The organism is Mesorhizobium sp. B2-3-10, assembly GCF_006442275.1.
In the GTDB taxonomy this organism is placed as follows: Bacteria; Pseudomonadota; Alphaproteobacteria; order Rhizobiales; family Rhizobiaceae; genus Mesorhizobium; species Mesorhizobium australicum.
On the sequence record NZ_VFVT01000009.1, the window covers coordinates 1 to 112,797 of the forward strand.

The following is a 112,797-nucleotide window of genomic DNA, read 5'->3' on the forward strand; positions in this document are numbered from 1 at the left end:
GGTGGCAACCAGGGTGCCGCCGGTGCTTTGCGCCGCATTGGTCTCGGTCAGCTCGGCCGTGCTCGTGCCGGTGATCACCGTGGCATCGTCGGTGCCGTGCATGGTGACGGTGATGAGCTGCAAAGTGCCGTCGGCCGTGGCCACCGTGATGCTGTCGGTGTAGTCGGTGCCGCCCACGAACTCGTTGTGGGCATCGTTCATGGTGTAGGTCCACACCCCGGCCGCATCGATCGAGAACGTGCCGTAGCCATTGGCGCCGGCCATGTCGGTCTGTGTCACGAAGGCGTTCGAGCTGTCGGGATCGGTGGCAACCAGGGTGCCGCCGGTGCTTTGCGCCGCATTGGTCTCGGTCAGCTCGGCCGTGCTCGTGCCGGTGATCACCGTGGCATCGTCGGTGCCGTGCATGGTGACCGTCACCACCTGGGCGGTGCCGTCCAGAGTGTGGATGGTAAAGGTTTCAGTAAGATGCTGGCCAACATTGAGGGCCTGGACGGCGGCATTGGTGTTGTTGAGCGTGAAGGTCCAGACGCCGCCCGTGGTCATCTGGTAGGTGCCATAACCGTGGTCGGTTGCGCTTCCAGCCGCGACGGCCTGGAATGTATTGGGTGTGTTGTCGACGTCGGTGTCGGTGAGCGTGCCGCTCGCCGTCGGCGTCCCAGGAACTCCATTGCCGACGCCACCCGCCTCGATCACTGCGCCCGTAGAGACTCCGGAGATCACGGCTGCGTCGTTGGTTCCGGCGAACTGTACCGTTGCGGTTGCCCAACTGAGCGTTCCATTGCCGAGCCGGATTGAATAGATAAACGTGTCAGTCAGGTATTGTCCTGCGTTCAAGCCTTGCAATTCCGTCTTGAATGCCGCTGACAAGGTAGCCGCGTCGTATCCCACAAGTCCGCCGGAAGTAATCCAGATCTTTGCCCCGTTGCGACTTGTGTCGGAGCTGGTGGTTTCAGAGCGCCCCAGGTCTTGTGTCAACAAATCGGCAGCGGAGTATCCACTCATCGCGCCTATATCGTTGATACCGTTATCGACCGACCACAGCGTCTTGGCGTTCCCGCCGAGATCGTTGGCCATCACATTCAGGAAGATGGGTTGAGTACTATCCTCATTAAGCCCGGTGGTGCTGCTGGTGAACAGGTCGTCCTTTGCCTGCGGTGTATTGGAGAATGACGCTGTGGTGCCGCCGGCACCGGTGACCTGAGTAGCCATTTTCAACCCCTGTTTCTGTAGCAGACGCCCCAACGCCTGTTTGTTGATAGTCCTGTACGACCACGCTCTGTCGAGCATCGATCCCAAAGTCGCCACGCAGCTGGGTTGGAAGTGAGTGCGGCGCATCATCAGCGAGCCTGCCGGACAAGCAGTGCCGGCTGGAGCTAGCGGATGATGATCGCATGATGGCGGCTGCGACGGCGTTGTCGCAGCGCTACGTCTCCCAACCCAATTGCATCATCTAAATCGCCGGTTTCCGATCAAGAGATTTTAGACAATGCTTATATTAGGAGATTATTAACTCTACTGGGGAGGAAGCGTCAACGTCCAACTTGGGCGAACGGTTAATATTCAACATGAAGGAGCTGCAGCCACCCGGATCGGCTTGTGAGATCGAACGAGCGCTCGCCTGATATGAGCCAGCGCGCAGAATATGAGGGGCAGCGTAATGAGAGCCCGCCAGCGCACTAACGCTGGCCCTTGATCGCTGCCACGGGCGAGCCGGACATCCGGAATTTTCGCGCTCCAACGCAGATCACTCCAAGGATGACAAGGCGCGAAGCAGATCTTGCCTTTGTGCGCGCCGTTTTACGCCGTAGCCCCCTTCTTAAAGGTCTTTACCTCGTAAGGGACTTGGGCAGATCGGACTTGCCAGCCTGGAGATGAAGAATGCCAGTTCAGCGAAAGTGAGACCCGGACGATAACAATTCTCGATAGCGAAACTCGCCGCCGAAACTACGCGATTGCCGCTCCTTCACTCCCACTCGATTGTGCCAGGCGGCTTCGACGTCACGTCATACACCACGCGGTTGATGCCGCGGACTTCATTGATGATGCGGGTGGCGGCGGCGCCCAGGAAGGCCATGTCGTAGTGGTAGAAGTCAGCCGTCATGCCGTCGACGGAGGTCACGGCGCGTAGCGCGCAGACGAATTCGTAGGTGCGGCCGTCGCCCATGACGCCGACAGTCTGCACCGGCAGCAGCACGGCGAAGGCCTGCCAGATCGCGTCATAGAGGCCGGCCTTGCGGATTTCGTCGAGATAGATGGCGTCGGCCTCGCGCAGGATCTCCAGCTTTTCCCGCGTGATGCCGCCCGGGCAGCGGATGGCGAGGCCGGGGCCTGGGAACGGATGGCGTCCGATGAAGCTTTCGGGCAGGCCGAGTTCCTTGCCCAGCGCCCTCACCTCGTCCTTGAACAGTTCGCGCAGCGGCTCGACCAGCTTCATGTTCATGCGCTCAGGCAGGCCGCCGACATTGTGGTGCGACTTGATCGTCACCGACGGGCCGCCGGTGAAGGAAACGCTTTCGATGACGTCGGGATAGAGCGTGCCTTGCGCCAGGAAATCGGCGCCGCCGAGCTTCTTGGCCTCTTCCTCGAACACTTCGATGAACAACCGGCCAATGGTCTTGCGCTTCTTTTCCGGGTCGGACTCGCCTTCCAGCGCAGAGATGAATTTTTCCGAGGCGTCGACCAGGATCAAAGGCAGATTGTAGTGCTGGCGGAACATCGCCACCACACCAGCGGCCTCGTCCTTGCGCATCAGGCCGTGGTCGACGAGGATGCAGGTCAGCTGGTCGCCGACCGCCTCGTGGATCAGAAGGGCAGCCACCGAGGAATCCACGCCGCCCGACAGCGCGCAGATGACCTTGCCCTTGCCGACCTGCTTGCGGATCGCCTCGACCGCGTGCTCGCGATAGGCGCGCATCGTCCAGTCGCCTTCGATGCCGGCGATGTTGTGGACGAAGTTCCTGAGCAGCCTGGCACCATCCGGCGTATGCACCACCTCGGGGTGGAACATGATGCCGTACATCCTGCGTTCGACATTGCCGAAAATGGCGAAGGGCGAGCTTTCCGATTTGCCGAACACCTCGAAGCCCGGCGGCAGGGCGATGACGCGATCGCCATGGCTCATCCACACCTGATGGCGCTGGCCTGTGGCCCACAGGCCCTCGAACAGCGGGCTGTCCTTCTCGATCTCGACAAAGGCGCGGCCGAATTCGCGATGGTTGGAGCTTTCGGCGACGCCACCCATCTGCACGCACATGGCCATCTGGCCATAGCAGATGCCAAGCACAGGCACGCCGGCATCGAAGACGATCTGCGGCGCGCGCGGGCTGCCGATATCGGACGTCGAAGCCGGGCCGCCGGACAGGATGACCGCTTTTGGGTTGATGCGCTTGAATGCCGCCTCGGCCGACTGGAACGGCACGATCTCGGAAAACACGCCGGCCTCGCGGATGCGGCGGGCGATGAGCTGCGTAAACTGGCTGCCGAAATCGACAATCAGGACGGTGTCGGTGTGATTGGCTGTCGTCATGGCGAGCCTTTAGAGAAAGAAACGAGTCTGCGCAATGGGTTGCGTCGCCTGACTTTCAGAGCGGTATCGCCTCGTCACCAGGTGAATCCGGCCGGAGCAAGCCCGAACCGATCGCCTGTTCGAGCCGCATGACGGCGTCGGCCAGCTTTTCATCGATGACGTGCAGATATTCGGTCCAGTCGCCGACGTGCCTGAGATCAGCCGCGCCGTCGGAAATGCCGCGCAGCCCGATGAGCGGGATGTCGAAAAGCTGACAGGCGCGCAGGCAGGCGAAGGTCTCCATATCGACCATGTCGGCGGCGATCACTTCGTACGCCGCGCCGGTAATGACGGCGCCGCCGGTCGACAGTGTCGCCTCCTTGATTTCGGCAATACGCAACGGCAACGGTACGATCACCGGCAGGTCGAGAAACGGCGTCGCGCCTTTTTCGAAGCCCAGCGGCGAGGCATCGATGTCGCGATAGCTGACGGAGACGGCCTGGTAGATTTCGGTCTGCTCCAGGGTCCGGCTACCAGCAGAGCCGAGCGATACCACCAGATCGGGCAATGCCTTGTCCGATTTCAACCAGGAGAGCTCAGCGCCCAGCCGCACGCCGGCCTCGACCGGGCCCACACCCGTCATCAGCGGCGTGAACAGCCGCTGCAGATGCGGGCCATATTCGGCACGCGCCGCCATGACGAAGAGGACATCCTTGCCGCCAATGCGCACGACGTTGCCAGTCATGGCGATCCTCCTGCTTGCGCTACATTATGACCAACGGCATGGCCGCTGCCGGCGGCAGCTCCGTGCCACCGGCACGATTAACTTCGCCCGCGGCGAACCGACCACTCACCCAGCGATACCATCGCGGCCTAGCACCGTCATCATCGTCCCGGTCATGGTGGCGATCAGCTTGGCCTCGCCGTCGGTGGCGAAGGCATAGGCCTGGCCGTCGGCAACGATGATGGTACGGCCGGGTTTGGTCACCGAACCGCGGAACAGAAAACGCTCGCCCCGGCCCGGCGCCAGAAGGTTGACCTTGAATTCGATGGTCAGCACGCCGGAATTCTCCGGCATGAGCGAGAACGCCGCATAGCCGCAAGCCGAGTCCAGCGCCGTCGAAATGACGCCGGCATGCAGGAACCCATGCTGCTGGGTCAGCGCCGCCGAATAAGGCATCTCGATCTCGATGATGCCGGGGGTCACCAATGTCAGTTCGGCGCCGATCGTCGCCATCGCCTGCTGGCGGGCGAAGGACGCCCTGACGCGATCCTCATAGTCCGGAGCCGGTACGATCTTTGCTGCCATCGCCGTTGCCTTCACGTTTGCCGGGAAAGCTTATCGCAGAGGCATGAGCGGCAGGCAAATGCTTTTGCTGCACTGCAGCAAACCGCATCGAACGCGACCTAGTTCAGCCAAAGAAGCGAGGCGTTGAGCAAGGTGGCGAACGCCACCCACGCCGCGTAGGGCACGAAAAGCCAGCCGGCGAGCCGATCGCGGGTCCAGACGCTTGCGATAAACAGCACGATGACGGTCAGAAGAAGCACGATGATGACCAGAGCAGGCCCCATCATTTTTGCGCCGAAGAAGGTTGGCGACCACAGGAAATTCAGGACGAGCTGAGCGCCCCAGATCTTCATCGCGGTGCCGGCCGGGTCCCGCAACCATGTCCGCCAGCCGGCCACGGCGATCAGCACATAGAGCAGTGTCCAGGCAGGCGCGAAAACCCAGTTGGGCGGATTGAAGGAAGGCTTGGCCAGCGATGCATACCAGGCACCTGGCAAGGTGGCGAAACCGATCAGCAGGCCTCCGCCCAGCACCAGGAAGAGGAACAGCAGAAGCGACAGATATCTTTGCAAGCATTCACCCTGTGGCGGCGCAACGCCGCGCATCTGCAATTGGGGCGCTGCGGGCAGCTGTCAACGACAGCGTCAGTTCGCCCGGCGCAAGGCGCAAAAATAAAATCCGTCTGTGCCGCTCAGCGCCGGCGAGAGCGAAATGCCACCCAGGGCACCGATCCGCATCGCGGCGGTATGGCCGGGAAAACGGCTGTCCCAGAGCTGGCGATGATCGACCGGGGCAAAGCCGCTGTGCCGCTCGCGAAACGCGGCGATTTGTTCACCGTTCTCCTCGTCGAACACGGAGCAGGTTACGTAGACCAGCAGGCCACCGAGTTTGACGTAGGTTCTGGCGGCATCAAGGATCGTCGCCTGCTCGCCCTTGCGGGCATCAAGCTGTCTCTGCGTCAGCCGCCATTTGGCGTCGGGACGCCGCCGCCAGGTGCCGCTGCCGGTGCAGGGCGCGTCGACCAGCACGATGTCCATGTGGCCGGTCAGCGGGGCAAGCTCGGCCGGCTTGGTGGTGACCTGCACATTGCGGTTTTCCGAGCGGCGAATGCGGTCGAAGATTGGCGCCAGCCGCGCCTTTTCGGCATCGTGAGCGAAGATTTGACCGTGGTTGTCCATCGCCGCCGACAACGCCAGCGTCTTGCCGCCTGCGCCGGCGCAGAAATCGAGCACCTGCATGCCAGCCGTCGCGCCGGCAAGCGCCGCCGCAATTTGCGACCCCTCGTCCTGGACCTCGAACCAGCCTTTCTGAAAGGCCGGCTCGGCTTGCACGTTCGGATGCCGGCCGTCACCGTCGATCGGCGGGATGCGGATGCCGTAGGGTGCGATCCGTGCGGCACTGGCACCGGTCTGCGCGAGTTCGGCCAACACCTTGGCGCGATTGGCCTGCAGCGTGTTGACCCGGATGTCGAGCGGCGGACGTGTGGCGAGCGCCGCGCCCTCCTCGACCCATGTCTCGCCGAAGGCCCGCTCGAAAAGCGGTTCGCACCAATCGGGAATGTCGGCGCGAACAGCGGGCGGCGCGTCGGCAAGCCGGCGTTCCGCCATTGCCTGGAGTTCCGTGGCGCTCAGCAGCGGCGGCGCGAATTTGTCACCTTCGAGCGCTGCGTTGAGCGACTGCGCCGTCTGGCTCCATTCGAGCAGCAGCGCCCCGAAGCCGATGGCACGCGGCGTGTCTTCGCCCAGCAACCAGCCGGCGGAGCGCTTGCGGCGCAGCGCGTCGTAGACGATGTTGCCGATCGCGGCGCGATCCCCACCGCCGGCGAAGCGATGGGACAGGCCCCAATCCTTCAGCGCGTCGGCCACCGGCCGGTGACGCCGACCAATGTCCTCCAGCACTTCAATCGCCGCAGCCAGCCGTCCGCCCAGTCGCATTCGTCATTCCATCAATCGAGCACATTATCCGGTCTGCTCTTAAAGCCTTTCACGTCCGGATTGAACCCCGCCCGGCTTCGCCGCGAGCGCAAGCTGGCGGTGATCGGCGAAACCTGTCCGACCGGTAAATCTTCGCGGCGGTTAGAAGCAGGCGGACTAGTAGATACAAGATCTCTAATGTTCTTAACTGGCGGCCGGAAGGACGGCGTGTGGCGCTACAGCTCTGCTTTCCAAGTTTTTCGGTTGGGAATACTCTTGCCGTCATGATTCGCGGCGCGGAAAACGTGGACCGGCGGATCGTCACGAGGAGAGGGCAATGAAGATTTATCTGGCGGAAGTTCTAGGCACATTTCTGTTGGTGTTCATCGGTACGGCGTCCGTGGTGACGGGGGGCTTCGGCGGCGCGCTGCCACTTGGCCAGGAAGGCATCGGTCTGGCATTCGGCATCGGCCTCATCGCGGCGGCCTATGCGATCGGCCCGATTTCGGGCGCGCATCTCAATCCGGCGGTGACGCTCGGCGTGTTCCTGGCTGGCCGGCTGCCGGCCAAGGACGTCATCCCCTATTGGATCGCGCAGATCATCGGCGCCATCATCGCCTCGCTGGCGTTGTGGATCATCGTTTCCGGCCAGACCGGCGGCCATACCGGCGGCTTCGGCGCCAATGGCTGGGACGAGACGAAATGGGGCATGAGCTCGGCGTTCCTGTGGGAGCTGATCGGCACCTTCACCTTCGTCACGGTGATCCTTGGCGTTACCGCTGAAAAACACTCGACGGCGTTTGCCGGCCTGGTCATCGGCCTGACGCTAGCGGGCATTCACTTCGCCATGATCCCGGTCACCGGTACCTCGGTCAATCCGGCGCGCTCAATCGGCCCAGCGCTGTTTACCGGCGGTGCCGCACTCAGCCAGCTCTGGTTGTTCATCGTCGCACCGCTGATCGGCGGCGCCATTGCCGGCGTCGTCGCCAAGGCGCGTGTCTTCGAGAAGGATTGATTCCAGAGCCTGAATGCAAGAGGCGCGGGCCGTGGCCCGCGCCTCTTTCGTAGGTCCTCAAGCTCGGGTCAGGCCGCGATGTCAAAGCGGTCGGCGTTCATCACCTTGGTCCATGCCGCAACGAAATCTCGGGCGAATTTCTGCCCGGCGTCCGCCGATCCGTAGACCTCGGCCAATGCCCGCAGCTGCGCATGCGAACCGAAGATCAGGTCGGCACGGGTGCCGGTCCACCTGACTGCCTTGGTTTTGCGGTCGCGCGCTTCGTACACTTCTTCCGAACCCGGAACAGAACCGGCAGCCGGATCCCAGACCGTGCTCATGCTGAGCAGGTTGACGAAGAAGTCGTTGGTCAGCGTGCCGGGTCTGTCGGTAAGCACGCCGTGCCTGGACTTGCCGGTATTGGCGCCGAGCACCCGCAAGCCCCCAACAAGCACCGTCAGTTCCGGCGCCGTCAGGCCCAGCAACTGCGCGCGGTCGACCAGCATGGCTTCAACCGACATGGGCTGCTTGCCCCTGACATAGTTGCGGAAGCCGTCGACTTTCGGCTCGAGCGCGGCAAAGGAGTGGACGTCCGTCTGCTCCTGCGATGCATCCATGCGGCCGGGCGTGAACGGCACCTTCACGTCGTTGCCGCCATCCTTGGCGGCCTTCTCGACCGCGGCGATACCGCCGAGCACGATCAGGTCGGCCAGCGAGACCTTCTTGTCGCCGGTCTGCGCGGTGTTGAATTCCGTCTGGATGCCTTCGAGCCTGGCAAGCACCTTCGACAGTTCGGCCGGCTGGTTGACTTCCCAGTCCTTCTGCGGCGCCAACCGGATGCGTGCGCCATTGGCGCCGCCGCGCTTGTCGGAGTTGCGGAAGGTCGAAGCCGAGGCCCAGGCCGTCGAGACCAGTTCGGAAACCGACAGGCCGGAGGCCAGGATCTTGGCCTTCAGCGATGCGATGTCCTGCTCGCTGACCAGTTCATGGTCGAGCGCCGGGATCGGGTCCTGCCAGATCAGCTCTTCCTTGGGCACCAACGGGCCGAGATAGCGCACCGCCGGACCCATGTCGCGATGGGTCAGCTTGAACCAGGCGCGGGCGAAGGCATCGGCGAACTGATCCGGATGTTCATGGAAACGCCGTGAGACCTTCTCATAGGCCGGGTCGGCCCGCAGCGCGAGGTCGGTGGTCAGCATGGCCGGCGCGTGATGCTTCGAGGGGTTGTGCGCATCCGGCACCGTGCCGGCACCGGCGCCACCCTTCGGCGTCCACTGATGGGCGCCCGCCGGGCTCTTCGTCAGCTCCCATTCGAAATTGAACAGATTGTCGAAGAAGTTGTTGCTCCACTTGGTCGGCGTCGTGGTCCAGGTGACTTCGAGACCCGAGGTGATGGCGTCGCCGGCAATGCCTGACGCATGTTTGCTCGACCAGCCGAGGCCCTGCGCCTCGATGCCGGCACCTTCCGGCTCCGCGCCCACCAGCGAGGCATCGCCGGCGCCGTGGGTCTTGCCGAAAGTGTGGCCGCCGGCGATCAGCGCCACGGTTTCTTCGTCGTTCATCGCCATGCGCGCGAAGGTTTCCCGGATATCACGGGCCGAGGCCAGCGGATCGGGCTTGCCGTTCGGCCCTTCCGGATTGACGTAGATCAGGCCCATCTGCACGGCGCCGAGATGGCCGCGAAGCTCACGATCGCCCGAGTAGCGCTCGTCACCTAGCCACTTGGTTTCCGAACCCCAGTCCACGTCCTGCTCGGGCTCCCAGACGTCGGCGCGGCCGCCGGCGAAGCCGAAGGTCTTGAAGCCCATCGATTCCAGCGCGACGTTGCCGGTGAGGATCAACAGGTCGGCCCAGGAAATCTTGCGGCCATATTTCTGCTTGACCGGCCAGAGCAGGCGGCGCGCCTTGTCGAGATTGGCGTTGTCAGGCCAGCTGTTGAGCGGCGCGAAACGCTGCTGGCCGGCTCCGGCACCGCCGCGGCCATCACCGATGCGGTAGGTGCCGGCGCTGTGCCAGGCCATGCGGATGAACAGCGGCCCGTAATGGCCGAAGTCGGCGGGCCACCAATCCTGCGAATCCGTCATCACTTGGTGCAGGTCCTTGATGACCGCATCGAGATCGAGGCTGGCGAATTCCTTGGCATAGTCGAAGTCCTCGCCCATCGGGTCCGACAGGTTCGACTGCTGATGGAGAACGCCAAGGTCAAGCTGGTTCGGCCACCAGTCACGGTTGGTCCGGCCGGCGGATCCATGCGCGACAGGGCATTTGCCCGCGCTGCTGTCGTCGGTTTTCGCGTCCATCTCTCACTCCAATTTTGCCGAGGTTTGATTTGCCGAGGTTGATTTTTGCCGAGATTTTGGGGGCGGCCAGCGGCCAGCGCCAATCTGGAACCATTCCAGCCTAGGCCAGACCGTCGATAAAAACAAATTGTCTTTCCTGTTTATTTCGATAGGATTTTCTTATGATGGCCTTGACCGCATGATCGGACTGACAGTTCGCCAGATGCATTATTTCGACGCGCTGGCGCAGACGCTGCATTTCGGGCGTGCGGCGAAACTTGCCGGTGTCAGCCAGCCGGCGCTGTCCTCGCAGATCGCCGAAATGGAGCAGCGGCTGAATTGCCGGCTGTTCGAACGCGGCGGCAAGTCGGTGCGCATGACGGATGACGCGATTGCCCTGTTGCCGCGTATCGAGCGTATCCTGGCTGACATACGTGACGTGGAAACGACGGCCCGGCGCGGCCGCACGGCCATGGAGGGACGCTTCCGGCTGGGCATCATCCCGACTGTCGCGCCCTATCTTCTGCCGCGCGCCTTGCCCGAACTGAAGAAGCATTTCCCGGCCTTGCTGCTCGAGCTTCGCGAGGCGGTAACCACCTCCCTTGTCGAGGACACCGCATCGCGAAAACTCGACGCCTTCATCGCGGCACTTCCGCTCGACCATCCAGGACTGATCACCGAGGCGCTCTTTCCCGACCGGTTCTTCCTGGCCGTGCCATCAGGCGATCCGGCCTTTGCCTCGCCGCCGGTTCCACCCGAGAGCCCGGCGCTGGAAAGACTGATGCTGCTGGAAGAAGGCCATTGCCTGCGCGAACAGGCGCTGGCCGTCTGCGGCAATGTGCGGCCGGTGGCGATGGCAAGCTATGGCGCGACCAGCCTGACCACGCTCCTGCAGATGGTGGCGCACGGGCTCGGCGTCACGCTCATCCCCGAAATGGCGACCGGCCCCGCCGGCACCATCCCCGACCTCAAGATCGTGCCGTTCCAGGAACCGATGCCGCAGCGCATGATCTGCCTGGCCTGGCGACGCAACAATGCACGGCACGGCGAATGCGTCGAGCTAGCCAAGATTATACGGGGGCTAGGCCCGGCGCTGTTGGCGGGCTGAGAGGTGTCCCTAACGCTTGTTACAGCACCCGCGACAGGAACTCGCGGGTGCGCGGCGACACCGGCTTGGCGATCATCTCGCGCGGCGCGCCGCGTTCGACGATCACGCCGCCGTCCATGAACACGAGCTGGTCGCCGATCTCGCGGGCAAAGCCGACCTCGTGGGTGACGACGACCATCGTCATGCCGCTCTCGGCAAGGTCGCGCATGACCTGCAGGACTTCGCCGACCAGTTCCGGATCCAGCGCCGAGGTCGGCTCGTCGAAGAGCAGCACCTTGGGCTTCATCGCCAGGGCGCGCGCGATCGCGACACGCTGCTGCTGGCCCCCGGACAGTTCGCGGGGATAGCGGTCTACCTTGTCGGCCAGGCCGACACGCCGCAGCAGCACCTCCGCCTCGGTCTTTGCCTGGTCGACTGGAATGCGCCGCACCTGCGTCGGCGCCTCGATCAGGTTCTCCATCACCGTCATGTGCGAGAACAGGTTGAACGACTGGAACAGCATGCCGATCTCGGCGCGGCGCCGGCACAGAAGATCGTCCTTCACCTCATAGAGTTTTTCGCCCTGGAGGTCGTAGCCGACGAACTGGCTGTCGACGAGCAGGATGCCGCCGCTGAGTTTTTCCAAATGGTTGATGCAGCGCAGGAACGTGCTCTTGCCCGATCCCGACGGGCCGATGATGCAGGCGACCGATCCCTCCGGTACATCGAGATCGACGCCTTTGAGAACTTCAAGCTGGCCATAGGTTTTGCGCACGCCGCGCGCGAACACCATGGAATCGGCAGGCACCCCGAAGCGGGTACGATTTTCGAACTTCACATCACTCATCGGGCAACGCCGCGCAGGCTGATCAAGTTGCGCAAGGTGCGCACCGTCAGGGGGTCGCGTCTGACATCGCTGCGGCCGAAATGGCGCTCCAGGAAATGCTGCCCCACCGACATGATGCTGACCACCGCGAGATACCAGAAGGCGACCACGATCAGCAGCGGAATGGTCTCGAAGGTGCGCGCATAGATGCTCTGCGCGGTATAGAACAGGTCGTCGACGGCGATGAACGTCACCAGCGACGTCATCTTCAGGAGGTTGATCGCCTCATTGCCGGTCGGCGGCAGCACGAAGCGCATGGCCTGCGGCAAGGTGATGCGCTTCAGGATCATGCCGTAGGGCATGCCGAGCGCGCTCGCCGCCTCCGACTGGCCAGACGGCACCGACTTGATGCCCGCCCGGATGATCTCGGCCATGTAGCCGGCCTCGCACAGCGAAAGCGCCACCACGGCGGAAAAGAACGGCGTCATGAAATCATTGGTGCGCACGGAAAACAACGTGCCTATGAACGGCAAAGTCAGCGAGATTTCGCGCACCAGCAGCGACAGGTTGAACCAGAAGATCAGCTGGATCAGGGCTGGGACACCCCGGAAGAACCAGACATAGACGCCGGAAAAGGCGCGCAGCACCGGGCTCGGCGACACCCGCATGATCGCGATGACGGTGCCGACAATGATCGCCAGCACCATGATGATGACAGTGAGCATCAGCGTGTTGCCGAGGCCTCGCATGATTGAGGGATGGAACAGGTATCCGGCTGCCGTGCCCCAGGCAAAGGCCGGGTTGCTGGCGAAAGCACGAATGATGAGGAAGGCCAGCAGCAGGGCAAACGCCGTACCGACCCAAATGCCATAGCGGCGCTGCGGCACGACGGTCAGTCGTGACACGGCGGCGGAAACGCTTGGCTCGACGCCGATGTCGGTCGGGTGGGCAACGCCCATCGGATGTCTCCAGCTTGCGGGCCGGCGCCTGACGTCATCAGACGCCGGATGGTCTCTATTCGGCGCGAAGCGCGTCCATGGTGCCGACGAAGTAGGGTTCCTTGATCGCATAGGCGCCCATGCCGTATTTCTCCAGGATAGCTTTGTACGTGCCGTTCTTGAACAGTTCGGCAAGTGCCGCCACCATCATGTCGGCGGTCTGCTTGTCGTCCTTGGCGATCGCCATGCCGAGCGGCGCGACCTCGTAAAGCGTCGGCAGGACCACCAACTGGCCCTTGCTCGTCACCTCGAAATAGCTCGATGCGGTGGCATCGTCCATACGCGCGTCGACGCGGTCCGAAAGCACGGCCTGGACGATATCGGTGGAGGAGTTGAACACCGATTTCTCGATAGCCTTTTGGTCCTTGTCGGTGCATTCCTTACCGAGCTTGTCGACCAGGAAATCCGAGGCGCTGCCGGCCGAGACGCCGATGCGCTTGCCACAGAGCGGCATGTCGCCGCTGAAGCTCGCCTTCTTGTCAGGCGATGTCGAGACGGCGAGCCCTGCCTTCAGGAACATGATGAAATCGACCTGCTTCAGGCGCTCCGGCGTGGCCGAGAAGGTCTCCCAGGCGATCTTGAAGCGGCCCGCCGCAAGACCCGGGATCATCGACGGGAACGGCGTGCGCTGGATATCGAGCTTGGCGTCGACGAGCTTGGCCACCTCGCCGGCGAGTTCGACGATGATGCCGGTCTGCTTGCCGTCGGCGTCGAGATATTCGAACGGCGCGAAGTCCAGAGTGTTGGCGACGGCGAGCGTTCCGCTCTCTTTCACCTCAGCCGATTTCGGCACGTCGGCGGCTTTGGAAACCCCGCCCCCGACGGTGGTGGAGAGCGCCAGTGCAAGGCTGGTCATTCGCAGATATCTGTTCATTGCTGTTCCCCTTTTTTTGTCCTTGTTTGCAGTCTTTCCGGCAGAGCCCGGGCCAGTGGCCGGCACGGGCTCGGTGTCCCTTAGGAAGCGGCTGCTTCGGCCGCCTTCTTCTTTCGATAATGATAATTCTTGTCGATGCGCTCCATCAGGTAATCGCCATAGAGCACTGGCTCGTATTTCGGCTGTGTGCCGGCCGGCACACAGACCGAAAGTGCGGCGATCGTCTCGTCCATTGAGGGATCGAAGAAGAAGGGCTGCGAATAGCGCTCGCGTCCGGAACGGTTGATGACGCGGTGCGGCGTCGAGACGAACTGGTCGTTCGACCAGCGCGCCAGGATGTCGCCGACATTCATCACGAAGGAATCCGGAACCGGCGGCGCGGGAACCCAGTCGCCCGCCTTGTTCTTGACCTCCAGGCCGCCGACATTGTCCTGGGCGAGCAGCGTGATGAAGCCATAGTCGGTATGCGGCGCCGAACCGAAAAGCCCCTCTTCCTGGGGCTGCGTCGGATAGTGCAGCAGCCGCAGGAAAGTCGTCGGCTGCTCGAAATAGCGGTCGAGACTGTCGGAGGGCAGCCCGAGCGAAAGCGCGATGGCGCGCACCATCTTGCGGGCGAGCGTGCCCATCTCCTGGACATAGCGCTCGATGGTCTCCCTGAAGCCGGCAAGGGCGGCCTCGTCGGGCCACTGGTTGGGGCCCTGCAGCGGCTTGCCGGCCAAGGCCCGGGGGTCGTCGGCGCTGACCTCGTGCATGAAGAAGATCGATTCGCTCTGGTTCGGCTTGCTGACGGCCGCCACGGACGAGGTCACGATGGTCGAGCCGGCAAAGGGCAAGTAGCCGCGGAAATTCTTGTCGATCTTCAGCTTCGCCTTCTGCTCCTCGGGCAAGGCGAAGAAACGCTTGGAGGCCTCGCGGACCGCTTCGACATCGGTGCGCGGAATGGGGTGGCCGGTGACATAGAGGAAGCCGATCGTCTCGAGATAGCGGCGCAGTGTCGCTGCCGTTTCCCTGATCGCGCCTTCGTCGTCGTCATAGAGCGGCGAAACGTCGAGGATCGGAATTTCGGAAAAATCGCCGCGCTCTTGTGCATCCATTTCGAACACCCTGTCTTGAACATAAGATACAGTACTGTATTTCTACACATCCGAACGGCCTCATCAATAGGCTTTCGATCGCAAAAGGAAGGACGCGGCATCATGGCACCACGCAAGATCATCATCGATACCGATCCAGGCCAGGACGACGCCTTCGCCATCCTCTTCGCACTGGGGTCGCCTGATGAACTCGACGTGGTCGGCATCACCACGGTCGGCGGCAACGTGCCGCTTGCCCTGACCTCGAAGAATGCGCTGAAAGTCGTCGAACTCGCCGGGCGGCCCGATGTGCCCGTTTATGCCGGCTGCCCGGCGCCGATGGTGCGCAAGCTGATTACCGCCGAATATGTCCATGGGGAAACCGGCCTCGACGGCGCCGACCTTGCCGAACCGGTGACGCCGCTGCGGGGCGAACACGCGGTGAACTACATGGTGCGCACCATCATGGACGCGCCGGAAGGCGAATTGACCGTTTGCACGCTCGGGCCAATGACGAATCTGGCCATGGCCATGACCATGGAGCCGAGGATCGTGCCCCGTCTGCGCGAAGTGGTGCTGATGGGCGGCGGCTTCTTCCAGGGCGGCAACGCGACGCCGGCGGCTGAGTTCAACATCTTCGTCGACCCGCATGCCGCGCACAAGGTGTTCGACAGCGGCGCGCCGGTGACCATGGCGGGCATCGATTGCACCTACACGGCGCTGATGACGCCTGAGTGGCTCGACCGCCTGCGCGCAAGCGGCAGCCGCGCGGCGATCGAGGCCGCGAACCTGGCCGACTTCTACCGCCAGTATGGCACCCACAAATTCGAGACGCCGGCACGCCCCATCCACGATGCCTGCGTCACCGGTTATCTCCTGGCACCGCAAATCTATGAACAGCGCCAGTGCGCGGTGACGGTCGACATTGTCTCGCCTGAGACAATCGGCATGACCGTCGTCGACTGGTGGCACGTCACCGGGCGGCGCAAGAACTGCAACGTCCTGCGGCGCATCGATCCCGCGCCGTTCTTCGAACTCATGCTGGAGCGGATCAGCGCATTGCCCTGAGTTGCGCCTTCCGCGATAGATGGACACTTGATGAGTCGCGAAGCGCATCGGAGCCGGCGAACGGTTTTGTGGGCGTTGCGTGTGCGATGAAGGTCTTGATCGGATGAAATCGGACAGCGCCCCGGCCAAAGGCAGGAGACCAGCCAAAGCCGCGGCACCCGGGAAGGCGGCACGGCAGACGCTGAGTCGCGAGGCCTGGATCGCAGCGGCGCGCAAGGTGCTGGAGAAGCACGGCATTGGCGAGGTCAAGATCGACCGCCTCGCCAAGCAATTCAAGGTGACGCGCGGCAGCTTCTATTTCCATTTCACCAGCCTGGCCGATCTTCGCGACGGCCTGCTGCAAGAATGGCGAGATATCAATTGCGAGCCCTTCTGGGCAATGCGCGAGATGCTGGATATAGACGGCCTGCAGTTCTTCACCGACATCGTGCATGTTTGGGTCGACGAGGCGCCGTTTAGTCCCCTGCTCGACCTCGCCGTGCGCGACTGGTCACGAACGTCGAAAAAGCTGGCGCAGGAGGTCAAGGATATCGATGACCTGCGCATCGAACTCCTGACCCGCTCCTTCCGCGCCATGGGTTATCCCGAGGACGAAAGCCTGGTCAGGGCCCGCATCACCTATTTCCACCAGATCGGGCAATATGCGCTGTCCTTCAAGGAGGACCCGGCGGTGCGCCGCAGCTACCAGCCACTGTTCGGCGAGGTGCTGCTGGGGCCGCTGGTGCAGGAGCCGGGTTCGGCGCCACGGCCGGCGGAAATACGGCGCGGGCGGCGTTAGCGGACGAGGCATCCCGTCAACCCGTTAGGGGTATCGCGATGCCGGCATGGTGACTTCCCAACTGCCAGAAGGGTAGCTGGAACCGCTCGCGCTGCGCTTCGACGATATGAAAGCCCGCCGTCCGGATCAGGTGCAATGGATCGCGATTGAGGTGGCAGCCGCCGGCGAGCCGGCCCCATATCAGGTTCAGACGCTCTTGCCACCGGCGGCAATGCGGCCCTTCGGCCTGGCCGTGCTCGATGAAGATCAGCCGGCCCTTGGGCTTGAGGATGCGCCGGATTTCGGTCAACGCCGCCTCGGGGTCCGGAATGGTGCAGAAGGCATAGGTGACGACCACCGTGTCGGCGAAGCTGTCGGCCAAGGGCAGCCTTTCACCGCTGGCCCTGATGCAGTCGACATCGAATGGCAGGGAACGGCTCTTCGGTTCGGCCAGGCCCAGCATCGTGCCGTCGGGATCGACGCCGACCAGCCGCTTCACCCTGGCGGCGTCGTAATGGGGAAGGTTCAGACCGGAGCCGAAGCCGACTTCGACGACGACGCCCCCTGCCCGCGGGATCAGACGCCTTCGCATGTCCGTGAAGGCGTTGGCCGAACAGCCGGCGTGGACGAGGTAGGGAGCAATGCAGCGCGCGTACCAGGAGAGACAGGATTGGCACATGTCTCAGCCTCCTTGCCGTGTGTTGGCGGCACCGACAGGGCGGGTGAGAGTATTGACCAGTGACATTTCTCGCTCCAAGGGAGTCCCGTGATCGGGCCCGATCGGCCCGACGTCGTGGGAATGGATAGAAGGCCGGCGTCCCCTCAACGTCCCTGCATGGCCGTGGTCGGATCGATGGAGCGATTGGAATTCCGATTTCTGGGTTTTCCGGAGTTCCGCTTGAACGGCCGGCGGGTGGAACTCGCCCTGCGCAAGGCGGCAGCCCTCCTCATCTATCTCGCCGAGGCCAGCGGGCCGGTGGCGCGCGAGGTCGCCGCCACGCTGTTGTGGCCGGAAGCCGACGAGCAGGCCGCACGCGCCCGCCTTCGGCGCACGCTGTACAAAATCCGCATCGCGTTCGGCAACGAGATCATCGCCGCCACAGGCGTCTCGCTAAGCCTGCACCCGGCGTTGTCCGCCGAGATCGACACCAGGATTTTCGAGCAGGCCTGCAATTCCGGCGCTCTCGACAAGGCAGCCGAGATCTACAAAGACGACTATCTCGCCGGCTTCTTGCTGCCGGACTGTCCGCAATTCGAGGAATGGGTCTTCTTTCGGCGAGAGACGTTGCGTGGCCGGCTGGTGCAGGCGCTGGAGCGGCTCATCGACGCCAAGATTGCCTACAGCCAGCCTCGCGGCGCGGTCGTTCACGCGACACGGCTGGCGGCACTCGACCCCTTGAGCGAAAGCGCGCACCGACATCTGATCCGTGCCCATCTGGCGGCCGGGGACAGGGCGGCGGCCGAGCGGCAGATCGACACGTGCATCCGGCTCTTGCGGGACGAACTCGGTGTAGCGCCGGACCCCGCCACGCTTGCCATGCTGAGCCAGCCAACTCAGGACGCCGCCCTGGACGTGCCCAGGACGCGCTATGTCGCGGTGGGCGGCATCCACATCGCGTACCAGATCTTTGGCAGCGGCCCGACGGACATCGTGCTTGTTCCCGGCTTCATTTCACATGTCGAGCGTATCTGGGAAGACCCGGGTTGCCGCGCCTGGCTGACCGCGGTTTCGCGCCTGGGTCGCCTGATCCTCTTCGACCGGCGCGGCATGGGGCTTTCCGACCGCGTCGGTGCCCGCCCCACGGTCGAGGCGACGGCGCAGGATATTCTGGCGGTCATGAACGCGGCCGACAGCCGCCGGGCCTTGCTGGTCGGCGCATCCGAGGGTGGGCCGGGCTGTATCCGTTTTGCGGTCCAGCATCCCGATCGGCTGACGGGCCTTGTCTTGTGGGGCTCGCTCGCCAAAGGCAGCCGTGCACCTGACTATCCCCACGCCTTGACCGTCGCGCAGTATGATCTATGGAAGCAACGGCTGCTGGCGGGCTGGGGTGGCCCGGCGGAAATCGACACCTTCGCACCGAGCCTCGCTGGCGACCGCCAGGCGAGGACCTGGTGGGCCGGATTGCTCAGGGCAGCCTCCAGCCCGGGTGCGGTCGCCGGGCTGCTCGACGCGTTGCGGGACACCGATGTCCGTCACCTCCTGGCAAAAGTCTCCGCCCCGACGATGATCCTACACCGTTCCGGCGACCGCGCCGTGCGCATCGAGGCGGGGCGGTTCCTAGCGGCCAAGATTCCAGGCGCGCGGTTCATCGAGGTCGATGGCGACGATCACTGGTTCTGGGTCGGCGACCAGCAGGCGCTGCTCGACGGTATCGGCGCGCTTGTGCGACACGGCTGATCCGGCCTCACGCCGTCTTCTGCGCCACCAGCCCGAGTTCCTCGGCCATCGCCTGACGCATCAGGAATTTCTGCGGTTTGCCGGTCACCGTCATCGGCAATTCGCTGCGGAAGCGAATGTGGCGCGGCACCTTGTAGTGGGCGATCTGGCCCGCGCAGAATGCCTTGATCTCCTGCTCGGTGGCGACCTGGCCGGGTTTGAGCACGATCCAGGCGCACAGCTCCTCGCCATATTTGGCGTCCGGGATGCCGAAGACCTGCACTTCCCGCACCTTGGGATGGCGGTAGAGGAATTCCTCGACCTCTCTGGGATAGACGTTCTCACCGCCGCGAATGACCATGTCCTTGACGCGGCCGACAATGTTGCAATAGCCCTCGGCGTCGATAGTGGCGAGGTCTCCGGTGTGCATCCAGCCATCGCTATCGATCGCCTCGCGGGTCTTTTCGTCGTCGTCCCAATAGCCCTTCATCACCGAGTAGCCGCGCGTACAAAGCTCGCCCGGCGCGCCAACCGCAACGGTGGCGCCGTCGACGGCGATCGCCTTGACCTCGACATGCGGGTGGATGCGCCCGACGGTCGAGACACGCTTTTCCAACGGATCGTCGGTGCTGCTCTGGAACGAGACCGGACTGGTCTCGGTCATGCCGTAGGCGATGGTCACTTCAGCCATGTGCATGAGCGAGACCACCTTCTTCATCACCTCGATCGGGCAGGGCGAACCGGCCATGATGCCGGTGCGCAGGCTGGAGAGATCGAAGGTCGGGAAATCCGGATGATCGAGCATGCCGACGAACATGGTCGGCACGCCGTAGAGGCCGGTGCAGCGCTCCCGCGCGATCGCCTTCAGCGTCAGGCCCGGATCGAACCCCTCGCACGGGAAAACCATGGTCGCGCCCTTCGACACACAACCCATGGTGCCCATCGACATGCCGAAGCAGTGATAGAGCGGCACCGGGATGCAGAGCCGATCGTCGACGGTGAGCTTGATAGCCGAGGTGACGAAATTGCCGTTGTTGACGATGTTGAGATGGGTGAGCGTCGCGCCCTTGGGTGCGCCCGTCGTGCCTGAGGTGAACTGGATGTTGATCGCATCGCCAGGCTTCAGCCCTTCCGAGATGCGGTCGAGGCTATCATGCTCGTCGCGACCGGCCATGGCCAGCACGTCGCCGAAATTGAACATGCCTGGCGAGTTTTCCTCGCCCATACGGATGACGATCCTTAGCGCCGGCAATTTCACGGCCTTCAGCTTGCCGGGCGTCGCCGTGGCGATCTCCGGCGCCAGCGTCTCGATCATGCCGAGATAGTCCGATGTCTTGAAGCTCGCCGCCGTCACCAATGCCTTGCAGCCAACCTTGTTCAGGGCATATTCCAGCTCGGTCAGCCGGTAGGCCGGATTGATGTTGACCAGGATCAGGCCGATGCGGGCGGTGGCGAACTGCGTCACCAGCCATTCCCAGCGGTTGGGCGACCAGATGCCGACCCGGTCGCCCTTCCGGAGGCCGAGCGCCAGAAAGCCGGCGGCCAGTGCATCCACCGTGTCCGACAGTTCGCTCCACGTGAAGCGCTTGTCCTGGCCGACGAACACGGCGGCATCGAGCGTGCCGTATTTGCCGACGGTGTCGGAGAACAGCGCGGGAATGGTCTTGTCGAGCAGCGGCACTTTGCGGTCGCCCGAGACATGCGCCCTGCCATCGACCGGTGCAATAAAGACGCTGCCGGCGCGCGCGCCGCGTCCGCGCAGATTGGTGGCATTCTTCAGCTCGTCGAGATTGACCGGCATCGCTGTCTCCTCCCAAGGCTGGCCGAACCTATCAGCCTGCCGGGACGCTGGAAATCCCGTCGATGGTACTGGAGCCCCTTCCCTGGAGGTCGCTATGCGACCGCTGCCGCCATTTTCGCGACGATGTCGCGCAAAACGGCGTCGTCGGCCGCTGCACGTGTCTTCCTCGACGCGACCAGACAGGCCTGCGACTTCAGCACGACGCCGTCGGCCAGCACCTTGAGATGGTTGGCGCGCAGCGTCGAGCCCGTGCTGGTGATGTCGACGATGACGTCGGCGAGGCCGGCCGCCGGCGCGCCCTCGGTGGCGCCGAGGCTCTCGACGATGCGATAGACCTGAATGCCGTGCTTTTGGGAGAAGAACTGCTGGGTAAGCCGCCAGTATTTGGTGGCAATCCGCAGCCTGCGGCCATGGCGCTGGCGGAAATCGGCGGCGACATCGTCGAGATCGGCCATGGTGTCGACATCGAGCCAGATCTCGGGCACCGCGACCACCACATCGGCATGGCCGAAGCCGAGGCGGGCGACGATCTCGGCCCGCGCTTCCCAGTCAGCGAGATTTTCCCGCACCAGGTCCTCGCCGGTAATGCCGAGATCGACCGCGCCTTGGCCTATTTCGCCCGATATTTCGGAGGCCGACAGGAAGAGCACTTCGACATTGTCCAGGCCCTCGACGCGGGCATGATACTTACGCTCGTCGCCGGGCAGGCTGACGGCGAGGCCGGCCTTGGCCAACACCTCCAGCGCCTGCTCCTTGAGCCTACCCTTCGAGGGAACGGCGAGCGTGATCATGATGCCGCCCCCCGCAGCGCCTCGATGCGGTCGAGCCACACCGAAAAGCCGACGCCGGGGATCGCGGTCTTGGCACCGAGCAGCGTCAGCAACCGGTCGTAGCGCCCGCCACCGGCCAGGGCGCGCTCGCCGTTGGCGGCCGCGATTTCGAAGACGACACCGGTGTAGTAGTCGAGCGGACGGCCGAAAGCGGCGTCGTAGCGGATTTTTTCGGAGGGCAAGCCATGCGCCTCGATCGCCTTGGCGCGGGCCGAGAATTTTTCCAGCGCCGCACCCAGCGAAAGTCCGGCGCCGGCCGCGAAGGTTTCCAATGCCTGGGCCGCGCCATCGAGCGGCACGTCGATCGCCAGAAAATCTTTCAGCGCCGCGAAAGCCTCGTTCGACAGCCGCACGCTGCGCAACTCGGCTTTCTCGATCAGCCGCCGCGCGATATCCGACGGCGCGCGCCCGGCCGATGCCGACAAGCCGGCTTCCTCCATGCCGCCGGCAATATGCTGGGAAAGACGGTCCAGATCGCCATCGAGGACAAGCGCCGCGACCGGCCCGGAGAGCTGGCTGTTGCGCGGCGGGTTGGCGAGATCGGCGAGTGCTGTCTCCAGCATAGGCGCCGAGCCGAAGGCGCGGGCCAGCCGCATGCGCCAGCCGCGCGGCAAGCCGAGCGCCGCCAGCACCGCCTCGAAAATCGCCTGGTCGCCAAGCGTGACCGCCAGCGGCTGGCCGGGCAGCACCAGCGACAGCAGCGCATGCGCGTCGGCGACCGAGCGGGCATCGGCTTCGGCCGTGTCGCGGTCGCCGAGATCCTCGATGCCGGCCTGGAAGAACTCATTGCCGCCCTCGCGGCGCTGGCGAAACACTTCGCCCAGATAGGAATAGCGGCGCGGCGTGCCGGCCTGGCTGGCTATGTGGTCGAGGCAGACGGGAATGGTGAATTCGGGCCGCAGGCAGAGCGTCTGCCCGGTTTCGCTTTCGGTCAGGAAAATGCGACGGCGCAAATCCTCACCGGCCATGTCGAGGAAGGGATCGGCCGGCTGCAGCACCGCGACTTCGACGGCATGTGTGTTGCGGTTGGCGAAGAGGGTGATGATGTCGGTGGCGATGGCGGGGCGGGAGGTCATAGACAGGTTGGGCGCGAGGCACCCCCCTCTGGCCTGCCGGCCATCTCCCCCGCAAGGGGGGAGATCGGCAGCTTCGGGCTCGGCACGTTTTTCCCAACATCGGAGATCGGCGAAAACCTACGCGACATCCCATCTCCCCCTTTTCGGGGGAGATGGCCGGCAGGCCAGAGGGGGGTGCTCAAGCGCCACCCTTGGCGCGATCAGCGGCCTGCGCCGCCAAAATCTTCTTCACTTCGGCGACCAGTTCGCTTTCCGCTACTGTCACCTGGGCCGGACGCGCGGCGCGCCATTCCGCATTGTCGGTGATCTCCGCCGACATGCGCGCGCCTTCGATCAGGTCCTTGATCTGCAATTCGCCCTTGGCCCGCTCGTCGCCGCCCTGGATGACGGCGATGGGACAACCGCGCCGGTCGGCATATTTGAGCTGCGCCTTCATGCCGGCGCCGCCGAGATACATTTCGGAGCGAATGCCGGCGGCGCGCAATTCCGAGACCATCTTCTGATAGCGGCCGAGGCTTTCAGTGTCCTTGTCCATGACCAGCACGACGACCGGCGCGATCACTTCCGATACGTCCAGCTTGCCGAGGTTCTTCAGCGCCGTCATCAGTCGCGAGACGCCGATGGAAAAACCGGTCGCCGGCACCGGCTCGCCGCGAAAGCGCGAGACCAGACCGTCATAGCGGCCGCCGCCGCCGACCGAGCCGAAGCGCACGATCTGGCCGTCCTCGTTGGGGATTTCAGCCAGAAGCTCGGCCTCGAAGACCGGGCCGGTGTAATATTCAAGGCCGCGCACGACGGATGGGTCGATCTTAACACGGCCATCATCGTAACCAGCGGCGGCAATCATGCTGCGAATGTCGTCGAGTTCTTGAACGCCCTCCGCACCTCGGTCTGAGCCTGCGACTGCTCCCCACATCATGTGAAGACTTTGCATCGCATCGCTTTCGTTAGGACTGGATAAAAGCAAAACGCGATCAGCTTGCGACTTGGTGAGCGCTACACCCTTTGTAAAATCGCCCTCACCTTCCTTGCCACCGTCCCATCTGCCAGGGCCAAGCAACAGTCGCACCCCCGCCGGGCCAAACTTGTCCAGCTTATCAATTGCCCGCAGCACTTGCAGTCTTCGTCCAGCATTCTCCTCGCCGCCAAGGCCGATCGCTTCCAGCACGCCATCGAGCACCTTGCGGTTGTTGACGCGGATGACGTAGTCGCCGCGCTTGATACCGAGCGCTTCCATGACGTCGGCCATCATCATCGCCATCTCGGCGTCCGCCGCGACGCCCGGCGTGCCGATCGTGTCGGCGTCGAACTGCATAAACTGGCGAAAGCGGCCGGGCCCGGGCTTTTCGTTGCGGAACACCCAGCCGGAACGGTAGCTGCGATAGGGTTTTGGCAGGCGTTCGAAATTCTCGGCGACGAAGCGCGCGGTCGGCGCGGTCAGGTCGTAGCGCAGCGACAGCCACTGGTCGTCGTCGTCCTGGAAAGAGAACACGCCCTCGTTCGGCCGGTCCTGGTCGGGCAGGAATTTGCCCAACGCATCGGTATATTCGATCAGCGGCTGGTCGGCCGGTTCGAAGCCATAGAGCTCATAAACCGAGCGGATCGTCGCCATCATCTTCTCGACGGCGCGGATATCCTCGGCCCCGCGGTCGGCAAACCCGCGCGGCAGCCGCGCTTTCGTCTTTTCCGATTTGTCGGCCATAATCTGGGCACCCGATGTTCATGACTTCGTGACGCGGCAAATCTAGCGCGTTCACAGCGCGCGTTTCCTAACCGATGAAGCCGGGAGCGGCAAGGGTTGGCGCCCCGGAGCGCACCCGACAAGATCAGGAAGAATCGAAACCCCCTGAAACAAAAACACACCAGAAATGAAACAATGCCGCCACGGGCGCGGCATCGTGCCGACACAATCGCGGCCGATATAGCGCACCGAAACGAAGGGGTTCGGGACATGACCAGCGCAACGGAATTTGAGGCCAACAGCGAGGCCGGCGAAGTGCCGATGCGCCTGCGCCCGGCGGGCACCCATGCACCGCAATTGGTTGGTCAGGCTGCCGGGCCGTTCGATGTGCCTGCAGGCACCAGCAAGGATCCTTCCCTGCGCGACGCGTTGGTGACCGGTCTGCTGGTGATCTATCCGACGGTCGCCACGGTGGCCGCAATCGTCGCCGGGCTGTTCCTGGCCAGCGCCAACGGCACCTGAGCTGCCCGCGGCTATTTCGGCCGCTGGAAAGCCTTCCGCTGCTTCTCGACCTCCTTACGGCACACGCAGCCTTCGAGATGGTCGTTGACCAGGCCCATGGCTTGCATGAAGGCGTACACGGTGGTCGGGCCGACGAAAGTCCAGCCGCGCTTTTTCAGGTCCTTCGAAATCCGAACGGAAACCGCGCTGGTCGGGTTGGCGCGCAGATGGGCGAGGTCGACGATCTCCGGCCGCTCCTCCTTGCCGGGTTCGAACTTCCAGAACCAGGCGGCCAGCGAGCCGAACTCATCCACCATCGCGCGGGCGCGTTTGGCGTTGTTGATGGTCGAGACTATCTTGCCGCGATGGCGGATGATGCCGGCGTTGCCGAGCAGGCGCTCGACATCCCGTTCGTTGAAGGCGGCGACCTTATCGAAGTCGAAGCCAGCGAAGGCCTCGCGAAAATTCTCCCGCTTGCGCAAAATGGTCAGCCAGGACAGGCCCGACTGAAACCCTTCCAAGCAGATCTTCTCGAACAGCCTGCGGTCATCGGCCACCGGCCGGCCCCATTCATGGTCATGGTAATCCAGATAATCGGGCAGATTGCCGTGCCAGAAGCAGCGCACGACACCGTCAGGACCGGCAAGCAGGCCGGTGTTTTCATTGCTCATCCCAAGAAATCCATCCGTTAACGCGCTTGCGCGCTGTCTTTACCGTGGCTTTACCAGATTCCTGAACCGGGCGGTAACCACACCAAAGAGTTTACTGACAGAACCGCATTTTACGCATTCCGATTCATGTTTCGGTTGCTGCTCGCCGCCAATGATCGCGCAAGCCGGGAGCGTTCTTGCCCGGCGTATTAGACGATCAAGGTGCGTTCCCGATGAAAAGAGTTCTGTTTCCCTTGCTCGGCGCCGTGGCTGTGTTTGCCGCCGGCGTCACACCCTCAACCGCCAACGACCGTTATGCCGACAGACCGCCGGTGATGGTGAGCCCCGACCTTTCCGCGCCCTGGGTGCTGCAGCTCGGCCATGCGCCCGGAATCGTGCGGCAGAACCGACAGGCCGTGCAGCAGCAGCCGCGCCAGCGCACCGCGCAGCCGGCACAGCCCGACAGCGTACAGACGGCCGCTGTGCAGGCGCCTGCAAAACGCATGGTCATGCGCCGGCAGATCAACCCCGTCTACCTGCCGCAGGAAGTTGCCTATGACGGCGCCCAGAAGCCGGGCACCATCGTCATCGATACCACGCAGAATTTCCTCTATCTGGTCGAGAAGAACGGCAAAGCGCGGCGCTACGGCGTCGGCACCGGCAAGCCCGGTTTCGAATGGTCGGGCACCCACAAGATCACCAACAAGCGCGTCTGGCCGGACTGGCGTCCACCGGCCGAGATGATCAAGCGCGAAGCGGCCAAGGGCCGATACCTGCCGACCTATCTGGCCGGCGGCATGGAAAACCCGCTCGGCGCGCGCGCTCTCTATCTCGGCACGACCGAGTACCGCATCCATGGCACCAACCAGCCCTGGACGATCGGCGGCGCGGTATCATCGGGCTGCATCCGGATGCGCAACGAGGACGTGGTCGACCTTTATGAGCGGGTCAATGTCGGAACCACCGTCGAGGTGATATAGTGGCAGCGAATCAGCCGGTTAAGCAGTGCTGAGCAGGTTTTGGCGCGCTGTTGCCCTTAAGTCATAGCGTACTTTTGGAAGACGTGCTTAGACTGGCAACGAGTTAACGGGGGACGGGCCGTGTGGGGATACGGCCAGTCACGAGAGGGCAGCACGGGTAACCGGGCTGCCCTTTTCGTTTCACGGTGCGACAGGTCGCCCCGGAGGCACGGTGTTTCGTTTTCAGGGCTGATTTCCGGGCCGTGCTCTGCTATTGCAGTGCACAATTTCCCCACCAAAGGTTCGAACCATGTCCCTGTCCGACGACAGCCGCTATCTCAGGGGCGGCCCGGTTGCCCAGCGCATCATCGCCGCCGTGCGCGAGGACGCGACCATTGCCAAGGCCGAGGGCTTTCCGCCCAAGCTGATCTCGATCACCGTCGGCGATACCGACGCCGTCGACGTCTATGTGCGCAACCAGCGTGCCAAGGCTCAACTCGCCGGCATCGATTTCGAGGAACGGCGCTTTCCCGCGACGATCACCTCAGGTGAACTCGAAGCAGCCATCCATGGGCTGAATGCCGATCCGCGTGTCACCGGCATCATCATCCAGCGGCCGGTGCCGGCGCATATCCCGATCAAGATGCTGCAGGCGGCCGTGCATCCGCTGAAGGACGTCGAGGGCATGCATCCGGCCTCGATCGGCAACATCGTGTACAACCAGCTCGATCTCGCACCTTGCACGGCGGCCGCCTCGGTCGAACTGCTCAAGGAAACCGGCCTCGACCTCAAGGGGCTGGAAGTGGTCATCGTCGGCCATTCGGAAATCGTCGGCAAGCCGATCGCCTTCCTGCTGATGAGCGAAGGCGCGACGGTGACGGTCTGCCATCATATGACACGGTCGGTCGCTGCCCATGCGCGGCGCGCCGATGCGCTGTTCGTCGCCGTTGGCAAGCCACGGCTGATCAAGGCCGACATGGTCAAGCCGGGTGCCGCCGTGATCGACATCGGCATCAATTCGGAGGTCGGACCGGATGGCACGAGCCGCATCGTCGGCGACGTCGACACCGACAGCGTCAAGGAAGTGGCCTCGTGGATCACGCCGGTGCCGGGAGGCGTCGGTCCGCTGACGGTGGCGATCCTGCTGCGCAATACCATGGTCGCGCTCAGCCGCCAGCGCGCGCTCTACGAGGCGACCTACGGCACGTCGGACAGGCTTGCGGCGGAATAGCGCCCGGCCTACTCCGCAGCGACCAGGCTCTCATCCAAAATGCCATCCGGCCTCGGCCCGCCATAAGCCCAGTCGAGCAGTTTGATCGTGTGCACCACCGGCATGCTGGCGGCGGATGCGATCTGCGTGATGCAACCGATATTGCCGGTGGCGACGATCGAGGCGCCGGTCGCCTCGATGTTTTTCACCTTACGATCGCGCAGCCTGGCCGAAATCTCGGGCTGCAGGATATTGTAGGTGCCGGCCGAGCCGCAGCAGAGATGGCCCTCGCGCGGCTCGCGCACAATGAAACCGGCCTTGGCGAGCAGCTCCTTCGGCTGCCGGGTGATCTTCTGGCCGTGCTGCATCGAGCAGGCCGAATGATAGGCGATGACCGTGCCCGGCTTGCGCACCGGTTCAGGGAGCTCGAGACTTGCCAGGTATTCGGTGATGTCCTTGGCCAGCGCCGACACGCGCGCGGCCTTGTCGGCATAGGCCGGATCGAGCCGCAGCATGAAACCGTAATCCTTGATCGTCGTGCCGCAACCCGATGCGGTGATGACGATGGCGTCGAGCCCGCCCTGCTCGATGGAGCGTGTCCAGGCATCGATATTTTGCCTGGCCGAGGCAAGGGCGGCTTCTTCCCGCCCCATGTGATGAACCAGGGCGCCGCAGCAGCCCTCGCCCGGTGGCACCACGACCTCGACACCGAGCCGCGTCAGCAGCGAGATGGTGGTGTCGTTGATGGCGGGGTCAAGCACTGATTGCGCGCAGCCGGTCAGGATGGCGACACGGCCCTTTTTCGCCCCCTGCCCGGCATGGATACCCGGTAAAGCCATCGGCGAGGCCGCCGGGATCGATGCAGGCGCGAGCTTGAGCATCGCGGCGAGCGGCTTCAGTGCAGGAATCTTCTCGAACGGGCCGATGAAAGGCTTGCCCAACCTCGCAAGCTTGAGCGCGGCGCGGAAGCGTTGGGGATAGGGCAGCACGAAGGCCAGCGTGGCACGGGTCAGCCGGTCGAGCAGCGGCCGCTTGTAGGTTTCCTGGATATGGGCACGAGCATGGTCGACCAGATGCATGTAATTGACGCCTGATGGACACGTGGTCATGCAGGCCAGGCAGGAGAGGCAGCGGTCGATATGGGTGACGATTTCCTTATCGGCGGGACGGCCGTTTTCCAGCATGTCCTTGATCAGGTAGATGCGCCCGCGCGGCGAATCGAGCTCGTTGCCAAGCGTCACATAGGTCGGGCAGGTGGCGGTGCAGAAACCGCAATGCACGCATTTGCGCAGGATCTTTTCGGACTCGGCGACATCAGGGTCGGCAAGCTGGGCGGGCGAAAAATTGGTCTGCATCTCTGATGTCCTAGGCCATGCGGCCGGGATTGAGGATGTTCTTCGGGTCGAATTCCTGTTTCAGGCGCTGGCTGAGCGCCGCCAATGCCGGCGCCTGCGGCTCGAACACCGGCAGCGCGACACGATGGGTGGGAGCGGCGCGCACCAACGTCGCGTGGCCGCCGCCATGTTTCCGCAACAGCCCTCGAAGCAGGGTGGCTTCGGGATCGCCCTCCTCCATGCGCAGCCACACCAGCCCGCCCTGCCAGTCGTAGAAGGCACTGACGGCGGCCTGCATGCGTAGGGCCAGAACCATCTGGTGCCCCTGAGCGGGCGTCATCGAGACCCGCCAGACCGGCTTCTCGCTGCCGTCAACGAAGGGCCTGATATCGCGCACGTCGCGCCAGATTGCCTTGGAGGTCTCACCGGAAATCTCTTCCAGCGGCCCGGCTTTGCCGAGCAGGGTCTTCAGCGCGGTGATGCGATAGGCAACCGACGGGCCAAAGCCCTCGACGCGCAGCAGCGTGGCGGCTTCACTGCCGAGCATCCCGCCGGCAACGCGGGCGGCGATGCGCTCCGGCAGATGGGCAGCACTCGATACTTCCGCGCTGGAACCAAGGGCCAAGGCCATGGCGGCGCAGGCTGCATCATCGAGCAGGCCACGGACAGCGAGCGTGACTTCGGTCTCGGCCGCGGGCAGCACCTTGAAGGTGACGTCGGTAAAGACGGCCAGCGTGCCCCAGCTGTTGGCCATCAGCTTCGACATATCGTAGCCGGTGACGTTCTTGACCACGCGGCCGCCCGACTTGAAAGCTTCCCCCCGGCCGGAGACGACGTTGATGCCCAGGATATGATCGCGCGCGGCGCCCGCCTTCAGCCGGCGCGGACCGGACAGGTTGGCGCCGAGCACGCCGCCGATGGTGCCTTTGCCCGGCTCGCCGCCGTGCAGCGGGCCGTAGTCCATCGGCTCGAAGGCGAGTTGCTGGCCGTTTTCAGCCAGCAGCCTTTCGATCTCGGCCAGCGGCGTGCCTGACTTGGCCGACAGCACCAGTTCTGCGGGTTCATAGAGGGTCACGCCCGAGAGTTTCGACAGGTCGAGCGTGTGCTCGGTCTGCAACGGATGGCCGATGCCGCGCTTGGAGCCATGGCCGAGAATTTCGAGCGATGCTTCTTCTGCCGTCGCCCAGGCAACCGTGGAGAGGACTTCGGCTGAAGTGGTGGGGGTGAAGATGGTCATGCACGCGTGCCCTTCCTCTGCCCCGCAAAGCGGGCGAGAAGTGATAGGTCGCGTTTCTTCACACCCCCCTCTGTCCTGCCGGACATCTCCCCCGCAAGGGGGGAGATCAGATGCCGCATCGGATTTCGCCAACATCCAATGTCTGTTGAACGGCGAGATGCCGGAACTGCTAATCTCCCCCCTTGTGGGGGAGATGTCCGGCAGGACAGAGGGGGGTGTTCAAGCGCCAACATGTCCCTCAAAACCTCGGAATGTCGGGAAAGGCCACCTGCCCGCGATGCACATGCATGCGCCCCAGTTCGGCGCAGCGGCGCAGTTGCGGGAACACCTTTCCGGGATTGAGCAGATGGTTGGGATCGAAGGCGCACTTGACGCGCATTTGCTGGTCGAGGTCGACCTGGTTGAACATTTCCGGCATCAGGTCGCGCTTCTCGACCCCGACGCCATGTTCGCCGGTGAGCACGCCACCGACCTTGACGCAAAGCCTCAGAATGTCAGCGCCAAAGCTTTCGGCCTTGTCGAGTTCACCAGGCACGTTGGCATCATAAAGGATCAGGGGATGCAGATTGCCGTCGCCGGCGTGAAAGACATTGGCGACTCCGAGGCCGTATTTTTCCGACAGCTCGCGCATGCCGGCCAGCACGCGCGGCAACTCCTTGCGTGGGATCGTGCCGTCCATGCAGTAGTAATCGGGCGAGATGCGGCCAACGGCGGGGAATGCCGCCTTGCGGCCCGCCCAAAAACTCAGCCGCTCCTGCTCGGACTGCGAGATGCGGCAGGTGGTCGAGCCGTTGCGAATGGCGATCGCCTCGACCGCCGTAATGAGATGATCGACCTCGACGCCCGGCCCGTCGAGTTCGACGATCAGCAACGCCTCGACGTCAAGGGGATAACCGGCACGGACGAAATCTTCCGCCGCATGGATCGCCGGCCGGTCCATCATTTCCATGCCGCCCGGAATGATGCCGGCGCCGATGATGTCGGCCACGCATTGGCCGCCCTGCTCGCTGGTCGGAAAGCCGATCAGCAGCGCCCGCGCCGTCTCCGGCTTCTTCAGGATGCGCACGGTGACCTCGGTGACGACGCCGAGCAGACCTTCCGAACCGGTCATGACGCCGAGCAGGTCATAGGCTTCCGCATCGAGGTGGCCGCCGCCGAGCCGCACCACCTCGCCATTCATCAGGACCATCTCGATGCCAAGCACATTGTTGGCGGTGAGGCCATATTTCAGGCAGTGCACGCCGCCGGAATTTTCGGCGACATTGCCGCCGATCGAGCAGGCGATCTGGGATGATGGGTCGGGGGCGTAGTAGAAACCCTCCTGCTCGACGGCGGTGGTGATGCCGAGATTGGTGACGCCCGGCTGGGCGACGACGATGCGATTGGGGAAATCGATCTCGATGATGCGGTTGAAGCGGCTCATGACCAGCAGCACCGCGTCTTCCAGCGGCAGCGCGCCGCCCGACAGCGAGGTGCCGGATCCGCGCGGCACGACGCGGATGTTGCGGTCGTTGCAGTATTTCAGCAGACGGGAAACCTGCGCCACCGTCTCGGGCAGGACCACGACCAGCGGCACTTGCCGGTAGGCAGTCAGGCCATCACTCTCGAAGGCCCGCATTTCATTGGCCGCGTCGACCACGCCCTCGCCCGGTACGATGATGCGCATGTCGGCGACGATTTCGCTGCGCCGGCGCAGCGTCTCGGCGTCTGGCTTGGGCATGGCAAGGCCGGACATCGGCGCTTCCTCCACTCAACTGGTAAAAATGATTTACCAGCTAGGGGCATTTGTTGCAAACCTTGCTTTGATGGCATCCGGGGCGGATGCAGGCAAGGCTTCCGCAGCGGCAATCTGCCGCTGCACATCCATCGCGCTTCGAAGCTTGGCGCGGTCTATTCGGCCGGATGCTTCGCCGGCTCGGAATGCATCTGTCGCACCCTGCGCACGCCCCACCAGACCAGCAGGATGGCGACCGGCACCGATGCGGCGGTAACGACCTCCGGCGCGAAGGCGTGGCCAAAGACCGACGCGCCCTTGGCGACATAGCCGATGAGGCCCACCACATAGTAGGAGACGGCGGCGACCGAGAGCCCTTCGACGGTCTGCTGCAGGCGCAGTTGCAGCCGGGCGCGGTTGTTCATCGAGGCGAGCAGATCGCGGTTCTGCTTCTCGACCTCGACATCCACCCAGGTGCGCAACAGCGTGGTGGCACGGGTCAGCTTTCGCGACAGATTGGCCTGGCGCTCCTCGACCGAGCGGCAGGTGCGCATGGCTGGCGCCATGCGCCGCAGCAGAAAGCCCGCCCAGGTGTCGTAGCCCAGCACTGGCTCCTCATCCAGTGCCTTGAGCCTTTCAGTGACGATGCCGTCATAAGCGCGACTGGCGCCGAAGCGGTAAAGGCTGGAAGCGGCATCAGCCTCCAGTTCGGCGGCAAGCTCCGTCAGGTCGGCGAGCAGCGTCTGGCTGTCGCGGGTCTCGGCAACTTTCATTTCCAGGGTCGTCTGTGCCAAGCGATCCTCGATGCGGCGGGCGCGGCTGGACAAGGTGAGCGCCAGCGGCAAGCCGAGCATGGCAAGCGTGCGGTAGGTCTCGATGTCGATCAGCCGCTGCGACAGCGCGCCGGTGCTGGCCGGGGTCAGACCACGATCAAGCACCAGCATGCGGGTCATGCCATCGCCGTCCTGGCGGAAGTCGGTGACAATAGCCGCGCTGCCGCGCTCGACGAGCGAGTGACAGAGGCTGGTCGGGTCGAAGCCGGCGATCAGCCTCTCGTTCGCCTGCGTCCACTTGCGGATCTCGAGCCGGATGCCCGAGATGACGGTTCCCGGCGGCGAAAAGCCATTGCCGAACGGCGAATCCTCTTGCCCCCGGCCATTCTCGGCCAGCGGTCCTTCCCAGAGATAGGTCGAGAACTCCGTATGCCGCTCCCAGCGCAGGGTGCCCTTGCCCCATTTCATGGCGTGGTGGCGGGCATGACGCTCGGGGGCGGCGATGCCGAGGCGGCGCGACAGTTCCGAAAGCACGGCATGGTCGACCGGGGAGCCTCCTTCGGTCATGAAGGAGAGCTGGACGAGGACACGCGGCTTCTCGACGAGTGGATGCGGACGGGCATGAACCTCGCCGAGCGCGCCGGGCCGGCCTTCATGCGCCGGAAAGCCCATGACGCTGCCTTGGCTGCGCGACTGGAATTCAAGATTGGACGTCTCGTCCGACACGTCTGGTCCCCCTGGTTTCGACCCTTCGTGCAATGGTGCCGTCTTGCGGCAATCGACAAGGGACGTAAACAGCAAAGTTTAGCGCGAGGCGACGTGCCGGCGCGATGCGAAAATCGACCGAACCAGGCGAATTGGATAAATAATTTGACCAGTTGGCGACAGACGCTTTAATCTGCGCGACATTCATTCCATCCCCAGGCGCTTCCTTTGAGCGATATTTTCTCCAGGATCGAGCATTCGCGCACCGCCGACGAAGTCGTGCAGCAGATCGAAAGCCTCATCCTCGAAGGCGTCCTGCGCACTGGCGACCGGCTGCCCGGCGAGCGCGAACTGGCGCGCCAGTTCGATGTGTCGCGGCCCATCCTGCGCGATGCGCTGAAGGCGCTCGAAGGACGTGGGTTGCTGACGACCAAGGCCGGCGGCGGCACGCATGTCGCCGACATTATCGGCCAGTTGTTTACCAAGCCGGTGGCGGACCTGATCTCGACGCATCGCAAGGCGGTGACGGACTATCTGGAGTATCGCCGCGAGGTCGAGGGCATAGCCGCCGAATACGCGGCACGGCGTGCCACACCCGAAGACCTCGCCCTGCTCGACCGCATCATGGCGCGCATGGATGAGGCGCATCGCACCGGCGACTTCGACGACGAGGCGGAAATCGACGTTGAATTCCACCATGCGATCTGCGAATGCGCACACAACATCCTGCTCTTGCACACGCTGCGCTCCTGCTACCGCCTCTTATCGGAGGGCGTGTTCCAGAACCGGCTGCTGGTGTTCACCGTGCCGGGCGCGCGAGAGGCGCTGCTGGCGCAGCACCGGGCGATCCACACTGCGGTCAGGGCTGGCGATCCGGCCGCCGCCCGCCAGGCGGCGATGGACCACATGACCTATGTCGAGCGCTCGATGGCGGAAGCCGAGCGCAGCGGCGACTGGCAACGCGTGTCGCGGCTGAGGCTAAGACAGCGCTCGGAAACCGGCGGCAGCGAACCAGCGCGTAGCCGCTCCTAGTCAATTTGATCAAGCGGGGACCATCATGAGCGACATTCTCACCATCGCAGACCTCAAGGATCTCGCGCGCCGGCGCGTGCCCAAGATGTTCTTCGACTATGCCGACTCCGGCGCCTGGACCGAGAGCACCTACCGGGCAAACGAGGAAGACTTCCAGAAGATCAAGTTCCGCCAGCGCGTGCTGGTCGACATGAGCAACCGCTCGCTGGAATCGACCATGATCGGCCAGAAAGTGTCGATGCCGGTGGCGCTTGCGCCGACAGGCCTGACCGGCATGCAGCACGCCGACGGCGAGATGCTGGCAGCGCAGGCGGCTGAGGAATTCGGCGTGCCGTTCACGCTTTCGACGATGAGCATCTGCTCGATCGAGGATGTCGCGTCGGTGACGAAGAAACCGTTCTGGTTCCAGCTGTATGTGCTGCGCGACAAGGATTTCGTCCTCAATTTAATCGACCGGGCGAAGGCGGCGAAGTGCTCGGCGCTGGTGCTGACGCTCGACCTGCAGGTCCTCGGCCAGCGCCACAAGGACGTCCGCAATGGGCTTTCGGCGCCGCCCAAGATGACGCTCGCCAACATCGCCAACATCGCTGTGCGGCCTGGCTGGTGGATGGGCATGGCTGGCACGAAGCGCCGTACCTTCCGTAACATCGTCGGCCATGCCAAGGGCGTCGGCGATGTGGCTTCGTTGTCGTCATGGACGACCGAACAGTTCGATCCGCACCTGTCGTGGAAGGACGTCGCCTGGATCAAGGAGCGCTGGGGCGGCAAACTGATCCTCAAGGGCATCCTCGACAAGGAGGACGCGCTGATGGCAGCCAACACCGGCGCCGATGCCATCATCGTTTCCAATCATGGCGGCCGCCAACTCGACGGCGCATCGTCCTCCATCATGGCGCTGGAAGAGATCGCGGATGCGGTCGGCGACAGAATAGAAGTGCATATGGACGGCGGCATCCGCTCCGGCCAGGATGTGTTGAAAGCACTCTGCCTGGGCGCCAAGGGCACCTATATCGGCCGGCCGTTTCTTTACGGCTTGGGCGCGCTCGGCAAGGAAGGGGTTACCAAGGCGTTGGAAATCATCCGCAAGGAGATGGACATCACGCTGGCGCTGTGCGGAAAACGTCTGGTCACCGACATGGGCAAGGACCAACTCCGGCGCTAAGGCCGTGACATCTGACCACGGAGATACCAGAACCTTGGCGGAACCCGGCATCCATTTCCTCGACGCACGCGGGCCGGATGGCGTGCGTCTCTACGCGATCGGCGACGTGCATGGCCGGCTCGACCTGCTGGCCGCCATGCACGGCCAGATCGAGGCCGAGATCGCCAGGGACCTGGTCGCGGACTGGCGCATCATCCATCTTGGCGACTATGTCGATCGAGGGCCCGACTCCAAGGGCGTCATCGACTTCCTGATCGAGGCACGCGAACGCGATCAGCGAAACATGATGCTGGCCGGCAACCACGACCTCGGCTTTCTCGACTTTCTCGAGACACCCGACCCCGAAGGGCTCTTCATCCGTTTTGGCGGCATCCAGACCGCGCAATCCTATGGGGTGACGATCAACAACGGCAGCGGCATTTGGTTCGGCAAGGCCGAGTCAGCCATGCGCAAGGGCCACCAAGCCTTGCTCGCAGCCGTGCCGCAAAGCCATATCGACTTCCTGCGGTCGCTGCCGTTCTCGGTGACGTCAGGCGACTTCTTCTTCTGCCATGCCGGCATAAGGCCAGGCATTGCGCTGGAAAAACAGAATATCCAGGACCTGATCTGGATCCGTGACGTCTTCCACGATCACGCCGGTCTCCTCCCGAAGATCGTGGTGCATGGCCACACGCCGGTCCCCGAGGCGGAAGTGATGGCCAACCGCGTCAATGTCGACACGCTTGCCTGGCAGTCAGGCATGCTTACCGCGCTCGTCGTGGACGGCGCGGACAAACGCATCCTGGAAATGTCGATAAAGGAACCTTGAGGCCCCGGCGACCAAGGGCGCGAGGATACTGGCGCGAGGAATACTCGCGCGAGGGATGCCTGGGCTTTAGCGCAGGGAGGCGGTGACGCCGTAGCCGTCGACCGCATTGTGGTTGTTGGCGGCATCGGCGGCATAGATACCAAGGCCGCAAAGCACGATGGCGGACAGCATGGCAAAGGACAGAAGAGCTGCTTTCACGGAGGTCATCTCTTGTTGAGCTTTCTGCATCTGTGCACGAGGCGGTTACCAATGCGTTGAAACGGAAAAATCGCTTCAAAGTTTCGACGATTTCGCGCTTCTAGGCGTGTTCTGTATCGATGGTGTGTCGCACGGGTCACACAAAAGGTTCATCCCGGTTGCACAGCCGATATAGCGCGCGCCTTCTAGGATAGCGGGCGGACACAAGCCAAGGATGAAAGGGTTTTCCCCAGACGGATTCCGGCCCACGTGCCAATTATGTCACGCGGTAGGACGCGGAAGCGAATGCTTAGATCGTCGCCACCCAGGCGCGGGCGATGGCGAGGCCGGCAGCATCGGCATCAGGGCCGTTGCGGGCCATTTCGTGCTCGAGCTCGCCGGCCCAGTCGGGATGGCGCCCGGCAATGGTCGGGGCGAAGGAGGAACTCCAGTCCTTCACCAGCGGCCGGTCGGCCTCGAAATGGAACTGGAAGCCGTAGACAGCGCGGCCGACGCGAAACGCCTGGTTTTCGGCGACATCGTTGCCGGCGAGCCGCACGGCGTCGTCCGGCAGCTCGAATGTATCGTCGTGCCACTGGAAGATCGGGAATGTTTCCGGCAGTGCAGACAGCACTGGGTCGGCCTTGGCATCCGGGGTCAACGACACGCCGCGCCAGCCGAATTCATTGGCGCCGCCAATGCGGTTTTCGCCGCCAAAGGCGCGGGCGACGAGTTGACCCCCGAGACAGATGCCGAGCACTGCGCGGTCCTTGCCGGCAAAATCGCGGGTCAGTTCCAGCAGCGCCGGGAAATAGGGATAGTCTTCGTCGTCCAGTGCATTCTGGCCACCGCCGAGCACCACCATGGCATCATGGCCGGTTGCGTCCCGTGGCAGCGCATCACCCTTGTAGGGAAGGCGCACATCGAGATCGGCACCCGCTTCCGCGAGCGCCGCGCCAACCTGGCCAAGGCCGGTATTGTCGAAGTTCTGGACCACCAGCACCCGCATGGCAAACCCTGCTGACATGAAAACGAGGAAACCAGCGATATCATGCCGCCAGTATCGCAGCCAAGATGCGTATCCCAGGAGAAAACCATGCCACTGCAGAACCGGGTCGATCCGTTCGGCGCCATTCATGCCGTGCCGGAGCGCGGCCTGTTCACCGGCAATCGCGGCATCATCCACGACCCCGCGACAAAGACGCTCCTGAAAAAGCGCTGGGCGCTTCAGGCCTGGATCATCTGCGTGTGCCAATTCCGCAATGTGCGGCGCGAGCCGATGGGCCGCAACCGGGCCGATGGCAAGGCCGGCTGGACCGAACTGTTCTTCCTCGACGAGGTGACGGCGCTCGCCGCCGGGCATCGTCCCTGCTTCTTTTGCCAGCGCGAACGAGCCAGGGATTTTGTCAGGCGCTTCGGCCAAGCCTTCGTCATTGCCGAGCCGCGCGCGCCGCAGGTGGACAAACGGCTGCACAAGGAGCGGTTGGCGTCGGGTGGCAAACGGCCTGCCGTCGCGATGGACGCGCTTGCCCGCCTGCCCGACGGCGCGATGATCGCAACCGGCGGCAGCACCTACGCCTTGTGCCACGGCAAGGCGTTGCCATGGTCTTTTGCCGGATACGGCCCGCCTACCAGCCTGGGTCGGTTCGAGGACGAGACGCTGGTGCTGCTGACCCCGGAAACGACGGTTGCCATCCTGCGTCACGGCTTTCAGCCTGTGTGGCATCCCTCCGCCAAGGCTTGACGCCGGCGGCCGCCTCGCCCATTCCTCGGCCATGCGCGCCAACTACAAGATGCAACGTCTGTTCGTGCCCGACGACCTCGGACTGGACATCGAGGTCGAACCCGGCCAGCAGCAGAGCCATTATCTCCTGCATGTGCTGCGGCTCGCCGAAGGCGCCGAGATCCTTGTCTTCAATGGCCGCGACGGCGAGTGGTCGGCCGCGATATCAGCGAAATCGAAGCGCTCGGTGCGGCTGAAAGTGCTGGCGCTGCAAAGGCCGCAGCCGCCTTTGCCTGACCTGGTCTATTGCTTCGCACCGCTGAAGCAGGGCCGGCTGGATTATCTCGTGCAGAAGGCGGTCGAGATGGGCGCCGGCGTCCTGCAGCCGGTCATCACCCAGCACACGCAGGTGGCCAAGCCGTCGCTCGATCGCCTGCGCGCCAATGTCGTCGAGGCTGCCGAACAATGCGGCATCCTGGCGGTGCCAGAAGTGCGCGACGCGGAAAAATTCGAGCGCCTGCTGACCGGCTGGGACAAGGAACGCCGGTTGATCTTCTGCGACGAGGACGCCTCGACCAACAACCCACTGCCAGCATTGCAGACGGTGAAGGAGAAGAAGCTCGCCCTGCTGGTCGGGCCCGAGGGCGGCTTTTCCGACGAGGAGCGCAAGATGCTGCGCGCGCTTCCCTTCGTGACCGCCATTCCGCTCGGGCCGCGTATCCTGCGTGCCGACACGGCGGCCGTGGCAGCGCTTGCGGTGATGCAGGCAACAATCGGCGACTGGTAGTGCTCTGTCTCTTGCAAGAGGTGTTTGCTGGGCGTGGCCTTCAATTCCTCTTGACCTGTGGCTCAGGATTTTTCGCTTGATCGGCTACTGACATTTCGTCCATTTAGCGCCGGCGGTGGTCCAACCGCCTTTGAGGGCTTGAGAATGGCGCGCGACACAACCGATTTCCGGCCCATCGAAGGCATAGACGAGCTTGTCGAGCACCTGGCCGAAGGCAACAAGCCGCGCGAAAAATGGCGCATCGGCACCGAGCACGAGAAATTCCCGTTCTATGTCGATGGCAACGCACCGGTGCCCTATGGTGGTGAGCGCGGCATCCGCGCCATCCTTGAAGGCATGCAGAACAAGCTTGGCTGGGATCCGATCATGGATGACGGCCGCATCATCGGCTTGGTCGAACCGACGGGCCAGGGGGCAATTTCGCTCGAGCCCGGCGGCCAGTTCGAGCTTTCCGGCGCGCCGCTGGAGACGATCCACCAGACCTGCCGCGAGGGCAACGCCCATCTGGCGCAGGTGCGCGAGATCGCCGAGCCGATGGGCATCCGCTTCCTCGGCCTCGGCGGCAGCCCGAAATGGTCGTTGGCCGAGACACCGAAAATGCCGAAGTCGCGCTATGAGATCATGACGCGCTACATGCCCAAGGTCGGCACCAAGGGCCTCGACATGATGTACCGCACCTGCACGATCCAGGTGAACCTCGACTTCGAGAGCGAGGCCGACATGCGCCGCAAGATGCAGGTGTCGCTGAAGCTGCAGCCGCTGTCGACCGCACTGTTCGCCAACTCGCCCTTCACCGACAGCCGGCCGAACGGGCTGCAGAGCTGGCGCGGCGACATCTGGCGCGACACCGACAACCAGCGCTCGGGCCTGCTCGAATTCTGCTTCTCGCCCGATTTCGGTTTCGCCGACTATGTCGAATGGGCACTCGACGTGCCGATGTATTTCGTCATTCGCGATGGCCGTTATCACGACATGACGCATATCACCTTCCGCCAGTTCATGGCCGGGGCCGCGCGCAATGAAGTGCCGGACGGGCTGCCGACGATGGGCGACTGGGCGAACCATCTGTCGACGCTGTTCCCGGACGTGCGGCTCAAGCGTTTCCTTGAAATGCGCGGCGCCGATGGCGGTCCCTGGCGGCGCATCTGCGCGCTGCCGGCCTTCTGGGTCGGGCTGCTCTACGACGAGGTGGCACTCGACGCGGCCGAGGCGTTGACGTCGAGCTGGACCTACAAGGAAGTCCTGGCCATGCGCAACGCCGTGCCGGAGCTCGGCATTGCCGCGCCCTTCCGCAACACGACGTTGCGCGAGGTCGCCCGCGACGTCATGGCCATTTCGCGCACGGGGTTGAGGAACCGCGGCAAGAAGAACCGTGACGGCTACGACGAAACCTCGTTCCTCAACACGCTCGACGAGGTCGTGGCGCGCGGCACCACCAGTGCGGAGGAGATGCTGTCGGCCTACCACACGCGCTGGGGCGGCTCGATCGAGCCGGTGTTCATGGAGTATGCCTATTAACCGCGAGCCATGGCGGGTGGCAAAAGTAACTTCAATCGGGCGCTGAAACGAATTAGGCTCTCTTTCGAGGATTTCCCGGAGGAGAAGCCGATGCCTACCTTGTTCGACATGCTGGCGCAGGCCCAGAACGGCAACGGCATGCAGGCGCTTGCCCAGCAATACGGGCTTTCGCTGCAGCAGACGCAGGCGGCGGTCGCCGCACTGCTGCCAGCCTTTTCACAAGGGTTGCAACGCAACACCGCCGATCCCTATGGGCTCGGCGCCTTCATGACGGCGATGGCAAGCGGCCAGCACGCCAAGTATTTCGAGGACGCCACGCGCGCCTTCTCGCCGCAAGGCGTCGACGAGGGCAACGGCATTCTGGGACATCTGTTCGGTTCGAAAGACCTGTCGCGCGCCGTGGCCAGCCAGGCCGCGCAGGCGAGCGGCGTCAGCCAGCAGATCTTGCAGCAGATGCTGCCTGCTATCGCCTCGATGGTAATGGGCGGACTGTTCAAGCAGACGACAAACCAGATGCAGGCAGCGGCTGGTCTTGGCGGCGGCGGCAACAATCCACTGGGCGAGATCATCGAGCAGATGATGCGGCAAGGCGGCATGCAGGCGCCAGCGCCGCAACAGCGCCAGGCGCCACCGCCTCAGAACCCCATGGACAACCCGCTCGGCAAGGTCTTGCAGGACATGTTCGGCGGCGGCTCACCGCAGCCGCAAAGCCAGCCGCAGCCGGCGCCCAATCCTTATGGCGACAATCCGCTCGGCAAGGTGCTGCAGGACATGTTCGGTGGCGGCGCGCCGCAGCAACCACAAAGCCGGCCCCAGCCCCAGCAGACACAGAGCCCCTACGGCGACAACCCGCTGGGGAAAATCTTCGAGGAGATGCTGCGGCAAGGTGGAGGCGGCGGCCTCGGGATGCCCGGCGGGCAGCCGGCGCCGCAACCTCAAGCGCCGCAACCGCAGCAGCGCCAAGCACCACAGCCCCAAGCCAATCCGAGCGGACGGCCACGGAACCCGTTCGACGACATTTTCGGCAAGATGTTCCAGACCGGAGCCCAGCAGCGCGACGAATACCAGAAGGGCGTGGAGACGATCTTCGACCAGTTCAAGCGGGACATGGACCGGCGGTAGTCGCCCGGCCTTCGGTAAACCTTAAAGGAAAAGCCCGGTCCTTGGGAGGACCGGGCAGCGTGCAGGCAGGCCGGCGGGGAACCGGCAGGGAGTGGGGAGCCTGCAGAACCTTGGTCGCGCTGAACCGTGAAAGGGTTCAACGCAACCGAAGCTGAACCAATCAGGCCACCTTGCGGGCGATTTCCTCGATCGTTTCCACGCGATCGCTGGCGATCTCACGCAGGATTGCCGTCGGGTCACGGCCAAACGACACGTCGATTGCAACATGCAGGTCGGCGCGCGTGAGGCCGATATCGGCGAGTTCTGCATCCGACATCTCGCCAAGGCGGTAGAAGGCGCGGCGGTTTTTCCAGGCGCGGTAGGTGTTGGAGACAATGTTGGCCACGCGCGTCGCAACAGCCGGACGCGAGGTGATGCGCGAGGTCTCGGTGGCGAAATCGATCGTGGTCATATCGGTCTCCTTCAGACTCGAACGGACGAAACCCGACGATCGGCGCTGGCGACAGCGGCCGTTCCGGTCTCAAATACAATTTTAGAAATGCATGTCGTCGTCTCAAAACCGGTGTCCACTTTTGGGCGACATGCATGGCTTTCACTTGGACAATGCCAATTTGCCATCGACCGATTGATTAATCCAACGAATGTTTCTAATCTTTAATATCAACAGTAGTGATGGATTGGACCGATGAAAGCGCCGCTCGATCTCGATCAATTGCAGACCTTCATCTCGATTGCCGATACCGGCAGCTTCACCCGCGCTGCGGAAGAAGTGCACCGCACCCAGTCGGCGGTGTCGATGCAGATGCGCCGGCTGGAGGAGCGGATCGGCAAGCCGCTGTTCGAGAAGGAGGGGCGCTCGAACAGGCTGACGGAGGAAGGCGACAAACTGCTCTCCTACGCAAGGCGATTGCTCTATCTCAACCGCGAAACGCTCGCAGCCTTCGATGACCAGAGGCTCGAAGGCACGATCCGCATCGGCACGCCTGACGATTATGCGGACCGTTTCCTGCCCGAGATCATGGCACGGTTCACGCGCTCCAATCCGCGCGTCGAACTGACCGTCATCTGCGAACCGACGCCGGGGCTGGTCGAGCACATCAAGCGCGGCAATCTCGACCTAGCGCTGGTGACGCACAATGATGTGCGCGGCCAGTCGGAGGTGGTGCGGCGTGAACCGCTGCTCTGGGTCTCCTCGGCCAACCATGCGACACATGAACAGGAGACGCTGCCGATGGCCTTCGGCCGGCCGAACTGCATCTGGAGGCGCGCCGCGGTCGACGTGTTGGACCAGCAGAACCGCGACTACCGCATCCTGTTCACCAGTTTCTCGGCGACCGTGATCACCGCCGCCGTGCTGTCGGGGCTGGCGATCTCGGTGCTGCCGGAATGCGCGCTCAGGCCCGGCATGCGGGTGCTGGGCGAGGCCGACGGCTTCGGCGCCCTGCCCGACTGCCGCATCGGCATCATGCGCGGCCAGACCTCGCGGCCGGAGATCGTCGATGCGCTTGCCCGCCACATCTCGGAAAGCCTGGACAACATCTCCGTGCCGCTCGGCGAGGAGACGGGGACGTTCGATTTCGCGGCCCTCGCCTTTGCCAAGATGAAGCGAAGCAAGCCGAACCAGATCCTGCCGGGCTGGTAAAAAGCGGGTCATGACTATCGGGCCTGACACGGCCGCCTTGACGTCGGCGTCCAACCGGCCCCCAATCGACCGATGAGCGAAGCAGCATCCGAATCACGCACCAACGCCACCGAATACACGGTGAGCGAAATATCAGGCGCGCTGAAGCGCACGGTCGAGGACGTCTTCGGCAATGTGCGGGTGCGCGGCGAAATCTCAGGTTATCGTGGGCCGCATTCCTCCGGCCATGCTTATTTCGCGCTCAAGGACGACCGTGCGCGGCTCGACGCCGTGGTCTGGAAAGGCACGATGAGCCGGCTGAAATTTCGTCCCGAGGAAGGGATGGAGGTGATCGCCACCGGCAAGCTCACCACCTATCCCGGCAAGTCCAATTACCAGATCGTCATCGACAATCTCGAGCCGGCCGGCGCCGGGGCGCTGATGGCGCTGCTGGAGGAACGCAAACGCCGGCTGCAGGCGGAGGGCCTTTTCGATGCGGTGCGCAAACGCCGGCTGCCGTTCATGCCACGCGTCATCGGCGTGGTCACCTCGCCGACCGGCTCGGTCATCCGCGACATCATCCATCGCATCAAGGACCGCTTTCCACTGCATGTGCTGGTCTGGCCCGTGCGGGTTCAAGGCGACACGGCGAGTGCGGAAGTGACCAATGCCGTCACCGGTTTCAACGCGCTGGCATGGGACAGCCCCATTCAGCGCCCCGATCTGCTGATCGTGGCGCGCGGCGGCGGCAGCCTGGAAGATCTGTGGGGCTTCAACGACGAGGCACTCGCCCGCGCGGTCGCTGCCTCGGACATTCCGGTGATTTCGGCTGTCGGCCACGAAACCGACTGGACGCTGATCGACCTTGTCGCGGATGTGCGGGCGCCGACACCGACGGGCGCGGCCGAAATCGCCGTGCCGGTGAAGGCTGACCTCGAAGCGACGCTGGCCAGCCTCGGCGCGCGGCTCAAGGCCGCCGTCTTGCGCAATTTCGAACGCAAGCGGCAGGCAGCCCGTGCGGCGGCGCGTGCGCTGCCCTCGCCCGATCAATTGCTGGCGCTGCCGCGCCGGCGCCTGGACGAGGCGACATCTAGGCTCGGTCGTGGCCTGATGGTTTCCACCGAGCGCAAGCGGGCGCGATTCTTCGCTGTAAAATTGACGCCGGCAATGCTGTCGCAGCGGATTGCCGAAGCGCGGCGCACCAACGACCGTAGCCTTTTGCGGGCGCAAGGGGCGCTGCGCACTCTGGCCAGAAGCCGGCGCGCGGAACTCAATCGTGCCGCGGATCAGTTGCCAAAATGCGCCAAGGCATCGCTGCAGCGGCACAGGCAGCAATTGGCTTTGCTGCAGGGCCGCATCACGATCGAGCCGACAGCCCGGCGCCAACGTGTGCAGAGGGATCTTCTGACGGCTTTGACGAGACGCGGCGGCCAGGCGATGCTGCTCAGGCTGGAGCGGTTGCGCGGCCGCATCGTCCAGGCCGACCGGCTGATGGCGACGCTTTCGCACAAGGCCGTCCTGGCGCGCGGCTTCGCGCTGGTGAAGGATGCCGACGGCGCGGTCATCAAGCAGGCCGCCGAGGTGGCGTCGGGGATGGCGCTGTCGCTGGAGTTCGCCGATGGCACGGCGGATGCGGTGGCAACCAGTGGCGCGGCGCGGCCAAAGCCCGTGGCCAGACCGGCGGCAAAGGCAAAGGAACCCGGCAATCAGGGATCCTTGTTCTAAGAGCATGATCGACAATCCGCACCATCTGGCAACGCCGTCCGGCAAGCCGCGCGCGCGAAGCTTCGCTATCGGCTTCGACGGAACGCCCGGGCCGTTCAACGCGATCACCGACGTGCCCGGCGTCGCTGTAGGCTATGCGACGCTGATATCGGGCGATGGTCCGCTTATCGTCGGCAAGGGGCCGGTGCGCACCGGCGTGACCGCAATCCTGCCGAGGCCGCGCGCCGAATTGGCCACCCCGGTCTTCGCCGGCATTTTCAGCCAGAACGGCAATGGCGAGATGACCGGCTCGCACATCATCGAGGAAACCGGCGCCTTCAACTTCCCGATCACCATCACCAACACGCATTCCTGCGGTGTTTCGCGTGACGGCACGCTGCGCTGGATGAACCGGGTGCTGCCGGCCGCGATCGACAGCGCCTGGGGGCTGCCGGTGGCGGCGGAGACTTATGACGGATTTCTCAACGACATCAACGGCCACCATCTAACGTCGGAGCACGTCGCCGAAGCCCTTGACGGCGCCGCCGGCGGACCGGTCGAGGAAGGCAGCGTCGGCGGCGGCACCGGCATGATCACCTTCGGCTTCAAGGCAGGGTCCGGCACGGCCTCGCGCATCGTCGCATGGCAAGGACGCGCCTACACGGTCGGCGCCTTCGTGCAGTCGAATTTCGGCAAGCGGCATAATTTCACCATTCGCGGCCTGCGCGCCGAGCCCGAACTCACCGAACCGGCGATCCGCGAAGCCACGTCGCGCGCGGAAAAGGGCTCAATCATCGCCGTCATCGCGACCGACGCGCCTTTCCTGCCGCATCAGATGAAGCGATTGGCGCGCCGTGTGCCGCTCGGCGTCGCCTTGACGGGCGGCTTCGGCTATCACAGTTCGGGCGATATCTTCCTCGCCTTCTCGACGGCCAATCCCGCCGCGGCGCTGGGGCTGTCCGGCCGCATCGCCAGCGCCGATTTCATCCCCGATACAGACATCGACCCGTTCTTCGATGCGGTGATTCAGACGGTGGAGGAATCCATCCTCAACGCTCTTATCGCCAATGACGACATGACCGGGCGCGACGGCAATTTCGTGCCGGCGCTGCCAAAGGCCTGGCTGGAAGAAAAGTTTGGCTGAGAGGAATGGCTGAGACGAAAACGCGGGCCGAAGCCCGCGCGTTTCGAACAGGTTTGACCCGCAGTTATTCCGCGGCTTTGCTTGAGGCCTGCTGGTTTTCGTCGGCCTCGGCCGCTTCCTCGAGCCGGGAAGCGATCAATTCCTGGATGTCGCCGACTTCCTCCTGGATGTCCTCCAGCGGTATGCCGACCTCGGCCGCCTTGGCGGCGCATTCGCGGGCCAACGTCTCGGCCTGCTTCTCGATCCTGGCGTGGGACTGGCAATGGACCTTTTCGCCGATCCATCCCCGCAAGAACTCGATCGCGTGTTCACTCATACTGCTGTTCCCTGGCGGCAAAGCCGGTTGGTAATCATATGCGTCGGCATCCCGCGAAGGATGCATGTTCCCATTCGAGCCGAGTCGCGGCCAGCCGGCAAGCCGAAGCCGTCCAGGGTCCACAGAGCCGAAGGAAATCGAGGGGTGAAGAACATTTTCTGATTCTGAAGGACTGTACCGTTGGCGGGGTCTTCCCGCTCCGAGCAATTGCTTCTACCTTTTACGGCTTCCAGTCCGTTTCTTAATCTCACTGGGTGTCGCTACAGCCGCCTATGACGTTGCGCTTCAAGGCGTGAGCCCGCGAAGCCGCCGCTATATAGTGACATCCACATCCGATGTCGACTCTCCTCAAGGCCCGTGCAGACGAGCCATGCAAAAGTCGCATGGATCGCTGATCCAGTCAGAAATTTTCAACCCACGGCCTGAGTTCCATTTCCCAGGTCCAGGCGCTGCGGTGCTGGCGGTGGATGGCGAGATAGGCCTCTGCGATCGCATCCGGAGACAGCCGGCGATCCTGCGGCCCGGGCTCCTGTCCGGAAGCGGCCGAAGCAATGGCGCCGTCGATGATGAAATGCGCAACGTGGATGTTCTTGGGCGCCAGTTCGCGGGCCATGGATTGCGCCAGCCCGCGCAATCCGAATTTGGGCATCGCAAAGCCGGCGGAGCCGGCGAACCCCTTCACACTTGCTGTCGCTCCGGTGAAGAGGATCGACCCCGCCCCTTGAGCGATCAGCCGGCGGGCCGCCTGTTGAGCTACCAGGAACCCGCCATAGGCCCCGACCAGCAAAGCCTGTCGGACAGCCTCGGGATCGAGTTCGGCTATTGGACCGCGAGCGCGGCCGCCGGCGTTGAAAATCACGAGGGAAAGCGGTCCAGCCTTGTCCGCGATATCGAACAGATGCTCGACCGATGCTGGATCCGAGACATCCGTCGCCACGGCTTGCGCGCCGGTTTGCGCTTGCAAGGCATCGAGCTTCTCGATGTTTCGGGCGGCCAGGACGACATGGAACCCTTCCCTGGCGAGAAGACGCGCGAGCGAGGCGCTCAATCCGGAGCCCGCCCCGGCAATCACGGCGACGTTGGATGTCATGAGATCCTCTCCTCTTCCAGTGATTGCAACCGCCGGCGGATGTTGAACTCTGCCGGATCGGCTCCGCACCGGCAACACGCAAGGCGAAAAGAAAAATGGCCGGGCGCCAAACGGCCCGGCCAAAAAAGAAGGTCATAACCTTCAGAGGGGAACACCGCTCGGTGAAATGGGAGGAAAACACCGAACGGTTTTTCCTTTTTGAGCCGATTCCCCGACGAATACGACGAATGATTTTCTAAGAATCGGTCGGGATGGCAAAAATCCCGTTCTTTCTCGTCCAAGACTCAGCCGGCCCGGCTTTCCGGCTCGAGCAGATCCACATAGTGGCGCCGAGCGACGTCGGGATGCGAGCGCAGCCGGCTTTTCAGCACATTGGTTCCGACATCGCGAAACAGCGGATTGTCCGGATCGCTGGCCGGCCCGCGCGCCTGCGCCGCCAGATCCTCGGAAAGGCTAAGCAGCGGTATCGTCGCATCGAGCCTGGCGCTGAAGAAGAACGGCACCGAAATGCGTTCAATCCCGGCCGCCGGCGTCACGACACGATGCACGGTCGCCCGCAAATAGCCGTTTGAGGCCAGTTCGAGCAATTCGCCGATGTTGACGACGAGCGTACCGGGAATGGGGTCCACATCCACCCAGCTTCCGTCATAGTCGACCTGCAGCCCCTTATTGTCATCCTGAAGCAACAGCGTCAGGAAACCGCCATCCTTGTGCGCGCCGACACCCTGGTCATCGCCGGTCGCCTCTCGGCCGGGATAGCGCACGATTTTCATGCGGTGGTTTGGCTGCTCGCGGTAGATCGGGTCGAAAGCGTCCTCGGGTTGATCGAGCGACAGCGCGAAGGCTTTCAACAGCCTGATGGCCACTGCTGTTGCCTTGGCCTGCCATGCCAGCAGGGCGGGTTTGAGTTCCGGCAACGCAGCGGGCCACTGGTTCGGCCCCTGCAGCCGCGTCCAGGCGGGAATTCCTGGCCCTTGCGCTATGGGCTGACGCTCGACGCCGATGTCGAGCTGTTCGCGCCAATCGGCCTTGCCCTTGGTCAGCTCGCCGCCGGCGCGGGTATAGCCACGGAACTGCGAGGATTTGACCATTTCGATCGCGAGCTTGTCGGCCTCGGCCAAGGCAAAGAAGCGGCGCGACGCGGTGAGCACTTCACTGATTTCCGCCCACGAAATGCCATGTCCGGCCAGGTAGAAAAAGCCGATGTCGCGCGACGCGGAACGCAGATCCGCCAGAAATGTCCGGCGTTCCGACGCGCCTTGTTCAAAGCGGCTCAAGTCGAGCACGGGTACTATTCTGGGCATATCAGGCTCCTTTCCCGGCTTTGTGCGGATGTTATCGTCCGCAAACCAGGACTGTTGGACAGGCGTGCACTTTTCGGCGGTCACACCCGCCGGCAATGCCTGCAAGTCTCATTGACTCCAGATTGCCAAGAAAGAAACGATCGGCCCTTCGAGGCCGCCGCGATGAACAATTTTTGCGCGCGCGCCGGCAAGCTGACAATGACCGCGATCATTCCGGGCGATACGGACCGCCAGCAGGCGCGCGACCTCCACGCTATTGGGCTGCCCTGAGCAGCATGCCGAACAGGTCGCGTGGCTCGTCGGGGTCGGCGAGCATGTCGAGCTCCTGGTAGAGGCCGGTCGATCTCAGTTGATCCCTGACATAGCGCAATGCCGAAAAGTCCTCGATGGCGAAGCCCACCGAATCGAACAGCGTGATCTGGCCGGCGTCGCGCCGGCCCTCAACGGCGCCGGTGACCACCTGCCACAGCTCGGTCACCCGATGACCCGGCGCGAGCTGCTGGATCTCGCCTTCGATGCGGGTCTGCGGCGGGTATTCGACGAAAATGTCGGAGCGCAGCAGGATGTCGCGGTGCAGTTCGGTCTTGCCGGGGCAGTCGCCGCCAACCGCGTTGATATGCACGCCCGAGCCGATCATGTTGTCGGTCAGTATGGTGGCATACTGCTCGTCGGCGGTGACGGTGGTGATGATGTCCGCACCCTCGACCGCTTCCTGCGCGCTCGTGCAGGCCGTCATGTCGAAGCCGAGGCCGGCGAGATTGCGAATGCATTTCTGTGTTGCCGAACGGTCGATGTCGTAAAGCCGCAGCCTGTCGACGCCGAGCAGTGCCTTGAAGGCCAGCGCCTGGAACTCAGCCTGGGCGCCGTTGCCTATCAGCGCCATGCAGCGGGACTCGGCCGGCGCCAAGTGCTTCGCGGCAAGGGCTGACATGGCCGCCGTGCGCAGTGCGGTCAGAATGGTCATCTCGGACAGCAACACGGGATAGCCGTTGTGGACGTCGGCCAGCATGCCGAAGGCAGTCACGGTCTGGCGGCCCTCGCGCATGTTCTTGGGATGACCGTTGACGTATTTGAAACCATAGACCTCGCCGTCGCTGGTCGGCATCAGCTCGATAACGCCCTCGGCGCTGTGCGAAGCGACGCGGGGGGTCTTGTCGAACAGCTCCCAGCGGCGGAAGTCGTCCTCGATATAGCCGGCGAGCTCAACCAGGAACCGCTCGACGCCGATCCTGAGCACGAGCTTCATCATATTGTCGACGCTGACGAACGGCACGATGTTGAGATTGGGTATCATTTGTTCCTTGCCGGTACACCAGTCAGTTCTGGCGATGCGGGTTGTGTGCGTTCATCATTGTCGCCAGTCTCGGAAGTATGTCAATATCTCTTCATTATTGACCATAATTAAAATATCTGAAATAAACTCGACACAGCATATATTTCAGGGGAGGCCTATGGCGATACGCGATGTTCTGATGCGCGGGGATCTGGCGCTGACGCCGTCGGAAGAGAAGATCGTCAGGCTGCTGCTGACGGACTATCCGACCTCGGGCCTCGGTACCGCATCGTCGCTTGCGCGACGCGCCGGCGTCAGCGATCCCACCGTTGTCCGGCTGGTCGTCAAGCTCGGCTATGAAGGGTTCCCGGACTTTCAGGCAAAGCTGCTCGCCGAGGTCGAGGCCAGGCTGCATTCGCCGCTGTTGATGATGGAGACCAAGCGGCAAAGCGGTTCCAGCGACAGCGCGGTGCTTGCCTATCTCGATTCCGTTACCACGGCCCTGCAGAAAGCCACCGCGGCGACACCGGTCCAGACCTACGAGCGTGCCGCCCGCCTTTTGATGGAGGCCAAGGGCGAAATCTTGCTGGTCGGCGGCCGGTTCAGCCGCCACATCGCCGGGATGCTGGCTGGATATCTCGTGCAGTTCCGCACCGGGGTCCGCGATCTCGGCGTGCTCTCTCCGCAGTCGTTCGACACGCTGGCCGACCTCGGTCGTCGCGACGTGCTCGTCGTCTTCGACTATCGCCGCTACCAGTTCGACGTGATGGCCTATGCGCGCCAAGCCGCCGCGCTCGATGTACGCATTCTTCTGTTCACCGACCAATGGCTGTCGCCGATATCGGACCTTGCCGAAGTCACGATCGTCAGCCCGCTCGAAGTCGCCTCGCCCTATGACACGCTGGCGCCGGCGATCGCACAGATGGAGGCGCTGACGGCCCAGATCGTTTCGACGCTGGGCGACGACGCTCGGGCTCGCATCGAGAGGATCGAGAAAGTGCGGCACGCCAATGCGGTGACGCTCGACAGCGATGCGGAAGGGAGCGGCATGCGCAAGACATCAGGACCGCGCAAGATACCTGGACCCAAAGCAGCAAAGCAGGACGAGAAGGCATGACCCAAGCCCTACCCAAGCGAGACGAAGCTTTTCGTACCGGCGAGACAGCGCTGCTGCTGGTCGACATGCAACGCATCTGGTTGGAGCCGGGTGCCGATCCTTCGCATCCAGAACGCGGACCCGATCATTATTTCTACCGGCAGACATGCTCGCAGACGATCCCCAACCAGGAGCGCCTGCTGGCGGCGGCGAGGGCCAATGGCGTCGAAGTGCTGCACACCATCATCCAGAGCCTGACCGAAGACGGCCGCGACCGCTCGCTCGACCACAAGCTGACACCGATCCATGTTGCGCCCAGCCTCCCCGAAGGCCTGCCAGTGCCATCGCTGGGGCCGGTCGGCGACGAGATCATGCTGCCGAAAACCTCGTCGGGCATCTTCAACTCGACCAATGTCGACTACCTGCTGAAAAACCTTGGCATCCGCTATCTCGTCGTGGTCGGCGTGCTGACCGACCAGTGCGTCGACATGACAGTGCGCGACGGCGCCGACCGCGGCTATCTCGTCACCTGCGTATCGGATGCCTGCGCCACCATTACCCAGGAGCGCCACGACATCGCGCTGAAGGCCTTTGGCGGCTATTGCTGGGTCACGGACACCGACACCGTCGTCGACCGCTTCAACGCTCTGGGAAAAAAGGCATGACATCTGCCGTCGAGCCTCTCGTCGCCGTCGTCACCACGGATCTCTCCGCCATTACGCGGGGCCGCTTCGTGGTCGAAAGCAGATTGCAAAAGACCGCCGCGACAGGGATCGGCTGGCTGCAGGCCAATCTGTCAATGACGCCGTTCAATTCGATAGTCGATCCCAATCCCTGGGGTTCGTCCGGTGACCTTCGGCTGATCCCGGATCTCAAGGCGCGCTTCCGCACCGAGCGGACGGGATCGGCGACGCCCTTCGACATGGTGGCCGGCGACATCGTCGAGCTCGATGGCAGCCCGTGGCTTGGCTGCACGCGGACCATGCTCCGGGATGCGCTGGCGGAATTGAAGGCGGCCACCGGCCTTTCCGTCATCGCCGCCTTCGAGCACGAATTCCACGTTGCCGGCGGCAGCTTCGCGCCGGCACATTCGATGTCCTTTGCCGCCCTGCGCCGCACCGACCCGTTCGCCCCCAATCTGATGGCGGCACTCGAAGAGGCAGGTGTCGGCCCCGAAGTGGTCATCGCCGAATTCGGCAGTGAGCAATTCGAAGTGACGCACGAGCCGGCCGATGCGCTCACGGCAGCAGATCGCGCCGTCGCCATCCGCGAAATCACGCGCGAAGTGGCACGCAATGCCGGCTGGCGCGCGAGCTTCGCGCCCAAGGTCGCCCCGGATGCCGTCGGCAACGGCGTGCACATCCATTTCAGCTTCGTCGACGAAGCCGGCAAGCCCGCAACTTACGATCCGGCGCGTCCCGGCGGCCTGTCCGCCAAGGCTGGCGCCTTCTGCGCCGGCGTGCTGCGCCATCTGCCCGCGATGACCGCCATGACGGCGTCGAGCGTGTCGTCCTTCTATCGCCTTAAGCCGCACAGTTGGAGTTCGTCCTACACCTGGCTCGCCGACCGCGACCGCGAGGCGTCGCTCCGCATTTGTCCGACGGTGACGATCGGCGGACGCGATCCGGCACGGCAGTATAATGTCGAGTATCGGGCGGCCGACGCAACCGGCAATCCCTATCTGTCGCTGGCGGCGATCATCCGCGCCGGGCTGGAGGGGCTGAAGGCGGACTTGCCATCACCGCCGCTGGTCACTGGCGACCCGACGCTGATGAGCGAGACGGAACGGGCGGAACTCGGTCTGGTGCGGCTTCCCGAGACCTTGCCGACGGCACTGGATGCGCTCCTGGCCGACAAGACCGTTACGGGATGGTTCGCCCCGATCTTCATCGAGACCTTCGTCGGGTTGAAGCTGCATGAAGCCGAGCGCCTGGCAGGCCTTGATCCGGCTGCCATCTGCGATCTCTACCGGACGCTTTATTGATGACTGCGCAGGCCGAAAAAAGCTCGCGCCCCCAAGAAGATTGGCCCGAAGCCGTCGAGGTGCTCAACGAGCATGGCCGTTGCGAGATCGTGCTGCTGTGCGAGCATGCGTCCAACCATATGCCGGCGGAGTACCGCCGGCTCGGGCTCGATGCCAGCCATCTGCAGCGCCACATCGCTTGGGACATCGGCGCCGCGGAGGTGACGCGCCTGTTATCGGCACGGCTTGATGCAGCGGCCTTTCTCAGCGGCTATTCCCGACTGCTGATCGATCTCAACCGGCCACTGGGCAGCCTGGGCAGCATTCCGGTGCTGTCGGAAGACACTGACATTCCCGGCAATGCCGGCGTCGACGGAGCGGAACGAGACCGGCGCGCGGAAATCATGTTTTCGCCGTTCCATGAGCGGGTGGCCGCGCACCTCGATCGCCGTGTGGCCGAGGGCCGGCCGACGCGGATCGTGACGATCCATTCCTTCACACCGGTGTTCCTGGGTGTCGCCAGGCCTTGGCATGCGGGTGTGCTGCATGGTCATGCAGCCGATCTCGCAGCGGCGATCCTTTCGGGCCTGCGCACCGACGCCGCACTCAACGTCGCGGCCAACGTACCCTATGTGATCAGCCGCGATGCCGACTACGCCGTACCCATCCATGGCGATGATCGCGGCATCCCCGCCGTCCTTGTCGAGATCAGGCAGGACTTGTTGTCGACACGGTCGGGCATCAAGGAATGGGCGGACCGGCTGGCGGCGGCGCTGCCGGCGCACGAGACGGAGGCATCTCAGCCGGTGCGGACGTGACGCCGCGACCATCGCGCAGGTCGACAAGCCGCGCTTCTCGCCATCAGCGCGGCGCTCGCATGACGGGAACGGTCCGGCCCGAATGGACAACCTCCCGAAAGCTCACAATCAGGTCGCCCGACCTGACCTGCCGCCCCAACCGGCGTCAGGGCAATCTCGCCTAAAGCGATGGTCCCATCTGGATAGGGCTGCCGTCGCTGAACCGGGATTGACGGAACCTGTGAAGGTTGTGTCCAGTCTCGTTGCCCTGGATCAAGTCGGATAGGACGCGGCCCATGCCAGGCCCTATGCCGAAGCCATGGCCGCTCATCCCGGTGGCGATGACGAGGCCATCGACCGTTGCGGCGCGATCGACCACAGGCACGACATCCGGCATCGCATCTATCATGCCGGCCCAGCTTGCCCTGAGCGGCACCGCCTCGAATTGCGGAAAAAGCGCCTTGAACCCATGATCGATGGCGCGAAGGGCCCTGGGTTCCGGGGCAGGATTGAGAACGCGCATGCGTTCGAACGGGCTTTCCTTGTCGGCATCCCATTTGCGCGGGGTGGACCAGCTGTCCGGATATGCACGCGGCGCCGCCGGCAGGTAGCGCGTGCCGAAAGGATTTGCCTTCAGGGCAGGCAGGTATTTCGGTGCGTGACGCAATGCATCCGGCCCGACATAGAGCAGGTGGCTGCCTCCCGCCGCGAGCGTGTACCCGCCGTCCTTTCTACGCCGGAAGGCGATGCGTTCGTCCGCGGCAGCGCCGGCATGGATTTCCGGCATAGGCGCGGTCGCAGCGACGGTCGTGCGGACACTGAGCTGCGGGATCGAGACGCCATGCGCGCGCAGGAACAGCGACGTCCAGGCGCCGCTGGCGACAAGCACGTTCGAAGTGGCGATGCGGCCTCGTTCGGTCCAGACACCGCTGATGCGCCCTGCTGAGATGTCGAGCATGCGTGCCGCACAGTTCTCGATGATTGTGACACCCTGGCGAGCGGCCAGGCGGGCAAGCGCCGGCACGGCGACCCAGGGCTCGGCACGCATGTCCGACGGCGTGGTCATGGCGCCCTTGAAGGGGCGTGACATGGCCGGGATCAGCTTGGCGGTCTCGCCCTGGTCGAGGAGGCGCGTGTCGACGCCATGGGCCTCGGCGATCTTCAGGAACTTGGCGAAACCGGCCATCTCCTTGTCGGTCCGCGCAAGATAGGTCACGCCCGTCTGCGTCAAGCCTATGTCCTCGCCGCACTCCTCGGCCAGTTGGCGCCAGAGACGCTGCGCTTCGATGACGATGGGCAATTCGTCCGCGTCGCGGCCCTGCTGGCGAATCCAGCCCCAATTGCGCGAGGACTGCTCCGCGGCGATGCGTCCCTTCTCCAGCAAGGTCACCGGTATGTTGTGCCGGGCCAGGAACAAAGCCGCGGTCACGCCGATAATGCCGCCGCCGACAATGACCACATCCGACGTCTTCGGCAGCGGCGCCTGGAACTGGATCGGACTGGCTTCGGTAAAAGGGAAGATCGTCAAAGGACTGTCCTTTTTCATAAGCGTGCCCCACGCCGATGGCTGGTCCCAGTGGCGCGAAAGTCGCCCGCTTTCATCGGACACTGGCCAAGCATGAAGTGCGACGACGAGCACTACACGACCGGCCTCGAAAATTTGCGTGCCAGCTCGATGAAATTGTTGACCACCCGTCGAGGCCGCTTCTCGTCGCAGGGCAGCCCTGGCTTCATCGATAATCGGGTGGCTAGGGCACGCGAATGCCGGACGAAGCGAAGCGCTCGCTCAGACCTGTCGCGACATTCCGGCGAAAGATCGCAAACGATGGCTTGCCGCCCGATGGCTTCAGGCCAGCCCGAACCGCTCCACCGCACGCATGATGCCGCGCAGTTCCGCGAGGCCTTTCAGCCGGCCGATGAGCGAATAGCCAGGGTTGATCTTCTTCTTGCCGATGTCGTCGGCAAGCAGATGGCCATGATCGGGCCGCATCGGAATTTGCCAGTCGGCTCGGCCTTCTGCGCGACGGCGCTTCTCTTCCTGCATCAAAGCGAGGATGACATGCGCCATGTCCGTGCCGCCCTCGAGATGCTCGGCCTCGTAGAACGAACCGTCCTCCTCGATGGTGATGTTGCGCAGATGGACAAAATGGATGCGGTCGGCGAATTCCTTGACCATGGCGACAATGTCGTTGTCGGCGCGCGTACCGTAGGAGCCGGTGCAGAACGTCAAACCATTGGCCGGGCTGTCGACCGTCTCGAGGATGAAACGCGCATCCTCGGCCGTCGAAACGACGCGCGGCAGGCCATAAAGCGAGAAGGGCGGATCGTCGGGGTGGATGCACATACGCACACCCGCCTCTTCGGCCGCCGGGATGATCTCGCGCAGGAACCAGGCAAGATTGTCGCGCAGTTCCTTAGGCCCAATCGCGTCGTATTCCGCCAGCGCCTCGCGGAAACTGTCCCTGTTATAGCTACGCTCCGTAGCCGGCAGGCCGGCGATCAGATTGCGCTCGATCTGGCCGATCTGCTCCGGTGTCAGCGCCTTCAGGCGCTCCTCGGCCTGGGCAATACGTGACGGCGTATAGCTTGCCGCGCCGTTCTTGCGCTGCAGGACAAAGAGATCATAGGCAGCGAAGTCGATGGCGTCGAAGCGCAAGGCATAACCGGTCGTCGGCAGCCGGTAGGCCAGGTCGGTGCGAGTCCAGTCGACCACAGGCATGAAATTATAGCAGATCGTCTGGATTCCGGCCTTCGCGAGCGCGCGGATGCTGTCGCGATAATAGCCGGCATAGCGCTCGCGCTCCGGCGCGCCGATCTTGAAGGAATTGTGAACCGGAATGCTCTCGACGACCGACCAGGTCAACCCAGCCGCCTCGATGATGCGCTTGCGTTCGAGCACATCGGCCTCAGGCCAGGCCCTGCCATCATAGATATGGTGAAGCGCTGAAACCACGCCGGTGGCGCCAGCCTGTTTGACATGTTCAAGCGTCACCGGATCATCGGGACCGTACCAACGCCAACACTGTTCCATTGCCACTTCCTTTCTGCGAGAGACCGGCAACCTATTGTTTGACCACGATGAGTGTCAAACTAAGAGCCGGTTTCGATAGCAATGAAGGAGCTTCCGCAATGAAGGATTTTGACGGCAAGGTGGCATTGGTGACAGGAACGACCGGTATCGGCCTGGCAGCCGCCAAACGCCTGGCGGCTGGGGGCGCCGCGATCGTCGCCTGCGGGATCGACAGCGCGGCCAACGCCGCCATGCAGGAAAGCCTCGCCAAGTCCGGAGCCGATGCGCTGGTGCAAACGGTTGACGTCTCCGTTTCCGAGCAGGTTCGCGACGCGGTCGTGGCCGGCGTGGCGAAATTCGGCGGCATAGACGTCATCGTCAATTCGGCGGCGGTGCATCCCTACGGAACGGCGACGACAACCGACTGGGAAACGTGGAACCGCGCTATGACGGTCAATGTCGGCTCGATCTATCTGACCGCCCATTTCGGCATCCCGGAAATGATCAAGCGTGGCGGCGGCGCCATCGTCAACGTCGCTTCGGTGCAGGGCTTCGCCTGTCAGCAGAACGTTGCCGCCTATGCCACGACCAAGGGCGCCATTCATACGCTGACGCGTTCGCTGGCACTCGACTATGCCGCGTCCGGCATAAGGGTCAATTCGGTCAGCCCGGGCTCGATCCGCACACCGATCCTCGAAAAGGCCGCGCGTGGCGACGGCGGCAGCGATGCCGACGTGGAAGAGGCCTACAGGCGCTTCGGCGCGGCCCATCCGCTCGGCCGCATCGGGGAACCGGAGGAAGTGGCGGAACTCATCGCTTTCCTGTGCTCGTCGAAGGCCGGCTTCTGCACAGGCGCCGACTACAAGATAGATGGCGGCCTCACCGCCGGCATCGGCGTGAAGTAAGACCGTGAAGATCGATCTCGAGACCCAATCGGGAGTGGTGCATTAACGCAGCCAGTTCGGAACAATCTTTTTTGGCCGAAGTTTTACCCCTTGAAGGGACGAACTCTCCGAAGGAGATTTCCTATGAAACATGTTCTCATTACCAGCATGCTGGCGATCGGGCTAGGCTGCGGGACGGCGATGGCTCAGACGCAGCAGCCCGCCGATAGCCAATCAGGAGCGGACACAAATTGCGCTTCCGGCACGACCAACTGCCAGAAGGGCTCGAAGATGAAGGAGCAGGCACAGGGCACCAAGTCCCAGACTGATCAGCAGGTTCAGGACAAGACCAAGGCCAAGACAGAGGAGCAGGCACAGGGCAAGGCCAAGGCCAAGACGGACGAGCAGGCCCAGGGCAAGGCCGGCACCACCACGGACCAGCAGGCCCAGGGCAAGGCCGGCACCACCACGGACCAGCAGGCCCAGGGCAAGACGAAGATCCAGACGGACCAGCAGGCGCAGGGCAAGGCTGGCACCAAGACCGACCAGCAGGCCCAGGACAAAACCAAGGTCCAGACCGACCAGCAGGCACAGGGCAAGGCCGGCACCACCACGGATCAGCAGGCTCAGGACAAGACAAAGGTCCAGACCGATCAGCAGGCCCAAGGCAAGGCCTCCACGCAGGACAAGACCTCGACCGCTTCCATCAACAATGTGACGGTTGAACAGAAGACCCAGATCACTCATGTGATCAGGGAAACCAAGGTCGAGCCGGTCACGAACGTCGACTTCGACGTCTCCGTCGGCATCGAAGTTCCGCGGCACAAGGTCAGGCTGCATCGCTTGCCGGCTCGCATCGTCAAGATCGTTCCGGCCTACGAGGCGTACGAGTATTTCGTTCTCGCCGACGGCCGGATCGTCATCGTCGATCCGGATACATACAAAATCGTGCTGGTGCTGACCTAGGGCAATTCCAGGGAAAAGTGCGTAGCGTTTTTCCGTTCGGAATTGCGTAAAAACAAAGAGTCAGAGCACAGGATCGTTCAACCCGCCCCGCTGCACGCGGGTCGGGTTGAGCATTATGGCGAGATGATGCGGAACTTCCCGTGCAAACCTCTGCGCATGCTCAGGGATTGCGAGGCCGCAATGTCCTCAAGGTAATCGAGTAGCGGTGCTCGGCAAGCGGCGGGATGCTGTGCTCCCATTGCGACCGCGACGGCCCCGTCATGAGATAGGCCGATCTCGGCTCGACAGTGATGGTCCGACGCTCCCATTTAGACCCATTCTTGCGCCGAAGGCGAAAATCGCAGGGCGCCAGCAGCGAAACGCCCGCGACATCCTCGAAATGCGGCTTGTCGCGGTGCCAGCCGATACCGGCGCCGGGCCGGTACTCGTTGATCAAGACCTGCGCGAAGGTTTCGGCCGGCCGGCGCGCAAAAGCCGCGACCTTTTCGCGCAAGGGCAGCAGAAAATCAGGTATCGGCGGTGCCTCGACCACCTCGCGCCGGTCATAATCGTAGCGAAGGCCAAAACCGACGACACGCCGGTTTGCCAGATGGCCATGGAAGTCGAAGGCCTTGAAGGGCAGTGCCTCTAGATGATGGACGAGTTCGATTTCGTCCTGTGGAGTGATCAGTCCGGTCTGGTAGGCGAAACCCTCCGGCAGATCATCCTGAGCGGCACCGAAGAGATCGTGCTGGGCCACACGGCCGGCTGTTTTCGGTTTGAGCGGCGACATTTTGCCTAGATGGTGAAGGCCGGACCACAAGGCAATATGGGAACCGCGCTTGCCTGCCGCTGGATACGTCCAAAACCGGCGCAACGGAACCGCGAGAGGAGCGTGAAAGTTTAGCAACGGCGGTTCCGTCGGGGGCCGCCGGACACGTTCTAGTCTTGGAGTGCCGGATGCCGCGCGTTGAAACCGGGGCCTGCTTTTGCGGGGCGATCGCCGCCACCATGGACGGTGAGCCTTTCTGGATATGCTACGATCACGATGACGATTGCCGACGGGCCATCGGCAGTCCACTCACCGTCTGGGTCGGGTATCGGCCGCGCCAATTCAATCTTTTGAGGGGGGCGCCAAAGGCCTTTTCCAAGACGCCGGGTGTTATCCGCACTTTCTGTCCCGACTGCGGGAGTGCGATAGGCTATAGCGACGAAGGGCTGCCGGACGAGCTTTATCTGACGATCGGATTCTTCGACAAACCCGAAGGGCTGCGGCCACAGGCCCATGCCTATTGGGATCTCAGGCTGCCTTGGGTCGACTTTGCCGACAAGCTGCCGCGCATCGATCGATATTCGAGGAAACGCGATGCGAAGTTCGGCAACCCAAGCGACAGGTAGCAATGTCGGGTTGCGGCACGGAACCGCACCACGCCTGGCGGGTTATTTTGCTGAGCCGTCAGGTGCCAGCATGCCGTCGACCGTCATTCGAAACACGCAATACGATCCCGCGACCAGGATCCTCTCGGTCTGGTTCGTGCCGCACGGCAACCGCTATGACTATGAGAACGTCGCTCCGGCTACCTATGCGGCGTTCATGCGCGCTCCTTCGAAAGGCCGCTTCTTCAATAAATTCATCAAGGACCACCACAGGTACCGTCGCGTGGCGTGATGCCCGGCCCGTCACGCCTTCCTGTTCTCGTCGGCGCTCAACTCATCCGGCGCCGGTTCCCAACCAAAGACACTGCGGCCGCCAAGCAGATGCGACTGGTCGAATTCGCCGGCGACAATTTCCTTGAGGCTGGGACCCGTGACGTATCGCTCGACCTGCCGCGACTGATGGTCGAGCCGCCTCAGGGCGCCGATTTCCTCTTCGCGACCGAGCCTGGCCTTTTGCACGGCGGACTTCAGCACGCCGATCGTCTCGTCATAGACCTTGAGCGGTACAGGGAACGGATGCCTGTCCTTGCCGCCATGCGCCAGCGAAAAACGACCCGGGTCCGAAAATCGGCAAGGCGCGCCATGCACCACTTCGGCAACGAGAGCGAGTGCCCTCACCGTGCGGGCGCCTACGCCCGGAACCAGGAGAAGCTCGGCAAAATCGGCTGGACCTCGCTCGGCGGCGGCGGCCATGTTGCCATGAAGGCGATGCATCACGACGTCGCTTTCGCGGACGTCGTGATGAGCCGGCATGATCAAATGCGGCAGCAGGGGCTGCACCGGAGCCGGTGCCGTACCAGGCTCCAGCGCGGCGAACTCCCGAAGGATGCGGTCCGGCCCAAGATCCTGGAGGAGATCAAGCTGTCCCTGGCGCGAGGCTTCGGCGCGGCGGTCAGTCAGGTTGACGATCTCGCCCTGGTTGGCGCCTTCGATGGCAGCATGCGGCTGGTCGACAAAGCTCTTCAAACCTTCGGACAGCCAATGGTAGCGGCGCGCCACCTTGCTGTCGCCGTTCATGCCTTGCTGCACCACCACCCAGTCGCCGTCGTCGGTGACGATGAAGCCATGCAGATAGAGATCGAACCCGTCCTGAACGGCGGCGCTGTCCACCTTGGCGACAAGCCGGCTTGCGGTTGCAAGGCGGGCTCCGTCGAAGCCGATGCGCTCGCCAATGGCGGCAAGCTCGTGGGGGGTTTTGCGCGAATGCGCTCCACGGCCGCCGCAGACGTGGATACCGAGTTCGCCCGACAGCGGCGTGAGGCCGCGTTTCAAGGCGCCGACGACGCTGGTGGTGATGCCGGACGAATGCCAATCCATGCCCATGACCGCGCCGAAGGACTGGAACCAGAACGGATGCGCCAGACGCCGCAGCAATTCGTTGCGGCCATAGTGATGGATGATCGCCTCGCACATGACGGCACCGAGACGCGTCATGCGGTCGCCCAGCCATTTCGGCACGCGTCCACCGTGAAGGGGAAGATCAGCACTGCCCGATCGTTGCGCCACGTTTGCCTGCTCCAATGTCCGCGATTGGGACAGATAAGCACTACAGACCCCGCAGGGAAGGCTGACGCTACACTGGCGTCAAGTCCAGTTCGAGAGAACCGTTTCCATCTCGACTGTCTCGACCTGCTGCGCGAAGCGCTGGTGATAGACGGTAAGCAGCGCGTCATGCGTTGCGTCGGAAGAGCTGCACAATGCGTCGGTGACGAGCACCACGCGATAGCCGAAATCGATGGCGCCGAGCACGGTGGCTAGGACGCATACATCGGTTTCGCCTCCCGTGACGACCAGCGTGTCGATCTCGCGTTCCATCAGAAAGGCCCTGAGGCGCCCTTCGAACCAGGGGGAATAGATGTGCTTGTCGATGACTGCCGCCGGCGGACAGTAAGCGGCGAGCGCCGGCAACAGTTCGATCATCTCCGGCCCGATATTGTCGATCGCCATCGAGGCCCAGCGCTCATAATAGCGCTTCCATGTACCAGCGCCTTGTCCCGGCCTTTGCGCAGGCAGGAAGCGCGTGAAAACCGTCTGTTCCGCACGCCTTTCGACCAACCTCTCAATTTGAGGCAAGACACGGGTTATCCAGGGTGTCGCCCAAGGCGACGGTTCGGCAAACAGCTTCTGCATATCCACACAGACATGCATGCACCGGTCGCCCAATGGGCCATAAGCCAAGCCTGGCATCGACATCAACGCATCTCCGATCGGCGGTGCGTTCTCATGATTTCCGGCACTGCCATCCGGATACGCAACGCCGCATGCGGGAACTCGTTCCTGAGCCGCCGGCAGGAACCGACGCGGGTGGCCAGCGTCTCCGCCGCGGTGAACGGAGGCGCTCGCATGAGACTGTCGGAGCTATGGGGCGGTCCTTTTCCAAGGCTGTGCCGAGAGCGGCACCGCGGCTCACCGGACCTTCCCGCTATCTCACCACACGCTTCTCGAGCTTGCGGGCCAGGGTGCGCCGATGCAGGCCAAGCCGGCGCGCCGTTTCGGAGATGTTGAAGCCGGTTTCGACCAGCGTTTCGTGGATGCGCTCCCACTCCAGGTTCTTGATCGAGGTGGGCCGGCTGGAAAGCGGTACGGAAACGTCGCCCTCGGCACGGCCGAAGGCGGCTTCGATGTCATCGGTATTGGCGGGTTTGGCCAGGTAATGGCTGGCGCCGAGCTTGATCGCCTCGACCGCCGTGGCGATGCTGGCAAACCCTGTCAGCACGACGATCCTGATCGACGCATCGCGGGCGCTGAGCAGCTTGACGCACTCCAGCCCGGAACCGCCGGCCCCAAGCTTGAGATCGACCACGGCATAAGCCGGAACGGATTTTTCGAGGGCGTCGAGCAAGGCTTCCCTGTCGTGGCAGACCATGACGTCGTAGTCGCGCTTTTCTAAGGAGCGCTTCAGCGTCTTGGCGAAGGTCGTGTCGTCCTCGACGATAAAGAGGGATCTATCAGGCCTCATGATCATCTCCGTCGGTCAACGCCGCGAGCGGCAGCGAAAGCGTAACACAGGCGCCCTGCTCCATGTTGCGCGCGGAAAAATCGCCTCCCAGTTTCCGGACCACATTCATGACAAGGAAAAGACCAAGACCGCCCCCTGGCCGTCCCTTGCTCGACATATAGGGCTGGCCAAGCGCCGCCAGAATAGTCTCGTCGAAACCCGGCCCGCGATCGCGCACGGCGATCACCAGCTTGTCGCCCTGCCGCTCGGCAGTGACGCCGACCCAAGCCTGCGACGCTTCCTGGGCGTTGTCGAACACGTTGAAGATGACCTGCTTCAACGCCGTGTCGGACACGATCTGCTCGTCCGGGTCGAAGTTGTTCGTGTATTCCAGCTTGAATGGCTGGCGACTGATGCGCCATTCCTCGACCAGATCGTCGAGGAAACCGCGAATGGTGGTGCGTATCGTTCCCTCGCCCCTGGCCTGGCCGGAAGACATCAGAATGCCGGACACGATGCGCTTGCAGCGCTCGATCTGCGCCCGCATTTCGGCCATGTCGGCCGCCAGTTCGCGGTTGCGTGCAAGGGTGCGCATCTGGCGCCAGTCGGACAGGATGACGGATATCGTGGCAAGCGGCGTACCCAATTCGTGCGCGGCGCCGGAGGCCAGCAGGCCCATGCGCACGATGTGGTCCTCCTCGGCCGAGCGTTGGCGCAGGTCGGCGAGATATGCATCACGTTCGCGCAGGTTGCGGTCGATGCGCGTCATGAAGATCACGATCAGGCCGGCGGCCAGCACGAAGCAGATGAACATGCCCCTGATATGCAGGGACAGGAGATCGCTGCCGCCATGATGCGGGATGGCGATCGGCTGGAAAAGGAAGATGAGGAAGACGAAGCAGGCCGACGCGGCCGCAACCAGGATCCAGGTAAACCTTGGGGTCAGCAGTGCCGCGCCGAGCGTGATCTGCAGAAGGTAGAGCGATACGAACGGATTGGACGCGCCGCCGCTCAGGTAAAGCTGCGTCGTCAGTGCCGCCATGTCGAAGATGAGCGCGACGAAGAGCTGGGTGTTGGTGATCGGCCTGATACCGCGCAGGACCAGCAGGCTGAAGATGTTGAGGCCAACCAGGAAAAGCACCACGCCGGCCATCTTCGCCAGCGGCAGCGGGATCTCGAACCAGTATTGCGTCGCCAGAATGGTGAGCACCTGACCCGCCACCGCCAGCCAACGCAGTTGGATGAGCAGGAACAAGTTCTTCCTGTTCGTTGCTTCGGGATTTGGTACCGCGCCATTGTTGGCGGCAAGGGACGCCGTCACCAGCGATTTGTCGCGGCGGAGCGCTTGCGTGGGAACGCTCATCCTGCTGGTCCTTGCCGCTGGGGGCGGCCGGTCATCGGCCTGGCCAAGGCGAGGGCAAGCATCGCAGCGAGCGTGAACCAGGTCAAAGCATAGATGAGGTGGCTGTTGCGGAAAGTCACGACGGTCAGCCCGCCGCGTGGCCAGCCGTCGATGCCGGATGCCTCAGCATCGACAAAATAGGGTGCGACATCCGTCAGGCCGCGCGCGGTTGCGATGGCAGCGACATCCCGCGAATACCAGCGATTGCCCGTGGTGTCATTCTTGCGCAGGAAGCCACCGCCTGGCTCGCTCATGCGCAACAGTCCATCGATGATGACCGGCGCGGTTGAGCCGCCGCTCTCTTGTCCGAACTCGGCCTTGCGCTCCGGGGGAATGAAGCCGCGATTGACCAGCACGACGAAACCACTGTCGGTCCGCATCGGCGTCAGCACCCAATAGCCGCCGCCAAGCTCCGTCACCGCCTGGACCAGCGTGTTGGCGCCGCCCAGGAAGCGTCCGGCCAATCGCACATGGCTGTATTCGTAGCGGGCCGCGGTGATGCCGTTCCAGCTCTCCGGGCCAGGCGCTTCGAAAACCGGGGCATGAATGCGTTGGTCGACACGGGCGATCAGGTCGAGCTTCCAGGCCCGCCTCTCCAACTGCCATATGCCGAGCCCGACAAACACCAGCACGCCGAGGAGCCCGAGCAGCACAAGGACAAGGCGCGATGCGGACGACCGGCCGGCGCCCTCTTGCGACGCGGGCCGCGGACCGATGCCCGTCGCCTCGGTGTTGGTTCTCCCAGACCCCGCAACCGGGCTCATGGCATCTCGCGCATGTCGTGCAGCCCCGGCATCATGTTGGCGTTGAGATGATACATCACCCAGAGCGAGCCGGTCAGTACGATCACGACCAGGATCAGCGTGAAGATCAGCGCCAGCATCGACCATCCGCCTTCCGAGGTGGTGTTCATATGCAGGAAGAAGACCATGTGGACGACGATCTGCGCGACCGCGAAGGCCATGATGACGATGGCCATCGCCTGCTTGTCGTCGATGGCGCCGCTCATGACCAGCCAGAACGGGATGGCGGTCAGGATCACCGACAGGATGAAGCCGGTCAGATAGCTCCGGAACGATCCGTGTGCTGCTCCTCCATGGGCATGGCCGTGACCCTCGGCATGATCATGAGCGCTCATCGCAACATTCCCATCAGATAGACGAAGGTGAAGACGCCGATCCAGACGACGTCAAGGAAATGCCAGAACATCGAGAGGCACATCAGCCGGCGGCGGTTCGCCTCGACGAGGCCAAATCGTGCGACCTGGGTCATCAGCGTCACCAGCCAGACGATGCCGAAGGTGACATGCAGGCCGTGCGTACCGACCAGGGTGAAGAAAGACGACAGGAAGGCGCTGCGCTGCGGTGTCGCGCCTTCATGGATCATGTGCGAGAATTCATAGAGCTCGATCGACAGGAACGCCAGGCCGAACAGGCCGGTGACGGCGAGCCAGGCTTGCGTCGCCCCCACGCGACCCTTGTCCATGGTCAGCATGGCGAAGCCATAGGTGATCGACGAGAAGAGCAGCATGGCGGTGTTGACCGCCACCAGATCGAGGTCGAACAGGTCCTTGGGTGCCGGCCCGGCCGCGTAGTTGCCGCCAAGCACGCCATAGGCGGCGAACAGCATCGCGAAGATCAGGCAGTCGCTCATGAGATAGAGCCAGAAGCCGAGCATGGTGGAGCCGCCTTCGGCGTGCGCATGCTCCTCTTCCAGGTGAAACACCGGTTCGGTGCCGGCTGTGATTGCTGTCGATGCCATGCTCAAACCCCAGCCCCGAGGAGCGTCGTCCTCGCCTCTTCCGTCCGAGTGACTTCGGCTGCCGGAATGTGGAAGTCGCGGTGATAGTTGAAGGTGTGGCCGATCGCGGTGGCGATGAGGCAAACGAAGCTCAGCGCCGCCAGCCACCAGATGTACCAGATCAGGGCGAAGCCGAGCGCGACGCTGAAGGCGGCCAGGATGACACCGGTGCCGGTATTGCTGGGCATATGGATCGGCCTGAAGCCGGCGAGCGGCCTGGTGTAGCCGGCCTGCTTCATGTCAAACCAGGCATCGTTGTCGCGAATGACAGGTGTGAAGGCGAAATTGTAGGCAGGTGGCGGCGAGGAGGTCGACCATTCGAGCGTGCGGCCGTCCCATGGATCGCCGGTCGGATCGGCAAGCGCCTCGCGCCTGCGGATGGAGACGAAGATCTGGATCAGGAAGGCGGCGATGCCGCAGGCGATCAGCACCGCGCCGAAGGCGGCGATGACGAACCATGTCTGCAGCGAGGGATCATCGAATACCCGCATGCGGCGTGTCACGCCCATCAGCCCGAGCACGTAGAGCGGCATGAAGGCGAACCAGAAGCCGACCACCCAGCACCAGAACGAGACCTTGCCCCAGAACGGGTCGAGCTTGAACCCGAAGGCCTTGGGCCACCAGTAGGCAATGCCGGCGAACAGCCCGAACAGCACGCCGCCGATGATGACGTTATGGAAGTGCGCGATCAGGAACAGGCTGTTGTGCAGCACGAAATCCGCCGGCGGCACGGCAAGCAGCACGCCGGTCATGCCGCCGACGGTGAAGGTGAGCATGAAGGCCACCGTCCACATCATCGGCAGTTCGAAGCGGATGCGGCCCCGGTACATTGTGAACAGCCAGTTGAAGATCTTCGCTCCCGTCGGGATCGAGATGATCATCGTCGTAATGCCGAAGAAGGAATTGACGCTGGCGCCGGAGCCCATGGTGAAGAAGTGGTGCAACCAGACGAGATAGGACAGGATGGTGATGACCACCGTGGCGTAGACCATCGAGGTGTAGCCGAACAGGCGCTTGCCGGAGAAGGTCGAGGTGACTTCGGAGAAGACGCCGAACAGCGGCAGGATGAGGATGTAGACTTCCGGGTGACCCCATATCCAGATGAGGTTCACATACATCATCGGATTGCCGCCAAAGTCATTGGTGAAGAAGTTGGTGCCGACATAGCGGTCGAGCGCCAGCAGCGAGAGCACCGCCGTCAGCACCGGGAAGGAGGCGACGATCAGCACGTTGGTGCAGAGCGACGTCCAGGTGAAGACGGGCATGCGCATCATCGTCATGCCGGGCGCCCGCATCTTGATGATGGTGCAGATCAGGTTGATGCCCGACAGCGTCGTGCCGACACCCGCCACCTGCAGCGCCCAGATATAATAGTCGACGCCGACGTCGGGACTGTAGCCTATGCCGGAAAGCGGCGGATAGGCGAGCCAGCCGGTGCGGGCGAATTCGCCGACGAACAGCGAGGCCATGACGAGGATGGCGCCGCCGACCGTCATCCAGAAGGAGAAATTGTTGAGGAACGGAAAGGAGACGTCGCGGGCGCCGATCTGCAGCGGCACGACGAAATTCATCAACCCGGTGACGAAGGGCATCGCCACGAAGAAGATCATGATGACGCCATGGGCGGTGAAGATCTGGTCGTAGTGATGTGAGTTCAGGTAGCCCTCGGAGCCATTGAAGGCGATGGCCTGCTGGAGGCGCATCATGATGGCGTCCGAGAAGCCGCGCAGCAGCATGACCAGCCCCAGCACCATGTACATGATGCCGATCTTCTTGTGGTCGACGCTGGTGAACCATTCACGCCACAGGTAGCCCCACAGCTTGAAATAGGTGATGACGCCGAGAAGCGCGATGCCGCCGAGCGCCACCGCGGCGAAGGTGGCGACAACGATCGGCTCATGCAGCGGCAGCGAGTCCCAGTTGAGGCGGCCGAAAATGAATTTGGTCAGCGTATCGGGCATCGCAAGTCTCTCACAGTTCGCGCCGCAGCAGGCCGAGGGCCGGGGTATCGGCCTCCGCGCTGCGGCTGTCTGTCCCTGGCCGGAGCAGTCCCGCCCCGCGCAGCGGGGACAGGTTCTTCGCCGGCCAATAGGTCGGCCGGGCATCGCGGGAGGCGCGCGAGACGGCAGCGGCCTCCTCCGCCGTGCAGATGCTGGCGACATAGGAGGGATCGTTTCCGAACACCGCGCCGCGCCGCGCGAGCTTGTCATATTGCAGCGGCAAGGTGTTGCGCACACCCGCAAGGCCGAGACCGCCCTTGGCGTCGATCGACATCATCTCGTTCATGCACATCTTGCCGCGCTCGACGCACAGATTGAGGATGGCGCCATAGAGATCGGGATCGACGGAGGCGTAGTGGCGGACGGGTTCGTTCTCGCTCGGCTTTTCGAGTTCGAGATAACTGTCGCGGTTGAGAGCCGCGGATGCGGTCCTGGCCTGTGCCACCCACTGGCTGAAGGCATCATCGGATAGGCCGTGGAAGGCAAAGCGCATGCCCGAAAAGCCGGCGCCGCTATAATTGGCGGAGAAACCGCTATAGGTGCCCGGCCGGTTGATGACGGCGTGCAGCTTCGTCTCCATGCCCGGCATGGCATAGATCTGCCCGGCGAGGGCTGGAATGTAGAAGGAATTCATCACCGCCGAGGAGGTGATGCGGAAGTCGATCGGCTGGTTGACCGGCGCCGCCAGCTCGTTGACGGCGGCGATGCCGTAATCGGGATAGATGAACAGCCATTTCCAGTCGAGCGCCACGACCTCGACCCTGAGCGGCTTGTGCAACTGGGTGACGGGCTGGCCGGGTTCGATCCTGTCGATCCGGCGGTACGGGTCGAGCAAATGCGTGCCGAGCCAGGTCAGCGCGCCAAGGCATATGATGATGAGAAGCGGTGCTGCCCAGATCACCAGTTCCAGTTTCGTCGAATGATCCCAATCCGGCGCATAGGTCGCCGAGGCATTGGAGTGCCGGTAGCGCCAGGCGAAAAAGACAGTCAGCGCCATGACCGGCACGATGATGATCAGCATCAGCAAGGTCGAGACCACCAGCAGGTCGCGCTGCTGGGCCGCGACATCGCCTGCCGGCGCGAGCACGACCATATCGCAGCCGCTCAACAGCCCGGTCAGGGGAAACAGAAGCAAGGCCCCAAATCGTTTCATCAGATGCTGCCCTCGATGGACCGCCGCAACGTGGAGGGATGTTGCGGTGCGGTATCAACAAAGGGCTACTGCCGGCGGCGGCGCGCTGACATTGGACAATTTGTCCAATGCCCAGCCAGGGTGGGTGTGGCACAGTGTGCCGCGCACAATGGAATCCCTGTGATTGGGTCCCAGATATTTCATTCCACGCGGTGGCGACGGACAAGATGGCTCAGACTTCGACTGCCGAAACAAACAGCGGGCTGATCGGCTCGGACCACGGCCAGGTCAGCGCGGGCGATATCGCGGTCGGCGTGATCGTGGGCAGGACGTCGGAATTCTTCGACTTCTTCGTCTATGCGATCGCGTCCGTCATCGTGTTCCCAAAGCTGGTGTTTCCGACGCACGATCCGCTCGTCGGAACGCTCTACTCCTTCGCCATCTTCGCACTGGCCTTCATCGCCCGTCCGTTCGGCTCCGTTCTGTTCATGGCCGTCGATCGCGCCTATGGCCGGGGGGCGAAATTGACGATCGCGCTGTTCCTGCTCGGCACCTCGACCGTCGCCATCGCGTTCCTTCCGGCCTATGGCGATATCGGTGCGCTTGCGATCTGGCTTCTGGCGCTGGCCCGCATCGGGCAAGGCGTGGCGCTCGGCGGAACCTGGGACGGACTTCCCTCGCTGCTGGCGCTGAACGCGCCTCGGAACCGGCGTGGCTTCTACGCCATGATCCCGCAACTCGGCGCGCCGATCGGCCTCATCGTGGCGAGTTCCCTCTTCGCTTTCTTCGTCGCCAACCTGTCGGCCGACGACTTCCTTGCCTGGGGCTGGCGCTATCCTTTCTTCGTCGCCTTCGCCATCAATGTCGTGGCCCTGTTTGCCAGGCTGCGCATTGTGGTGACGCCCGAATTTTCAAGATTGTACGAGAGCGGCGACCTGCAGCCGACGCGCATCAGGGATACGATCAGGGCCGAAGGCCGCAACGTCGTCATCGGCGCCTTCGCGCCGCTGGCGAGTTTCGCCCTGTTCCACATGGTGACGGTGTTTCCGCTCTCCTGGGTGTTCCTGTTCACCAATGAGGGGCCGGCGCGCTTCCTGACGATCGAGGCGGTGAGCGCTCTGTTCGGCATCGCGGCCATCGTCGCGTCGGGGCCACTGGCCGATCGTGTCGGACGCCGTGCGCTGCTCGGCGGTTCGGCGATCGCCATCGCGACGTTCAGCGGCTTTGCCCCGCAGCTCCTGGATGGCGGCACCGTCGGGGAGGCCCTGTTCATGGTGTTGGGCTTCATCCTGCTGGGGCTGAGTTTCGGGCAATCGTCGGGCGTCGTAGCATCGAGCTTTTCGCGACACTATCGCTATACCGGCTCGGCGATAACCTCGGATCTCGCATGGATGTTCGGCGCCGGCTTCGCGCCGCTCGCAGCCCTGCTTTTGGCCGGCAATTTCGGCCTCATCGCGGCGGGCGCCTACCTGCTCTCGGGCGCGGCCTGCACCTTGCTTGCCTTGTGGATCGACGGGCGGCGTTCGGTCGCGGATCGTCCGACCGACTGAACTCTATAAATGGCGGGAAGGGTCAGCGAGCGTCGCCGGAGCCGCTGCCCTCCCGGTCAGCGGAACATCGAGCCGCGATCCCCGTCGAGCGCCGCGCCGTAGACGAAGCTCGCGGCGTCGGAGCAGAGGAACAGGATCGCTGCGCGGCAAGGTAAGGCTCGCCGAGTACACCGGCGCCGTCACGCTCCTCCATGTCGAGCTGGACAGTGGCCAGACCTACCGCCCGAAACCGGCGCCGAGGTCGGCCTGCGGGCCGAACCCGGGCATCTGCACTTCTTCGACCAGGAAGGGCGAGCGATCTGGTCTGCCGCGCTCCGGCGTTCTATTCCGCAGCCAGTGCGGCGACTTCCCGCCGAAACGGCAATGCGTCGCCGATGTCAGGTTCGTCCAGCTCCCGGGCGAAGCGGTGGCCGGCATAGGTTGCCCAGGCGATCGGTCCCGGTGCTTCGGCGTCGCCAATGACCTTGACCGAACGGATGCCGTTGTCGGCCCACTCGTTTTCCCGCGCCTTGAGCTCGCGCCAAACGGCGTCGTCCTGATTGCGTGACGTGACCAGGACGACGGCATCGGCCGCCAGATCCTGTTTCGCGCCGGTGTAGACACAGGCCGTCACGACGCCACCTGAAGCGACACTCGTGACGGTCCTGTTGAGGACGATATCGACGCCGAGTTCAGCCAGGCGGCGGTGAATGGCCCCTTGCTCCAGCGTGTTGCGGGTCCAGTCCGAGACATAGGCCGATGGCGTCACCAGGGTCACCTTCGTTCCCCGAAGCGCCATCAGCTCGGCGAGAACGCCGCCCATGTAATAGTGGTCGTCGTCGAACAGCACGACCTTGCCGGCCGGAACCTTGCCGGCCATCAGATCGTCGGGCGAGTAGACCGGCATCGCGGCGTCGATCGGCATCGGCACGACATGGGCACGCGCGACGCCGTCGCGGCGCCAGGTCGATCCGGTGGCAATGGCGACGTTCTGGAAGCCGAACGAGAGGATGTCACCGGCCGACAGCCGGCTTTCGAAATAGATGTCGACATTGGGCATCTGGCTGAGCTGATACTGCCGATAGTCGCGCACCCTGCCCCAGGCCGACAGGCCTGGAAGTTTGCTTTCGCGCGCCACGCGTCCGCCAAGCTCAGTGCCCGCTTCCGCGATGGCCACTTTATAGCCGCGCAGGCCGAGCGCACGCGCGGCCTCCAGTCCGGCGGGCCCGGCGCCGACGATCAGCACGCTGTCGCTGCCGCCCTTGGCCTGCATGCGCTCCGGATGCCAGCCTTTGCGCCATTCCTCCATGAAAGTCGGGTTCTGCGTGCAGCGCGAGATCGACATGGTCATGTCGCCGGTGATGCAGATGTTGCAGCCAATGCATTCGCGGATGTCCTCGATGCGGCCCTCCTCGACCTTCCTCGGCAGGAAAGGATCGGCAATCGACGGGCGCGCGCAGCCGATGAAGTCGAGCGTGCCCGACCTGATCATCCTGACCATCACGTCGGGCGAAGTGAAGCGGCCGACGCCGACGACCGGCTTCGAGGTCAGCTTCTTGATGCCCGATACCAGGCTTTCCTGCGCCGCCTCGTCCTTGAAGCGTGACGGACCCGAGCAATCCTCCCAGGCGCCGTGCGCGAGATCCCAAAGATCGGGCAGTTCGGCATGCATCTCGATCATGTCGCGGACCTCCGAATTGGCGAAGCCGTGTTCACCGATCATCTCGTCCAGCGACAGCCTGAGCGTCAGGCCGCACGTGTCGCCGATCGCGTCGCGCCCTTCCCCGATCAGCTCGCGCATCAGCCGCGAACGGTTTTCCAGCGAGCCGCCATATTCGTCGCCGCGCTGGTTGGTGGCCGTCGACAGGAAATGCTGGATGATGCCGAAGCCATGCGCGCCATAGAGGCAGACAAGGTCGAAACCCGCCTGCTTGGCGCGTTTGAAGGCATTGCGGTGCCAGCGGCGCAGGTCGCGTATGTCCTCTCTGTCCATGGCGCGCGCCTGCACCGGATCATTGGTGAAGGTGCGGATCGGCAAGGCCGACGGCCCGCGCGGCACCTCCTTGGTGTAGAGGTTGGGACCGTTGATCCCGGAATAGGCGAGCTGGATGCCAGCCAGCGCCCCGTGCTCGTGCATGGCCTCGGCCATCTTGGCCAAAGCCGGAATGTCGGCGTCATCCCATAGCCGCAGTTCGATGAAGGGCGTGATCTCGGAGGTATGGTGCATCTCCGTCTGCTCGGTGAAGATCACGCCCCAGCCGCCTTCCGACTTGATGCGGCGCATCTCTGCCGCCGCCGATGGATCGCGATAGCCACCGCCATTGCAGTGCGGAACCTGATAGAAGCGGTTCTTGGCCGTCACCGGACCTATCTTCATCGGCTCGAACAGGATGTCGTAGCGTGGGTCGCGCATGTAGCTTCCTCCCTGCCGGCTCGGCACCGCCGGTGCTACCGAGACTACTCATAAGTTCGAGCCGGCGCGGGAAAACTACGGATTTCTTCTGTGCCGATTAGGACGCGCCTAATCGCGCGCGCCGGCGCGAATTAGTCTGCGTTGAACCGGGGCTGAGCGAAATGCGACTTCAGAGCATCGGCGGCATGATGCTAGACAGCCAGAACCCGACCGAGAGACAGAAAATGGACAGCATCAGGATTCTCGAACGGCTGATCGCATTCCCCACGGTGAGCCGCGACTCGAACCTCGACCTGATCGGCTATGCGGCCGACTTGCTCGAAGCAAGCGGCGTTGCCTGCCAGATCGTCCACGGCGCGGACAGGCACAAGGCCAACCTCTTTGCCACCATTGGCCCGGCAGGCAGACCCGGTGTCATGCTGTCCGGCCACACCGACGTCGTTCCCGTGGACGGCCAGAACTGGACGCTGCCCCCATTCGAAATGACCGAGCGCGACGGCAAGCTCTATGGGCGCGGCGCGGCGGATATGAAGGGTTTTGTGGCCTCTGCGCTCGCGATCTGCATCAAGGCCTCCAGGATCGCGCTTCGGACGCCGTTGCATCTGGCGCTCTCCTGTGACGAGGAAGTCGGCTGCCTGGGCGTGCGCGACCTGATCGAAATGCTGCGTGCGGCGCCGCAACGCCCGCTGCTGTGCATCGTCGGGGAGCCGACCAACATGCAGGTGGCGACCGGGCACAAGGGCAAGCTTGCCGCTCGCGCCGTCTGCAGGGGACGCGAAGGCCATTCGGCGCTCGCCCCGCTGGCGCTCAACGCGATCCACCTCGGGTGCGATTTCGTGCGCGCCTTGCGTGACGAACAAGAACGGCTGGCCCGCGACGGCGCCCGCGACGGCGACTACGACATTCCCTACACGACGGTTCATGTCGGCAAGATCAATGCCGGCGTCGCGCTCAACATCGTGCCCAACCTCTGCCACGTCGATTTCGAGATCCGCAACATTGCCGCCGACGATGCCGCCAGCATTCTCGACAGGCTGCGCGCCGCCGCGGTGCGCATTGCCGGGGACGCCGCTTCGATCGCGGCAGAGGCAGCGATCGACATCGAGATCACCAACACCTATCCGGGCCTCGACACGCCGGCCGCATCGGAGGCGGTGGCCTTCGTCAAGTCGCTGACCGGTGCCAACGACACGATGAAAGTCGCCTTCGGCACGGAGGGCGGATTGTTCAGCCGCGATCTTGGCACGCCTGCCGTCGTCTGCGGGCCGGGCTCCATGGCGCAGGGCCACAAGCCCGACGAATTTGTCAGCGTCGAACAGCTGCGTCGTTGCGACGCGATGCTGGACAGATTGCTGGAACGGCTCACGGACGGCTGGCCGTGAGCCGCATGGCAGGCCTCACTTCACGATGCGCTCGGTACCGAAGACGCCCTGCTCGACGACGAAGCGGCGACAGTGGTCGATGAAGGCCTGCACCGTCAGCGTGCGATGCTCGGCGTTCGGCAGGGCAATTCCTATGGTCAGCGGCCGGAGGTCGCCCAACAAAGGCACAAAGACCAGCAATTTGCCGTCCGGCGACATGGTGTTGAGCGGCCGCATATTGGCGATGCCGTAGCCGAAGCCGTTGGCGACCATCGAGCGCATCACGGCGATGTCGCCGGTGCGCTCGACGATCTTGGGCCGCAGGCCCCTGGGCTGGAAAGCCGACAGGAAATATTCCCTGCTGTAGGGCAGGTCAAGCAGCACCATCGGCTCATCGACCAGCTCCTCGGGCGTGATACCTGCCTTCGCCGCCAGGCGATGCGCGGCCGGCAGCATGACATAGGCCGGCAACTGCATCAGCGGCTCGAAAGTCATGTCTTGCGACAGCTCCAGATCGTAGGTCAGCGCGGCGTCTATTTCGCCACGTTGGAGCATCTCGAACAATTGCCCCTGGTTGCGCTCGAATTGCCTGACCCGCACATCGGGATAGGCGTCCTCGAATTTCTTGCGCAGTGCCGGCAGCACGATCTGGGCGAAAGTGAGCAGGCAGCCGATCGCCAGCGGTCCGCGCACCTTTTCGGCGATATCCCCGGCAATGTCGTGCAGCGCATCCGCGTCGTTAAGCAGACGCGCTGCTTCCTTGAGGAACAGGCGCCCGCCCGCCGTCAGCGCCAGCGCGTGCGAATGCTTGCGCACGAAAAGCTGCACGCCGAACTCGGCTTCGAGCTGAGCGATCGACGCCGAGATCGATGGCGGCGAGACATTCACCTGCTCGGCCGCCTTGGCGATCGAACCCGCTTCGCCAACGGCGACGAAATATTCGAGTTGTCTCAGCGTGAAGCGAAGCGGCATGGTGACTATGTTGCCGGTTTGCAGCCGGCGATCAAGTCACGGCCGCTTCTCAATATTTTATCCAGGTAGTCTTCAGCGCGGTGTACTTGTCGAGCGCGTGCAGCGACAGGTCGCGCCCGAAGCCGGACTGCTTGAAACCGCCGAAGGGAGTCACCGGGCTCAGCGCATCGACGGTGTTCACGGAAACCGTGCCGACGCGCAGCCTTTCCGCGAGACGATGCGCCCGCGACAGGCTGTCGGTCCACAGCGACGCGGCCAGGCCGTAGACGCTGTCGTTGGCGATGCGAAGCGCCTCGTCTTCGGTGTCGAAGGCGATCACCGACAGGACCGGACCGAATATCTCGTCGCGCGCAAGCGGGTCGTCGGGCGAGACGTCGTCGAAGATCGTGGGCTGCACGAAACTGCCGCGCCCGTCGACGGTAACCCGGTCGCCGCCGGTCACTAGCCGTGCCGACTTCTTGCCGCCATCGACGAAACGCATGACGGTCGCGGCGTGGCGCGCGTCCACCATCGCACCCATCCTGGATGCAGGGTCGAGCGGATCGCCGGGCTGGGTCGCCGTCGCGCGCTGCGCCAGTTTCTCGACGAGCGTATCCTTGATGCCGCGCTCCACCAGAAGCCGGGAGTTGGCCGAGCATACCTGTCCCTGGTTGAAGAAGATGCTGAAGGCGGCCATGTCGGCTGCCGCGTCCAGATCACCGCAATCGGCGAACACCAGATTGGGGCTCTTGCCACCGGTCTCCAGCCAGACCTGCTTCATGTTCGACTGGCCGGAATATTGCAGGAACATCTTGCCGACAGCGGTCGATCCAGTGAAGGCAAGGCAATCCACGTCCATATGACGGCCAAGCGCCTGGCCGGCCGTCTCGCCGAGGCCGGGCACCACATTGAGCACGCCGGCGGGCAGCCCTGCCTCCATGGCAAGCTCGGCCAGCCTGAGCGCCGAGAAAGGCGACTGCTCGGCGGGTTTGAGCACCACCGAATTGCCCGCAGCCAGCGCGGGCGCGCATTTCCAGGTCGCCATGTCGAGCGGAAAGTTCCACGGCACGACGGCGCCCACGACCCCGAGCGGCTCGCGCCGTACCAAAGCAAGGTCGCCTCGGGCCGTCGGCGCCACCTCGTCATAGACCTTGTCTATCGCTTCGCCATACCACTGGAAGATCGCCGCCGACCCCGGCACGTCGACGGTCGCTGCGTCCTTGACCAGCTTGCCCATATCAAGAGATTCCAGCAGCGCGAGCTCCTGCAGGTTCTCGCGCAGCAATTCCGCCAACCGCAGCAGCACCCGTTTGCGATGCTGAGGGGTCGCTCTCGACCAGACGCCGGCCTCAAAACTGCGACGTGCCGCGGCGACGGCAAGGTCGATGTCCTCTTCGCCGCAGGAAGCCACCTCAGCGAGCGTTGCTCCGGTGGCCGGATTGATGCTGGTAAATGTTCTGCCGGAACGCGCGGGCATTGCCTTGCCGTCGATGAACGCCCTGTCGCGAAAACGGATAGCCGAGGCTTTGCTGATCCAATCCTTATGACTGAGTTCGCTCATGCTGGCTCCAGATTGTCGAACTACTCATCACCGGGAACGCCGTAGCTTGGCGCACCGGACGGGTTGAGGGCGCGCGTGACATAAGCATCGAGCTGGGGCTTATAGATGTCCCACAGCGTTGCCAGCTGCTCGACCGGACACCCTTCGGTCCAGTCGCAACGCAGGTCGGCGACCGGCCATGACACATCGCGTACCAGTTTCATGCCGGCGGAACGGACAGGCCCCGCCTCGCCGCCGGCCTCGAGCGCGGCTCGCATGGTGGCAATCAGCCGGTCCCCGAGATCGCCCTCGGAGGCGAGAAAGGCGTCCACCATGGCTTGCGGAACCCTATCGCTGGCAAGCAGGTTGCCGCCGCAGGCGACGTCCTCGCCGCGTGCCTCGCTCCAGATGCCAAGCGCTTTCGGTCCCGAATGGATCGCGCTGCCGCCGGCCTTGTCGACCGCCAGGACCTGCCGGTATTCGCTGAAAGCAGCCGTGCGCTTCAGGATCACGACGGCTTCGGCGGCGGAGGCGCCTCGCGCCATCAGCTCCAGCGCCCGTGGCCCGAGCGTCGGGTCCGTGACATTCTGGCTGGCAACGGCGCCGACGCCGGCCTGTGCATAGGCGCAGCGAGCCGCGACTGCGGGGGATGACGAGGATACCGCCACTCCGAACATGCCGGTGCGCCGGCACCGTGCGACGATGGAGAAGGTCATGGCGCTCAGTCCGGAATTACGGCCGTGCCGTCGATCTCGACCAGCCATTCCGGCCTTGCCAGGGCCGACACGACAAGGCCGGTCGAAACTGGATAGACGCCCTTGATGTATTCGCCCATCGTTCGGTAGACGGCTTCGCGATGGCGGACATCGGTGATGTAGACCACCACTTTCACCAGATGCTCCATGGTGCCGCCGCATTCCTCGATGAGCTGCTTGATATTCTGCATCACCTTGTGGGTCTGCTCGACCGGATCGTGGCTGGCGATATTCTTGGCGGTGTCGAGATCCTGCGGGCACTGCCCGCGCAGATAGATCGTCCGGCCACCCCGTGTGACGACTGCCTGGCACAGATCATTGTCGAGCTTCTGCTCGGGATAAGTGTCCTTCGTATTGAAGGTACGAATTCGGGTATGCTTCATCTTGATCTCCATCAGGTCGGGCTCGCGGCCGTCGCCAGCTTTGGTCAGGCGTCCACGGCCTCGCGCTTCGCGGCGGCGTGATAAGCGAGATATTTGCGCTGCGTCGAAATACGGTCGGCCACGTGCTTGGCATCGTGCCACACGCCCCAGATGAAGCTCGATCCCCTGCGCGACTGCCAGGGGAGGCCCAGGAAATAGATCCCTGGCTCGGTCGAGACGCCGCGCTGATGCCTCGGCCGGCCCTGCTCGTCAAAGGCATCGACCTTCAGCCAGCTGTAATCGACGGCAAAGCCCGTCGCCCAGATGATCGAACTTATCCCGGCTTCGGTCAGATCGAGCTCGAGGATCGGATTGGTCACGCAGTCCGGGTCAGGGCCGATCCGGCGGGCCGCGGGTTCTTCGGGAAGGTCGAGACCGTTGCGCGCGACATAGGCGTCGGCCTCGTCCAGCAATGCCATCAGATTGGCATCACCGCGGGCAATGTTTTTGGCAAGATCGGGCGCGAAGGTCATGGCACCGTCCTGGTAGGCCCTCGTCATGCCGACGAGCGTAAGCCCCTGCGCCGCCAGACGGCGAAAATCGATCGTTTCTCCGCCCCGCGCACCGCTCACCGCGATCGTGACATGCTCCGTGCCGGGTCCCGGAGTTTCGAGGTCCCATTTGCCGAGAACGCCCAGCCACCAGCAGAAGTCGCGGCCGCGATAGGCGCGCGGCGGGCGGTCGTGCGCGCCTACCGAGAGATAGACGCGTTTGCCAGCGCGCTGGAGTTCGTCCGCAATCTGGACGCCCGAGGATCCCGCGCCGACCACCAGCACCGCCCCTTTCGGCAACTGCGCCGGGTTGCGGTAGGCGCTGGAGTGGATTTGCAGGATGGCGGCATCGGCAGGAACGACCGACGGGATGACCGGGACCTGGAAAGGCCCGGTCGCCGCGACAACGCTGTTGGCCTCGATCATGCCATCGGACGTCTCGACACGGAATCCGGGCCGCCCGATGTTTCTTTGCACAAGCCTGACCTCGACGCCGCAGCGGACCGGCGCATTGATCTGCTTTGCGTAGGCGACAAAATAGTCGGCGACCTCTTCCTTGGAGGGAAAGCCATCGGGGCCTGTCACAGGAAATTCCATGCCCGGGAAGCGGTCGTGCCAGGCCGGGCCATTGGCAACCAGGGAGTCCCACCGCTGCGAGCGCCAGCGCTCGGCGATGCGGCCGCGTTCGAGAACGAGATGCGGCACCCCGCATTTGCCCAGGTGCTCGCTCATGGCCACCCCAGCCTGGCCGCCGCCAACGACAAGCGTGTCTATCGTCTCAACCGACATGCCCAGTCCTTTTCTGACCATCCGACAGCTCCCGCCGCACGCGATGAAACCGATTTCCGGCGGCCGGCAACGCAGCCCCGGGAGATCCATTTCGCCGTGTTCCGGACAGGCCGTGCGCCATCCGGTCGCCTCCCCATTGGCGCTCACAAGTAACAGCACGCGCCGGTGGGCGCCCATAACGAATCTCCGAAGTCACGCGTAACCATTTCCGAATTTCTCGTGCCGATGGACGCATCTACAGTTTCAGCGGCCGGATCCGCAGCGCATGAGCCGGCGGCGAAGCCGGGCACGTGTCGGCACCGAATGTTGCGGAACAGGATGCAGTCTCGCAGCGCCCGTTTGGCAATGCCACGAGCCGGCATTCTCGAGGGGCTGGCATGAAGACTGAGAGCTATGACTACATTGTCGTCGGCGCGGGTTCGGCCGGATGCGTGGTGGCCAATCGGCTGAGCGCCGATCCGGCGGTCAGGGTGTGCCTGGTAGAGGCAGGCGGCAGCGACAACAGCCCGCGGGTACGGATTCCGGCGGGCATTCTGTCGCTCTATGGCAACCCGAACTACGACTATTGTTTCGTCGGCGTGCCGCAACCCCATCTCAACAACCGCAGCATTCCGGTCAACCGGGGCAAGGCGCTAGGCGGATCGAGTTCGATCAACTCGATGGTCTATATTCGCGGCGCCGCGCAGGACTATGACGAGTGGGCCGGGCTCGGCTGCATCGGCTGGGCTTACAGCGACGTGCTGCCGGTGTTCAAGAAGCTGGAGCGCAACCTGATCGCCCAGGACCCGCGCTATCACGGCACGGACGGCGAGCTCATGGTCGACAATCCGCGCGATCCGAACGTGCTTTCCAGCATGTTCGTCAAGGCCGGGAAAAATGCCGGCTTGCCCGCCAACGACGACTTCAACGCCGAGAGCCAGTTCGGCCTCGGCATCTACAACGTCACCCAGAACCGGGGCCAGCGCTTCAGCAGCTTTACCGCCTTCATGCGTCCGGTGCTCCATCGCGGAAACCTGACGCTGCTTAGTGCATGCGAGGTGGTCGACCTTGTCGTCGCCGAAGGGCGCGCCACTGGCCTGCGGGTGCGCCACGACGGCGAGCAAAAAATACTCGCGGCCAGCCGCGAGATCGTGCTCTGTGCCGGGGCCATCAACTCGCCCAAGATCCTGATGGCATCCGGCATTGGCCCCGCGGACGAGCTGCGGCAGATCGGCATCACGCCGATTCTCGATCTGCCCGGTGTCGGCAAGAACCTGCAGGACCATGTCGACGGCATGATCACCGTGCGCTCCAGGAGCACCAGGACGCTCGGCCTGTCGTTTGCCAACCTGCCCCGCATCGCGGCAGCGCCTTTCCAGTATTTCGCGCGCCGAAAGGGAATCCTCACGACCAACTATGTCGAGGCCGGCGGCTTTGCGAAGACTCGGCATGCGAACGGCCTGCCCGACATTCAGTTCCACTTCGTGCCGGGCTATCGCAGCCATCGCGGCAGGCTCATCGAATATGGCCACGGCTACGCCGTTCACACCTGCGTTCTCAGGCCTAAAAGCCTTGGCGAGATCAGATTGTCACGGGACAGTTCTCGCCGTGACGTTCTCATCGACCACCGCTTCTTCGCGGACGAGGACGACGCCATGGTGCTTGTCGAAGGCATCAAGATCGCGCGCAGGATCCTGGCCGCATCCGAGTTCGATGCGGTGCGTGGCAAGGAAATGCTTCCGGGCAAGGATGTCAGCAGCGACGACGAGATCCTGGCCTATCTGCGCGCCGAAGCTCTGACCGTCTACCACCCCGTCGGGACCTGCAAGATGGGGACGGACGCTATGGCGGTCGCTGATCCGGCGACGCTGAAAGTGCGAGGTATGGACGGGCTCCGGGTCGCCGATGCGTCAGTCATGCCGAAGCTGATCGGCGGCAACACGAACGCGCCAAGCATGATGATCGGACAGAAGTGCTCGGAGATGATCCTGGGCTCGGCGTATCGCGGCGAAAGGTAACGATCCGCTCCGCCTTTCAACATCGTAGGCAGTTCAGCGTTGGCAACGCCGACCTGCCGACGACCCTTTGTGTTTCCTCGAGATTGCTCTCAATGATCCTCATCGATCTCGTCGTGCAAGAGGCCGAGGATGCGGCGCTTGAGGGCGATGAACTCGGGTTCGAGGATCACATCCATCGAACGCGGCCTTGGGATGTCGACCTTGATCTCGGCCTTGATCTTGCCGGGCCGGGCCGTCATCACCAGGACGCGATCGCCCAGGACCAGCGCCTCGTCTATATCGTGAGTAACGAACAGCACCGTCTTTTGCTGCCGCTCCCAGACGCGCAAAAGCAGTTTCTGCATGGTGCCGCGCGTCTGGCTGTCGAGGGCGCCGAACGGCTCATCCATCAACAGAACGGCCGGATCGTTGGCAAGGGCGCGCGCGATCGCCACGCGCTGCTTCATGCCGCCGGAAAGCTGGGCGGGGTAGTGGTCGGCAAACGGCGCGAGGCCGACTTCGTCGAGATACTGGTCGACGATCTGCTTGCGCCGCCCCGCCGGCAGGCCTTTGCGCTTGGGTCCATACTCGATGTTGGCGCGCACGGTGAGCCAGGGAAACAAGGTGTAGCTCTGGAACACCATGCCTCTGTCTGGACCCGGTTCGATCACTTCCCTGCCATCGACCTTGATGCTGCCTGAAGTCGCGTCGTTGAGGCCGGCCGCAAGGTAGAGCAGGCTCGATTTGCCGCATCCCGAAGGGCCGACGATGACGCAGAATTCGTTCTTGGCCACCTTCAGCGACACATCGTCCAGCGCCAGCACGCCGTTGGCGTCGCCGTAACGCAATGTCACGTCCTCAACGGCCATCGTCGTGCCGGTCGAGCGCGGATCGCCGATCGTCGCGGCCGTGCCGGCCAGATCGTTCGCCTTGATGGTCTCGCTCATTGCTACCCTTGATCCGACTGCGGTTTGCGAGCTTGCGTTCAAAATCAGGATGCCCATGGCGCGACCCTGGCCCGGATGATGCGGAACGCCGTGTCGGTGATAAGGCCCAGAAGCCCGATCGCGGCGATTGCCATGAAGATCACATCGACCTGGAAGCCTCGCATCGCCTTCAGGCTGATATAGCCGAGGCCGCTCGACGCGGCGACGAGTTCGGCCACGACCAGATAGGTCCAGGCCCAGCCCATGGTGACGCGAAGCGTGTCGAGGATAGCTGGAAGCGCGGCCGGGAAAATGACGTGCCACACCGCTTCGCTCCGCTTGGTGCCCAAAGTGTAGGAGGCGTTGACCAGGTCCCTGGAGACGCTGCGCGCACAGTCCGAAATCATCACGAGCTGCTGGAAGAAGGTGCCGAAGAAGATGACCGCTATGCGCTGTTCGATACCGATGCCGATCCAAAGGATGAACAGGGGCACGAAGGAGGTCACAGGGAGGTAGCGGATGAAGTTGACCAAGGGCTCCAGCGGCGCCTGCACCACCCGATAGGTCCCCATCCACAGCCCCAGCGGCACCGAGATCAGCGAGGAGACGATGAAGCCCAGGATCACCACCTTGGCGCTGGTGAAAGTGTGGTAAAAAAGGCTGCCGTCCTGGGACATGCGATAGGTCGTCTGCAGCACGGTTCCGGGCGTCGGCAGGAACATGTTCGGCACGACGCGGCCATAGGACAGCAGCGCCCAGCCGCCGATCACGACCACCCACATCGCCAGCGCGAGTGCCGTTGCCGTGCTGGCGGGAATGTTGGCGAATGGGGTCGTCAGGCGTGTCCACGCCGTCCGCCTCTGTGCCATGGCATGGCCTCCGTTGATTTTCTGAAGCGAGAAGACTCCGGCCTGTCGGTAAACCGGGGTCGGCCCAAGCGGACCGACCCCGGTTTCTCGAAGGCTCATTGTTCCCTGATGAAGTCGGTATCGAGGATGGTTTTCGCGTCGATCGTCATCTTGAGCTTGCCGGCCTTGCCCCAGATGTCCTGCGCGAAATTCACCAGCTCGGACGCCTCGCTCTTTTCCGGCGTACCGAAGAATTCCAGGTTGCGATCGCGATCGTAATAGCGCACGCCCCTGGCACCGGCGGCGAAATCCTCGGGCTTTTCGAGATAGCCGCCAATGCCCTTGGCCATGATCTCATAGGCCTTTTCCGGATTGGTCTTGATGTATTCAACCGCTTTGTAATAGCCCTTGACGAGGGCCTTTACGTCCTCGGGATGTTTTTCGATCAGATCGCATTTGAGGGCGATCACGTCCACGATCAAGCCAGGGGTGGTCGTGGAATCGATCAACACCTTTCCCTTGCCGCCCTTGCGGACCTCGGTGAGGTGCGGCTCCCACGTCACGGCGGCGGGAACCTGGCCGGCGATGAAGGCGGTCGCCGCGTCATCGGCGGTCATGTTGGTGATGGTAACGTCGTCCTCGGTCATGCCTTCCTTTTTCAGGAGCACGTTGAACCAGAATTCGGAAACGGAGCCCTCGTTCAAGGCCACCTGCTGGCCCTTCAGATCCTTGAGCGACTTGATATCGGGCTGCGTGACGACGCCATCACCGCCGTGGCTGTCGTCGAGCGCAAGGACGTATTTGAAGCAGAGATCGTCCGAGCGGTACTTCATCAGCTCGTCGACGGTGGAGGCGGCGCCATCGAGATCGCCGCCGGCGACCGCAGCCATGTAAAGCGCTGATTCTTCTATGACCTTCAGGTCGACGTCGACGCCGGCCTCCTTGAAGTAACCGAGGTCGCGGGCAAGAAACAGCGGCCCGTAACCTACCCAGGTCGTCATGCCGAGACGGATGGCGCCCGCATTGGCGGGAGCTGCAAGCCCCAGGCCCAGCAGGCCTGCGCCGACCGCGCCCATCAGGCAGTTTCGAAATGTCTTCATTGTCGTGGTTCCCCTATGGCTGTTGCCGGCATCGGCCTCATTCTCGCGGCCTATGCCGGTTGCGTTTCGGCAGCCGCTCTTGTTTGGGCGTCGCCTCCCAGCGAGCCTTGCGTGTTCTAAGGTTTGCAACAGAGCATCCGGGCCAGATCGCAAAAAGAAGTCTTTTTCTGCCCATTGCTTCGTCGAAACCGAAGCGGCTCGATAGCCGATCGGCGGCCTGGCTCTGGACCTGGCTGGCCATTTTCCGCAGGGTCGCCGACAGAAGCGGCCTCGATGCCACGGCGCTGGAAAAGACAAGCGCCTCGTGCGCGAACCCGCTCCTGCGGAGGCACAGGAACCGACGAGAGCGGCCGACGTTTTCGCCAGATGAACGAAGCTGCCCGCACGGGATTGGAGAGCCCGCCGAAACGCAGGCTCATCGGACTGGAGCCAAGGTGGAACTGAACGGCGGATGTCTTTGCGGCCGGATTCGCTTCAACGTCACAAGCGAACCGAGAGTGCACTATTGCCATTGCGATATGTGCCGGCGCGCGACCGGCAGTGCATTTGCGGTCCTGGCGTGGGTGCCTTCGCCAGACCTGACCTGGATCGACGCCACTCCCGCCTATCGCCGATCTTCGCCAATCGCCCAAAGGGGGTTCTGTCCTGCCTGCGGATCGCCGCTCAGCCTTGCCTATGACGTCTCGCCCGGGGAAATCGCGCTGCATGTCGGCACATTCGACGATCCAGCGCGGCTGGAGCCTCGCTACAACTACGGATCAGGGCAGCGGCTTGGCTGGGTCTGCTGCGGCGTGGACTTGCCGCACCGCGAAACCGAGGAACGCTGGTAGGCGCCTGAAAGCAACGCAGCTCGCTGGCCGAAAGGACGGAGATCGATGTGATGAGTATTTTCTATCGGGCGGCCAAGATTGCGGAGCAGGCGCATGCATCGCAGCATGATAAGACAGGAGGCCCCTATATCGATCATTGCCGTCGAGTGGTCGACGCCGTCGAAACGATAGATCAGAAAGTCGTCGCTTATCTGCACGATGTCCTGGAAAAAAGCGAAGGCTGGAGCCGGGCCAAGCTCGAAGAGGCGGGCTTTGGACCGACGATCGCTGCCGCGGTCGACGCCATGACACGCAGAGAAGGCGAGGACTATTTCGCATTCGTACGCCGGGCTGCATCGAACCCATTGGCGCTGCCGGTAAAACGGGCGGATCTGGCCGACAATATCTGGCAATCAAAGCAGATCGGAGCATCCACGGCCAAGTATGAAGAAGCATTGCGCATTCTTGACGACGAGTTCACCAAGTGAGTGCCGGGATGCTGGCGGCAATCGCGTCCTGGCATGCGACAAGCACCACTGGACGATGCCTGTAGTCGCGCGATGCCAAAATACATGGATTATGGGAACCAACCCGTTTGGTAATTTTCGTACCAACGTTTTTAGTGACACGCTGGGTGGGTGGTTTTATGAATCCGATGATCGATCCGCGTCCGGCATGCCCTCTGATGCGCAATGCCTGGCTGCCTTCGGATCGCTTCGGGACCAAGGTGACGCCCATGCGGGAATTGCCGAAAGACATCGACGCCGATGTGGTGATCGAAATCAGCAGATTGCTGGACGACAGCGCGCTTTTCGTGCCTGTCCGCGTTCATGAACTCACAGCAAGGGTAAGGCAGAAAGTGAAGACGGGATTGCCGGATCGTTCGATCGAAGAGTTGATCGTGGAAATGGCTTCCTTGCGTCGGTTGGCCATGGCCTTTGAACTGCCCGGATCGGAAAATGTGGTGCAAATTCCACAGCGACTCCTACGCTGACCGCATCAAGGTCACGCGCTCCACCCGGCGGTCAGGACAAGCGATGCCTCGAACACCTGGGCGCCCGCCTCATTGCGCACCTTGCCGGTATCTTGACCAGGTCGCGATCCGGCATTTCATCGCGAGCGACTTCCTGCGAAATGCGAATGGCTTCTGCCCTCGCCTGTTCTCGCGATTCAAATGGCTGGCCGTCGTTGGGTACGGGGCCATGACCGTTATAAAGATCGAAATGACACCGTTTCATTTTCGGGGCAGCCTTGGACACCTCTAGCGTGCTAATACCCAGCGACACTGGTGGTTCCCGCTCCGGCGCTTGCGCCAGAATACGCGCAGGCTGCCGATGATAGGGTCCGCCATCTTCCGAAGGCCTAAGGTCCGGCTGCTATCCTTGCGTCCAGGACATCTGGCGATCGGCGTTTCAACCCCGATCGCCTTGAGGCTATGATGTTAGAGTCCCTCTATCTGCAACTCGGCCAGCATGACACTCTGTCGGACGTCGAGAAGGTCTTGCTGGCCGAAACGGTTGTTTTCGGACGCGAGTTCGAAAAGGGGCAAGATGTGGTCAAAGCGGGGTCCCGGCCAACCTATAGCACCATGCTGCTGGATGGCCTGGCGGCACGCTACAAGGTGCTCGAGGACGGCGGTCGGCAGTTCACGTCCTTGCAGGTGCCCGGTGACTTCGTCGATCTCCACGCCTTTTTGCTCAAGACCATGGATCACGGTATCGTCGCGCTGTCACCTTGCCGGGTGATGTACGCGGACCACAACAAGCTGAAAGCCATTACGGAACAGGCCCCTCACCTGACCCGGCTGTTGTGGCTCGATACGCTGGTCGATGGGGCCATACATCGCGAATGGATCGTGGCAATGGGCCGCCGCTCCAGGACCTCGCATCTGGCCCATCTCATCTGCGAACTGTTCGTACGCCTGCAGGCGGTGAAACGCACCAGCGGCATGAGTTTCCATCTACCGTTGTCACAGACTGAAATGGCCGACGTGCTTGGGTTGTCGGTCGTGCACATGAACCGGGTGATCGGAGGCTTGAAGAAGATCAAGGTAATCAGCTGGACGAACCATATGGTCACCATTCTGGACTGGGACCAGCTTGCCAGGCTTGCCGAGTTCGACCCTACCTATCTGAGCATCAACAACGAACCGAGATGAGCAGCCTTAAACTCAGTTATGAGGCGGATTGCTCCACCACAACTCAAGCGGCCCGCGTTACGAGCGGGCCTTGTCATTCCCTACGGGTGGATAGCGCTTGATTTGGCGGAAAGCCGGTCCAGCAGCTTGCGCGATTCCTCGATTACGCGCCGCGTGTCTTCAATATTCGAGCGAAGATCGGCAATCTGTGCCGCCGCCCTCCGTTGATATAGGCGCGCACTTTCATTGAGGAAGTAGTCAGGTTCCCACGGGTCCATCGCGATCAGATCCGTTGCGCACCAGTTCGAACGTTACTTTACCATAACGAGGGGTTTGCTAGCACCAGCACGGACATGCAGGGCAACCTCTCGGAAATTGCCTTCAGGCATCTGGTCCTTTGCTATTTCGAGCAACGCCTTTGCCGCCTCATCCTCAGCTGCCTCCAAGCTCGGAAGCTCGGTTCCTTCAGTGTCCGGGTAGGAGGTTCCGTTGTCGACTAGATCAAAATAATAGCGCGCCATCATCGGTAACAAGGCGGCGCGACCTTTGTTCCTCTCGACTTATCGCGAGTGCCGGGTAACGCATGCTTTGAATCCTCAGTATAGGTTACGCCGCCGATAACAGCGTGAGGATCAGTTTCACTACCGGGCTTCCTGCGCATACAATCCGATAACTACCGAGCTGCGGTCACGCGCCAGACCGTGTTTCCGACATCGTCCGCAATCAACAGCGCGCCCGCCTTGTCGACGGCAACGCCCACGGGCCGCCCATGTGCCTTGTTGTCATTGTCAAGGAAACCGGTGACGACGTCCTGAGGCTTACCGTCGGGATGACCTCCATTGAACGGTATGAAAACGACCTTATAGCCGTTGAAACGCTTGCGGTTCCAGCTGCCATGTTCGCCGACAAAGGCGCCATTGCGATAGGATTCAGGCAGGTTGGTGCCAGTGTAAAATGCCAGTCCCAGGGGCGCGACATGGGAACTTAGTGCATAGTCCGGAGGGATCGCCTTGGCGACCAGGTCCGGCCGCCGCGGCATCACCCGCGGATCGACATGCTGGCCATAGTAGCTGTAGGGCCAGCCATAAAACGCGCCGTCCTTGACCGAGGTCATGTAGTCGGGAACCAGATTGGGGCCGAGTTCGTCGCGCTCGTTGATGACGGCCCACAGCGCTCCGCTCTGCGGCTCCCAGCTCAAGCCGTTGGGATTGCGCAGCCCGCTTGCGAAAATGCGCGAACGGCCTGTCGCCCTGTCGACCTCCCAGATCGCGGCGCGATCCTTTTCCGCCTGGATGCCGTTCTCGGTGATGTTGCTGTTGGAGCCGACGCCGACATAAAGCAGCGATCCGTCCGGACTGGCGACGAGAGACTTGGTCCAGTGATGATCGATCGGGCCGCCGGGCAGCGGCGTCAGCACGGTGCCTGGCGCGGTGATCTTGGTCTCGCCGGATGTGTAGGGATAACGCACGATCGCATCCGTGTTGGCGACGTAGAGATCGTTGCCGACCAGGGCTACGCCGAAGGGCGAATTGAGATGATCGAGGAAGACATCCTGCACGTCGGGCACGCCGTCGCCGTTCGTATCACGCAACAGCGTGATGCGGTTGCTTCCCTCGGTGCCGCCGCCCGACGTCGCCATGGACTCGATCCAGCCCATGATCAGGTCCTTCGGACGCTTGATCGCGGCGCCGGGCGGCGCCACGGACTCGACCACGAGAACGTCACCGTTCGGCAAGGTGTAGAGCGAGCGTGGATGCTTCAATCCCTTGGCGAATGCCTGGATCTGCAAACCCTTCGCGACCGTTGGTTTCTCGTCCTGCTTCCAGCCGACGACCGAAGCGACATGCATGGGCGGAACAAGATATTGCGTTGGTTCAGGCAGTGTCGGATTTGGCCCGACCTGGCCGCTTGGGTCCGGGTCGTCGTTGCTGCAGGCGGGCAATGCCAAAAGCGATCCGCACAACAGACCGAACCCAAGGGCACGCCGGATGTGAGTGTTCGAAACCTGCAGGGCGTTCATTCGAGCACCTCCACGCGGCTGCGGCCGGTGCTCCATTCCAGCAACCACACGAGAACCAAGACGATCACGGCCGCCGCGGAGAGGATGAGCCCTGTCGGCACCACCGACGTCCAGCCGTCACGGCTGTGCACCAGCGCGTTGAAGAACGACAGCACAAGCACCACCAGGCCGCCGAGCAGATGGGCTCCGTGCTTACGGAGAATTCGACGGGTGAAGAGATCGAAAAGCGCCGCAAGCACCGCAAGAGCGCCCATCACGAGGCCGGCAAACAGCAGCCATGCGGAAAAATCGGCCCACATCATCTCCGCCGTTCGCCAATAGGTGAGGTCGGTCAGCAGCGTGCCGATGAAACAGGCATTGGCGACCGCCATCGGTGTCCGATGGATCGGACGGCCGACGACCACCGGTGTCGATCGCGAATTGGCCACGGATCTTCTCCGCCCCTGCTCCAGATGGCATCTGGGCTTCAAACAAACCTGAAGTTGAGATGTTCCGGGAACTGTTTGCGTTCAAGGACTTGTGATTGCCCTGACCAATGCCGATCACTGTCGGCGGTGAATGGCGCGAAGCGCGGTGTGCTCCGGGAATTCAAGTTCGCAATGTCCGCAGCGCGAGTAACATTGCCTGGCAAGCGGTGGGACGCCAGTTCCATTCCGTGTGGGAGATGAGCAGGGCCCGTATCGCCTCCCGCCAGTGAGATTAGGTTCGGCTTCGTACGTTTCTTACCGAGCCTTGGCCCTTTATTGTCAGTCATTGGCAGATGACTAGATTAATCAGGCGGCATCCCCAAATCATGCCGCAGTGGCCGATGCGGGCTTAGGCAATGTGCCGTCACCGGCATCGTCGCGTCGGCCACTTCCGCGATCCTCGCCCTGCAATGCCGGCATGATGGCGGTCAGCTGGGCGGGCGGTCCTGCCTCGAAGGGTTCTTTGAACCGAGGTCCCCGACCAGCCGACGGTATTGCAGTTCGGGAGGGCCGTAAGATTCCCGTGCCAGCGCAACGAGACCTTTCCGATCCCGGATCGTGATTTCGCCGCGGCGGGCACGGATGTAGCCATGGCTCTCGATTGTCTGAAGCCCCACTGTAACCCCGGGGCGCCTGACGCCCAGCATGACGGAAAGGAATTCGTGGGTTATCATAAGCCTGTCGCCAACGGTCCGGTCGCTGCACATCAGAAGCCATCTCGCCAGCCTGACCTCCAGGCTGTGTCGCGCGTTGATCGATGCCGTGTAGCTGGTCTGGACGTGGAGGTACTGGACGTAGCGCAACAGGAACGGCCGCAAGGTAGGGCTCTCTGCCAAGGCTTCGACGAACGGCGCGGCGCTCATCCGTATCGCTTCGCTCGTCGACTGGATGTAGCAATCGAAGCTTGCCAGATCGTCGCCCATGATCAGCGCCGAACCGGTCATGCCTTCGAAGCCGATTATTCCCACCTCCGATTCAGCCGTTCCCGCAGTCTTGGCGACGACCGATGCGATGCCACTCTCCAGGAAATAGACAGCTTCGATCTTTTGGCCTTCGATCTCCAACGGCGAGCGCAACTCCAGAAAAACACTTTCGAGATGCGGCCGCAGCCGCTCGAAATCGGCCACGCTCATTCGGCGCAACAACTCGCTCTTGGCCTGCAGAATCTTGGGATCCACGAGACGCTCTCCACTTGGGCAAGAGCACTGGGATCTCTCGGCCGGCCGTGCCCCTCGAACGAGGGGACGGTGGCAAAACATAAACTGTCCCACCCGGCCAGCACTAGGCAGGCGGCCGCGTCGGTATGAAACCGACAATAGCTGCTGTGGACAAATCGCAAGTTTTGTCGGCTATCCATCCTTCGCCAGAAGACGAGCTTCCCTGAGGATCGAGGCACGGTCGAACCCTACCAGCAACACTATGTCACGTATCTGCTGTTCCGTAGCGCCCGATTCCCGGGCAAGTGTACGAACGGCTTCGGGCGCCAGACCGGGGCGCTCAGGGTCTTTCGTCATGACATCCTAGCCTCACGCTGGGGCAGGAGTGCGATGGTCGCTCCCAAGCGTCAACGCCCGGATCGTGCTGCTGACGACCTCTTTGTGTACGCCTTCGTACCGAACTTGGCGAATCAATTCGAAACACGCCGGTTCGGGTGATTCCGGCGCGCCTTTTTTTGTACTCGCCCAAAAGTCATTGCAGATCATGGCTATGCGCGTTCGGAACGCCGCGCCTGTTTGCCGCGTTTGAGCTTGGATCGCTTTCCATGCACAGGTGAAACCCCATGTTCGATTGGCTGAAGCGCGGCGCGCCAGAACCGCGCAAGGGCATGCCCAGCCCCCGCCTCGACGAACAGGCTTTCAAGCGTCGCTATGGCGAACAGTTCAACGATCCGGCGTTCGAGCCCCTGGCTGCCGACATCGAGCGAATAACGGAGGTCGCCTGGCAGGCCTACAGGGATTCCAGGAAAAGCCCGCGGACCCGAAAGGCGGGCCGTGGCTTCGCCGATCCCGATTACGATCTGGCGGTCGATTGGCTCGAGGCGAGACAAGCAATCGAGCGCGCAAAGCGCATGAACGAGCTGGGCAAACGACGCCGCGTCCTGATCGTGAACGGATCGCCGCGCAGCGAGCACACCTGCCCCGGCGAGATGTCCAAATCCTATCGTTTTGTCGAAATCGCCCGGAAGATCTTCAAGGCCGGCGGCGCGGAAGTCGACATCCTGGATTTGTCCCGGCTGGCCGCCGAATACGGCCGCAAAATCTACCCTTGCAAGGCCTGCTTCTCCACCGCTGCCGCGCTTTGTCACTGGCCTTGCTCCTGCTATCCAAATCATTCGCTCGGCCAGACGCAGGACTGGATGAACGAGATCTATCCAATGTGGGTTGCCGCCCATGCGGTGATGATCATAACGCCTGTCCACTGGTATCAGGCCACCTCGCCGCTGAAGCTGATGATGGACCGTCTGGTATGCGCCGATGGCGGCAATCCCGATCCTAGTTCCACGCACGGCAAGGAGGCGCGGGAGGCGAAGGCGCTGGAACTCGAGGGATGGGACTATCCCCGGCACCTTGCCGGCCGGCTCTTCTCGGTAATCGTGCACGGCGATACCGAGGGAGCCGAAAACGTCCGGCGTTCTTTATCGGATTGGCTGAAATCGATCGAAATGGTCCCGGCGGGGCCGAAGGCCGAACTCGACCGTTACACCGGTTATTGGAAGCCATACGCTACCAGCCACAACGAGCTCGACGACGACATGGACCTGCAGGAAGAAGTCCGAAACGCGGCGCGTACGCTTCTGGCCGCGGCGGTCGCTCGGAAGGAGGGCACTTTCGTCGCCGCTGGACAGTCGCTGACCGATCCTCGGCAAAAATGATGTTCGACGGCTTTAGCCTGGAGATCGTCAAGCTTGCGGATGCGACATTGCGCGTGCGCCATGGTGGGGCTGGCCCACCAGTGTTGCTCCTGCATGGGCACCCGCGAACCCACACCACATGGCATCGCGTCGCGCCGATCCTGGCAAGACATCACACCGTCATTTGCCCGGACCTGCCGGGGTTCGGGCAATCGTCCGTCCCGGCCGATGCCTGGGAAAGCGCGGGATCTTCAAAGCGGGCAAAGCCGGCATTTGCGTGGCTCTCATGCACAGGCTTGGTTTTGATCGTTTCGCCGTCGCCGGGCATGACCGTGGCGCCCTTACCGCGTTCAGGATGGCGATGGACCATCCTGCCAGTATTTCGCACCTTGTCGAAATCGATGGCATTCCGGTCCTTGAGCATCTGGAGCGTTGCGACAGCCGCTTTGCGACAGAGTGGTGGCATTGGTTCTTCTTTGCCCAGCCAGACAAGCCCGAGCGCGCCATCAATGTCGATCCGCAGGCCTGGTATGGCGGATCGGCCGAGACGATGGGCAGAGAAAACTTCGAGGACTATCAGGCGGCGATCAGCAGTCCGCATGTCGTGCATGGCATGCTGGAAGACTACCGGGCCGGGCTCACGATCGATCGCCGGCACGATGCGGAGGATCGCGCCCGAGGGCTCCGGGTCGAATGCCCAACGCTTGTCCTGTGGTCGCTGCGCGACGATCTTGAACGGCTCTATGGTGATGTGCTGGCGATCTGGCGCCCATGGGCCCGGCACCTGCAGGGCCGAGGCATCGACAGCGGCCACCATGTCGCCGAAGAAGCACCGGACCTGTTGGCAAAGGCGATCCTGGACTTCCTTGCTTGAACAGCCGCTGCCGGATGACACGCAGCGTTCGTTCCCCGGGAACAAATCTCCCTTTGGAAAATTGTGACGCCGAGAAAAATGCCGCATGCTCCGGGCCGGAAATATCGCCTTGCGACGGAGTTCTCATCGAGCAGGGGCTCGCCATACGGTCTGACAAGGCCGGCCAGACGGCGCCAGGGGCGATCGCGCCGGCAAGGATGTCGCCGCTTGCGGGGACAGGGGGCCACCATTGAACGCACCAAATAGGCTTGGGCCAAGGAGGTGTAAGATCGATCCCAATCTGTGGTTCGCCTTTCTCGGCACCGTGATCCTGTTGCAGATGCCGCCTGGGCCCGACAGCATGCTGGTCATGGCACGTGGCATCGGGCAAGGCCGTGGCGTGGCGTTGTTCACGGTCGTGGGAATGACATTGGGCGCAGGCATGGTGCAACTGCCGCTGATCGCCCTGGGTGTCTCCTCGCTCTTGCGTGCATCGCCATTGGCATTTGACACGCTCCGTTGGGCTGGAGCAGCCTATCTGGTCTGGTTGGGCATAAGTTTGCTCTCGGACACGAAAAGCGATCTGGATCTCGATTGCGTCGAGCGCGTCGGGCCGCTCGCCGCGATGCGGGAAGGTATGATAGCCAACCTCATCAATCCTTGGCCCATGACCTTCATGATCGCCTTCCTGCCTCAGTTCGTCGATCCGAACCGTGGCTCTGTCTGGTTCCAGATGCTGATGCTCGGCGCGACCCAGAAATTGACTGGCGTCTTGGTCCTGGGGACCTATGCGGTTGCTTCTGGTGTGCTCGGCGAATGGGTCATGCGTCGACCCCGCGTGAGACTTTGGCAACAACGGATAGCGGGCTGCTTCATTGTCGGCCTTGGCATTCGAATGGTTGTGGGCGGCGGGGCCGGCAAGTGAAGCGAAAGTCTCCTCCGCAGATCCAACCATGACAAGATCGAAGCAGGTTTCAGGCTGGGCATGTTCAGCGAGCTGCGCAGCACGGAAGCCGGATCTCCTGATCGAGTTGGTTGAACCGGCGGGGATGCCAAGGCAGAAGCGGGCGCTGCGCTCTATCGCTACAATGTGGCCAAGTCCGGCGTCGCGGATCGAATGCCGATCGGCGCCATAGTGCGGGATGCCTCGGGAAAGGTCCCTGGGGGTTTGTGGGGCAGGACTGAGCTTGGACTGTTGTTCCTGGACATGTTTTTCGTGGCTGAGGATGTACGAGGAAAGTCGTATGGCAGCCGGCTCCTGTCAGCCGTTGAAACAGAGGCAAGAAAGCGTGGCTGCGCCCGCGCCGTGGTCGAGACCAGCAGCTTCCAAGCACCTGGCTTCTATGTTCGCCACGGATACGAGGAATTTGGCAGGGTTGAATTTGGCATTCCTGGCGCGGCGCGCATCTTCCTGCGAAAAGAGCTCTGAAAATTGGCGCTACAACCCTTTGGCGAGCTGGTGTATCGAAGGCGGCGCTTCATTCGAAGCGCCCGCCGCAATCGTGGTTGCTGAAGTGGCGGAGCCCCCACTGCCAATCGGTTGAAGCTCCCGCCTTGCCTTGCGAGAATCGCACATCGTTACGGCGGCTCCAGCATCCTCGGCTAGGATTTTTGTTCCGACGGGGGAGAGATCCGTTCCCGTAGGGACTGCTCCGTCGTGTCGGCCGCGGACTTGACGATTTCACCAATCTGGTCGGCCACCGTGCCTGCTTGCGAGTCCTGCCGTCCAGCTTGCTGCTTGATCGTCTCATAGGCGTCCGCGGCAACCTGCTTGGCCTGATCGAGGCCTTGCTCGAGCATGGTCTCCGAGGTGTTGCGAAGCTTCTCGCCATAGCCGCCCAGCTGCTCATCCTCCATTGCGGTATGGGGCAGCATGGCGCCTATCGCGGCGCCGATGGCGAGACCGACCGCCGCAACGGCGAGGGGCTGATCGTTCAACAGCTCCTGTGCCGAGCGGCTGGCTTTCGCAGCCATGTCGCCAGCCGTCGATCCTGCGCTGGCGGCGTTGCTCGTCAGCCCTTCGGCGACGCCGCTTGCTGCGCCCGATATGGCTGCGCCAGCGCTGCTTGCGGCCGACGTGAGCGATTCAGCGGTTCCGGAGAGCGTGCTGCCCAAGCCGCCGCCCTCCGCCTCGTCACCCCCGCTGGGCGGGGTTGGCGCCGTATAGCCGGCCGGGCGACGGCTGCCGTTCGACGGACCGCTGCCCAGCATCAGCCAAGCCAGACCGGCGCCCACCATGGTCACGGGCAAGGGATTGTCCCTGACCTGCGTTCTCAGGTTGTTGAGCATTGCCGAACTCTCTCCTCCAGAGAAGATGCCGGTGAATTCGTCCAGCAATTGTCCCGGTGTCATTTTGCCTCGAATGGATTCGGCGGTCTCCACCACCCTGGCGCGCGCGGCTTCCGCCTCGCGTTCGAGTTCGGCTGCGGATTTCTCGGTCATCTCACTTGTTCCTTGATCACAGTCGCGTCGCGCCTGAGCTGTTCCTGGGTTCGGTCGGGAGTAAGTTCGGAAGGCGCCATGCTTGCCATGCCGGTGCGCAGCAGAATGACGCCAAGAACTGCCACCACCACGCCGACCAACAGAGAGGACCACCCGGCCCCCAGCCCTGCCCTCGTCAATGCGATGACCAGGGCCTGAAGCAGCACGAGCAGAGCCGCGAGCAGGCAGATGGCCCCGCCCAGCACCTCGGCGGCGCCAGCGCCCGTCTTGGTAAACTTTTCAGAGAGCTCCGCCCGCAGAAGCCTGGCTTCGGTTTGCACCAGCGTGGTGACGTTTTGGGCCAAGTCGGTCACCAGGGTCGCGAGGCTGGGATTATCTTGAGTGTTCATCTGTCTTGCTCCCCATACTGCGTGGCCAGATCGTCAACGCCGCCGCCGAATCCTTGCGCCCCATCGGCCGACCAACCAGCAGCTTCGCCGGTCTGCGAATTGGCACCACGCGAGGCATTTCGAGATGCTTCGGGACTTCTCGGTGGGGAAGCCTTGATGAACCGACCCAACGCCAATCCGGCCAATACGGACCCGGCAAGCAGGACACCGGGGTTTTGCCGGCCGAAGGACTGCACATCCTCAAGCACCTGGCCGAACGGCTTTTGTTTCAACGAGGAGGAAAGCCGCTCGAGCCCGCCGGCGGCGTCCAGGGCAAATTTCGACGCGGTCCTTTCATCATTGTTGGCCAGATGCTCGCTGGCCGCGCGTAACGCGCCGCCCAACGCCGCCAAGCTCGATCCTATGTCGCGCTGCGCCTCCTCCGCCTTGTCCGAAATAACCTGCGTGGCTTCTGTCGCGTAGTCGCCAGCCTTGCGGGTCAGTCCGTCGCGAGCATCGTGAAGCAACTCGCTCGCGCGCTCCTTTTCCCGGCCAAGTCTGTCGGAGACGTCGCTTGTCGCCTTGTCGAAATCAGTGGGTTTACGGCCCTGGCCGTCATTACGTTGCATGGGTCACCTAGTGAAAACCGAGGAAGGAGAGGACCGCGAGCACGACAACGACGAGGCCGATAAGATAAATGACACCGTTCATGGCACGTTCCTCCTTGGCAGCCCAACTTCATGGACCCTGCGATGTTCCGTCGGCGAAGAGCTTTTTGCGATCCAAGAGCAATGCAGGAAGAACCGGTCCAGAGCGTCGCCAGTCCGTCATCGAGACGAGCTGCCCGGCCCGGGAGTTCCCCTCTGAGCACGAATACCTTCCAAGTGGATTCCACTGAGCCACCGCCGAAGTGCGCTTGAGAGAAATCGCTTGACCAGGATAGGATCCACCGTTCCCACCCGAATGGCAGGATCGCAATGACCCGCAACCCTATCGAGACGCTGTCCAGTCGCGCGCGGCGATGGGCAATCGGGTTGACCGAGCAGAAGAGCGTCACCGGCACGGACGGCGAGGCTGCCTTCGGCCCGTGGCTGGCGGCGGAACTCCGAGAGGAGACGGCATTTCAGAACGCGGAGGTCTGGACGATCGAGGTCGGACCCCAGGACGGCCGTCACTGCGTGGCGATGCTCCTGCGCGGCACTGGTCGCTCGACCGTGCTCTTGACCGGTCACTACGACACCGTCGGGACAAGCGACTACGGACAGTTGGAGCCTCTGGCCACTCGGCCCGACGCGTTGACAAAGGCGTTGCACGGTTCCCTCGTCGCCGCGAACGCTCCAGCCGCCATTCTGGCCCACCATGATTTCGCGGGCGGGGAGTTCCTTGCCGGACGCGGTCTTCTCGACATGAAGACGGGCCTTGCAGCCGGGCTGGCCGTATGCGCCGAATTTGCCGAAAGCGCAAAGCCGGCTGGAAATCTGCTTTTTATCGCAGTGCCGGACGAGGAGAACAATTCCGCCGGCGCCCGCAAGGCGGCGCAGATGCTGCCTGGACTCTGTAAAGAGCGCGACCTCGATTTGCTCGCGGTGATCAATCTCGATGCGATCGCGGATGATGGCGACGGCAGCAAGGGTCGCGTCATCGCTCTGGGAACCGTCGGCAAGCTGCTTCCGGCCGCCTGCGTGGTTGGTGTTCCCACACATAGCGGCTTTCCCTTGAATGGCCTCAATGCCGGCGCGATCGCCGCGGCAATCGCCGCGCGGATCGAATGGGCGCCCGAGCTCACCGACATGTGCGGCACCGAACCCGGCACCCCGCCCAGCCTGCTCGGGATTCGGGACGGAAAGACGGGGTATGATGTCACGACACCGCGGACCGCCCATGCCACTTTCAATGTGCTGAGTTATCGCCGGGCGCCCAGTGAGGTGCTCGACCGGTTCGACAGCCTATGCGCCGAAGCGGCCTCGCGTCTTTTACAGGAGCTCCGGCGGCGCGTCTCCGCTCAGCACGAAACAGGTCTGCTGGAGATGGTGCAATCGATCCCGGTCCATCGGTATGAGACTCTGCTGGCGCGTCTCGAAGAACCGGAGCGGATGCGGCTCGAAGCTGTTTCCGCTTCGATCGCCGCCGGCGACCAGCCCCTGCCCGAGAAGTGCCGATTGATAACCGAGCAGGCCTGGGAACTCAGCCGCTTGGCCGGACCAGCCATCGTGACGGGCTTCGGATCCATTCCCTATCTGCCGACAAACCTTTCCGCGCAGCCGGCAGCCGCCAGGCTGCGAGCCGCTGCCGTCGAGGTGGCCGACGAGGCAGCGGCTCGCTATGGCAGCGTGGTCACCTGCGCGGAATATTTCGCCGGGATTTCGGACATGAGCTTCTTTGGCGAAGCGGCCGAGTCCTCCCTCGACGTCGTCGCCCGCAACACACCAGCCTGGAAAGACAGCGTGCGCTGGCCCCTCACGCGAGCCCTGGCCAACATACCGACAATCAACATCGGTCCGTGGGGACGCGATTATCACACGCCGCTGGAGCGATTGCATGTCGGCTATGCGTTCGACGTCCTGCCGCAGCTCATTCGCGATGTCTGCGCCAGGATCCTTCGGCCCGACGCGACCTGACAAGTACCAAAGCGGAAGCGGCCCCATTTGGCCGCCGCCTTCGGCCTGCGACTATGACTATTCGGCTGCCTTCCTGTCGAACATCTGCTCACTCTGCGCACCAGAGCTTGGCCGTGGCGGCGAAAGCATTGGCTCCTCGCCCATCGGTGCGCCGGGCACCAGGGAGAACTCGCCCTTGCCGTCCATCGACGGGCCTTCGCTCCAGCGTCCCTGCGCCGGTGCTACACCTTCGATGAAACAGTTGATGAAGGCATAGGATACGTCCTGACGCTCTTTCTCCTGCGGGAAGGAATTGGGCACCGGCAGAGACGCGGTCAGGCCGCCCATGTCCTCGATCGCCGCCAGCCACTGCTGCTGATGCATGGTGTCGCGCGCAATGAGGAATGACAGCATGTCCTTCATTCCAGCATCGTTGGTCATGTTGTAGAGGCGGGTCGCAAGCACGCGTCCGCTTCCTTCCGCGGTTACGTTGGCGACCATATCGGCGGCAAGATTGCCGCTGGCATAAACATGCGAAGCATTGAAGGGAACACCGTTGGAGTTTTCCGGCAGGGCGGCGAGCCCAGTCGACAAGATATGACGGAAATTCATCCCGTTGAGGACAGAGCCGCCGACCGCATCGGACGACACGTCCTCCTGCAGCGAAAGCGGTGCCCCTTCGAGATTGAGCGCGACCGCGGTCGCCAGCATCTCGATATGGGCGAGCTCCTCGGTGGCTGTGTTCAACAGCAGGTCGCGGTACTTGGCCGGTCCACGGCACCCCCACGCCTGAAAGAAATACTGCAAGGCGACACGAATTTCGCCTTCCACTCCGCCTATGGCCTGCTGTAAGGCGCGTGCAAAGATTGGGTTCGGCGTCTCGACTCGAACCGGGAACTGCAATTTCTTGTCGGTGTAATACATGGCTGACTCTCCGTTTGAAGTCAGCCGAACCTCAGCCCGGAAGCATTGTTCCGCCCGGGTAGGCGTTTAATTTGGAAAGAACTGGCAACGGATCGCCTCGTGTCAACGGAACTCAATTGCACGACGACGACAGCCGCTCCGGCCGGTCGAACGCAGTCGTGCCGGCCGGCAGACCAGGATCATGCAACCTTGGAAAACAGAGCCACGTCACATCGGGCCAAGCCGTAGCGCCATCGGTGGTCGGTCGCGGCAACCCGGCTTTGGTAAAACAGGGAAAGCTGGCTGCCTTCGATCATCACCGTTGAATGACCGTTCTCGCCCGGCTGGCCTGGTTCGAGTACCGGGCCTATGGACACGTAAGGTCCGGCAACCTCGTCAGCGATGGCAAAAAACACGCGCTGGCGATTCCCACGAAGGCCATTTGGAAGAAAGCAAGTGGCGTTCAGAAGCACTCGGCCATCCGGCAACTCGACCAGTTGGGCACCTTCTATGCCCCATTCATAGTCGGGGTCCTCTCTCGTATTGTGATGAGGGACATCAGCATGATCGAGGATCTTGCCGATCCGCTTCCACGGCCCGAACCACGAGTCGGACTGGCTGCGTGCGAGATAGATGTCGGGCTGCGGCACCCTGTTGAATTTCGGCATGGCAGAGTAAACGAGATAGCGCCTGCCACCAATGACCGCCGGGTGCGGATCGTAGATGCCATCCTCTTCCGTGTCGGGGATGGCGAGAATGGCCGGGCTGAGAACCACCCAATGGAAGCCGTCGTTGGAAACCGCATGCTCGCAGCGGCCCCCGGATTTCATGAACTCGGTCTGGATGAACATATGGAAGACGCCACTTTCGTGGATGACGCCCGGAGCCGCGACCCCCGTCCCATTGATGGGAAGCTCGATCGCTTCGTGCTCGGTCCAAGGCCCATAGAGGTCGGGGGCCGTGGCGTGCAGGATCCTCCACGTCTCAGTCGTCACCGTCCCGCTGGAACCGAAGACATGCCACAGCCTGCCATCGAAGACGGGGCATGGGTCCTTGAGGTCATCCACGCTTTGCGGATGAAACAGCGGAAACACGTTGGTATCGAAGTCGATCTTCATCTTAGCCCCGGAATTTGCCCTTGCCCCGGACCCGCCCAAGCCGCGGGCGAATCAAGTTGATGTCCGGCACATTTTATAGCCAGCAAGTTCAACGCAAATACGGCGAAGGCGGTTCTCCACCAGCAAACTTGGTCGCGGGCAGTTTCGATGACCCGCCTTTTGAGACAGCCAGTCTGCCTCCGCGCAGCCGGCGCTTTGCATTCGTCCAATCCGAAGCGGCGACCGAGGCTCTCCGTTCCACCTTGGAACAACTCACCTACCCGAAAGTTAGGAGCTGAAACCGAAGTCTAGTTCCCCCTCATCCACGACTAACAAATGTTAGTCGCAACATAAACCACCGTCTATAAAAGGAATATCTCAATGGAAGCAGCCTTGGGCAGGGTAACCGTCAGTAAACAGGCTGGCAGGCAAAATCTACTGGTTTGCTTCTCTCATTTAAGGTGGAATTTCGTTCATCAACGCCCGCAGCATATCCTCACTCTCGCATCCATGCAGCAGAGGGTTGTCTACTTTGAAGAACCTGTCTTTGAAGAACTGCCGCAGCCGCTAATGCGGACGAGCGAGGCCTCGCCAAACATTCTGATTGTGACACCAGTGCTCCCGGTCGGCACGTCGGCCGCGAAAGCAGATGCCACGCAGCGCAGATTTGTTCAGCAGACAATCGCTTCTATGCCGCACAGCCGGCTGATCGCCTGGTATTATACGCCAATGGCTCTCCGCTTCACGGAGTACCTTGAGCCTGACATATGTGTCTATGATTGCATGGACGAACTCTCGGCGTTCAAGAATGCGCCGCCTGAATTGAGGCAGATGGAAAAGGCGCTTCTGCACCGCGCCGATCTCGTTTTCACCGGCGGCCTGAGCTTGTTCGAGACCAAGCGCCACCTGCATCACGCGATCTATCCCTTTCCGAGCAGCATCGACGTGAACCACTTTCACCAGGCCAGGAAGCCGGGAAAAGACCCGGCCGATCAGGCCGGCATTCCTCACCCGAGGGTCGGTTATTTCGGCGTCATCGACGAGCGGCTGGACGTCGATCTCGTAGCCCAGGCGGCGGAGACCATGCCGGACGTGCATTTCGTCATGCTCGGACCGGTGGTCAAGATCGACGCTGCAGGCCTGCCGCGCGCCGAGAACCTTCACTGGCTGGGCGGGAAAGCCTACCGCGATCTGCCCGACTACCTGCGCCATTGGGATGCCGGCTGGATGCCGTTCGCCCTCAATGAAGCGACCCGCTTCATCAGCCCGACCAAGACGCCGGAGTTCCTCGCGGCAGGGCTGCCGGTAGTCTCGACGGCGATCGTGGACGTGGTGCGCAGCTACGGCGCTGCCGGGCTGGTGGAAATCGCCGACAGCGACGATCTGGAAACCAAGCTCCGCTCGGCTCTTTCGCGACCGCGCCAGATGCTCCGGCAACAAGTCGACGCCTACCTTGCGGATACCTCCTGGGAGCGAACATGGAATGCCATGGCGGCTCACATCGAGCGCGCCCATGAACGCAAGAAAATCGTCCCTCTTCGCAGGAGCGCTTAGCCATGTTCGACTGGCTGGTCGTCGGGGCGGGTTTTGCCGGCAGCGTGCTTGCCGAAAGGATAGCCTCGCAGCGTCACGAAAGCGTCCTGCTGGTAGATCGTCGCGGCCATGTCGGCGGCAATGCGTATGATTGCTACAATGAAGCCGGCATCCTGATCCACCGCTACGGTCCGCATATCTTCCACACCAACAGCCAGGCAATCGTGGACTACCTGTCGCAGTTCACCGAGTGGCGGTCATACGAGCACAGGGTGTTGGCGGCGGTGGACGGGAAACTCGTTCCCATCCCGATTAATCTCGACACGATCAACAGCCTTTATGGACTGGACCTGACCTCGGCCCAGTTGGAGGAATTCTTCGCGTCGCGACGCGAGACTGTGGAGGACGTTCGCACGGCCGAGGATGTCGTTGTCAGCACGGTGGGCCGCGAGCTCTACGAAAAATTCTTCCGTGGCTACACCAGGAAGCAATGGGGCGTCGATCCCAGTCAACTGAGCAAGTCGGTGACGGCACGAGTGCCGACCAGGACCAACCGTGACGACCGCTATTTCAGCGATAGTTTCCAGAAAATGCCGGCCGGCGGATACACCAGGATGTTTGAACGCATGCTCGATCATCCGAACATCAAGATCATGCTGCAGACCGATTTCCGCGAAATCCGTGAGAAGATCCCGTTCAGGCGGATGATCTATACCGGTCCGATCGACGAATATTTCGGGTGGCAGCTTGGGCATCTTCCCTATCGCTCGCTGCGTTTCGAGCACGTCACCCTGGACCGCGAGCAGTTTCAGCCGGTCGCCGTCGTCAATTATCCGCAGACGCAAGATTACACCCGCATCACCGAGTACAAACATCTGACCGGCCAGCAGAACGCGCGGACCAGCCTGACTTACGAATACCCGACGGATATCGGCGACCCGTACTACCCGGTGCCGCGAGCCGAAAACGAAGCGCTCTACAAGCGCTACGAAGCACTCTCCGCAACCTGTCCCGACGTGTGGTTTGTCGGCCGCCTGGCAACATACCGCTACTACAACATGGACCAGGTGGTCGGACAGGCTCTGGCCACTTTCGCTCGCATCCAGAAAAGTCTGCCGGAATGGGCGGGCACTGGAAGGACGTCCCTGGCCGGACTGGTGGCGAGTTCTCCCGCACATGGGAGCTGAATTAACCGCGGCAGAAAACAGAAGGAGAATTGCGATGGATACAAACTTCAACTCGGAGAGCCGTTCGATATTCATTGTTGGCTTGCGCAACGCCCATGCCATGGAGAACCAAGCGCTGTCGATCATGAAACCACAGGTCGAGCGTATCGAGAATTATCCTGAGGTGGCTGATCGCTTGCGCCGGCATATTCAAGAGACCGAGGGCCAGATTACTCGGCTCGAGACGGTCCTGGAGGGTCTCGATGAAGAGCACTCCACTCTCAAGGACACGGCCCTGTCGATGGTTGGCAGCATGGCTGCCATGGGACACTCGATGGCAGGCGACGAGATCATCAAGAACAGCCTAGCGAATTTCGCCTTCGAGAACTACGAGATCGCTGCCTACAATTCGCTCCTGGTGCTCGCCGAGGCCGGCGGCTTCCAGGATGCCGAAACGGTCCTCAAGCAAAATCTGAGCGAAGAGGAAGCGATGGCCGATTGGCTTAAGGAAAATCTGAGCGACGTGACCCTGCGGTACGCCAAGTTGCGCGCGGCGGGGGAGACCGCAAAAAGCTGATCCAACGGCCAGGGGCGGCATCCACAACGCCGCCCCCGCCTGGTTGCCGGCCGCTCCTTCAACGCGTCCGGTTTGGTGCGAACAGATCTTGCTGCCGAACCAGTTCGTCCGCGACGGGCTGGCGGAGGCGTCGCGTGCCATCCGCCTGGATGACGGAAAACAATCCCACCTCCGCATGTCGGGAATTATCCCACCCGGGGTAAGCGGTTATCGGATACAGGCAAATACCCTCGATCGGCGCTTCGAGTTTTATCGCCGCACGCACCTCGTCGCAGACATAGTGGAGCCAAGCCGCCCCGCCCGATCCCTCCGAGCCGGTTTCGGCAATGAACATCGGCTTGCCGTATCGATGAGCGACCTCGATCAGCATTTCCGACAGAGCACGGTACTCGTGGTGCCCCATCGGAATGGTCGGTCCATTTATGTACCATTGATTGTGTGGGTAGAAGTTCAGGCCCACGGCGTCGACAACATCCTCGCTGCCGCCCAACTCCGGTTCGACGCGGCCCAGCAACATGTCGTAGGCCTCGAACTGTCCCAGTCGGGCGTTTTCGGCGCGGCGCCGTTCGCCGCGGGTCCGGTCGCGAGGCGCGATGTGGATGAGCGGCTCGGCCCAGACAAATCCGCATGCCGGATCGACCTCCCGCATTGCACGAACACCGGCGATGGCAGCCTTGACGAGGTGCCGCTTGAACCATCCCCGCTTGTTCGGCCCTACGCGCGGGAAATAGCCGACCTCGACGGCCCAGGCGAAGAAGGAGATTTCGTTGATCGGACACAACAGAGGCGATGTTCCGGTTATCGAACGGTACACCCTCACGGCTTCCGCCGCGAACGAGGCATAGGCATCGATGAACTGGATGGACCCCTGATCGACATGATCCGGGGATCCATAATGGAAGATGTCCCAGATGACCTGGACCCCTGCCGATTGGGCTGCCTCGACCATAGGCATCCAACTTGACCAGTCATAGGTTCCAGGAGCGGTTTCGATCAGGTGCCAGCGTAGCCCATCGCGAATGGTGCGCAGGCCGAGTTCGGCGCAGGCCCGGTAATCGCCGAGGGCATGCAAACTATGCGAAGTCGCACGAATAAGGTCGAGGCGGACGCCATCCTTGCGCCGATGCGAGGAGCACTCAAAGCCCGCCATGAAAAAACTGGCAAAGCGCGAAGCTTTCGGAGCCGACTCACCCAGTTCGTGCCCGTCCGTGCGTCCCACTTCGTCCATTCGAAGTCTCCTTTGGGCAGTCGGTTTCAAACTCGGCCGCCCTGTTTGGACCGCGAATTGCCTTGGCAAAACGCCGGATCCGATCAGGCAAGCCGCATCCCATTGCTCAGCTCAGCTGACCCCTCATCCTGCCTGAGCGGGGTAAAGCCGAACCGACTGGCCGAGCCTTTGTTCCGGTGGTCGACCGCCCGCGAGCTGGGTGGCGAGTGGCAACATCAGGAACAAGGAGGCTCGAGCCAAGTTCGGGGCGATGTAGCACCGGCGTCGCTTAACTCGACTGGCTGCCCGGCAAACAACAGAGGCACGGGATCACATGACCGTTCAAATTCAACTTTCCGATATCGACCATGCCAGGCGCGAGGATCGTGGCGACGGTGCTTGGAGCATCGCACCGGATCTGGGTTATTTGCGGCTGGCAATCGTCAATGTCGTGTTCTTCGGCGCACCGGGCAGCGGAGACCGGAAATGGGTGCTGATCGATACCGGGTTGCCGACGTCCCGGAGCAGCATCCTTGCTGTGGCGGAGAAGCGCTTCGGGATTGACGCGCGGCCGGCTGCGATCATCTTGACGCACGGCCATTTCGACCATGTGGGAACGGTTCTGGACCTGGCGACTACGTGGGACGTGCCTGTCTTCGCGCACCCGCTCGAGCGCCCCTATCTGGACGGGACCACATCCTATCCGCCGCCGGACCCCTGGGTCGGGGGTGGACTGATGGCGCTGCTCTCGCCGCTATTTCCACGCGGGCCGATCGATCTTGGCAACCGTCTGGAACTCTTGCCGGCCGACGGTTCGATCCCCGGAATGCCCGGATGGCAGTGGCTGCACACGCCAGGACACGCCCCGGGGCACATCTCGCTCTGGCGCGAGGAGGACCGCTCGCTGATCGTAGGGGACGCTTTCATCACCACAGGCCAGGAGTCGGTCTATGAGGTCGCCGTTCAGGATCTCGAGATGCACGGTCCGCCACGCTATTTCACGCCGGACTGGGATGCGGCGGAAAGATCGGTGAAGCGCCTGGCCGCGCTGAAGCCGCAGATGGTCATCAGTGGACATGGGGCGGCGGCGGCCGGCATGGGCATGCGTCAAGCTCTTGTCAGCCTGGCTGATCGGTTCACGGAGTTTGCCGTGCCGCCGAAAATGAAATTCGTGCGCGAGCCGGCGACGGTTCCAAATAGCTGAGCCTGTCCGAGCGCAGCGCTCTGCTGCTGCTCTCAAGATTGTCAAAAACGCGCCGGCTTTGCCGCTCGGGCGGCCCAAGACGGACGGCGGCGGAACAAACGCCACGGGCGCCAGTTAGGGCGTTCGTTGGGCGGCAGGCGACACCAGGCGTTTCTCGAATTCTGCGTCAGGGAAGACTTAGATGGAAAACGCGAAGAACGCGTGCCCTCACGACGCGTCCTCCCCGAGATGCGTGGCGCAGCCACTGTTATTGCCACCCACCTTCAAGCCGGCGCGTTCGCTGCTCTGGATACCCGCTGCCGCATTCTTGCCCGGCTGCGCGGGGGGCGTGCTCGACCCGCAAGGGCCAATTGGCGCGGGCAATCGCACGATCCTTTTGAACTCGCTGGCGGTGATGCTGGTGATCGTCATTCCGACGCTGATCGCACTGCTGGCCTTCGCCTGGAAGTTCCGCGCCTCGAACAGCAATGCCCGTTACGACCCGGAATTCACCTATTCCGGTCGGATCGAGTTGATCGTCTGGTCGATCCCGACGCTCACCATCCTCTTCCTTGGCGGACTGATCTATTACGGTTCCTATCACCTTGATCCGCGCAAACCGATCGCCTCGGCGCGGCCACCGCTCGACATCCAAGTGGTGGCGCTCGATTGGAAATGGCTGTTCCTCTATCCCGAGCAGGGAGTTGGGGCGGTCAACCAGCTGGTCATCCCGGCCGGCGTTCCCGTGCATTTCAAGCTGACCTCGGCCAGCGTGATGAACACGTTCTTCGTGCCTCAGCTTGGCAGCATGGTCTATGTCATGAACGGCATGCAGACCGAGTTGCATCTGCAGGCCGACCGCGAGGGGAGCTATTTCGGTCAGTCGGCGCATTTCAGCGGCGACGGCTTCTCGGACATGAACTTCAGCGTGACCGCGGTTTCGCCTGATGCGTTCACCCGCTGGACGTCATCGTTGCGTGGCGGCGGCGGCGTGCTCAACGCCGACGCTTACCGCGAGCTCGCCCGGCAAAGCACAAACCTGCCGCCGGCTTCGTTCGGCCACGTGCAGCCCGGGCTGTTCGAAGCGGTTGTTCAGCAGACGCTGCCGCCCGGCCCCGGCCCCGCTGAAAGTGCCGGCAGCGGTGAGCCACAGGTCAGTCCGAAGGCGTTACGAGCGGCGGCCATGGCGCACCACCAGCAGGCAGAAGGGGGAGAATGACGATGCTCGGCAAGCTCGATTGGTCGGCGATTCCGTTCGACCAACCTATCCCCCTCGCTGCGGCCTTCGCGGTGTTCCTCGCCGCGGCAGCGGTGCTCTGCTGGATAAGTCTCAAGGGATATTGGCCCTATCTGTGGAGCGAGTGGATAACTTCGGTCGACCACAAACGCATCGGCGTGATGTACATCGTGCTCGCGATGCTCATGCTTTTGCGTGGCTTCATCGATGCCATCATGATGCGCACGCAACAGGTGCTGGCCATCCACGGTCCAGGCTATCTTCCGCCCGAGCATTACGACCAGATCTTTTCGGCGCACGGCACGATCATGATCTTCTTCGCGGCAATGCCCTTCATCATCGGACTGATGAATTTCGTCGTGCCACTGCAGCTTGGCATCCGCGATGTCGCCTTTCCGACACTCAACTCGGTCAGCTTCTGGTTGACGGCTACCGGAGCCCTGCTGGTCAACATCTCGCTTGTCATCGGCGAGTTCGCGCGCACCGGCTGGTTGCCCTATGCACCCTTGTCGGAAACCACCTACTCGCCGGGCGTCGGTGTCGACTACTATCTGTGGTCGATCCAGATCTCCGGCGTCGGCACGCTGCTGACCGGCGTGAACCTGGTGACGACCATCCTCAAGATGCGTGCGCCGGGAATGGGGTACCTGCGCATGCCGATGTTCTGCTGGACATCGCTGGCATCCAACCTGCTCATCGTCGCGGCCTTCCCTATCCTCACCGCCACGCTCGCGATGCTGACGCTGGACCGCTATCTCGGCTTCCATTTCTTCACCAACGAAGCCGGGGGAAATCAGATGATGTTCGTCAACCTGATCTGGGCCTGGGGCCATCCCGAGGTCTACATCCTGGTGCTTCCAGCCTTCGGGATTTTTTCCGAGATCTTCTCGACCTTCTCGTCAAAGCCGCTGTTCGGATATCGTTCGATGGTCGCGGCGACGATGTTCATCTGCATCGTCTCGTTCATGGTCTGGCTGCACCATTTCTTCACAATGGGCGCCGGTGCCGACGTCAATGCCGCGTTTGGCATCGCCACCTCGGTGATCGCCGTCGGCACCGGCGTAAAAATCTACAATTGGCTCTTCACCATGTATGGCGGGCGCGTTCGCTTCGACACGCCCATGCTTTGGGCGCTGGCTTTCGTCACCACCTTCACCGTCGGCGGCATGACCGGCGTTCTGCTAGCCGTCCCGCCCGCCGACTTCGTGCTGCACAACTCGCTTTTCCTCGTGGCACATTTCCACAACGTCATCATCTCGGGCGTGCTGTTCGGCGCCTTTGCCGGCTTCACCTACTGGTTCCCCAAGGCATTCGGCTTCCGGTTGCACGAAGCTTGGGGGAAGGCGGCGTTTTGGGTCACCTTGGTCGGCTACATGCTGGTCTTCGTGCCACTCTATATCGTCGGCCTGCTTGGCATGACGCGGCGCCTTCAGCACATCGACATGGATCTTTGGGCGCCGTGGCTGGTGGTGGCCGCGTTCGGCGTGCTGGTGATGATCATCGGCGCCGCACTGCAGATCATGCAGCTGGTGGTTTCGATCCGGCATCGCGACAAGCTTCGCGACGAGACCGGCGACCCGTGGGACGGGCGTTCGCTGGAATGGTCGACATCCTCCCCTCCGCCCGCCTTCAACTTTGCGTGGCTGCCGCACGTCGAGAACGAAGAACCCTACTGGAGCATCAAGCAGCGGGGGATCGAGGAGCAGGGCGCGGGGACGGAGGCCGCGTACGAGCCTATCGAGATGCCGCGCAACAGCCCGACGGGCTTCGTCACCGCTTTTTTCAGCACGCTGATCGGCTTCGCGCTGATCTGGCACATTTGGTGGCTGGCGATCGTCGGCTTCATCGGCGCCTACGCCACCTTCGTCGTCTTCGCCTGGCGCGATCATGGCGACTACGAGATCCCCGCCGATGAGGTCGCGCGAATAGACCGAAACGGCCGAGCCGCGCGGCTTGCCTTCCTGCGCAGCTGGGAACGTCCGGTATGAGCGATCACGCCTTCACCACCGACATCAGCGCCGACGGCCAGACACGCGACCAATACCGGGTCAATCGCACCGGCAGCCATGGTGCAAGATCCGCGACGGGCCACGGACAGGGCGGCCCTGCGTCGAAGTTCGTCACCGTTGCCTACGGGTTCTGGATCTTTCTGCTGTCCGACATCATCATGTTCTCGGCTTTCTTCGCCGCCTATGCCGTGCTCGCCAAGGCAACCGCCGGCGGACCGACCGGCAAGGATCTGTTCGAACCCACGCGCGTTGCGGTGCAAACGGGCCTTCTGCTCAGTTCGAGCTTCACCGGCGGCTTGGCAACGCTCGCGAGCCACCGCAGATCGATGGCTGCCACCCAGTTCTGGCTGCTGGTTACGGGCCTGCTCGGGGCAGCCTTCCTGCTCCTGGAGGTGCAGGAGTTCGCGGCGATGGCCGGCGAGCAGGCAGGCCCGTCTCGAAGTGCATTTCTTTCAGCCTTTTTCGCACTCGTTGGTTGCCACGGGACCCACGTCGCACTTGGCCTGCTCTGGCTAGGCACCATGATGGCGCAGCTGTGGGTCAAGGGTTTTCGACCCGATATTTTGCGGCGGCTCCACTGCTTCGGGCTCTTCTGGCACGCGCTCGACATCATCTGGGTTGCCATCTTCACCCTGGTTTATCTGTTAGGAGCATCGCCATGACCGAGATCGGGGGCGAGAGCGGGACAGGCGAGACGCCAGACCACCGCGATTCAGCACCGGGCGAGGAACGCATAACCGAGCACGAAATGGCGGGGGGCCTCTCTGGCTACCTGCTTGGCTTCGGCCTGGCCATCCTGCTGACGATCGCTTCGTTCCTGGCGGCTCAGACCAACCTGATCTACCAGCCGGCGGTGATTTCGGCCCTGGTGGTGCTCGCCGTCGCGCAGATGGGCGTGCATCTTGTCTTCTTTCTCCACCTGACGACCGGACGGGACAACACCAACAACGTCCTGGCCCTGGCCTTCGGCGTGCTGATCGTGGCGCTGGTGGTTCTGGGCTCAGTCTGGATCATGGCCCATCTGGATCAGAACATGGCTGCCATGACCGCCCATCAAGCCGGAGCGATGCCTTGAGCGAACCGCACGCCGGACACGGTATTAGCTGACTTTCGCTCGCCTCGTCACGCGTTTCAGGCGGGAACTTTGGTTCGGGCAGCAAGTTCGGACGCCATCGCAACAGGCTCACGGTAGATGGGCGCCCAGATCAATCACTTCGTCAAGGATATCCTCATCGAGGTCGCTGAAATGCTTCCGGCCGTGACTCAAAGGGAAAGAACGCCGGCTGACGAACTGCCCATCGAAGCGCCGAACTTTCCCCACGATCTGGAACCGGTGATCCGAGCGAACCCATCATGGGCGGCGCCGCGCCGGCCGGGCCGCACGCAAGGCAGCGAGCACCGAGCGGACGGCATCGATACCTGAGCCACGAGACTGGATCGAGGGCCTGAAAATCAGCCGACCGTTGCGGAACTCGAAGCCCTGTGCGCTTTTAAAGCGCCATTTTGATGCCACCGGTTTCTTGCGGAAGGTGATCGCGATCCCTTCTGGTCCCACATCGACTTTGCTGATGCCCAGGTCCGCCGCGGCTATCCGCAACCTGGTCAGTTCCAGCAAATCCGCCACTTCGCCGGGCATGTCTCCAAAGCGGTCCTCAAGCTCTTCGCCGAATGCATCGAGGTCCGTCTCGGCAGCCATACGAGACAGCCTGGCATAGAGGCTGACGCGCACCGTCGACTCGTTGACATAGCTTTCGGGAAAGGCCCCGTTTCCGGCGCCGTTGATGTCGGCTAGCTGCTTGTCGGTATCGGCCCCTCCCGCGGCCAGGGAGACTGCCCGCTGCAGAAAATGTTGGTAAAGGCCTGCTCCGATCAGCTTCATGTGCCCGGCTTGATCTTCGCCGAAAAGGTCTCCTGCCCCGCGCAGGTCGAGGTCCCTCTGGCTGATCGCAAGGCCGGAGCCAAGCCGATCGAGCGCAATCATGGTCGAAAGTCGGGCTCTTGTGCCTTCGGCCAGTTCGACGCCAGGTTCGGTCAGAAGAAGGGCAATAGCCTGCACCGCTCCCCTTCCGACCCGGCCGCGAAGCTGGTGCAGCTGTGCCAAACCGAACCTGTCCGCTCGCCAGATCAGTATGGTGTTGGCCCGCGGCACGTCGAGGCCGCTCTCGATGATGTCGGTGCTCAACAGGACGTCGCCGTCACCGTCAGCGAACCCGACCATGATGTCGTCCAATTGTCTCCCTTTCATTTCGCCATGCGCCGTCTTGACCGCGAGTTCCGGCACCAGTCTGTCTAGCTGCTGGCGAACCGGATCGATGTCTTCGATGCGCGGAACCACCAGGAAGCTCTGTCCGCCCCGCCGAAACTCGCGCAAAAGGGCGGCTCTTGCCGAAGCTGGATCGAAGGGCGCCAGGATGGTGCGAACGGGACGTCTTTTGGCGGGCGGAGAGTTGAGGACGCTGACCTCCTGGACGCCTGACATCGCCGATTGCAGCGTCCGCGGTATCGGCGTGGCGCTCATGCTCAGCGTATGAAGGCGGGGCGCCAT

105 protein-coding genes and 2 pseudogenes (1 of these 107 only partly in view) are annotated in these 112,797 nt (G+C 63.0%); 46 read left to right on the forward strand and 61 right to left on the reverse strand.

Annotated elements, in window-relative coordinates:
- From FJ943_RS24040 to FJ943_RS24065, 6 genes are all read right to left on the reverse strand, one after another.
- Positions 1-1,209, reverse strand: a 1,209-nt coding sequence (locus FJ943_RS24040) for a VCBS domain-containing protein (RefSeq protein WP_210242413.1), incomplete at its 3' end; no start/stop codon positions are given.
- A 754-nt stretch (positions 1,210-1,963) separates the two neighbouring features.
- Positions 1,964-3,526 (reverse strand): glutamine-hydrolyzing GMP synthase, encoded by a 1,563-nt coding sequence (gene guaA, locus FJ943_RS24045; RefSeq protein WP_140725567.1) that lies wholly within the window; start codon positions 3,524-3,526, stop codon positions 1,964-1,966.
- A 55-nt stretch (positions 3,527-3,581) separates the two neighbouring features.
- Positions 3,582-4,250 carry a 5'-methylthioadenosine/S-adenosylhomocysteine nucleosidase gene (locus FJ943_RS24050; RefSeq protein WP_140725570.1) on the reverse strand — a complete coding sequence of 223 codons (669 nt, stop codon included), beginning with the start codon at positions 4,248-4,250 and terminating at the stop codon, positions 3,582-3,584.
- A gap of 105 nt (positions 4,251-4,355) precedes the next feature.
- Positions 4,356-4,814, reverse strand: coding sequence for a PaaI family thioesterase (locus FJ943_RS24055; protein ID WP_023771340.1), 459 nt, complete (start codon positions 4,812-4,814; stop codon positions 4,356-4,358).
- A 98-nt stretch (positions 4,815-4,912) separates the two neighbouring features.
- Positions 4,913-5,365, reverse strand: coding sequence for a TspO/MBR family protein (locus tag FJ943_RS24060; protein ID WP_224598752.1), 453 nt, complete (start codon positions 5,363-5,365; stop codon positions 4,913-4,915).
- Positions 5,366-5,437: 72 nt separating this feature from the next.
- Positions 5,438-6,727, reverse strand: coding sequence for an RsmB/NOP family class I SAM-dependent RNA methyltransferase (locus FJ943_RS24065; protein ID WP_140725573.1), 1,290 nt, complete (start codon positions 6,725-6,727; stop codon positions 5,438-5,440).
- Between the two features lie 316 nt (positions 6,728-7,043).
- Here FJ943_RS24065 and FJ943_RS24070 point away from each other — a divergent pair, with 316 nt between their 5' ends.
- Positions 7,044-7,721, forward strand: coding sequence for an MIP family channel protein (locus tag FJ943_RS24070; protein WP_015316522.1), 678 nt, complete (start codon positions 7,044-7,046; stop codon positions 7,719-7,721).
- A 68-nt stretch (positions 7,722-7,789) separates the two neighbouring features.
- Here the strand turns inward: FJ943_RS24070 and katG are convergent, their stop codons facing one another.
- Positions 7,790-10,000, reverse strand: coding sequence for a catalase/peroxidase HPI (katG, locus tag FJ943_RS24075; RefSeq protein ID WP_140725576.1), 2,211 nt, complete (start codon positions 9,998-10,000; stop codon positions 7,790-7,792).
- Between the two features lie 178 nt (positions 10,001-10,178).
- Between katG and FJ943_RS24080 the strand changes: the two genes are divergently transcribed.
- Positions 10,179-11,087 carry a hydrogen peroxide-inducible genes activator gene (locus FJ943_RS24080; RefSeq protein ID WP_140725579.1) on the forward strand — a complete coding sequence of 303 codons (909 nt, stop codon included), beginning with the start codon at positions 10,179-10,181 and terminating at the stop codon, positions 11,085-11,087.
- 19 nt (positions 11,088-11,106) lie between these two features.
- On the opposite strand, the gene FJ943_RS24085 is transcribed toward FJ943_RS24080, so the two are convergent.
- The 4 genes from FJ943_RS24085 to FJ943_RS24100 all read right to left on the reverse strand — a co-directional run bounded on the left by FJ943_RS24085 (position 11,107) and on the right by FJ943_RS24100 (position 14,858).
- Entirely contained in the window at positions 11,107-11,913 is an 807-nt protein-coding gene (locus FJ943_RS24085) for an amino acid ABC transporter ATP-binding protein (RefSeq protein WP_140725582.1), read from the reverse strand.
- Positions 11,910-12,851, reverse strand: a complete 942-nt coding sequence (locus tag FJ943_RS24090; protein ID WP_140725585.1) for an amino acid ABC transporter permease — start codon at positions 12,849-12,851, stop codon at positions 11,910-11,912. The genes FJ943_RS24085 and FJ943_RS24090 overlap by 4 nt, the downstream gene beginning before the upstream one ends.
- 55 nt (positions 12,852-12,906) lie before the next feature.
- The gene (locus FJ943_RS24095; protein ID WP_140725588.1) at positions 12,907-13,764 is read right to left on the reverse strand and encodes an ABC transporter substrate-binding protein; all 858 of its coding nucleotides are present in this window, start codon (positions 13,762-13,764) and stop codon (positions 12,907-12,909) included.
- A gap of 80 nt (positions 13,765-13,844) precedes the next feature.
- The gene (locus FJ943_RS24100) at positions 13,845-14,858 is read right to left on the reverse strand and encodes a 2OG-Fe(II) oxygenase family protein (protein ID WP_140725591.1); all 1,014 of its coding nucleotides are present in this window, start codon (positions 14,856-14,858) and stop codon (positions 13,845-13,847) included.
- A 102-nt stretch (positions 14,859-14,960) separates the two neighbouring features.
- Between FJ943_RS24100 and FJ943_RS24105 the strand changes: the two genes are divergently transcribed.
- Positions 14,961-15,905: a nucleoside hydrolase gene (locus FJ943_RS24105; RefSeq protein WP_015316515.1), complete on the forward strand. Its 945-nt coding sequence runs from the start codon at positions 14,961-14,963 to the stop codon at positions 15,903-15,905.
- A gap of 103 nt (positions 15,906-16,008) precedes the next feature.
- Positions 16,009-16,683: a TetR/AcrR family transcriptional regulator gene (locus FJ943_RS24110; protein ID WP_140725594.1), complete on the forward strand. Its 675-nt coding sequence runs from the start codon at positions 16,009-16,011 to the stop codon at positions 16,681-16,683.
- A 16-nt stretch (positions 16,684-16,699) separates the two neighbouring features.
- Here FJ943_RS24110 and FJ943_RS24115 read toward each other — a convergent pair whose 3' ends face one another.
- Positions 16,700-17,341, reverse strand: coding sequence for a class I SAM-dependent methyltransferase (locus FJ943_RS24115; RefSeq protein ID WP_140725597.1), 642 nt, complete (start codon positions 17,339-17,341; stop codon positions 16,700-16,702).
- A gap of 174 nt (positions 17,342-17,515) precedes the next feature.
- Between FJ943_RS24115 and FJ943_RS24120 the strand changes: the two genes are divergently transcribed.
- Positions 17,516-19,060 (forward strand): alpha/beta hydrolase, encoded by a 1,545-nt coding sequence (locus FJ943_RS24120; RefSeq protein ID WP_181174619.1) that lies wholly within the window; start codon positions 17,516-17,518, stop codon positions 19,058-19,060.
- 7 nt (positions 19,061-19,067) lie between these two features.
- Here FJ943_RS24120 and FJ943_RS24125 read toward each other — a convergent pair whose 3' ends face one another.
- From FJ943_RS24125 to hisS, 4 genes are all read right to left on the reverse strand, one after another.
- Entirely contained in the window at positions 19,068-20,840 is a 1,773-nt protein-coding gene (locus tag FJ943_RS24125; protein WP_140725603.1) for an AMP-binding protein, read from the reverse strand.
- A gap of 92 nt (positions 20,841-20,932) precedes the next feature.
- Positions 20,933-21,631, reverse strand: coding sequence for an ATP phosphoribosyltransferase (gene hisG / locus FJ943_RS24130; protein ID WP_015316510.1), 699 nt, complete (start codon positions 21,629-21,631; stop codon positions 20,933-20,935).
- Entirely contained in the window at positions 21,628-22,746 is a 1,119-nt protein-coding gene (locus tag FJ943_RS24135) for an ATP phosphoribosyltransferase regulatory subunit (RefSeq protein ID WP_140725606.1), read from the reverse strand. Before FJ943_RS24135 ends, hisG begins: the two co-directional genes overlap by 4 nt.
- 178 nt (positions 22,747-22,924) lie before the next feature.
- Positions 22,925-24,448 carry a histidine--tRNA ligase gene (gene hisS / locus FJ943_RS24145; RefSeq protein ID WP_140725609.1) on the reverse strand — a complete coding sequence of 508 codons (1,524 nt, stop codon included), beginning with the start codon at positions 24,446-24,448 and terminating at the stop codon, positions 22,925-22,927.
- A gap of 249 nt (positions 24,449-24,697) precedes the next feature.
- On the opposite strand from hisS, the gene FJ943_RS24150 reads away from it, so the two are divergent.
- Complete coding sequence (locus FJ943_RS24150; protein ID WP_140725611.1) at positions 24,698-24,949, forward strand: hypothetical protein; 252 nt, start codon at positions 24,698-24,700, stop codon at positions 24,947-24,949.
- Between the two features lie 11 nt (positions 24,950-24,960).
- On the opposite strand, the gene FJ943_RS24155 is transcribed toward FJ943_RS24150, so the two are convergent.
- On the reverse strand, positions 24,961-25,599 hold the full coding sequence (locus FJ943_RS24155) for a DNA-3-methyladenine glycosylase I (RefSeq protein ID WP_140725614.1): 639 nt from the start codon (positions 25,597-25,599) through the stop codon (positions 24,961-24,963).
- A gap of 212 nt (positions 25,600-25,811) precedes the next feature.
- On the opposite strand from FJ943_RS24155, the gene FJ943_RS24160 reads away from it, so the two are divergent.
- Both FJ943_RS24160 and FJ943_RS24165 read left to right on the forward strand, forming a co-directional pair.
- Complete coding sequence (locus FJ943_RS24160; RefSeq protein ID WP_140660870.1) at positions 25,812-26,558, forward strand: L,D-transpeptidase; 747 nt, start codon at positions 25,812-25,814, stop codon at positions 26,556-26,558.
- Positions 26,559-26,847: 289 nt separating this feature from the next.
- Complete coding sequence (locus tag FJ943_RS24165) at positions 26,848-27,768, forward strand: bifunctional 5,10-methylenetetrahydrofolate dehydrogenase/5,10-methenyltetrahydrofolate cyclohydrolase (RefSeq protein ID WP_015316504.1); 921 nt, start codon at positions 26,848-26,850, stop codon at positions 27,766-27,768.
- 8 nt (positions 27,769-27,776) lie between these two features.
- Here FJ943_RS24165 and glcF read toward each other — a convergent pair whose 3' ends face one another.
- The 4 genes from glcF to FJ943_RS24190 form a co-directional block, all read right to left on the reverse strand.
- Entirely contained in the window at positions 27,777-29,102 is a 1,326-nt protein-coding gene (glcF, locus tag FJ943_RS24170; RefSeq protein WP_140725617.1) for a glycolate oxidase subunit GlcF, read from the reverse strand.
- Between the two features lie 10 nt (positions 29,103-29,112).
- A complete protein-coding gene (locus tag FJ943_RS24175; RefSeq protein WP_140725620.1) occupies positions 29,113-30,318 on the reverse strand; it encodes an FAD-binding protein in 1,206 nt (401 codons plus the stop codon).
- A gap of 238 nt (positions 30,319-30,556) precedes the next feature.
- Entirely contained in the window at positions 30,557-32,053 is a 1,497-nt protein-coding gene (locus FJ943_RS24185) for an FAD-linked oxidase C-terminal domain-containing protein (RefSeq protein WP_140725623.1), read from the reverse strand.
- Between the two features lie 155 nt (positions 32,054-32,208).
- Entirely contained in the window at positions 32,209-33,531 is a 1,323-nt protein-coding gene (locus tag FJ943_RS24190; protein WP_140725626.1) for a DUF3422 family protein, read from the reverse strand.
- 207 nt (positions 33,532-33,738) lie between these two features.
- Between FJ943_RS24190 and FJ943_RS24195 the strand changes: the two genes are divergently transcribed.
- From FJ943_RS24195 to FJ943_RS24205, 3 genes are read left to right on the forward strand one after another with little or no spacing between them, the layout of a single operon-like run.
- A complete protein-coding gene (locus tag FJ943_RS24195; protein ID WP_015316499.1) occupies positions 33,739-34,542 on the forward strand; it encodes an FCD domain-containing protein in 804 nt (267 codons plus the stop codon).
- 25 nt (positions 34,543-34,567) lie between these two features.
- Positions 34,568-35,704 carry an alpha-hydroxy acid oxidase gene (locus tag FJ943_RS24200; RefSeq protein WP_015316498.1) on the forward strand — a complete coding sequence of 379 codons (1,137 nt, stop codon included), beginning with the start codon at positions 34,568-34,570 and terminating at the stop codon, positions 35,702-35,704.
- A gap of 34 nt (positions 35,705-35,738) precedes the next feature.
- Positions 35,739-36,512: a metallophosphoesterase gene (locus FJ943_RS24205; protein ID WP_140660907.1), complete on the forward strand. Its 774-nt coding sequence runs from the start codon at positions 35,739-35,741 to the stop codon at positions 36,510-36,512.
- 66 nt (positions 36,513-36,578) lie between these two features.
- Here the strand turns inward: FJ943_RS24205 and FJ943_RS30190 are convergent, their stop codons facing one another.
- Positions 36,579-36,710: a hypothetical protein gene (locus tag FJ943_RS30190; RefSeq protein WP_013893872.1), complete on the reverse strand. Its 132-nt coding sequence runs from the start codon at positions 36,708-36,710 to the stop codon at positions 36,579-36,581.
- Positions 36,711-36,999: 289 nt separating this feature from the next.
- A complete protein-coding gene (locus FJ943_RS24215) occupies positions 37,000-37,698 on the reverse strand; it encodes a GMP synthase (RefSeq protein WP_015316496.1) in 699 nt (232 codons plus the stop codon).
- A gap of 87 nt (positions 37,699-37,785) precedes the next feature.
- On the opposite strand from FJ943_RS24215, the gene FJ943_RS24220 reads away from it, so the two are divergent.
- From FJ943_RS24220 to FJ943_RS24235, 4 genes are all read left to right on the forward strand, one after another.
- The gene (locus FJ943_RS24220; protein WP_015316495.1) at positions 37,786-38,433 is read left to right on the forward strand and encodes a hypothetical protein; all 648 of its coding nucleotides are present in this window, start codon (positions 37,786-37,788) and stop codon (positions 38,431-38,433) included.
- A gap of 31 nt (positions 38,434-38,464) precedes the next feature.
- Positions 38,465-39,199 carry a 16S rRNA (uracil(1498)-N(3))-methyltransferase gene (locus FJ943_RS24225; RefSeq protein WP_015316494.1) on the forward strand — a complete coding sequence of 245 codons (735 nt, stop codon included), beginning with the start codon at positions 38,465-38,467 and terminating at the stop codon, positions 39,197-39,199.
- 144 nt (positions 39,200-39,343) lie between these two features.
- The gene (locus FJ943_RS24230; RefSeq protein ID WP_140725629.1) at positions 39,344-40,717 is read left to right on the forward strand and encodes a glutamate--cysteine ligase; all 1,374 of its coding nucleotides are present in this window, start codon (positions 39,344-39,346) and stop codon (positions 40,715-40,717) included.
- A 90-nt stretch (positions 40,718-40,807) separates the two neighbouring features.
- On the forward strand, positions 40,808-41,839 hold the full coding sequence (locus FJ943_RS24235; RefSeq protein WP_140715552.1) for a DUF937 domain-containing protein: 1,032 nt from the start codon (positions 40,808-40,810) through the stop codon (positions 41,837-41,839).
- A gap of 160 nt (positions 41,840-41,999) precedes the next feature.
- On the opposite strand, the gene FJ943_RS24240 is transcribed toward FJ943_RS24235, so the two are convergent.
- Positions 42,000-42,290: a DUF1127 domain-containing protein gene (locus FJ943_RS24240; RefSeq protein WP_140725632.1), complete on the reverse strand. Its 291-nt coding sequence runs from the start codon at positions 42,288-42,290 to the stop codon at positions 42,000-42,002.
- A gap of 234 nt (positions 42,291-42,524) precedes the next feature.
- On the opposite strand from FJ943_RS24240, the gene FJ943_RS24245 reads away from it, so the two are divergent.
- From FJ943_RS24245 to FJ943_RS24255, 3 genes are all read left to right on the forward strand, one after another.
- Entirely contained in the window at positions 42,525-43,481 is a 957-nt protein-coding gene (locus tag FJ943_RS24245) for a LysR substrate-binding domain-containing protein (protein WP_140614583.1), read from the forward strand.
- Positions 43,482-43,553: 72 nt separating this feature from the next.
- Positions 43,554-45,185 carry an exodeoxyribonuclease VII large subunit gene (gene xseA, locus FJ943_RS24250; RefSeq protein WP_140725635.1) on the forward strand — a complete coding sequence of 544 codons (1,632 nt, stop codon included), beginning with the start codon at positions 43,554-43,556 and terminating at the stop codon, positions 45,183-45,185.
- Between the two features lie 4 nt (positions 45,186-45,189).
- The gene (locus tag FJ943_RS24255) at positions 45,190-46,308 is read left to right on the forward strand and encodes a P1 family peptidase (RefSeq protein ID WP_140725638.1); all 1,119 of its coding nucleotides are present in this window, start codon (positions 45,190-45,192) and stop codon (positions 46,306-46,308) included.
- A gap of 64 nt (positions 46,309-46,372) precedes the next feature.
- Here FJ943_RS24255 and FJ943_RS24260 read toward each other — a convergent pair whose 3' ends face one another.
- From FJ943_RS24260 to FJ943_RS24275, 4 genes are all read right to left on the reverse strand, one after another.
- Positions 46,373-46,624 carry a DUF768 domain-containing protein gene (locus FJ943_RS24260; protein ID WP_015316487.1) on the reverse strand — a complete coding sequence of 84 codons (252 nt, stop codon included), beginning with the start codon at positions 46,622-46,624 and terminating at the stop codon, positions 46,373-46,375.
- Positions 46,625-47,024: 400 nt separating this feature from the next.
- On the reverse strand, positions 47,025-47,714 hold the full coding sequence (locus tag FJ943_RS24265) for an SDR family NAD(P)-dependent oxidoreductase (protein ID WP_140614586.1): 690 nt from the start codon (positions 47,712-47,714) through the stop codon (positions 47,025-47,027).
- Positions 47,715-47,998: 284 nt separating this feature from the next.
- Positions 47,999-49,018: an isopenicillin N synthase family oxygenase gene (locus FJ943_RS24270; RefSeq protein WP_140725641.1), complete on the reverse strand. Its 1,020-nt coding sequence runs from the start codon at positions 49,016-49,018 to the stop codon at positions 47,999-48,001.
- Positions 49,019-49,271: 253 nt separating this feature from the next.
- The gene (locus FJ943_RS24275; RefSeq protein WP_140725644.1) at positions 49,272-50,312 is read right to left on the reverse strand and encodes an ornithine cyclodeaminase; all 1,041 of its coding nucleotides are present in this window, start codon (positions 50,310-50,312) and stop codon (positions 49,272-49,274) included.
- A gap of 157 nt (positions 50,313-50,469) precedes the next feature.
- Between FJ943_RS24275 and FJ943_RS24280 the strand changes: the two genes are divergently transcribed.
- Genes FJ943_RS24280 through FJ943_RS24295 form a run of 4 tightly spaced genes read left to right on the forward strand, consistent with a single transcriptional unit; the run spans position 50,470 to position 54,168 of the window.
- Positions 50,470-51,408 (forward strand): MurR/RpiR family transcriptional regulator, encoded by a 939-nt coding sequence (locus tag FJ943_RS24280; RefSeq protein WP_140715566.1) that lies wholly within the window; start codon positions 50,470-50,472, stop codon positions 51,406-51,408.
- The gene (locus FJ943_RS24285; protein ID WP_015316481.1) at positions 51,405-52,052 is read left to right on the forward strand and encodes an isochorismatase family cysteine hydrolase; all 648 of its coding nucleotides are present in this window, start codon (positions 51,405-51,407) and stop codon (positions 52,050-52,052) included. The genes FJ943_RS24280 and FJ943_RS24285 overlap by 4 nt, the downstream gene beginning before the upstream one ends.
- Positions 52,049-53,371: a glutamine synthetase gene (locus FJ943_RS24290; RefSeq protein ID WP_140725646.1), complete on the forward strand. Its 1,323-nt coding sequence runs from the start codon at positions 52,049-52,051 to the stop codon at positions 53,369-53,371. Before FJ943_RS24285 ends, FJ943_RS24290 begins: the two co-directional genes overlap by 4 nt.
- Complete coding sequence (locus FJ943_RS24295) at positions 53,371-54,168, forward strand: N-formylglutamate amidohydrolase (RefSeq protein WP_140725649.1); 798 nt, start codon at positions 53,371-53,373, stop codon at positions 54,166-54,168. The genes FJ943_RS24290 and FJ943_RS24295 overlap by 1 nt, the downstream gene beginning before the upstream one ends.
- 160 nt (positions 54,169-54,328) lie before the next feature.
- On the opposite strand, the gene FJ943_RS24300 is transcribed toward FJ943_RS24295, so the two are convergent.
- Positions 54,329-55,675, reverse strand: coding sequence for an FAD-binding oxidoreductase (locus FJ943_RS24300; RefSeq protein ID WP_140725909.1), 1,347 nt, complete (start codon positions 55,673-55,675; stop codon positions 54,329-54,331).
- A gap of 318 nt (positions 55,676-55,993) precedes the next feature.
- Positions 55,994-57,178 (reverse strand): mannonate dehydratase, encoded by a 1,185-nt coding sequence (gene uxuA / locus FJ943_RS24305; RefSeq protein ID WP_140725651.1) that lies wholly within the window; start codon positions 57,176-57,178, stop codon positions 55,994-55,996.
- A gap of 98 nt (positions 57,179-57,276) precedes the next feature.
- Here uxuA and FJ943_RS24310 point away from each other — a divergent pair, with 98 nt between their 5' ends.
- Positions 57,277-58,062 carry an SDR family oxidoreductase gene (locus FJ943_RS24310; protein WP_140614593.1) on the forward strand — a complete coding sequence of 262 codons (786 nt, stop codon included), beginning with the start codon at positions 57,277-57,279 and terminating at the stop codon, positions 58,060-58,062.
- 123 nt (positions 58,063-58,185) lie between these two features.
- Entirely contained in the window at positions 58,186-59,007 is an 822-nt protein-coding gene (locus tag FJ943_RS24315; RefSeq protein WP_140725654.1) for a DUF1236 domain-containing protein, read from the forward strand.
- A 160-nt stretch (positions 59,008-59,167) separates the two neighbouring features.
- On the opposite strand, the gene FJ943_RS24320 is transcribed toward FJ943_RS24315, so the two are convergent.
- Positions 59,168-59,779 (reverse strand): alpha-ketoglutarate-dependent dioxygenase AlkB, encoded by a 612-nt coding sequence (locus tag FJ943_RS24320; protein ID WP_015316474.1) that lies wholly within the window; start codon positions 59,777-59,779, stop codon positions 59,168-59,170.
- 167 nt (positions 59,780-59,946) lie between these two features.
- Between FJ943_RS24320 and FJ943_RS24325 the strand changes: the two genes are divergently transcribed.
- Positions 59,947-60,384 carry a GFA family protein gene (locus tag FJ943_RS24325; protein WP_140725657.1) on the forward strand — a complete coding sequence of 146 codons (438 nt, stop codon included), beginning with the start codon at positions 59,947-59,949 and terminating at the stop codon, positions 60,382-60,384.
- A gap of 70 nt (positions 60,385-60,454) precedes the next feature.
- On the forward strand, positions 60,455-60,655 hold the full coding sequence (locus FJ943_RS24330; RefSeq protein ID WP_140725660.1) for a KTSC domain-containing protein: 201 nt from the start codon (positions 60,455-60,457) through the stop codon (positions 60,653-60,655).
- A gap of 11 nt (positions 60,656-60,666) precedes the next feature.
- On the opposite strand, the gene FJ943_RS24335 is transcribed toward FJ943_RS24330, so the two are convergent.
- The 9 genes from FJ943_RS24335 to cyoA (FJ943_RS24375) all read right to left on the reverse strand — a co-directional run bounded on the left by FJ943_RS24335 (position 60,667) and on the right by cyoA (FJ943_RS24375) (position 69,716).
- Positions 60,667-61,929, reverse strand: a complete 1,263-nt coding sequence (locus FJ943_RS24335; protein WP_015316471.1) for a DUF763 domain-containing protein — start codon at positions 61,927-61,929, stop codon at positions 60,667-60,669.
- Between the two features lie 78 nt (positions 61,930-62,007).
- Positions 62,008-62,616: an isochorismatase family cysteine hydrolase gene (locus FJ943_RS24340; protein ID WP_015316470.1), complete on the reverse strand. Its 609-nt coding sequence runs from the start codon at positions 62,614-62,616 to the stop codon at positions 62,008-62,010.
- Positions 62,617-62,845: 229 nt separating this feature from the next.
- Positions 62,846-63,382 carry a response regulator transcription factor gene (locus FJ943_RS24345; protein WP_140725662.1) on the reverse strand — a complete coding sequence of 179 codons (537 nt, stop codon included), beginning with the start codon at positions 63,380-63,382 and terminating at the stop codon, positions 62,846-62,848.
- Positions 63,372-64,724: an ATP-binding protein gene (locus tag FJ943_RS24350; RefSeq protein ID WP_140725665.1), complete on the reverse strand. Its 1,353-nt coding sequence runs from the start codon at positions 64,722-64,724 to the stop codon at positions 63,372-63,374. The genes FJ943_RS24345 and FJ943_RS24350 overlap by 11 nt, the downstream gene beginning before the upstream one ends.
- On the reverse strand, positions 64,721-65,527 hold the full coding sequence (locus FJ943_RS24355) for an SURF1 family protein (protein ID WP_140725668.1): 807 nt from the start codon (positions 65,525-65,527) through the stop codon (positions 64,721-64,723). The genes FJ943_RS24350 and FJ943_RS24355 overlap by 4 nt, the downstream gene beginning before the upstream one ends.
- Positions 65,524-65,901, reverse strand: a complete 378-nt coding sequence (gene cyoD, locus FJ943_RS24360; RefSeq protein WP_140614600.1) for a cytochrome o ubiquinol oxidase subunit IV — start codon at positions 65,899-65,901, stop codon at positions 65,524-65,526. Before cyoD (FJ943_RS24360) ends, FJ943_RS24355 begins: the two co-directional genes overlap by 4 nt.
- Entirely contained in the window at positions 65,898-66,530 is a 633-nt protein-coding gene (gene cyoC, locus FJ943_RS24365; protein ID WP_041163352.1) for a cytochrome o ubiquinol oxidase subunit III, read from the reverse strand. Before cyoC ends, cyoD (FJ943_RS24360) begins: the two co-directional genes overlap by 4 nt.
- Positions 66,527-68,524: a cytochrome o ubiquinol oxidase subunit I gene (gene cyoB / locus FJ943_RS24370; RefSeq protein WP_140725670.1), complete on the reverse strand. Its 1,998-nt coding sequence runs from the start codon at positions 68,522-68,524 to the stop codon at positions 66,527-66,529. Before cyoB (FJ943_RS24370) ends, cyoC begins: the two co-directional genes overlap by 4 nt.
- Before the next feature lie 10 nt (positions 68,525-68,534).
- Entirely contained in the window at positions 68,535-69,716 is a 1,182-nt protein-coding gene (gene cyoA / locus FJ943_RS24375) for a ubiquinol oxidase subunit II (protein ID WP_140715587.1), read from the reverse strand.
- Positions 69,717-69,922: 206 nt separating this feature from the next.
- Between cyoA (FJ943_RS24375) and FJ943_RS24380 the strand changes: the two genes are divergently transcribed.
- The gene (locus FJ943_RS24380; RefSeq protein ID WP_140725672.1) at positions 69,923-71,245 is read left to right on the forward strand and encodes an MFS transporter; all 1,323 of its coding nucleotides are present in this window, start codon (positions 69,923-69,925) and stop codon (positions 71,243-71,245) included.
- Between the two features lie 56 nt (positions 71,246-71,301).
- On the opposite strand, the pseudogene FJ943_RS30275 reads toward FJ943_RS24380, so the two are convergent.
- Both FJ943_RS30275 and FJ943_RS24390 read right to left on the reverse strand, forming a co-directional pair.
- Positions 71,302-71,388, reverse strand: a pseudogene (locus FJ943_RS30275) (SDR family NAD(P)-dependent oxidoreductase); the annotation flags it as partial.
- A 179-nt stretch (positions 71,389-71,567) separates the two neighbouring features.
- Positions 71,568-73,637: an FAD-dependent oxidoreductase gene (locus FJ943_RS24390; RefSeq protein WP_140725674.1), complete on the reverse strand. Its 2,070-nt coding sequence runs from the start codon at positions 73,635-73,637 to the stop codon at positions 71,568-71,570.
- A 224-nt stretch (positions 73,638-73,861) separates the two neighbouring features.
- On the opposite strand from FJ943_RS24390, the gene argE reads away from it, so the two are divergent.
- Positions 73,862-75,019, forward strand: a complete 1,158-nt coding sequence (gene argE / locus FJ943_RS24395) for an acetylornithine deacetylase (protein ID WP_140725912.1) — start codon at positions 73,862-73,864, stop codon at positions 75,017-75,019.
- A gap of 15 nt (positions 75,020-75,034) precedes the next feature.
- Here the strand turns inward: argE and FJ943_RS24400 are convergent, their stop codons facing one another.
- The 5 genes from FJ943_RS24400 to FJ943_RS24420 are packed head-to-tail and all read right to left on the reverse strand — an operon-like array spanning position 75,035 to position 79,946.
- Entirely contained in the window at positions 75,035-75,970 is a 936-nt protein-coding gene (locus tag FJ943_RS24400; RefSeq protein WP_015316459.1) for a LysR family transcriptional regulator, read from the reverse strand.
- 49 nt (positions 75,971-76,019) lie between these two features.
- Complete coding sequence (locus FJ943_RS24405) at positions 76,020-77,510, reverse strand: aldehyde dehydrogenase (RefSeq protein WP_140725677.1); 1,491 nt, start codon at positions 77,508-77,510, stop codon at positions 76,020-76,022.
- Between the two features lie 20 nt (positions 77,511-77,530).
- Positions 77,531-78,205 (reverse strand): DUF1028 domain-containing protein, encoded by a 675-nt coding sequence (locus FJ943_RS24410; RefSeq protein WP_140725680.1) that lies wholly within the window; start codon positions 78,203-78,205, stop codon positions 77,531-77,533.
- Between the two features lie 5 nt (positions 78,206-78,210).
- Entirely contained in the window at positions 78,211-78,627 is a 417-nt protein-coding gene (locus FJ943_RS24415; protein WP_015316456.1) for a RidA family protein, read from the reverse strand.
- 44 nt (positions 78,628-78,671) lie between these two features.
- Positions 78,672-79,946, reverse strand: coding sequence for an NAD(P)/FAD-dependent oxidoreductase (locus FJ943_RS24420; protein WP_140725914.1), 1,275 nt, complete (start codon positions 79,944-79,946; stop codon positions 78,672-78,674).
- Between the two features lie 377 nt (positions 79,947-80,323).
- On the opposite strand from FJ943_RS24420, the gene FJ943_RS24425 reads away from it, so the two are divergent.
- Complete coding sequence (locus tag FJ943_RS24425; RefSeq protein ID WP_140725683.1) at positions 80,324-81,943, forward strand: GMC family oxidoreductase N-terminal domain-containing protein; 1,620 nt, start codon at positions 80,324-80,326, stop codon at positions 81,941-81,943.
- 89 nt (positions 81,944-82,032) lie between these two features.
- Here the strand turns inward: FJ943_RS24425 and FJ943_RS24430 are convergent, their stop codons facing one another.
- The 3 genes from FJ943_RS24430 to FJ943_RS24440 all read right to left on the reverse strand — a co-directional run bounded on the left by FJ943_RS24430 (position 82,033) and on the right by FJ943_RS24440 (position 84,796).
- Positions 82,033-82,791 (reverse strand): ABC transporter ATP-binding protein, encoded by a 759-nt coding sequence (locus tag FJ943_RS24430; protein WP_167331150.1) that lies wholly within the window; start codon positions 82,789-82,791, stop codon positions 82,033-82,035.
- A 122-nt stretch (positions 82,792-82,913) separates the two neighbouring features.
- On the reverse strand, positions 82,914-83,717 hold the full coding sequence (locus FJ943_RS24435; protein ID WP_015316451.1) for an ABC transporter permease: 804 nt from the start codon (positions 83,715-83,717) through the stop codon (positions 82,914-82,916).
- A 95-nt stretch (positions 83,718-83,812) separates the two neighbouring features.
- Positions 83,813-84,796, reverse strand: coding sequence for an ABC transporter substrate-binding protein (locus tag FJ943_RS24440; RefSeq protein WP_140725686.1), 984 nt, complete (start codon positions 84,794-84,796; stop codon positions 83,813-83,815).
- Here FJ943_RS24440 and FJ943_RS30195 point away from each other — a divergent pair.
- The 4 genes from FJ943_RS30195 (at position 84,787) to FJ943_RS24465 (ending at position 87,763) form a co-directional block, all read left to right on the forward strand.
- The gene (locus tag FJ943_RS30195) at positions 84,787-85,626 is read left to right on the forward strand and encodes a GFA family protein (RefSeq protein WP_281406179.1); all 840 of its coding nucleotides are present in this window, start codon (positions 84,787-84,789) and stop codon (positions 85,624-85,626) included. The genes FJ943_RS24440 and FJ943_RS30195 overlap by 10 nt on opposite strands.
- A 50-nt stretch (positions 85,627-85,676) precedes the next feature.
- Entirely contained in the window at positions 85,677-86,093 is a 417-nt protein-coding gene (locus FJ943_RS24450) for an HD domain-containing protein (RefSeq protein ID WP_015316448.1), read from the forward strand.
- 158 nt (positions 86,094-86,251) lie between these two features.
- A complete protein-coding gene (locus FJ943_RS24455; protein ID WP_246671933.1) occupies positions 86,252-86,599 on the forward strand; it encodes a hypothetical protein in 348 nt (115 codons plus the stop codon).
- 444 nt (positions 86,600-87,043) lie between these two features.
- Positions 87,044-87,763 (forward strand): Crp/Fnr family transcriptional regulator, encoded by a 720-nt coding sequence (locus FJ943_RS24465; RefSeq protein ID WP_140725689.1) that lies wholly within the window; start codon positions 87,044-87,046, stop codon positions 87,761-87,763.
- A 652-nt stretch (positions 87,764-88,415) separates the two neighbouring features.
- Here the strand turns inward: FJ943_RS24465 and FJ943_RS24475 are convergent.
- The 4 genes from FJ943_RS24475 to FJ943_RS29720 all read right to left on the reverse strand — a co-directional run bounded on the left by FJ943_RS24475 (position 88,416) and on the right by FJ943_RS29720 (position 91,743).
- Complete coding sequence (locus tag FJ943_RS24475) at positions 88,416-89,762, reverse strand: sorbosone dehydrogenase family protein (protein WP_140725692.1); 1,347 nt, start codon at positions 89,760-89,762, stop codon at positions 88,416-88,418.
- The gene (locus FJ943_RS24480) at positions 89,759-90,190 is read right to left on the reverse strand and encodes a DUF2231 domain-containing protein (RefSeq protein ID WP_140725695.1); all 432 of its coding nucleotides are present in this window, start codon (positions 90,188-90,190) and stop codon (positions 89,759-89,761) included. Before FJ943_RS24480 ends, FJ943_RS24475 begins: the two co-directional genes overlap by 4 nt.
- Positions 90,191-90,657: 467 nt before the next feature.
- The gene (locus FJ943_RS24485; protein WP_140660831.1) at positions 90,658-91,407 is read right to left on the reverse strand and encodes a Crp/Fnr family transcriptional regulator; all 750 of its coding nucleotides are present in this window, start codon (positions 91,405-91,407) and stop codon (positions 90,658-90,660) included.
- A 171-nt stretch (positions 91,408-91,578) separates the two neighbouring features.
- A complete protein-coding gene (locus FJ943_RS29720; RefSeq protein WP_181174620.1) occupies positions 91,579-91,743 on the reverse strand; it encodes a hypothetical protein in 165 nt (54 codons plus the stop codon).
- A 266-nt stretch (positions 91,744-92,009) separates the two neighbouring features.
- Here FJ943_RS29720 and FJ943_RS24490 point away from each other — a divergent pair, with 266 nt between their 5' ends.
- The 4 genes and pseudogenes from FJ943_RS24490 to FJ943_RS24505 all read left to right on the forward strand — a co-directional run bounded on the left by FJ943_RS24490 (position 92,010) and on the right by FJ943_RS24505 (position 95,362).
- On the forward strand, positions 92,010-93,101 hold the full coding sequence (locus FJ943_RS24490) for a flavodoxin family protein (RefSeq protein WP_140725698.1): 1,092 nt from the start codon (positions 92,010-92,012) through the stop codon (positions 93,099-93,101).
- Positions 93,101-93,954: pseudogene (locus FJ943_RS24495) on the forward strand (alpha/beta hydrolase). Before FJ943_RS24490 ends, FJ943_RS24495 begins: the two are co-directional and overlap by 1 nt.
- A 229-nt stretch (positions 93,955-94,183) precedes the next feature.
- Positions 94,184-94,858 (forward strand): LysE family translocator, encoded by a 675-nt coding sequence (locus FJ943_RS24500; protein ID WP_140725700.1) that lies wholly within the window; start codon positions 94,184-94,186, stop codon positions 94,856-94,858.
- A 270-nt stretch (positions 94,859-95,128) separates the two neighbouring features.
- Positions 95,129-95,362, forward strand: a complete 234-nt coding sequence (locus FJ943_RS24505) for a GNAT family N-acetyltransferase (RefSeq protein ID WP_246671934.1) — start codon at positions 95,129-95,131, stop codon at positions 95,360-95,362.
- Positions 95,363-95,535: 173 nt separating this feature from the next.
- Here FJ943_RS24505 and FJ943_RS24510 read toward each other — a convergent pair whose 3' ends face one another.
- Genes FJ943_RS24510 through FJ943_RS30060 form a run of 3 tightly spaced genes read right to left on the reverse strand, consistent with a single transcriptional unit; the run spans position 95,536 to position 97,156 of the window.
- On the reverse strand, positions 95,536-96,375 hold the full coding sequence (locus FJ943_RS24510) for a DUF3618 domain-containing protein (protein WP_140725706.1): 840 nt from the start codon (positions 96,373-96,375) through the stop codon (positions 95,536-95,538).
- Positions 96,372-96,764, reverse strand: a complete 393-nt coding sequence (locus FJ943_RS24515; RefSeq protein ID WP_140715605.1) for a phage holin family protein — start codon at positions 96,762-96,764, stop codon at positions 96,372-96,374. The genes FJ943_RS24510 and FJ943_RS24515 overlap by 4 nt, the downstream gene beginning before the upstream one ends.
- Positions 96,761-97,156: a hypothetical protein gene (locus tag FJ943_RS30060; RefSeq protein ID WP_246671935.1), complete on the reverse strand. Its 396-nt coding sequence runs from the start codon at positions 97,154-97,156 to the stop codon at positions 96,761-96,763. The genes FJ943_RS24515 and FJ943_RS30060 overlap by 4 nt, the downstream gene beginning before the upstream one ends.
- A 621-nt stretch (positions 97,157-97,777) precedes the next feature.
- Here FJ943_RS30060 and FJ943_RS24525 point away from each other — a divergent pair.
- A complete protein-coding gene (locus tag FJ943_RS24525) occupies positions 97,778-99,361 on the forward strand; it encodes a M20/M25/M40 family metallo-hydrolase (RefSeq protein ID WP_210242414.1) in 1,584 nt (527 codons plus the stop codon).
- A 57-nt stretch (positions 99,362-99,418) separates the two neighbouring features.
- Here FJ943_RS24525 and FJ943_RS24530 read toward each other — a convergent pair whose 3' ends face one another.
- Entirely contained in the window at positions 99,419-100,264 is an 846-nt protein-coding gene (locus tag FJ943_RS24530; RefSeq protein ID WP_015316430.1) for a manganese catalase family protein, read from the reverse strand.
- Between the two features lie 179 nt (positions 100,265-100,443).
- A complete protein-coding gene (locus FJ943_RS24535; RefSeq protein WP_015316429.1) occupies positions 100,444-101,361 on the reverse strand; it encodes a hypothetical protein in 918 nt (305 codons plus the stop codon).
- 360 nt (positions 101,362-101,721) lie between these two features.
- On the opposite strand from FJ943_RS24535, the gene FJ943_RS24540 reads away from it, so the two are divergent.
- From FJ943_RS24540 to FJ943_RS24550, 3 genes are read left to right on the forward strand one after another with little or no spacing between them, the layout of a single operon-like run.
- Positions 101,722-102,894: a glycosyltransferase gene (locus FJ943_RS24540; protein ID WP_140725715.1), complete on the forward strand. Its 1,173-nt coding sequence runs from the start codon at positions 101,722-101,724 to the stop codon at positions 102,892-102,894.
- Positions 102,895-102,896: 2 nt separating this feature from the next.
- Positions 102,897-104,060 carry a UDP-galactopyranose mutase gene (gene glf, locus FJ943_RS24545; protein WP_140614620.1) on the forward strand — a complete coding sequence of 388 codons (1,164 nt, stop codon included), beginning with the start codon at positions 102,897-102,899 and terminating at the stop codon, positions 104,058-104,060.
- 34 nt (positions 104,061-104,094) lie between these two features.
- A complete protein-coding gene (locus FJ943_RS24550; RefSeq protein ID WP_015316426.1) occupies positions 104,095-104,616 on the forward strand; it encodes a ferritin-like domain-containing protein in 522 nt (173 codons plus the stop codon).
- A gap of 58 nt (positions 104,617-104,674) precedes the next feature.
- On the opposite strand, the gene FJ943_RS24555 is transcribed toward FJ943_RS24550, so the two are convergent.
- Positions 104,675-105,844, reverse strand: a complete 1,170-nt coding sequence (locus FJ943_RS24555; protein ID WP_181174621.1) for a beta-glucosidase — start codon at positions 105,842-105,844, stop codon at positions 104,675-104,677.
- Positions 105,845-106,157: 313 nt separating this feature from the next.
- Here FJ943_RS24555 and FJ943_RS24560 point away from each other — a divergent pair, with 313 nt between their 5' ends.
- The 5 genes from FJ943_RS24560 to cyoD (FJ943_RS24580) all read left to right on the forward strand — a co-directional run bounded on the left by FJ943_RS24560 (position 106,158) and on the right by cyoD (FJ943_RS24580) (position 111,327).
- Positions 106,158-107,027 (forward strand): MBL fold metallo-hydrolase, encoded by an 870-nt coding sequence (locus FJ943_RS24560; protein WP_140725717.1) that lies wholly within the window; start codon positions 106,158-106,160, stop codon positions 107,025-107,027.
- A gap of 181 nt (positions 107,028-107,208) precedes the next feature.
- Positions 107,209-108,225, forward strand: a complete 1,017-nt coding sequence (cyoA, locus tag FJ943_RS24565; RefSeq protein ID WP_140725720.1) for a ubiquinol oxidase subunit II — start codon at positions 107,209-107,211, stop codon at positions 108,223-108,225.
- Positions 108,226-108,227: 2 nt separating this feature from the next.
- On the forward strand, positions 108,228-110,231 hold the full coding sequence (cyoB, locus tag FJ943_RS24570) for a cytochrome o ubiquinol oxidase subunit I (RefSeq protein WP_181174633.1): 2,004 nt from the start codon (positions 108,228-108,230) through the stop codon (positions 110,229-110,231).
- Positions 110,228-110,914 carry a cytochrome (ubi)quinol oxidase subunit III gene (locus tag FJ943_RS24575; protein ID WP_140725726.1) on the forward strand — a complete coding sequence of 229 codons (687 nt, stop codon included), beginning with the start codon at positions 110,228-110,230 and terminating at the stop codon, positions 110,912-110,914. The genes cyoB (FJ943_RS24570) and FJ943_RS24575 overlap by 4 nt, the downstream gene beginning before the upstream one ends.
- Positions 110,911-111,327 carry a cytochrome o ubiquinol oxidase subunit IV gene (cyoD, locus tag FJ943_RS24580; RefSeq protein WP_140725728.1) on the forward strand — a complete coding sequence of 139 codons (417 nt, stop codon included), beginning with the start codon at positions 110,911-110,913 and terminating at the stop codon, positions 111,325-111,327. The genes FJ943_RS24575 and cyoD (FJ943_RS24580) overlap by 4 nt, the downstream gene beginning before the upstream one ends.
- 276 nt (positions 111,328-111,603) lie before the next feature.
- On the opposite strand, the gene FJ943_RS24585 is transcribed toward cyoD (FJ943_RS24580), so the two are convergent.
- Positions 111,604-112,797, reverse strand: the end of a protein-coding gene (locus FJ943_RS24585) for a DEAD/DEAH box helicase (protein ID WP_181174622.1). The gene runs 2,148 nt beyond the window's last position; the window shows 1,194 of its 3,342 coding nt (coding positions 2,149-3,342); the start codon falls outside the window, past its right edge — the gene reads right to left on this strand; its stop codon occupies positions 111,604-111,606.

Excerpts from the sequence above, each read along its gene's own strand:
- guaA (WP_140725567.1), bottom strand. The coding sequence starts at position 3,526 with ATGACGACAGCCAATCACACCGACACCGTCCTGATTGTCGATTTCGGC.
- FJ943_RS24050 (WP_140725570.1), bottom strand. The coding sequence starts at position 4,250 with ATGACTGGCAACGTCGTGCGCATTGGCGGCAAGGATGTCCTCTTCGTC.
- FJ943_RS24055 (WP_023771340.1), bottom strand. The coding sequence starts at position 4,814 with ATGGCAGCAAAGATCGTACCGGCTCCGGACTATGAGGATCGCGTCAGG.
- FJ943_RS24065 (WP_140725573.1), bottom strand. The coding sequence starts at position 6,727 with ATGCGACTGGGCGGACGGCTGGCTGCGGCGATTGAAGTGCTGGAGGAC.
- FJ943_RS24070 (WP_015316522.1), top strand. The coding sequence starts at position 7,044 with ATGAAGATTTATCTGGCGGAAGTTCTAGGCACATTTCTGTTGGTGTTC.
- katG (WP_140725576.1), bottom strand. The coding sequence starts at position 10,000 with ATGGACGCGAAAACCGACGACAGCAGCGCGGGCAAATGCCCTGTCGCG.
- FJ943_RS24080 (WP_140725579.1), top strand. The coding sequence starts at position 10,179 with ATGATCGGACTGACAGTTCGCCAGATGCATTATTTCGACGCGCTGGCG.
- FJ943_RS24085 (WP_140725582.1), bottom strand. The coding sequence starts at position 11,913 with ATGAGTGATGTGAAGTTCGAAAATCGTACCCGCTTCGGGGTGCCTGCC.
- FJ943_RS24090 (WP_140725585.1), bottom strand. The coding sequence starts at position 12,851 with ATGGGCGTTGCCCACCCGACCGACATCGGCGTCGAGCCAAGCGTTTCC.
- FJ943_RS24095 (WP_140725588.1), bottom strand. The coding sequence starts at position 13,764 with ATGAACAGATATCTGCGAATGACCAGCCTTGCACTGGCGCTCTCCACC.
- FJ943_RS24100 (WP_140725591.1), bottom strand. The coding sequence starts at position 14,858 with ATGGATGCACAAGAGCGCGGCGATTTTTCCGAAATTCCGATCCTCGAC.
- FJ943_RS24105 (WP_015316515.1), top strand. The coding sequence starts at position 14,961 with ATGGCACCACGCAAGATCATCATCGATACCGATCCAGGCCAGGACGAC.
- FJ943_RS24110 (WP_140725594.1), top strand. The coding sequence starts at position 16,009 with ATGAAATCGGACAGCGCCCCGGCCAAAGGCAGGAGACCAGCCAAAGCC.
- FJ943_RS24115 (WP_140725597.1), bottom strand. The coding sequence starts at position 17,341 with ATGTGCCAATCCTGTCTCTCCTGGTACGCGCGCTGCATTGCTCCCTAC.
- FJ943_RS24120 (WP_181174619.1), top strand. The coding sequence starts at position 17,516 with ATGGAGCGATTGGAATTCCGATTTCTGGGTTTTCCGGAGTTCCGCTTG.
- FJ943_RS24125 (WP_140725603.1), bottom strand. The coding sequence starts at position 20,840 with ATGCCGGTCAATCTCGACGAGCTGAAGAATGCCACCAATCTGCGCGGA.
- hisG (WP_015316510.1), bottom strand. The coding sequence starts at position 21,631 with ATGATCACGCTCGCCGTTCCCTCGAAGGGTAGGCTCAAGGAGCAGGCG.
- FJ943_RS24135 (WP_140725606.1), bottom strand. The coding sequence starts at position 22,746 with ATGACCTCCCGCCCCGCCATCGCCACCGACATCATCACCCTCTTCGCC.
- hisS (WP_140725609.1), bottom strand. The coding sequence starts at position 24,448 with ATGGCCGACAAATCGGAAAAGACGAAAGCGCGGCTGCCGCGCGGGTTT.
- FJ943_RS24150 (WP_140725611.1), top strand. The coding sequence starts at position 24,698 with ATGACCAGCGCAACGGAATTTGAGGCCAACAGCGAGGCCGGCGAAGTG.
- FJ943_RS24155 (WP_140725614.1), bottom strand. The coding sequence starts at position 25,599 with ATGAGCAATGAAAACACCGGCCTGCTTGCCGGTCCTGACGGTGTCGTG.
- FJ943_RS24160 (WP_140660870.1), top strand. The coding sequence starts at position 25,812 with ATGAAAAGAGTTCTGTTTCCCTTGCTCGGCGCCGTGGCTGTGTTTGCC.
- FJ943_RS24165 (WP_015316504.1), top strand. The coding sequence starts at position 26,848 with ATGTCCCTGTCCGACGACAGCCGCTATCTCAGGGGCGGCCCGGTTGCC.
- glcF (WP_140725617.1), bottom strand. The coding sequence starts at position 29,102 with ATGCAGACCAATTTTTCGCCCGCCCAGCTTGCCGACCCTGATGTCGCC.
- FJ943_RS24175 (WP_140725620.1), bottom strand. The coding sequence starts at position 30,318 with ATGACCATCTTCACCCCCACCACTTCAGCCGAAGTCCTCTCCACGGTT.
- FJ943_RS24185 (WP_140725623.1), bottom strand. The coding sequence starts at position 32,053 with ATGTCCGGCCTTGCCATGCCCAAGCCAGACGCCGAGACGCTGCGCCGG.
- FJ943_RS24200 (WP_015316498.1), top strand. The coding sequence starts at position 34,568 with ATGAGCGACATTCTCACCATCGCAGACCTCAAGGATCTCGCGCGCCGG.
- FJ943_RS24215 (WP_015316496.1), bottom strand. The coding sequence starts at position 37,698 with ATGCGGGTGCTGGTGGTCCAGAACTTCGACAATACCGGCCTTGGCCAG.
- FJ943_RS24220 (WP_015316495.1), top strand. The coding sequence starts at position 37,786 with ATGCCACTGCAGAACCGGGTCGATCCGTTCGGCGCCATTCATGCCGTG.
- FJ943_RS24225 (WP_015316494.1), top strand. The coding sequence starts at position 38,465 with ATGCGCGCCAACTACAAGATGCAACGTCTGTTCGTGCCCGACGACCTC.
- FJ943_RS24230 (WP_140725629.1), top strand. The coding sequence starts at position 39,344 with ATGGCGCGCGACACAACCGATTTCCGGCCCATCGAAGGCATAGACGAG.
- FJ943_RS24235 (WP_140715552.1), top strand. The coding sequence starts at position 40,808 with ATGCCTACCTTGTTCGACATGCTGGCGCAGGCCCAGAACGGCAACGGC.
- FJ943_RS24240 (WP_140725632.1), bottom strand. The coding sequence starts at position 42,290 with ATGACCACGATCGATTTCGCCACCGAGACCTCGCGCATCACCTCGCGT.
- FJ943_RS24245 (WP_140614583.1), top strand. The coding sequence starts at position 42,525 with ATGAAAGCGCCGCTCGATCTCGATCAATTGCAGACCTTCATCTCGATT.
- xseA (WP_140725635.1), top strand. The coding sequence starts at position 43,554 with ATGAGCGAAGCAGCATCCGAATCACGCACCAACGCCACCGAATACACG.
- FJ943_RS24255 (WP_140725638.1), top strand. The coding sequence starts at position 45,190 with ATGATCGACAATCCGCACCATCTGGCAACGCCGTCCGGCAAGCCGCGC.
- FJ943_RS24260 (WP_015316487.1), bottom strand. The coding sequence starts at position 46,624 with ATGAGTGAACACGCGATCGAGTTCTTGCGGGGATGGATCGGCGAAAAG.
- FJ943_RS24265 (WP_140614586.1), bottom strand. The coding sequence starts at position 47,714 with ATGACATCCAACGTCGCCGTGATTGCCGGGGCGGGCTCCGGATTGAGC.
- FJ943_RS24270 (WP_140725641.1), bottom strand. The coding sequence starts at position 49,018 with ATGCCCAGAATAGTACCCGTGCTCGACTTGAGCCGCTTTGAACAAGGC.
- FJ943_RS24275 (WP_140725644.1), bottom strand. The coding sequence starts at position 50,312 with ATGATACCCAATCTCAACATCGTGCCGTTCGTCAGCGTCGACAATATG.
- FJ943_RS24280 (WP_140715566.1), top strand. The coding sequence starts at position 50,470 with ATGGCGATACGCGATGTTCTGATGCGCGGGGATCTGGCGCTGACGCCG.
- FJ943_RS24285 (WP_015316481.1), top strand. The coding sequence starts at position 51,405 with ATGACCCAAGCCCTACCCAAGCGAGACGAAGCTTTTCGTACCGGCGAG.
- FJ943_RS24290 (WP_140725646.1), top strand. The coding sequence starts at position 52,049 with ATGACATCTGCCGTCGAGCCTCTCGTCGCCGTCGTCACCACGGATCTC.
- FJ943_RS24295 (WP_140725649.1), top strand. The coding sequence starts at position 53,371 with ATGACTGCGCAGGCCGAAAAAAGCTCGCGCCCCCAAGAAGATTGGCCC.
- uxuA (WP_140725651.1), bottom strand. The coding sequence starts at position 57,178 with ATGGAACAGTGTTGGCGTTGGTACGGTCCCGATGATCCGGTGACGCTT.
- FJ943_RS24310 (WP_140614593.1), top strand. The coding sequence starts at position 57,277 with ATGAAGGATTTTGACGGCAAGGTGGCATTGGTGACAGGAACGACCGGT.
- FJ943_RS24315 (WP_140725654.1), top strand. The coding sequence starts at position 58,186 with ATGAAACATGTTCTCATTACCAGCATGCTGGCGATCGGGCTAGGCTGC.
- FJ943_RS24320 (WP_015316474.1), bottom strand. The coding sequence starts at position 59,779 with ATGTCGCCGCTCAAACCGAAAACAGCCGGCCGTGTGGCCCAGCACGAT.
- FJ943_RS24325 (WP_140725657.1), top strand. The coding sequence starts at position 59,947 with ATGCCGCGCGTTGAAACCGGGGCCTGCTTTTGCGGGGCGATCGCCGCC.
- FJ943_RS24330 (WP_140725660.1), top strand. The coding sequence starts at position 60,455 with ATGCCGTCGACCGTCATTCGAAACACGCAATACGATCCCGCGACCAGG.
- FJ943_RS24340 (WP_015316470.1), bottom strand. The coding sequence starts at position 62,616 with ATGTCGATGCCAGGCTTGGCTTATGGCCCATTGGGCGACCGGTGCATG.
- FJ943_RS24345 (WP_140725662.1), bottom strand. The coding sequence starts at position 63,382 with ATGAGGCCTGATAGATCCCTCTTTATCGTCGAGGACGACACGACCTTC.
- FJ943_RS24350 (WP_140725665.1), bottom strand. The coding sequence starts at position 64,724 with ATGAGCGTTCCCACGCAAGCGCTCCGCCGCGACAAATCGCTGGTGACG.
- FJ943_RS24355 (WP_140725668.1), bottom strand. The coding sequence starts at position 65,527 with ATGAGCCCGGTTGCGGGGTCTGGGAGAACCAACACCGAGGCGACGGGC.
- cyoD (WP_140614600.1), bottom strand. The coding sequence starts at position 65,901 with ATGAGCGCTCATGATCATGCCGAGGGTCACGGCCATGCCCATGGAGGA.
- cyoB (WP_140725670.1), bottom strand. The coding sequence starts at position 68,524 with ATGCCCGATACGCTGACCAAATTCATTTTCGGCCGCCTCAACTGGGAC.
- cyoA (WP_140715587.1), bottom strand. The coding sequence starts at position 69,716 with ATGAAACGATTTGGGGCCTTGCTTCTGTTTCCCCTGACCGGGCTGTTG.
- FJ943_RS24380 (WP_140725672.1), top strand. The coding sequence starts at position 69,923 with ATGGCTCAGACTTCGACTGCCGAAACAAACAGCGGGCTGATCGGCTCG.
- FJ943_RS24390 (WP_140725674.1), bottom strand. The coding sequence starts at position 73,637 with ATGCGCGACCCACGCTACGACATCCTGTTCGAGCCGATGAAGATAGGT.
- argE (WP_140725912.1), top strand. The coding sequence starts at position 73,862 with ATGGACAGCATCAGGATTCTCGAACGGCTGATCGCATTCCCCACGGTG.
- FJ943_RS24400 (WP_015316459.1), bottom strand. The coding sequence starts at position 75,970 with ATGCCGCTTCGCTTCACGCTGAGACAACTCGAATATTTCGTCGCCGTT.
- FJ943_RS24405 (WP_140725677.1), bottom strand. The coding sequence starts at position 77,510 with ATGAGCGAACTCAGTCATAAGGATTGGATCAGCAAAGCCTCGGCTATC.
- FJ943_RS24410 (WP_140725680.1), bottom strand. The coding sequence starts at position 78,205 with ATGACCTTCTCCATCGTCGCACGGTGCCGGCGCACCGGCATGTTCGGA.
- FJ943_RS24415 (WP_015316456.1), bottom strand. The coding sequence starts at position 78,627 with ATGAAGCATACCCGAATTCGTACCTTCAATACGAAGGACACTTATCCC.
- FJ943_RS24420 (WP_140725914.1), bottom strand. The coding sequence starts at position 79,946 with ATGTCGGTTGAGACGATAGACACGCTTGTCGTTGGCGGCGGCCAGGCT.
- FJ943_RS24425 (WP_140725683.1), top strand. The coding sequence starts at position 80,324 with ATGAAGACTGAGAGCTATGACTACATTGTCGTCGGCGCGGGTTCGGCC.
- FJ943_RS24430 (WP_167331150.1), bottom strand. The coding sequence starts at position 82,791 with ATGGCCGTTGAGGACGTGACATTGCGTTACGGCGACGCCAACGGCGTG.
- FJ943_RS24435 (WP_015316451.1), bottom strand. The coding sequence starts at position 83,717 with ATGGCACAGAGGCGGACGGCGTGGACACGCCTGACGACCCCATTCGCC.
- FJ943_RS30195 (WP_281406179.1), top strand. The coding sequence starts at position 84,787 with ATGTCTTCATTGTCGTGGTTCCCCTATGGCTGTTGCCGGCATCGGCCT.
- FJ943_RS24440 (WP_140725686.1), bottom strand. The coding sequence starts at position 84,796 with ATGAAGACATTTCGAAACTGCCTGATGGGCGCGGTCGGCGCAGGCCTG.
- FJ943_RS24450 (WP_015316448.1), top strand. The coding sequence starts at position 85,677 with ATGAGTATTTTCTATCGGGCGGCCAAGATTGCGGAGCAGGCGCATGCA.
- FJ943_RS24455 (WP_246671933.1), top strand. The coding sequence starts at position 86,252 with ATGAATCCGATGATCGATCCGCGTCCGGCATGCCCTCTGATGCGCAAT.
- FJ943_RS24465 (WP_140725689.1), top strand. The coding sequence starts at position 87,044 with ATGTTAGAGTCCCTCTATCTGCAACTCGGCCAGCATGACACTCTGTCG.
- FJ943_RS24475 (WP_140725692.1), bottom strand. The coding sequence starts at position 89,762 with ATGAACGCCCTGCAGGTTTCGAACACTCACATCCGGCGTGCCCTTGGG.
- FJ943_RS29720 (WP_181174620.1), bottom strand. The coding sequence starts at position 91,743 with ATGACGAAAGACCCTGAGCGCCCCGGTCTGGCGCCCGAAGCCGTTCGT.
- FJ943_RS24490 (WP_140725698.1), top strand. The coding sequence starts at position 92,010 with ATGTTCGATTGGCTGAAGCGCGGCGCGCCAGAACCGCGCAAGGGCATG.
- FJ943_RS24510 (WP_140725706.1), bottom strand. The coding sequence starts at position 96,375 with ATGACCGAGAAATCCGCAGCCGAACTCGAACGCGAGGCGGAAGCCGCG.
- FJ943_RS24515 (WP_140715605.1), bottom strand. The coding sequence starts at position 96,764 with ATGAACACTCAAGATAATCCCAGCCTCGCGACCCTGGTGACCGACTTG.
- FJ943_RS24530 (WP_015316430.1), bottom strand. The coding sequence starts at position 100,264 with ATGTATTACACCGACAAGAAATTGCAGTTCCCGGTTCGAGTCGAGACG.
- FJ943_RS24535 (WP_015316429.1), bottom strand. The coding sequence starts at position 101,361 with ATGAAGATCGACTTCGATACCAACGTGTTTCCGCTGTTTCATCCGCAA.
- FJ943_RS24540 (WP_140725715.1), top strand. The coding sequence starts at position 101,722 with ATGGAAGCAGCCTTGGGCAGGGTAACCGTCAGTAAACAGGCTGGCAGG.
- glf (WP_140614620.1), top strand. The coding sequence starts at position 102,897 with ATGTTCGACTGGCTGGTCGTCGGGGCGGGTTTTGCCGGCAGCGTGCTT.
- FJ943_RS24550 (WP_015316426.1), top strand. The coding sequence starts at position 104,095 with ATGGATACAAACTTCAACTCGGAGAGCCGTTCGATATTCATTGTTGGC.
- FJ943_RS24555 (WP_181174621.1), bottom strand. The coding sequence starts at position 105,844 with ATGGACGAAGTGGGACGCACGGACGGGCACGAACTGGGTGAGTCGGCT.
- FJ943_RS24560 (WP_140725717.1), top strand. The coding sequence starts at position 106,158 with ATGACCGTTCAAATTCAACTTTCCGATATCGACCATGCCAGGCGCGAG.
- cyoA (WP_140725720.1), top strand. The coding sequence starts at position 107,209 with ATGGAAAACGCGAAGAACGCGTGCCCTCACGACGCGTCCTCCCCGAGA.
- cyoB (WP_181174633.1), top strand. The coding sequence starts at position 108,228 with ATGCTCGGCAAGCTCGATTGGTCGGCGATTCCGTTCGACCAACCTATC.
- FJ943_RS24575 (WP_140725726.1), top strand. The coding sequence starts at position 110,228 with ATGAGCGATCACGCCTTCACCACCGACATCAGCGCCGACGGCCAGACA.
- cyoD (WP_140725728.1), top strand. The coding sequence starts at position 110,911 with ATGACCGAGATCGGGGGCGAGAGCGGGACAGGCGAGACGCCAGACCAC.